Raw genomic sequence first — 115,343 nt, forward strand, 5'->3', positions numbered from 1 at the left:
AAAAGGGGTGTATACAGGCATTATCGAAAAAGATGAAAACGGAAACTTTTTCTGTGGCGAATATTTGTTAGACTATCAGTATACGGTAGCGAATTTCAAAGTGGGTGATGAGGTGAACATCAAATCGGTAATCGAAAACCCAAGTGATAAAAGTTACGACCAATATCCGAAGAAATCCCGTAATTTCTTTTTGGCTAATGATAAAGAATAAGTAATTTTCTGCATTTAAATCCTATTCCTTGAGTACCTTATATTTTACCGACCGAAGCACCATCAATTTGGAAGATGTGGTTTTTAACGAAGCCGTTTCCAAACAAATCAACCAGTTTCTCAAAGAATATCAGTTTCGGGAAGTGTTGGAAAAATACGATTTGCCCGTAATCAATAAAATGCTGTTGTATGGGAAGACCGGTTGCGGTAAAACCATGACGGCCAAAGCGATTGCCAAAAAACTCGATAAGAAAATCATCATTGTGAATTTGGCGAGTATTGTATCTTCGAAATTAGGAGAAACGGCAAAAAACATCGAAGGTTTATTTAAAGAAGTGAATTACGAAAGCGCGGTTCTGTTTTTTGATGAATTTGATTCCCTCGGGCAAATCCGTGATTATGACAACAAAGACAACAGCGAAATGAAACGGGTGGTGAATGCCATTTTGCAACTCATCGATCATTTTCCGAAGAAATCCATATTGATTGCCGCCACCAATCAGATTCAGATGATCGACGAGGCCTTAGTGCGCCGTTTTGAACTGAAACTGGAATTTACGTTGCCTTCTAAAGAAGTGCTTGATAAGTATTATGATGTGCTTCTGGCAAAATATCCGTCAGAATTCACGAAATTGGAGCGTGTTTACGAAGTTTCCTTTGCCGAAGCCAAAAATCACGTTTTTAAGGAGGTGAAAAATAATATTATTCAGGCCGAAATCAATAAATTACACTGATGATGCAATTGGTTCGAACAACTTCCGATCATTCGGATTTTAAATATCTCACGCAATTATTCGATACTTTTTTAATCGATATTGATGGTGATGAGAAAGACTTTTTTGCCCAATACAACCAGATTTACCTCCAAAATGTGGTGCTTTGCTATGAGAATGATGTTGCCATTGGTTGTGGCGCTCTTAAAGCATACGATTCTCAAACCGGTGAAATTAAACGGATGTTTGTACATCCGGAGCACCGTAAAAAAGGTGTGGCAAACAGTGTTTTACAGGAATTGGAAAAATGGGCTGTCGAATTACAATTTAATTTCTGTATTTTGGAAACTTCCCAGAAACTGGAAAACGCCATTGCCTTGTATAAGAAATTCGGATACCGGTCCATACCCAATTACGGGCAATACATTGGTGTGGAAAGTAGTGTCTGTATGAAGAAAGAACTAAAATAAAGCTATACCCTATGATGAATTGGGAACAACTCTTATCCTTAAAACGACAAGGTGATACCAGCAAACGTTTGCGAAAAGAACAGGACGATACCCGATTAGGGTTTGAAGTGGATTATGACCGAATCATTTTTTCTTCTGCTTTCCGAAGTCTGCAGGACAAAACGCAGGTAATCCCACTTTCCAAAACCGATTTTGTGCACACACGGCTAACGCATAGTCTGGAAGTTTCCGTAGTGGGACGTTCTTTGGGGCGTTTGGTTGGAAAGAAAATTTTAGAGAAATATCCGTATCTGAAAGAGGTGCACGGTTATCATATGAACGATTTCGGAGCGATTGTGGCTGCGGCAGCTTTAGCGCACGATATCGGGAATCCGCCGTTTGGGCATTCCGGTGAAAAAGCAATCGGGGAATATTTCAAAACCGGAAACGGACAACAGTATAAAGAACAGCTTTCTGATAAAGAATGGCAGGATTTAATTGATTTTGAGGGGAATGCCAATGGTTTTTCGGTGGTAACCAGTTCCCGCCCCGGTGTGGAAGGTAGTTTGCGTTTGACCTATGCAACACTTGGTGCTTTTATGAAGTACCCGAAAGAAAGTCTGCCCAAAAAGCCGACTCCAAATATTGCGGATAAAAAATACGGCTTCTTTCAGCAGGATAAAGCATTTTTTAAAGAGGTGGCCAAAGAATTAGGGATGCTTTCGAATAAAACCGGGGAGGATATCGGTTTTGAACGCCATCCGTTAGCTTTTTTAGTGGAAGCCGCCGATGATATTTGTTATACAATTATCGATTTCGAAGATGGTATCAACTTAGGGTTGATTCAGGAAGAATTCGCATTGGAATACATGATTAAGCTTGTAAAAAACAGCATTGATTCCGATAAATACAAATCCCTCACCACCAAAGAAGACCGCATTAGTTATTTGCGTGCCTTGGCTATCGGAAGTTTGATTAACGATGCGGTGAATGTGTTTCTGGAAAATGAAGAAGCTATTTTAAAAGGGCAGTTCCATGCGGCATTAACCGACAAGAGCCAGTTTAAAGCACAGATGAACGATATCATCAAAATAAGTGTCAAAAATATTTACCAAAGCAAGGAGGTAATTGAAAAAGAAGTAGTAGGTTATCAGGTGATTAATACTCTTCTGGATAAGTTTTGTACGGCTTATAATAACAAGTTTGAAGGAAAGCCAAGTAATTATGATCTGTTGATTTTAAAGTTGTTGCCGGAGAAATTTGTTACGGAGAAAATGAGTTTGTATGAGCGTTTAATGCACATTTGTCACTTTATTTCGCTTCTTACAGACGGAAAGGCACTTCAATTATTTAAAATTATTCAGGGAATTAGTTGAAAAAATTGTTATTATTTTGTTAATTCAATTAAAAGGTTAATTTTGTGGTACTTAACTAAAAAATTAATCAACTTAACTATGAAAAAAATTACTCTAGCGTTACTTTTTTTCGTTCCTCTGATTGGATTTTCACAAGAGCCTTTGGAGAAGATTAACGCGTACATGAGTCAAAATCATTCAAAGTTTTCACTGACCAATCAGGATATTTCCGATTTAGTGATCGTGAATGATTTCAGCTCGGAATCGACAGGAATTAACAATTATCACGTTAAGCAACGTCACGGTGGAATTGAAGTTTTTAACTCCGATTCTAATTTTTGGATTAAAAATGGTCAGGTGCTAAATGGAGGTGAAGAATTTATTTCAAACGTAGCTTCAAAAGTCAATGCGACGGAACCTGTTAAAAGCGTTACGGATGCTTTGATGGGAGTTTTAGGGACCATTAATGAAAATCAACTAACCGGTGTCCAGATTATCGAATCAAATAATCATGATTTTAAATTAAGCAACGGGATTTTGGTACATGATCCGATTAGGGCAGAATTGGTGTATTTTTTAACCGAAGATAATACCTTACAACTGGCTTGGGATTATGAGTTTTTCTCACAGAATACCCAGCACCTTTGGAATTTAAAAGTAGACGCGGTAACCGGAAAAATGCTTGAACAGAAAGATATGATGCTTTCTTGTTCTTTCGGGGACAATCATAGTGCGCATTCTCATGCTTATATGGCGTCAATGAATTTTTCGCAGGCTGCTTTTAAGCAAGAAGCGGCTTCTGCTTTGTTAACTCCAGGAACTACAAACTACAGAGTTATTCCATGGAATTACGAGAGCCCGAATCACAGCGCCAGACAATTGGTTACTAATCCGGAGTTTACTGCCAATGCTTCTCCTAACGGATGGCACAATACCAATAATATAATTGGAGGAGGCGATTTGCTTACAAGATATAATACAACCAGAGGGAACAATGTTTTCGCAAAAGATGATACTGATGGAAACGATTCAGCTGGAAATCCTGCTACAGGAACAGGTACATATCCAGACCTTACTTTCGATTTCGCTTACGGCGGAAATGGTGTAGTAGCGAGTACTTATTTACCGGCAGCTACAACCAACTTATTCTACATGAATAATGTTGTGCATGATGTTTGGTATCAGTATGGTTTTAATGAAGCCAATAAAAACTTCCAGTCTTCAAATTATGGAAGAGGTGGTGTTGGAAATGATTATGTAAATGCAGATGCTCAGGATGGTTCGGGTGTTAATAATGCAAATTTTGGTACTCCTTCTGACGGTGGTTCGCCAAGAATGCAGATGTTCTTATGGAATGTTGGGCCAGCTCCAAGTCTGGTTATTGCAGCACCGAGTTCAGCGGCAGGAACGTATCCCATAGTAGATAACGGATTCAGCCCTGGGCATGTGGCCATACCACTGTCTCCAGGATTAACCGCACCTTTAGTGTTGTTTAATGATGGTATGCCGGACACCAGCGATGCATGTACTTCGGCTACTAATGCGGCAGCATTAAGCGGTAAAATTGCTGTAATCCGAAGAGGAACTTGTGCTTTTGTTGAAAAAGTTAAATTTGCTCAGGATGCTGGAGCAGTTGCAGCCATCGTGGTGAACAATGTTGCCGGAACCATTAGTATGGGAGGTGCAGACGCAACCATTACCATTCCTGCAGTGAGTGTGAATATGACCGAAGGAGAGGCAATTATTGCTGCTATGGCTAATGGAACGACTACAGGAACATTGTCGGCGCCAGCTTTTGTGAATACCGATGGAGATTTCGATAATGGAATTATTGCTCATGAATACGGTCACGGAATTTCTACCCGATTATCAGGAAACTGTTTAGGTGGTTCTGAGCAACAAGGTGAAGGTTGGTCGGATTGGTTTTGGCTGATGATGCAAATCAAACCGGGAGATACCAGAAATGATGCAAGAGGAATCGCTACATTTGCGGTTAATCAACCAACTACGGGACGTGGAATCAGACAATACAGATATTCTACCGATATGGCAGTTAATCCGCATACTTACGGTAGCACAAATACCATGGTTACAACCGCTAATACAGTTGATTCGCATTCAGTAGGTTCGGTTTGGTGTGCGATATTGTGGGATTTGACTTGGAATTATATCGATAAATACGGATACGATTCAAATATTTATACAGGAACCGGAGGGAACAATAAAGTAATGCGTTTGGTTTTGGATGCTATTAAACTGGACGGATGTAACCCAACCTTTATCACTGCCCGTGATGCTATTATTGCTGCTGATCAGGCTACCACTGGAGGTCAGGATTTTTGTATGATTTGGCAAACGTTTGCAAGAAGAGGAGTAGGAGTTAATGCCTCATCCGGACCAAATAATAACGGTGTGGCTGGAATTCAGGATCAAGTTGAAGATTTCCTTACACCACCTGCAGGACCAAACTGTACGTTAGGAGTGGACCAATTCCAGAATGAAAAAGTTATCAAGGTGTATCCAAACCCTACAAAAGGGCAGTTGAATGTTGCGATTAACAACTATTCCGGAAAATTATCGGTTCAAGTATTCGATTTGAACGGAAGAAAAGTATACAATCAGGAAATTAATGATTTCGCGGTTGAGAGATCGATCAACTTAGGTGGGTTACAAACAGGAATGTATTTAATTAAGATTGACGGTGAAAACCTAAACTATACACAGAAAATCATTCTTAACTAATAAGAAAAGTGTGTTATAATAAAAAAGGGTTCCGAATTCGGAACCCTTTTTTATTTACTTAAAAGAGTAGCTAAGCCCAACGCCAAGAATTTGTTTTAATTGGATTTTTGGTCCTCGGATTACCTGAACGCCATCTATGTCTTCTTTTGATTTAATGTCGTCGTCATATATTAAATGCGTAGCGATACTAGCCCTTACATATTGATTGACTACCATATCAAATTGTAACTGCCAATCCACGTCTATATTTCCAAAATTGTTAATGTAATCACTGTATAAAGTCAAACGATGATCAATATTGATGTTTTTGAAAATTTCCCTTTTAAATTGATTGGTCACCAAAATACCCAATTCTGTCCTCGATCTTCTCCCGTGTTCAATAATATTGCCGTCAATATCATATGAAGCTTTTGTAACCCCAAACGCCCCCTGATCGGCTAAACGTTCGTCCAATACTAAAGTGGTTTTTTGGGTTAGCGGTGAGAAGTAGGCCTTAAAACCTTCTTCTTTGTTGATGTATTCAGCACCAATACCCAGGAAAATATAAGCCGGTGCAAAAGGTTTAGATATCGCCAGTTCTGTGTTTGGATACGCATAACCATTGGTGAACTGTGTGTTAAAATTGAATTTTGCAGAATAATACCAATTGGAAATTGAGTCTGTTTTAAACCCGGCAGTTGAATTCAATTGCACGGCGTCGTCTGTTTTTCTGGATTCACGGCCATCTTGTTTGTTTAGCCCGTAGCGCGCGATAAGCTCATTGTGCCAAACAAAACGTCCTTTCGTGTATTTGCGTACAAAGGCGCCTTTTAAAATACCTGAAATGGAGTTTTCTCCTCCGGCATTCCAGTTCATAAAAGAAACTTGTGTTAGATCTAAACCCACAATGTTGTCTTTCTCCCAGTGTTTGATAGTGTCAAGTTCTGTTGTTCTGATAATGTCTTGTGCCGAACCCAATTGAAAAAACACAATACAGAAAAATGCTAAAAGATATTTTTTTAAGCAGTTCATAATAGTAGTTAGGTTAAATTTGGTGCAAAAATCAACATTTTCAATAAGTTGAAAAAATATTTTTCAAACTATTAACGTCGATGCCGCAAATTTGTTGTTGCTCCAAAACAGAACCTTGTTCAATAAATTCATCCGGAATTCCGAGTTTTTTTACAGAAGCAGCAACGTTGTTCGCTGTAACGAAAGAAGCAATCAAACTTCCGAAACCACCATTTATAGCGCCATCCTCTACTGTGATGATATGTTTGTGGGTACGGCAGATGTCTTTTAATGCTTCAAAATCCAGTGGCTTAACAAACGGAAAGTGATAATGGCTGAATTTCGAAGAGCTGTCAAGTTGTGATAAGGCTGCGCTGACATTATTGGCTATAAATCCTGTTGTTAGAATGGCTGTTTCCGATCCTTGTTGCAGCAAATGTGCTTTACCAATCTCAAGTTTTTGATAAGGCACCTGCCAGTTTTTCAATATTCCTCTGCCCCGTGGATAACGGATGGCAATAGGATGGTTTAAACCCAACTGTGCGGTGTACATAATGTTACGCAGTTCGACTTCATCTTTTGGGGCGTAAATGATGAGATTTGGGATACAACTTAGATACGCGAGGTCATAAACTCCTTGGTGTGTAGCGCCATCTTCACCTACCAATCCGGCACGGTCCAGGCAAAAAATTACCGGTAAGTTTTGCAAGGCTACATCGTGAATCACCTGGTCGTAAGCACGTTGAAGAAATGTCGAGTAAATGTTGCAGAAAACAATCATGTCTTGTGTTGCCATTCCAGCAGCAAGTGTTACGGCATGTTGTTCGGCAATGCCCACATCCAAAGCTCTTTTGGGAAACGTGTCCATCATGAATTTCATGGATGAACCCGTAGGCATAGCGGGTGTTATTCCGATAATTTTTGGATTTTCATTTGCCAGTTCGACTAAAGTGTGACCGAAAACATCTTGAAATTTTGGGGGTAGATTTTCTTCCGATTTGGGTAGAATTTCTCCGGTTTCCGGATTGAATTTTCCCGGAGCATGATATTTTACCTGATCTTCTTCCGCCAATTGCATGCCTTTGCCTTTGGTGGTTATGATGTGCAGGAATTTAGGTCCTTTTTTGTGTTTTAAACGGTTTAATTCTTTCAGAAGTGCATCAAAATCATGTCCGTCAATCGGGCCGGAATATTCAAAATTGAGCGACTTAATCATGTTGTTGTCTTTCGGGTTTTTGCCTTCCTTCACGGAGGTAAGATAATCTTTCAATGCACCCACGCTTGGGTCAATTCCAATGGCATTGTCGTTTAGGATGACCAAAAGATTGGCATCGGTTACTCCGGCGTGGTTTAAGCCTTCAAAGGCTATTCCGGAAGCTATGGAAGCATCTCCGATTACGGCGATGTGTTGTTTTTCAGTCTCTCCTTTTAAATTGGAAGCTAAAGCCATACCTAAAGCGGCGGAAATAGCCGTGGAGGAATGTCCGACGCCAAAGGTGTCGTACTTGCTTTCACTTCGTTTCGGGAATCCGGAAATGCCGTGCAGTTGACGGTTCGTGTGAAAAACGTCTTTGCGTTCCGTAAGAATCTTGTGTCCGTAGGCTTGATGTCCCACATCCCAAACCAGTTGATCCTCTGGGGTGTTAAAAACATAATGCAAAGCAATCGTTAACTCAATTACGCCCAAACTGGCACCCAAATGCCCTTCTTTGCGGGAAACTATATCGATGATGAAATCGCGGAGTTCTTTGGCCAGAAAGGGTAGTTGTTCCGGAGTGAGTTTTCGTAAATCGCTAGGATTCTGGATGTTTGGCAAGAGTTTTTCGAACATAGTACAAATGTACAACTTGAAATCGCCACTACCAAGTTGTTTGTCTCAAACAAACATCAATATTTCAATAGGCGATACCATAAGTTACTTGTAAAAAATAAAATTTAAACTTATGAAATTGTATTTTTGTTTTATGGAAAACATTTTTACCGACGAATATTTCATGAAAAAGGCCTTGCAGGAAGCCGAAGTAGCTTTCGGAAAAGGCGAAATTCCGGTAGGAGCGATTGTGGTTGTGGACAATCGTGTGATTGCCCGAACCCATAATTTAACGGAAATGCTTAACGATGTTACCGCTCATGCCGAAATGCAGGCAATCACTTCTTCAGCGAATTTTTTAGGCGGGAAATATTTGAAGGATTGCACCTTGTATGTGACGTTAGAACCTTGTCAGATGTGTGCCGGTGCGTTGTATTGGTCGCAGATTTCCAAAATCGTATACGGCGCCCGTGACGAACAGCGCGGGTTTATGAAAATGGGCACGCAATTGCATCCGAAGACTGTGGTGGTTGGTGGTGTGATGGAAAACGAATGTGCCAATTTGATGAAAAGCTTCTTTAAAGCGAAACGCTAACTAGCCCCGATGGGAGCGGCATCCTTTTTGTTAAACCTAATATGAGCTTCCGTTGTTGGAGGTCAAAAAGATACAGCGGACAGCGGGAACAAGCTTCAAAAAATTCAGGAAAAGCCATAAAAAAACCGCCTCGTTTCGCAACGGGCGGTTTTAGTTTTATTTAATTTCAGTTCCTTCTTTATCGAAGAAATGATATTCCAAATACGTGTAAGCGTCACGAGGTATGATTTTCACCCATTTCTTATGCTCGAAAAACCATTTCGAACGTAAGGATGGAAAACCTTTGGTAAGGTATGCTGCCACAAAGGGGTGTGCATTTAGCACCACTTTTTTATGGTCTTTGATAATTCGTTCAAGATCAGCCGCTATTTTATCAACAATTAAGATTGGAGCTTCGATTTCCCCGTTTTCATTGGGGTCTTCTTCTCTTGTTTTGATGTTTACTTCCGGTCTGACTCTTTGTCTAGTAATTTGAATCAATCCAAATTTACTAGGAGGCAAGATCTTGTGTTTCGCCTTGTCGTCACTCATCTCCTCTTTCAGAAAATCGTATAATGTTTTACGGTTTTCCGGGTTTTGCATATCGATGAAATCGACAACAATAATACCACCCATATCGCGAAGTCTTAATTGACGGGCAATTTCTGCCGCTGCAATCATGTTTACTTCTAAAGCGGTGTCTTCCTGATTGGTTGCCTTGTTGGATCGGTTACCGCTGTTTACGTCGATAACGTGCAAAGCTTCGGTGTGTTCGATGATTAAGTAAGCTCCTTTGCTCATCGAAACCGTTTTTCCGAAAGACGTTTTGATTTGTCGTTCAATGTGATATTTCTCAAAAAGAGGAAGTTCCTTCGACTGGTAATGTTTGACGATATTGACTTTTGAAGGGGCTATCTCTTGCAAATAGTCCTTGGTTTGGTAATACAAATCCTCATCATCCACGTGAATACCGGTAAAGGTATCGTTGAACACGTCTCTTAAAATGGAAGAAGCTTTGTTAACCTCCCCTAAAATTTTCGACGGGTGATGAGCGGTTGGTATTCGTTTGCACATGGCCGACCATTTGTCGATCAAATTCTGCAAGTCTCTGTCCAGTTCGGCTACTTTTTTGCCTTCGGCTACTGTACGGACAATAACGCCGAATCCTTTGGGTTTGATGGATTGAACCAAGCGTTTTAAGCGGTCTTTTTCTTCTTTGGAATCGATTTTCTGAGAAACCGAAACCCTGTCGGAGAAAGGAACTAAAACAACATATCTTCCTGCCAACGACAGCTCCGAACTGATTCGGGGGCCTTTGGTGGAAATTGGTTCTTTCACCACCTGAACTAAAATCGACTGGTTGGCGCTGAGCACATCGGAAATGGCTCCGTCCTTGTCGATTTCGGGTTCAAAAGGAAAATTTTTGAGAGTGAAATCTTTTATTTTACCTGCGCTTACAAGTTTTATGAATTTTATCATTGAAGAAAGATTTGGACCTAAATCGTGATAGTGCAGAAATGCATCTTTCTCGAAACCTACGTTCACAAACGCAGCATTCAGTCCCGGCACCGGTTTGCGGATTTTGGCAATAAAAATATCGCCTACCGAAAATCCGGCTTTTTCATCGCCGCCTTCTTCTTTGTGTAATTCAATTAGTTTTCCATCTTTTAATAAGGCAAAATCTACAGCTTCTGAACTGGATCGAATGATTAATTCTTTGTTCATGCGGTACATTTTTATCCATACTTTTAAATTTTAAGCCAATAAATGACTTGTGACTAAATGTACAGATGGATTAAACATTTTTTACAGGTATAAACCCGATGATAACCGATGTTTCTCGATTATCGCTGTCAATGAACTTTTTGGTTTAAAAAGAAAAAAGTAGCTTTAGACTACTTTTTCTTTTTATGGCGGTTAGCTCTCGCTCTTTTTTTACGTTTGTGCGTCGCTACCTTATGTCTTTTTCTTTTTTTACCACTTGGCATAGTGTACGTGTTTAGTGATTAATAAATAATTATTTTACTTCAGTGTTAGTTTTTACTCCGTCAACAAAGATTTTTGCTGGTTTGAAAGCAGGAATATTGTGCGCCGGAATTTTGATAGTAGTATTTTTTGAAATGTTTCTACCTGTTTTCTCCGCTCTTGTTTTGATGATAAAACTTCCGAAACCTCTTAAATATACGTTGTCACCAGTTTCTAATGAGCTCTTCACTTCGTCCATAAAAGACTCAACTGTTGCCTGTACGTCTCCCTTTTCTAAGCCTAATTTCTCTGAAATTTTCGCTACGATGTCTGCTTTCGTCATTTTCTTTCTTTTTATTTTAGAATAATGTGTATTATTTTTTGAGTGTGCAAATATAGCAATTAAAAAAACAAATTTTCAAGCTAATTGATTAAAATTTAGTCACATAAAGTTTTATTTTTGTTTTCCAATTTTTTTAACATGAATTTTTCTAACTCGTTAATTCAATGGTATTTACAAAACAAGCGTGACTTGCCATGGCGAAAAACGAATCATCCTTATGCTATATGGCTTTCGGAAATCATGCTTCAACAAACGCGAGTAGCACAAGGAATGCCTTACTATTTTGCTTTTACAGCAGCTTTTCCGACGGTTGAAGATTTGGCAAAATCCGATGAAGAAACCGTGTTGAAATTGTGGCAGGGTTTGGGGTATTATTCCCGTGCCCGCAACTTGCATGCGACTGCAAAATACATTGCTTTTGAATGCGGCGGAAAATTTCCCGACACCTATAATGAACTTAAAGCGTTAAAAGGCGTGGGGGATTACACCGCGGCGGCCATCGCTTCCATTGCATTCGGAGTTCCGGTTCCGGTGGTAGACGGAAATGTGTATCGTGTTTTGTCTCGTTATTTTGGAGTGGAAACGGATATTTCGTCTCCTAAAGCTAAGAAAGAATTTTTTGCCTTGGCCGATTCGTTGCTCCCAAAGGATAAAGCCTCGGAATTTAATCAGGCGATGATGGAGTTTGGTGCTTTGCAATGTGTGCCGAAAAATCCGAATTGTAAAATTTGTATTTTCAACGGAAGTTGTGCGGCGCTACAAATGAAAAAAGTTGATACGCTCCCTGTAAAGCTAAAGAAGGCGAAAGTGGTACCGCGTTATTTTAATTATCTGATTGTAAAAGATAAAAATGGCAATGCTATAGTTCAGAAACGAACGGCAAAAGGGATTTGGCATAATTTATATGAGTTCCCGCTCCTAGAAACGAGTTCTTTAACAGATTATGAAGCTACTTATGCTTTGATTGAAAAGTGGAATTTTGGATTTACAATTTCCAATATCAAACCGCTTCATCCTGAGGTGATTGTTCATAAACTTTCCCATCAGCATTTGAATATTCGTTTTTGGGAAGTGGAAACGGAAGATGAAGTTTCGCAAGCCTTGAATCCGGAAGCGATTATGAAATTTCCTTTTCCGATTGTCATTCATAATTTTATGGAGCGACTTTGGCAAAATGAACAGAAAAGTAGTATATTTGAGAATTACTAAAACATACAAGCCATGAACGGTACATTAAACAAAGTGATTTTAATCGGACATTTAGGAGACGATGTTAAAATGCACTATTTTGAAGGAGGAAACTGCATCGGACGTTTTCCGCTGGCGACAAATGAAGTTTACATCAATAAAACAACCGGTGAAAAAATAACCTCTACCGAATGGCATAATTTAGTGGTGCGCAACAAGGCTGCCGAAATTTGTGAAAAATACCTGTCCAAAGGCGATAAGATTTATGTGGAAGGCCGCATCAAATCCCGTCAGTGGCAAACGGAAGAAGGGACTACGAAATACACTACCGAAATTCAGGTAACGGAATTTACATTCCTTACAACCAAAAAAGAATTCGAGCAAAAGCAGGGCGGATTCAACCCTCAAGGGGGAGGAGCATCACATAATTCGTCTTATGATGCGCCACCAACGACTCTTGAAGGCGACGATTTACCGTTTTAACAGGCTGGTTTTGAAATAATCTTTCCGAAACTCCGTTTCACATTGTATCTTTACGCCAAAATTCAGCGTAAGGCTTTCTTGTATGATAAAATTCAGTACTATACTTTTTGCGGCAGGATTTGCACTATCGTTAACAGCGGTAAGTTGTAAAGAAGATGCTATACCGAAACCAAAAGGACAGTTGCGTTTGGATTATCCGACTGCTAAATACGGTCTGTTTTCCAATGAATCGTCAAATTGTTCGTTTACTTTTGATATTAACGAAAGCTCAAAAGTAAAGATGAAGCAGGATTGTTCGATGGAAATTGAATATCCGAAAATGAAGGCGACCATCTATCTGAATTACAAGCCGGTAAACGGAAATATCGATCAGTTACTGCGCGATGCCCAAAAATTAACGTACGAGCATGTGGTAAAAGCCGATGATATTGCAGAGCAGCCTTTTTTAAATCCTGTGAATAAAGCGTATGGGATGTTTTATCAGGTAGGCGGAAACGCGGCAACCAATGCCCAGTTTTACGTAACGGACAGCACACGACATTTCTTAGTGGGTTCGGTGTACTTTTATGCCAAGCCGAATTACGATTCGATATTGCCTGCAGCAGCCTATATCAAAAATGACATGCGAAAAATCATGGAAACCATAAGGTGGAAATAATAATAAATAAAAAAGGAACTCATTTGAGTTCCTTTTTTATTGTAGGCCAGCAATCGGTGGCTTTGTTTTCGGTTCAGATGTTTGCTTTGTAGTTGGCTACTTTGTAGGTTTTGCCATCTGCAACACCTTCAACAATTTTGGTTAACGTTTCCTGATCGTTTACCGTTTTGTCGAAAGAGATGGTAGCTGTTTTGGTTTCGAAATCTACTTTGGCTTCTTTTACGCCTTCCGTTTCGGCTAATTTTTTCTCGATAGTAGCAGCACAGCCCATAGCGCAGGTCATGCCTTTAATTTCGAACGTAGCTGATTGCAAATCCGCAGCGGCAATTTCTTTTTTAGGAGTCGGAGCTGCTGTAGTAGTAGCGTTTTCTGTTGTTTTCTCTTCTTTTTTGCAGCTTGCAAATGTTATTCCGGCTACAGCTGCAATTAATAATGATTTTGAAAAAGTCATATCTTGTATAATTTTGATTTTTAATGATTTACTTGATTTGGGGCAAAATTACCCAAAAAAACAGCCGATTGTCATTTAAATAACAGAATTTTGACATTTCAAAAGTATAGTTATGGATTCCAAGCAGCTGAAATGGCTTTTATTGGCAGCACTTGCCCTGATTTGGGGGAGTTCGTTTATTTTAATCAAGCGTGGTCTTGTGGGGTTAACGCCGTTTCAGGTGGGTTCGTTGCGGATGTTGTTTGCGTTTTCGTTTCTTTTGATAGTCGGTTTCAGAAGTTTGACACAGATTCCGTTGGGGAAATGGAAATACATTGCGCTAACGGCTTTTACGGGAACTTTTGTACCTGCTTTTTTGTTTGCCATTGCGCAAAGTGAAATCGATAGTTCCATTAGTGCCATTCTGAATTCGCTTACCCCTTTGAATGCTTTGATTTTAGGCGTGACTTTTTTTGGATTGGCTTTTCAGCGCAGCCAGTTTATTGGGGTAATGGTGGGTTTGGCAGGGAGCTTGATCCTTATTTTAAGCGGGGCGGCACACAACCCAGATCAGGATTATTTTTATGCCCTTTTTGTAGTGGTGGCAACGTTTTGTTATGCGCTCAATGTGAATTTTATCAAAAAGTACCTTTCGGATATTAGTCCTTTGGCTATTACTACCGGAAATTTTGTGGTGATGGCGGTTCCGGCTTTGCTGATTTTGTTTTCAACGGGATTTTTTGGTCAGCTTCAAGAAGTGAAAGTACAGCATTCGGTTGTATTTGTTGGGATTTTAGGAATCATCGGTACCGGCATCGCGAATATGTTGTATTTTAAACTGATCCAAATGACTTCGCCGGTTTTTGCTGCTTCGTCTGCGTATCTGTTTCCGGTTGTGGCGATTTTTTGGGGTGTGCTGGACGGGGAAGTGCTTTCGATAGTGCAAGTGCTGGGTGCGATAATTATTTTGGCTGGGGTTTATCTTTCGGCTAAAAAGTAAAATTTTTATTTACCGCAGATTTGCAGATTAAGAAAAATAGTAGAATAAAACCGTTTACTGTGATTTCAAATGGTATGTTTTTTATCAACCTTTGCGTAAATAATCTGCGAATCTGCGGTGAAATTAAACTATTCAGTATTTGATAAGTGTTTTTGAATTCTAAAATAAGTTCATAAAAAAAGGTTGTCCGTGTTGGACAACCTTTTTGGTTTTATCAGAATGTGATTTCTTATTTAAAATCTTCTGCAGTAACACCTTCATTGATTTTTACTTCCGTAGTCATCAATTTGATATCGATACCGATGTTCATGTCGATTTCGTGAGGGAACTTAATGCCTTTTACTTCTTTGTAATTGCTGTAGTACGTGGTTTGCGTCATTTTCTGACCTTGTCTTTCCATTTCCTTAGCTTCAGCCGTTTTTAAGCCGCTTTTTACATCGTAGTAGTAGGTGGTTTTTCCTTCTTTGATTACATAAACATCAGTTCCGTTCATGTTTTCAATGCTTTCTAGTTTCGCAGCCGGGTTGGTAACTAATGTTAATTCTTCGAATGGGATAGCGCCGTCTTTTTGTTCTTTCAGTTCTTCAGCTGTCAAATCTTTTCGCTGACCTTGAACTACTCGGTATCCGGATTTGTCGCCCACTACTTGTTTCATCATTGACATTCCCATCGCTTTCATTTCCGTCATCATTTTTTTGTCGGAAACCTTAGTAGTCAATTCAACCGGTGTTCCCTGAATGGTTCCGGAAGAAACGGTTGCTACTGATTTTACCGCTTTTAAAGCTTTCTCACCACCGATGGCTTTAATGTAGCTGTCGAAAACCGTTTTAGTCGTTACGCCAGCCGGAATCGGAATGCTTACTTTTGGTTTTTCTGTAGGATTACCGAATTTGTCAAAATACATGATTGGTAATTTTTCCTTAGCACTCATCTTTTCTAAGCTTGGTAATACTTCCGAAGCTTTTCCAACGATTATAACTCTTGTGTTTTCAGCAAGGAAATATTTGTTAGCCACTGCTTTAATGTCTTCTGCTGTTACCGCGTTGATGTTTTTGATGTAGTTTTCGTAGAAATCAGCCGGTAGTTTTTGTGTTTCGGTGTTTAAGGCGTAACGCGCGATAGTTCCCGGTTTTTGGATCTGCATTACGAAGTTTCCGATGTATTTCGCTTTTGCGTTTTTCAATTCTTCCGCAGTAACCAATTCGGTTCTGATTTTTTTCAATTCGTTCATGAATTCTACCACGGCGCTGTCTGTTACGGCATTTCTAACCGAAGCCCCAGAGCGGAATTTCTCCACGTATTTACCGGAACCTAAAGAAGAATAAGCGCCATATGTCCATCCGTGTTTTTCACGTAAGTTCATAAACAAACGACCTTCACCACCACCACCAAGTACTTGGTTAGCTAAAATTCCCGCGAAGTATTCTTTGTCGGTCATTTTTAAGTTTACGGTGTTCACTAAAGCGATTTCAGACTGTACCGCATTCGGCATATCAACAAAGTTAATTTGTGAATACTGAACGTTTTTAGGGTCTGTATAAGTTAAAGCAGGAGCCACGGCTTTTTTCCATGAACCAAACTGTTTTTCTACCATTTTTTGAACCTCTTTGGTTTTAACATCTCCAACGATTACCAAATAAGCGTTTCCTGGTACGAAATACGTGTTGTAGTTAAGGGAAACATCATTTAATGTTACGTTTTTGATGGTAGCCTCGCTTAAATATTCTCCGCTTGGATGGTCTTTCCCGAAAGCTAAGACGTCTTCCACGCGACCGGCAACAGCCGTAACGCTTTTTTCTTCAGATTTTAAACCTTCTAGTAGTTTTGCTTTCTCTTTGTCTAGTTCTTCTTGAGTGAAGATAGGGTTTAGTGCGCCGTCAGCCATCAATTCTAGGATTCTTCCCGAGTATTTTGACAATCCGCTGGCAGAAGCTCCTCTTGCATTGAAGTTGATGTTAGCGCCTAAGAAATCGATTTCTTCGTTAAAAGCATCTTTCGACATGGTTTTGGTGCCGTTACCAATCAAAGCGCTGGCTAAATCGGCTACTCCTTTTTTATCGCCTTCTGCATAAGGTGCATAGTCGATGCTAAGGTTGTAAGATACTCTTGGTAATTTGTGGTTTTCCACTACCAAAACTTTTAAACCGTTTTTAAGGGTGAAAGTGGTTGGTTTCCCAACATTTACCACTGGAGAAGGGCCTGGTTTTGGTTGTGTTCTGTCTTGTGCTTGCATGGTTATTGCTAAAAATAAACTTGCTGCTATATAAATGTACTTTTTCATGTTTCGTTGTTCGTTAGGCTTAGTTTTGTGCTTTGTCTTTCGCAGGAACATAATCTAAAATCAAACGTTGGTTCGGGTTTAGATATTTTTTAGCCGCTTCTCTGATTTCTTCTCTGGTAATGGAACGGAAGATGTCGATTTCCGTGTTGATTAAATTCACATCACCATACAACAGGTAAAAAGAAGCCAGGTTTTCTGCAATTCCTTCTACACTTGCGTTGCTGTTTACGTACTGGTTTTCGAATTTGTTCTGAAGTTTCTGGAAGTCTTTCTCCGAAATCAATTCGTTTTGAAGTTTTACGATTTCTTCGTCTACTTCTTTCAATAAGCCTTCCGTTGTATTTTCACCCATCGGCATACCGTAAAGAATGTACATTCCGTAATCTTCCTGAGAATAGTTGAACGCCCCGATTTGTAAGGCCATTTTCTTGTCGTCTACCACTTTTTTGTACAGTTTAGAACTTTTTCCATCAGATAAATACGATGAAACCATGTCTAGAATTCTGGCATCACGCGTTTTCATGGATGGTGTTCTGTAAGTAGCTACCATCATCGGAATCTGGATGTTAGGATCCTGATAGGTTGCTTTGATGGTTTCTGTGATAGGAGCTTCTTCAAATTTTTGTTTTACAACCGGAGTTCCTTTTGGAATTGGGCTGAAATAGCCTTTAATCCATTCTTTTGCCTGCGCCGGATCGAAATCACCTGCAACTACTAAAACGGCGTTGTTAGGGATGTAGAATTTTTTGTTGAAGGCTTGGAATTCTTCCAATGTAGCAGCATCCAAATGTTCCATAGAGCCGATTGGAGCCCAACGGTAAGGGTGTGCTTTGTACATGTTTTGTTTTACGGCAGTAATTAAGTTTCCGTAAGGTTGGTTGTCTACACGAAGTCTTTTTTCTTCTTTCACTACCTCGTTTTGAGTGTCTACACCAATTTGGTTGATTACCGGATGCATCAAACGCTCTGATTCCATCCATAAGGCTAACTGTAAGTTGTTGGAAGGGAAAACTTCGTAGTAATAGGTTCTGTCTTCTGAGGTATTGGCATTATTGTTTCCGCCATTGGCTGTTACAATTTTAAACCATTCACCACGGGAGATGTTTTTGGTTCCTTCGAATAAAAGGTGTTCGAAAAAATGTGCGAATCCTGTTCTTTCCGGATTTTCGTCTTTTGATCCCACATGGTACATTACAGATGTAATTACTACCGGAGCCGATTTGTCCTGATGTAAAATCACATGCAGTCCGTTGTCCAGTTTGTATTCTTCAAATGCTACCTTTTGAGCGGAAGCAATGCCTCCAAGCATTAAAAGCGAACTCAAAGCCATTAAAGATTTTTTCATAAGAGTTAATAGTTATTATATTTCGTGAATGAGTGTGCAATTTCGTGATTTTGTTACAAATAGCCTTTATTTTTTTCTAATACAACTGATTTTTAGTTTTTTAGTGGTAATTTTTTGAAAACTAGTTGTAGGATAAAGAATTAGTCGTATATTTGCGCACTTAAAAAATTAACTAAATAGTATTGTTATGTACGCAATCGTAGAGATAGCAGGGCAACAATTTAAAGTAAGCAAAGACCAAAAGGTTTATGTTCACCGTTTAGCGTCTGAAGAAGGAGCGAAAGTTTCTTTCGACAAAGTTCTTTTGTTAGACGACAACGGAAACGTGACTTTAGGCGCCCCAGCTGTAGAAGGTGCTTCAGTAGAAGCCAAAGTGTTACAACACTTAAAAGGTGATAAAGTAATCGTTTTCAAAAAGAAAAGAAGAAAAGGTTACAAAAAGAAAAACGGTCACAGACAATCTTTAACTCAAATTGTAATCGAAGGTATCGTTGCAGGTGGAGCAAAGAAAAAAGCGACTAAAAAAGCGGAAGCTACAGAAGAATAATTATTAACTTTTAAAACCAATACGTCATGGCTCACAAGAAAGGTGTCGGTAGTTCCAAGAATGGTAGAGAATCAGAATCGAAACGTTTAGGCGTTAAGATTTATGGTGGTCAAGCTGCTATCGCAGGAAACATTATCGTAAGACAAAGAGGTTCTAAGCACAACCCGGGAGAAAACGTTTACATGGGTAAAGATCATACTTTACATGCAAAAGTTGACGGTGTGGTAAAATTCCAGAAAAAAGGTGACAACAAGTCATTTGTTTCTGTAGTTCCATTCGAAGCATAAGAAATACTCTTAAATTATATAGAAAACCCGTTTCATTTTGGAACGGGTTTTTTGTTTTTTCGCTGTAGTTCGTCTGGTTTTATTGTGTTTCGAGGGGTTTTTGTTTTTTTGAAGTGTTGTGTTTTGGTTTATTTGTAACTTGTTTAGTAACAAATAAAGATACCATGAAGTTTACTGGGTTTTTTGAAAATGAAGCTATTATAATATTTGTTATAATCTTTATAATTTATTTCGTAGGGTATGAACTGATACGAAGGCTTGATGTTTCAAAAGATAAGAAATATGAGCTTTCTTTTCGTCTTTTAGCATCACTTTCTTTCTTTTTGGTGATATACAACATTCATGTTTCTATCAGGTCTAATAATGTGATAGAAGAGAACAGGATGTCTTATAATACCATCGAAAATATCCAGCGGAATTGGCTTGATCCTCAAAAGGAATTGCTGGGAAATTATCCTGAGGGTTATTTTCTGTATTCCAGTATGGTTCAGGATGCTGAGTTTGCTGTTGAAAAACCTCAGGAATATGATGTGTTTAAAAGAAAACAGTTGGAAGTTTATTATTCTCTCAGGGTTTTTCAGGCTATAGAAGATTTTTTGACTACCGGGAAATATGATGAAACCGGCATGAATGTTTGGGTTAATAATTTTCTGATGTGGATGCAATCTCCTATTCTTCGTCAATATTGGCGGAAATTGTCATTTAACTATTCTAAAGATACTCGTGAATTTATTGAGGGAATAATTAAAAAAAGCAATGGTTTGATTGCATTAAGAAAGGAAAAAGGAAAATTAGAAGCGAGTGATTATGATAAAATTTCGGCTCAATTTGTTGTGAATTTGAGAGAGTAAAGGGTAGCTGATGTTAGAAAAAGGGATTGGTAAAAAAAACAAAAAACCCTCACATCACTGTAAGGGTTTTTTAAAACTATTTTGACTAATCACTGATTAATATCTGTAATATTCCGGTTTAAAAGGTCCTTGAACCTCTACACCGATATACGCCGCTTGTTCTGCGTTTAATGTTTCCAATTCTACACCTAATTTAGCTAAGTGTAACGCTGCCACTTTCTCATCCAAGTGTTTCGGTAACATGTAAACTTCGTTTTTGTAGGCAGCTGAATTATTCCACAACTCTAACTGTGCCAATGTCTGGTTCGTGAACGAGTTTGACATTACAAACGATGGGTGACCGGTTGCACAACCTAAGTTCACCAAACGGCCTTCAGCTAAGATTAGGATGTCATTACCGTTTACGTTGTATTTGTCAACCTGAGGTTTGATCTCGATTTTAGAAGCTCCATGGTTTTTGTTCAACCAAGCCATGTCAATTTCGTTATCGAAGTGACCGATGTTACACACGATAGTCTTGTCTTTCATCGCTTCGAAATGTTTTCCAACCACGATATCTTTGTTCCCTGTAGTCGTGATTACGATATCCGCATTACCTACTACAGTGTCTAATTTTTTCACTTCAAAACCGTCCATAGCTGCCTGTAAAGCACAGATTGGATCGATTTCAGTTACTGTAACGATAGAACCGGCACCACGGAAAGAAGCTGCCGTTCCTTTACCAACGTCACCGTATCCACAAACTACCACTCTTTTACCAGCTAACATAACGTCAGTAGCTCGACGAATAGCATCTACAGCAGATTCTTTGCAACCGTATTTGTTGTCAAATTTAGACTTAGTAACCGAATCGTTTACGTTGATTGCCGGCATGAACAAAGTTCCGTTTTTCATCCTTTCATACAAACGGTGAACACCAGTAGTCGTTTCTTCTGATAAACCTTTGATGCCAGGGATTAATTCCGGGTAACGGTCAAAAACCATGTTGGTTAAATCACCACCATCATCCAAGATCATGTTCAACGGTTTTCTGTCTTCACCAAAGAATAAGGTTTGCTCGATACACCAATCGAAAGACTCTTCGTCAAGACCTTTCCAAGCATACACCTGAATTCCAGCAGCAGCAATTGCAGCAGCAGCCTGATCCTGTGTAGAGAAAATGTTACAAGAAGACCAAGTAACTTCTGCTCCTAAAGCAATCAAAGTTTCGATTAAAACCGCCGTTTGGATCGTCATGTGCAAACATCCTGCAATACGCGCTCCTTTTAAAGGCTGGCTGGCTCCATATTCTGCACGAAGCGCCATTAATCCTGGCATTTCTGCTTCTGCAAGTTCAATTTCTTTTCTTCCCCAAGCCGCAAGATTAATATCTTTTACTTTGTAGGCTACAAATGGAATTGTTGTTGTACTCATCTATTTAGTATATTTGTTTTAATAATTATCCGATAAATTTCGGACTGCAAAATTACGCATTTCCTTTAATTTTCCTATAGTGTTTTGTACATTTTGTGATTTGTTTAGGAATCTAATCTTTTGATAAACAATAAAGTATCGAATGCCTTTTTATAAAGAAGTAAATATAGACAGTTGTGCAAAAGTTTTTCTCTGGAAAATAGAGGAAGATTTTAACACGTTGTTTCGGTCTGCGCGCCTGAAAGATGTTTCGTTAACCCGCTTGGAAGGAATGAAATCCGAAAGTCATCAAAAAGGGTTTCTTGGGGTGCGGATGTTGTTGCAGCAATGTGGCTATTCCGATTTTGATTTGTATTACGATGAATTCGGAAAACCGCATTTACAGGACGGAACTCATATTTCCATATCGCATTCTTTCGATTTTTCTGCAATTGTGCTGAGTGATAAAAACATCGGATTGGATATCGAGCAGGTAAAGGAAAAAGTGTTGCGAATTGCCCCGCGGTTTATGGATGTTTCCCATCTCGAAAATTTATCCGAAGTAGATCAGGCAAGGAAAGCCACCGTTATCTGGGGTATTAAAGAAGCTGTTTTTAAATTGAAAAATGAAGCCGGTATCAGCTTTCCCGATCATATTTTTGAAGAGGAATTTTTGCTTGCGGACAAAAAAAGTAAAGCACAATTGCATTTCAATAACACCATTGAGCATTACGCTATCTGTTTCGAGGAAATCGAAAATTATATGTTGGTTTGCGCCTTGAAATCCGATTGACGGCGTGTTCGGTTTTCATAAATGTTGATCAGGAGAAAAGTTCCCATTTTTCGGGCACGACGTTTCAAAAGTTCTACATTTTTACCTTCGAATAATTCTTCCAGCGTTTCAAACCATAAATTGAGCCAAAGACCAAACACATCCGGATTTACGGTGTGTTGGAATTTTTCGTCCACTTCGACATGAGCCGTAAGCGGATCGCCGAAATACTTCCGAACGGCAAAGAGGTTGTTTTCCCAAAAATCAGTCAGTTTTTCCAAATGGGCGTACCAGTCGGTTATTGTTTCATTAAAGAAATGACCAATCTCTTCGTTAGCACGAATTTTATCGTAAAAGGTGTGAACCAGTAAAGAAAGGTCATTTCTGTTTTCGATATCTCTTTTCATTACTTAAATAATGAAGTTATTCAGAATGATAGCTGCAATGCTGATGGCAACACTAACGATGATTAAGTTGAAGACCAATTTTGGTTTTTGTTGGGATAAAATAGCGCCGTTAACAAAGCTGCATGCAATGACCACCAAGGCCAACTGAACCATTTGAAAGAAAGAAACGCCGTTTTGTAAAATGTACATGGCGGCAGCACCTCCCAGACAACTCTGTCCGATTACGGCTAATGTTGTAAATCCCATGTATCCTTCTTGAAATTCTTCGAATGTTTTTTGATATAGTGTCATGATTTCTAATGTTTTATGAAGCAAATGTACGGTGCTGATACACCTCGGTTTTATGATAAAAATCATGTTCCCTGAAAAAAGATTTTGGTATTATGGAGGAATATATTAATGATTGTATGACAAAAAAGTTACTTTTACCAAATAATAAAGCTCTGCAAAAAAATGATTTACAACGAAATGGTATCGGCTAAAAAAAACGGGAAAAAACTCCTGGCGGTTTTGCTGGATCCGGATAAAATTGTAATGGAAAAGGTAGGGGTGCTGGCTGAGAAAATCAATCAGTCACCGGCTACTCATGTTTTTGTGGGCGGAAGTATTGTTGAGGCAGATATCATTGATGAATTAATCCTTACGTTAAAGCAAAAATTGCGTTTACCGATTTTGCTTTTCCCAGGAAATCCTTCGCAAATTTCCAAAGAGGCCGACGGGATTCTGTTCTTAACGTTATTATCTGGAAGAAATCCGGATTATTTAATCGAGCATCAGGTAAATGCGGTTCCCATTTTAAAAAAGACACGCCTGGAAGTTATTTCTACGGGTTATATCTTAATCGAGAGCGGAACACAAACCGCCGTAGAACGCGTAAGTAAAACCGAACCGTTACGTAGGAGTAATGTTGATTATGTGCTGCAAACCGCTCAAGCCGGCGAATATATTGGTAACAAATTGCTTTATCTGGAAGCGGGAAGTGGTGCCAAACTGGCGGTCCCGTTAGCCATGATAAGCAGTGTTTCGGAAAATACCGGCATTCCGGTAATTGTAGGTGGCGGCATCCGATCCAAAAGCGCCATTGAAGAAGCCTTTGCTGCAGGTGCTGATCTGGTGGTTATCGGCACTGCTTTTGAAAACGACGCTGATTTTTTTAATTCTTAGTACAACCGTTATGCTGGAGTTCTTTTTTGAGGCCTATAAAAATGCTTCCACTTTACAGATTGTGCTGGAATTTACGGCTTTTGTATGTGGGATTGCCAGTGTGTGGTTGGCGCGAAAACAGCATATTTGGCTCTATCCGACAGGGTTGATTGCTACGGTTATCACGACCTATCTGCTTTGGGTTGCCGGATATTTGGGTGATATGATGATTAATTTTTACTTTTCCGTGATGAGTATTTACGGATGGTGGAATTGGGGCAGAAAAAGGGATTCTAATTTGGATTTACCCATCACAAGAACTAATTTTAAAGAAAAAATAACAGGAATAGTATTGTTTTTTCTGACAATTTTTGTAGTTTTCGGCATCTATAAAATGGTTGGCCAGGAGGTGCGAAAAGAAAATTATATCGATATCGCAGCATCGGGTATTTTCTTTACCGGGATGTGGTATATGGCCAATAAAAAGATAGAAAACTGGACCTTGTGGATAATAGGAGACTTTATTGTAACTCCCATTTATGCGTATCGAGGTTTGGGTATGTTGGCATTACAATATTTAATTTTTACGGGGTTAGCTATTACAGCTTATATAGAATGGAGAAGGATTTTACAGCAAAAGACTATTTAGTAACTGCATACGGTTTTACAGCATCTGATTTTAAGTATATAGAAGAGTACGGCATAGCTGTTGATAAAATCCGTCGGGAGTTGTCTTTTTTTGAACGGGGCATCACCAAGATAGATTTAGACAGGACCGCTACGGTCTGCGATGGTATTTTTTCGTTTTCCGAAACGGAAATGGAAGCACTTGTGTCTTGTTTTGAAGCTCATAAAAATGATTATGTTATTGAAAAATTTGTACCGGCTTCCGGAGCAGCCAGTCGTATGTTTAAATTTCTGATCGATTTTGTAAACGATTTTCATCCCGATAATGAAACCATAAACGCCTATATCAACCGCAAGAAAGCTTTGGAATTGTCTGTTTTTTTGGTGGGGATGGAAAAGTTTCCGTTTTATGATTTGGTTTTGGAGGAAGTGAAGAGTTTTTACAATAATTATGATGCTTTTTCACAAGACGAAAAGTATTACTATTTTATAAGTATGATGCTTTCTCAGGAAGGTTTTGATTTTGCCAACAAACCAAAAGGAATTCTTCCGTTTCACAAACAGGGCAGCATTTTACATTCCCCGATTATAAAACATTTGAAAGAAACTACAGCCTATACGGAAAGTTTAGGTGTTCAAAAGTTGCATTTTACGGTTTCGGAGGAACATCTTCAAGAATTTGAAGCCATTGTAAACCAGAATAAAGCCAATGCCAGTGTTTCGTATTCCTTCCAGCATTTGGCTACCGATACTTTGTCTGTTGATATGAATAATGTTCCTTTCCGATTGGAAGACGGTAATTTGTTTTTCAGGCCGGGTGGACATGGTGCGCTTATCGAAAATCTCGGACAGTTGCAAAGCGATGTGATTTTTATCAAGAACATTGATAATGTGGCATTCAATCATTTTGAAGAAATTGTATTTTACAAAAAAGCATTGGGCGGTTTGTTATTTCAATTGCAGCAGGAAACTTTTTTCTATTTGCAACAGTTGGAGAACAATACGTTATCGAATCTGGATGAGATTGTAACCTTTGCCAATGAAAGACTGAATGTGTTTCTGCCAAAAGACTTTTCGAAGTATTCTTACGAGAATCAAAAGCAGGAACTTTATCAGTTGCTGAACCGTCCGATTCGTGTTTGCGGCATGGTGAAAAACGAAGGAGAACCCGGCGGAGGACCGTTTTGGGTAAATGAAGACAATGGAACCGTTTCGTTGCAGATTGTGGAATCTTCGCAAATTGATCAACAAAGCGAAAGTCAAAAAAAGATCTTTGCAGAATCTACCCACTTCAATCCTGTAGATTTGGTTTGTGGTGTGAAAAATTATAAAGGGGAAAAGTTTAATCTTAATGATTTTGTAAATCCCAACGCTGGTTTTATTGTGCAGAAAACCAAAAATGGAAAAGATATCAAAGCCTATGAATTGCCCGGGCTTTGGAATGGCGCTATGGCTAATTGGGTCACGGTTTTTGTGGAAGTGCCTTTGGTAACCTTCAATCCGGTAAAAACGGTAAACGATTTACTCAAGCCGGCACATCAGCAAGAATAAAGGTGAACAAGGAAAAAATCATAGCGGAATTACAGTTTAAGGCCGTTCGCAGCAGCGGAGCCGGAGGGCAAAATGTCAATAAAGAGGCTTCGAAAGTAGTGCTTACTTTTGATGTGCAACAATCGGAAGCCTTATCCGAGGAAGAAAGAGAGCTGTTGTTAGTTAAGCTGGAAAATAAAATCTCAAAAGACAAGTTGTTGGTTTTGAACTGTGATGAAGACCGCAGCCAACTCCGAAATAAAGAAATTGTCGTTAAAAGATTTCTGGCCATACTTGAAGGCGCGCTCAAGGTGCCAAAAGCAAGAAAAACTACTAAGATTCCGCGGTCGGTGATTGAAAAGCGTTTAAAGGAAAAACGAAACCAGTCCGATATCAAACAATTGCGTCAAAAGCCTAAAATGTAAAATCAATTTGTGATTTTGATTTTTGGAATTTATCACCGTATCTTTGCCCCGTCTCAAAGGGGTGCTCCAAATAACGAGCTGAGATTATACCCGTAGAACCTGGAACAGGTAATGCTGTTTAGGGAAATGATAACAACCGGTTAATGAAGTTGGTGTCATGATACAATCAATTAATAATTTTTAGTACCCAGGATAATTGCCCCTTTTATTCGTGAATTTTTACGAATGAAAACGTTATTCAAAACCTTAGCAGTGGTTGTGATGCTGCAAACGACTCAGGGGTTTTCCCAGGAAACGCCTAAAGACAGTGTTAAAGTAAACGAACTGGACAATGTGTTGGTTTCGGCAGTTCGGGCCAAAGGAAAAAACCCGATTACGTTTACCAATGTTTTCAAAGAAGAAATTGCCCCGAGAAATTTAGGGCAGGATATCCCTGTTTTACTGAATTATTTGCCGTCAGTAGTAACCACTACCGATGCCGGAGCCGGAATCGGGTACACCTACATGCGCGTGCGTGGTGCCGACGGCTCCCGAATTAATGTAACGTTGAATGGCATTCCTTTTAACGACAGTGAAAGTCAAGGAACATTTTTTGTCAACCTGCCTGATTTTGCTTCCTCCTTAGAAAGTGTGCAGCTGCAACGCGGGGTAGGGACTTCTACCAACGGAGCCGGTGCTTTTGGAGCGAGTCTGAATATGCAAACCAAATCGTTTCAGGAAAAAGCCTATGCGGAAATTGCCAATTCCATCGGTAGTTTCAACTCCAGAAAACATACCTTGGCTTTCGGAACGGGCTTACACGATCATTTCGAAATCAACGGACGAATCTCTAATATTCATTCTGATGGCTACATCGACAGGGCTTCGAGTGATATGTTCGGCTATTTTTTCAATGCCAATTACATAACCGATAAAACGATCATCAAGGCGATTGCCTTCGGGGGTAAAGAGAAAACTTACCAAGCATGGTATGGGATAGAGGATTTGGACAAGCTAAATAACGACAGAACTTTTAACCCTGCCGGAATGTACTTCGACGAGAACGGTAACATGCAGTTTTATGACAACGAAACCGACAATTACTGGCAGAATCATTTTCAGTTGCATTGGAATCAGAAGCTTGCTGCTAACTGGCAATCCAATGCGGCCCTGCATTATACTATCGGGAAAGGATATTACGAGCAATACAAGGAAGATCAGAATTTCGCTGATTATAATCTAAACAATTTCGGAGGGAACCCAACTACAGATTTGGTTCGAAAAAGATGGTTGGATAATGATTTTTTCGGAGCCACTTTAAATTTAAGTTATCATAAAGGTAAAACCGATGTAATTTTCGGAGGCGCAGCCAACCGTTATTTAGGGAAACATTTCGGACAGGTCGTTTGGACGCAATATTATAATCCGACGGATAACCGTTACTATAACAATTTCGGAAACAAAGACGATGTGAACTTCTTCGGAAAAATCTCGCAGACTTTCGGGAAATTTAATTTGTTTGCCGACCTGCAGTACCGTATGGTGTTTTACAATGCCAACAGTACTAAGTTTGAGGAAGTGAGTGATACGTTCCGATTTTTCAATCCGAAACTGGGGGTTAATTTTGATCTGAATGCCAAAAATGCTTTTTACGGTTATTTTGGTATTGCCAATAAAGAGCCGCGCCGTGACGATTATGAAAATGGAAGTACAAAACCGGAACGCTTGTATGATGTGGAAATGGGTTGGAAATTTAACAGTTCGAAAGTTAGGGTTTCAGCCAACACCTTCTTTATGTTGTATCACAATCAGTTAGTGATGACGGGTGCTTTAAATGATGTAGGATCGCCAATCTTTACCAACAGCGGGGACAGTTATCGATTTGGCTTGGAAGTCGAATCTGTAGTCAAAGTTTTGGATAAATTGACACTGCGTCCTAATGTCACGATCAGTCAAAATAAAAACATTGATTTTTATTTCCAACGCGATGGCGAATTGCAAAATTTGGGAAACACGAATATTGCCTATTCTCCTAATGTGATAATTGGGAATGCAATAACCTATTCACCACTAAAAAACCTGAATGCTTCATTGCTTACCAAATATGTGGGGAAGCAGTATATGGGGAATATTGATGCGGAGAAATCGGTGTTGAAAGCCTATAGTTTTTCTGATTTGAATCTTACCTATGAATTAAATTTCGACAAAGGTTTGAAATCGATTGTTTTTTCAGGATTGGTAAATAATATTCTGGATGAAGAATTTGAATCCAATGGTTATTTTTATACGTATGATGATAATTGGTCCAATCCGGGAAGTGTAACTACTATTGAAGGAGCCGGATATTATCCACAGGCAGGAAGAAATTTTCTGCTGGGTGCCACGCTTAAATTTTAGAATGTTTGGTTAATACGAATGCCAAATCCCTGTTAGAATTTTCTTCAGGGATTTTTTAATTGGTTACGATAACGTAATTGCCGTTTAGTTGCGCTCGGTATTGTTTCATAGGATATTGTGCCTGTGTGGTAGGTAAGCCTGTAAAAAGGCTGTATTCTTTATCATCACACGGGCATTTGGCATTTATTCCGTTGATAGTCATGGTGGAACAGCTGCTTAGATTCTGGTTCGGACAGGCGCGGTCAAAAGCGGCATAGCTTCCTTCTCCGGTTTTCATGACGATCAAACCCCTGATTCCGACTCCGGCAATATTCACATAAACAGGGTTGGCTACATAATTAAGGTTGTCGTATTCCGGAAGACTCTTGTTAAGTTGTACGTTAACAGGATAGTTGGGAAGATAAGGATTGTTATTGTTGTTGTCGTTGTCCTTATCGCAACTTAAAAGTAGTACGGCGGCTATCAGAAAGAAGATTTTTTTCATTTCAAAAAAGTAATAAAAGAATTGATAAACAAATTTAAATTAATTAACTTTGACAAATGCTGTAAAAAGGCAATTAAATTTGAAATAAAATAAAAACAATATCTTTGTAGAAAGAAATCCCGTTCCGATGGGATTTTTTCTATTTATATTAACGATGAAATTATGAGTAAAGTATCTTATTATACTGCTGAAGGATTAAAAAAATTAAAAGACGAATTAGATCAGTTGAAGAGTATCGAGCGTCCGAAAGCCTCCGAAGCTATTGCAGAAGCCCGCGATAAAGGTGATTTGTCCGAGAATGCAGAATACGATGCGGCGAAAGAAGCGCAAGGTTTGCTGGAGATGAAAATTTCCAAAATGGAAGACTTGGTGGCTAATGCCCGTTTGATTGACGAATCCCAATTGGATGTATCCAAAGTGTTAGTGCTTTCTACCGTTAAGATTAAAAACCAAACCAACGGTATGGAATTAAAATATACGTTAGTAGCCGAAAGCGAAGCGGATTTGAAATCCGGAAAAATTTCTGTAACCTCACCAATTGGCCACGGTCTTTTGGGAAAATCCGTTGGGGAAATTGCGGAAATTAAAGTGCCGAATGGGGTGTTAAAATTCGAGATTCTTGAAATATCACGTGACTAAATTCAAATTGTAAGGGTTTTAGTTTCAATATTTCGATTTTAACTTGCCGAAAGTTTTGTAAATTATAATTTCTAAATTAAAAAGTATGGCTTCTATTTTTACAAGAATTATTAATGGTGAAATTCCATGCTACAAAGTAACGGAAGATGATAATTTTATCGCTTTTTTGGATGTGAACCCTAATGCAAAGGGACATACGCTTTGTGTGCCGAAGCAGGAAATCAACAAGATTTTTGACATGGAAGAAGCACATTATTTAGCATTGATGCAATTCTCCCGAAAAGTAGCCAAAGCCTTGGAGAAAAGCGTTGAATGCAAACGCATCGGAGTGGCTGTGGTCGGTTTGGAAGTGCCGCATGTGCATGTACATTTAATTCCGCTTCAGGATATGGACGATATGCGATTTGAGCGAAAAGTGTCCTTGGCTAAAGAAGAATTTGAAAATTTAGCACAAACGATTCAACAGAATTTATAAAATATCAAGATTTACTATTTTACCGCAGTTTCACAGATTAAAGAAATAAAATCTGGGAAGCTGCGGTTTTAATTTGTAATACAACATTGGCGGCAATATGCTTAAATTATGAGAAAATAACAACATCAAGGATTTAATAAAAAATGATAGAGCGTCCGAAGATTGAAATAAAGTGTACACAAACGGATAAAATTGTTGAAGCAGTGGGATATCTAACCTTAGTTGTGTTTTGGGTTATGAATGCGGTTGCTTTTTCTGATTTGCCTGAAATCATACCGATTCATTATAATGGGGCAGGGGAAGTTGATGGTTATGGTTCAAGAACGACAATCTTCCTGTTGCCGATTATCGGGACACTTTTATTTACAATGCTGACCGTTTTGAATAAGTACCCGGAGAATTTCAATTACATGGTGGCGATTACGGAAGAAAATGCCGAAAAACAATATGCAAATGCCACAAGGATGATCCGTTTTTTAAAGCTTGTATTGGTTGTCCTGTTTTTTCTGATTGATTTTTGTACCATTCAAACTTCAAAAGAGAAAATGGCTGGGCTTGGTCCTTGGTTTTTGCCGATACTGATAGTGTCAATTCTTATGCTGATAGGGTATTTTTCCTATCAATCGTATAGACTTAAAAAATAATACGGCTGTGATATGATTTTGGTTAACGGTTTAATTGAAATCGGCTGCGGCTAAGCAAATGTCATTTAAAGGCGAGGCCTAAGCAATTTCCTTTTTAAACGTAATCTGCATCGTAGTGCCTTTTCCAATCTCCGAATGCGCCACTTTGATACGCCCGTCGTGGTATTCTTCCACAATTCTTTTGGTTAGCGATAAACCCAATCCCCAGCCACGTCTTTTAGTGGTAAAGCCGGGCTCGAAAACGCTTTGAAACTGGTTTTTTGGAATACCACTACCGGTATCGCTGACTTTTATTTTCACAAAACGCTCGTTTTCTTCAATGGAAACTGCCAGTTTTCCTTTCCCCTTCATGGCGTCGATGGCATTTTTTACCAGATTTTCAATCGTCCAACTGTGTAAAATCGGATTGAGTTTGATCGTGATTGGATGTTGTGGTGCTGTAAAGGAGAATTCTACTTGCTTGGAAGTTCTGGATTTTAAATAGTCGAATGATTGTTCGGTTTCCTGGATCAAATCCCGGTTTTCCAGTATGGGTTCCGAACCGATTTTGGAAAACCGATCCGTAATGGTTTGCAGACGGTTAATGTCTTTTTCGATTTCGTTTACGGTACTTTCGTCCACATTTTCCGATTTCAAAATTTCCAGCCAGCCGATTAGCGAAGACAAAGGTGTTCCGATCTGGTGCGCGGTTTCCTTTGCCATACCCGCCCAAAGCCTATTTTGTGTGGCCATCTTACTAGCACGGTAAAAGTTGAAAATCATACCGCTGAAAAACAAAGCAATTAAAACTAACGCAATGGGGTAATATTTTAATTTGGTAATCAATGAGGAGTTGCCGTAGTAATACAAGTGTTTTTTTCCGCCTATATTCATCACGATGGGCTTATTTTCCGATTTCAGTTTGTTGAAAAAAATAAGGGTTTTGCGTTTGTCTTTGGCGATTTCCTCCTCCACATTGGTCATATTCAGGATGCTGTCTTTTTCAGTAGTCTGAATGATGGGGATGGTGGTATTGTTGCTCAAAATCTGAAATGGCAGTTCCACATCGGTATTTTCGTCTGCGTTGTTTAGGGTTTTGGAAGCAACAGCCCAAAGTTCCATTTTTAAGCGCTCTTCGTTTTTAAAGGTCTGGAAAAACGTATACGTGTTCCAAAGTATTAAGACTAATAAATTGAAAGCGGCAAGTATGATAATCCAGCGTATTAAATTGCGTCTGTCGGAAGAAAAATTCATATTTCTTTTTGAGTGGCTGTGTTTCAGATAAGCTAAGGTAGCTAATTAAAATGATTTTTTGTCGAATAAATTTGATTCGAAAAAAGTATCTTTGTCAAAATTTTTACACCATGATTAGCGTTGATCCGAAAGAGGTAACTCCGGTAAAATTACAAGCCTATCTGCAAGGGGCGATTGGTCCAAGACCGATTGCATTTGCCAGTACTTTAGACGAAAACGGCAACCCCAATTTATCGCCGTTCAGTTTTTTTAACGTATTCAGTTCCAATCCGCCGATACTTGTTTTTTCGCCGGCGCGCAGGGTTCGTGACAATACGATCAAACACACCTTAATCAATGCGGAAAAAACAAAAGAAGTAGTTATCAATGTGGTAAATTACGACATCGTGCAACAAGCTTCCTTGTCCAGTACGGAATATGCAGACGGCGTGAACGAGTTTGTAAAATCGGGATTAACGATGTTGCCTTCGGATAAAATAAAACCGTTTCGAGTGGCGGAAAGCCCGGTACAATTCGAATGCAAGGTAAATGAAATCATCGCTTTAGGAACAGAAGGTGGCGCCGGAAACCTGATCATCTGTGAAGTGGTGAAACTCCACATCAGTGAAGAGATTTTGGATGCCAACGGAACCATCGATCAGCACAAAATTGATTTGGTCGCCCGTATGGGAGGCAACTGGTATTCAAGAGCGAACCAAGGTTTGTTCGAAGTGGAAAAACCGCTAACAACTTTAGGAATAGGGGTGGATGCTATTCCGGATTTCGTAAAAGACAGCACAATTTTCGACGGAAACGATTTAGGGAAACTAGGAAATGTGGAGGCCTTACCAACCGACGAAGAAATTGCTATATTTGTAAAAGAAGATTTCGCCATTAAAGCCGTTTTAAGCGCCGACGATATCGAGAAACAATTCATAAAAGCCAAAGAACATTTAGACAACAACGAAGTGGCCACCGCTTGGAAGGTCCTTCTAGCAAAACAGTAAACAGTATGGAAGTTACAGGAAAAGTAAAAGTGATTAACGCTGCACAACAAGTAAGTGCGAGTTTTAAAAAGAGAGAATTGGTAGTAACTACGGAAGAACAATATCCGCAGCACATCATGATTGAGTTTACGCAAGACAAATGTGATTTGTTGGACAACTACCGTGTGGGAGAAGCTGTGAAAGTGTCCATCAATTTGCGTGGAAGAGAGTGGACTAATCCGCAAGGAGAAACCAAATATTTTAACTCGATCCAAGGTTGGAGAATCGAGAAAATGCAGGCAGAAGCTCCGGCTGCACCACAAATGCCACCAATGCCGGCAAGTCAGGCGTTTGAACCGGCTACGAACTTCAACGAAGAAGAGCACGACGATTTACCGTTCTAATACAGAAAAATCATAAAAACATAAAGTCAGGAATGTAAACATTTCTGGCTTTTTTTTTGGAGCGAAAGGTTTGGGCTTTTTTGGAATCCTTTTTCCCGCTTTCCGCACTACAAGGTAGTTGCTCCCATCGGGGCTATTGGAAAAACTTTTCGCATCTTTGTAAACTCAATGGAATAACATGCCGCAAAAAATCTATTTGCTAACGGAGGAGCTTTGGTTTCCGCCCGTTTCCGAAACCCATCCTTCGGGGATTATTGCTGTAGGAGGCGATTTGTCTACCGAGCGTTTGCTCTTGGCATACCACTCCGGTATTTTTCCCTGGTTTGAGGACGGCGAACCCATTACCTGGTGGTCGCCCAATCCGCGCATGGTGTTGTTTTTAGACGATCTGAAAATTTCCAAAAGCATGCGGAATATTTTAAACCGAGGCGTTTTCAAAGTAACTTTTAATCAGGATTTCAAGGCGGTAATTTCCAATTGCCAATCCGTAAAACGCGAAGGGCAAAACGGTACCTGGATTACCGACGACATGATTGAAGCCTATTGCAAACTACATGAACTGGGTCACGCCAAATCCGTTGAAGTCTGGCAAGAGGATCAACTCATTGGTGGGTTATATGGCATTGATTTAGGTCATATTTTCTGTGGCGAAAGCATGTTCTCCAAAGTCTCAAACGCCAGTAAAGTAGCTTTTATTCATTTGGTGCAAAAACTAAAAGAAGAAGGATATTTGCTGTTGGATTGTCAGGTGTACAACGAACATTTGGAAAGCTTAGGCTGTGTGGAAATCGACCGCGAGGATTTCATGATGGTGTTGAATCATCCGAAACAATAATTACCGATTGCCAAGTTTGGGCAAGGTTTTGATGTACAATTCTTCCACCTTTTTTCGTGCCCAATCCGTTTTGCGCAAAAACGTCAAACTCGATTTTACCGACGGATTGACCTTGAAACAGTTAATCGGGATCAGTTCTTCCAAAGTATCAAAACCATAATAGTCTACTAACGTTTCGACGATGGTTTTTAAGGTAACGCCGTGTAAAGGATCATTGTTCATTGTTTCTTCTGTTTCTGAATTTTCTTCGTGTGAAATTATAATAAAAAATAAGGTTATCCATCATCAGGGCGATTGCAATCAGAATCGCAGATGCAAGTAATGTTTTAATACCCATCTGATAAAACAACAATGTACCCGAAATACAACCGATAAAAAAGAAAACAATGATCGATAGTTTCAGGAAAATATTTTTCTTCAGTTTGATGACATCCGGATGCTGTCTGTAGAAAAAATATTGTGAGGTTTCAATGCCCAAATCGGTAAAAAGTCCCGTAAGGTGTGTGGTACGAACGGTCGACTGCGATATTTTAGTTACCAAAGCATTCTGCAATCCCATAGAAAACAAAAGAGTGTACGCGATTTGATTCGTATTTTCAGTTCCGGCTGCATTCCATTCGTCCCAAAAGCCTACAACAACAAGCAGGAATAGTTCCAGGAACATTGGTGCAGTGTGTAAATATTTTCTTTTTTTAATGGCCGCGATTTCAATGCAAGTGTTTGAAACAAAAGCCCCTAAAAAGAAAAAGAAAATATAAAGTAAGTAGGGAATGGCTTTTGAAAATTGTCCAATAATCAATTCTTCCGAGAAATAAGCAAAATGCCCGGTTACGTTAGTGGTTAAGGTGCTGATTGCCAAAACTCCAACACTGTTTACAATCCCGGCTACCAAAGACAGATTGGAAGCCAGTCGTAGGTTGTGTCGGAAGGTTCGGTTTTTACCTTGATGTCTAAACATTGTTAGAGGAAGATTTTAGGACTTCATTTCATGTATAAATGTAGTTAAAATTTCAGCTTGGTGAACTGCCATTCTAACGTTGAAAATAAAATAAATTCATTGTGCAGCGTCGGTAATCCCATAATGAGTTTAAGGGTTTCCTGCGCCATCATCGTGCCGATAATGCCCGGCAAAGTGCCCAAGACGCCATTCAGGCTGCAATTCGGTACATCTTCGGGATTGGGTGGCTTTGGGAACAGATCGCGTAAGTTCTTAGAACCGTTGTGGTTAAAAACGCCCATTTGTCCGTTGAAACCTAGAATACTTCCGGAAACCAATGATTTTCCTAACCGAACACAACTGTCATTTACCGAATAGCGCGTGGCGAAATTATCGCAGCCGTCTACAATCACATCAAAACCGGAAAGAAGCTGTTCAGCGTTTTCTTCGGTTAGTTTTTCTTCAAAAGCAATGAATTCAGTATTTGGGTTGAGGTTTTCTAAAGCGGCTTTGGCACAGTGCACTTTTGGTAACCCGATTTGTTCTTCGGTATAGAGAATCTGACGGTGCAAATTGTGCAATTCAACTTTGTCAAAATCAACCATGCCGATAACCCCAACACCTGAAGTAGCTAAATATTGTAAAACAGGACATCCTAAGCCACCTGCACCGATAACCAACACTTTCGCTTGTTTTAATTTCAATTGTCCGGTTTCGCCCACTTCAGGTAATAGCATGGGTTTTCCGTAACGTAAATAATCGTGTATGCTAATCATCTTACATCATATAACTTTTGTCCCAATCTTTCCAAACCGTTTCGTACCCTTTGCTGGCAATGATTTTGGAAATTTCCGCCGCAGAACGCTCATCGCTCGTTTCAAATTGCTCTAGCGACTCTATATCCACCGCATAACCACCCGGATTGGTTTTGGAACCGGCGCTCATGCTCGTTACGCCAATCGGGATGATGTTGTCGCGGAATTTTTCGTTTTCCCGTGTGGAGATGGATATTTCCAAATCTTCGTTCCACAAGCGGTAGGCACAAATCAGTTGCAATAAATCGCGATCTTCCATAATAAAATTGGGTTCGATGATACCTTCCGCCGGACGCAATCTCGGGAAGGAAACCGAATACTTGCTCTGCCAATAGGTTTTCTGTAAATAGTCAATATGCAAGGCGTTAAAGAAACTATCGGTGCGCCAATCTTCCAAACCCAGCAAAACGCCTAAGCCTATTTTGTGGATTCCGGCCTTTCCAACGCGGTCGGGGGTTTCCAGTCGAAAATCGAAATTGGATTTTTTTCCTTTCGGATGGTATTGTTTGTAAACGTCCCGATGGTAGGTTTCCTGATACACCAAAACGGTATGAACACCCGCCTGATGCAATTGCTCGTATTGTTCCTGAGAAAGCGGTTGTACTTCCACGGAAATATTCGCGAAATCCTTTTTAATCTGTGCAATGGCGTTCAAAAAATAGTTGATATTTACGGTGTAATTCGCTTCTCCGGTGACCAGTAACACATGATCGAACCCTGCTTTTTTGAGTTCGGCCACTTCCAATTCGATTTCCTTATCGGTCAGGGTTTTGCGTTTGATTTTATTGTTAAGGCTGAAACCACAATAGGTGCAAATATTTTGACATTCATTGCTGAGGTACATCGGTGCGTACATTTGGATGGTTTTGCCAAAGCGCTTTTTGGTGAGCTGATGACTGAGTTGTGCCATTTCTTCCAAATAAGGTTGGGCAGCAGGAGAAATCAACACCAGAAAATCATCGAGTGTTCTTTTGGTCCTTGCCAAAGCGTGTTCCACTTCTTTTATTGTGGTCTGGTATATTTTGTTTTGTATTCCTTCCCAAGAATACTGTTCAAAAACCGATTTAAAATTCGTCATGCTTATTCGTATAAAAAGGCGGTCAGTGGACTGGATGCAACCGCTTTGCTTACAGTTTGTGCCAATTGTGCTTCATAGGCTTTTCGTCCGGCGATAACGGCTTCTTTAAAAGCTTCCGCCATCAGTTTCGGGTTTCCGGCCACGGCAATCGCGGTATTGACCAGAACAGCATCGGCACCCATTTCCATCGCTTTGGCCGCATGAGAAGGTGCTCCGATTCCCGCATCGACAATCACGGGAACTTTGCTTTGTTCAATAATGATTTCCAAAAAGTCATCGGTTTTTAATCCTTTATTACTCCCGATAGGTGAACCCAAAGGCATCACGGCTGCCGTTCCAACCTCTTCCAAACGCTTGCACAACACCGGATCGGCATGGATGTACGGCAAGATGATAAAGCCTAATTTGGCTAATTCTTCAGTAGCTTTTAACGTTTCGATGGGATCGGGTAACAAATATTTCGGATCGGGATGGATTTCGAGTTTCAGCCAATTGGTTTCCAAAGCTTCTCGGGCCAATTGAGCAGCAAAGACAGCTTCCTTGGCATTTCTTGCTCCGGAGGTATTCGGTAATAAATTGATATGTGGATGGTTGATGTGCGACAAAATTGTATCGGTTTCCGTTTCCAGATCGACGCGTTTTAAAGCGACCGTGACCAATTCACTTTCGGAAGCTAAAATTGCATCTTCCATCTGTTGGTTCGATCCGAATTTCCCGGTGCCTAAAAACAGGCGGGAGGTAAAGGTTTTGTTGGCTATTTTAAAGGTTGACATATAAGTTGTGGTTGAGTTGTGTGATAAGTTGTGGTTGTTCCGTGATTAATCCGGAAACGGCGATGCCGTGTACCCCGATTTCCTGCAAGGATTCGATGTCGTTTGTTTGAATACCACCAATTGCGTAAACAGGTATGGTAATGTTTTGTTCCGATAATTTGGCAATGATTTCCTGATAGCCTTTTATTCCTAAAATAGGGCTGAGGTTTTCTTTAGTAGCCGTAAAGCGCAATGGACCTAAGCCAATATAATCGCATTTTTCAGTTGCTCGCTGTAAGACGTCTTGCAAGGTATTGGCTGTCCCCCCGATAATTTTATCATCGCCTAAAATTTTACGGGCATCTTTGATTTTCATATCCGTAAGCCCCAGATGGACACCATCTGCATTTATTTCTTGGGTTAGGTAGACTTTGTCGTTGATGATGAATGTGGCCAGATATTCGTCACACAAGATTTTAACGGCCTCTGCCAAGGTGAAATCATCGCTGATATTCCCTTTTTTGAAGCGAAGTTGAATCCAGTCGCAACCGTTGTCCAAGGCTTGGTGGATGTTGTAAAGCTGCTGCTTAACCGTATCGCCCTGCGAAATGTATTGTAATTTGCTAAACATAATGATATCCTAATAATGTGTTGTTGGAGTTTAAATAGTTTTCAATGTAAAGCTTTGCCTTTTTACAGGCAGTAGCCGTATTGTGGTTTAGGGCGAGATTTGCAGCAATTGCGGAAGACAAAACACATCCCGAACCATGTTTTTCCATGATGTTTGTTGCTGTCGGATTCAGTTTGATGATTTTGTCGTCGGTAAACAAGTAATCCGTTCCTTTTTCTTGTGGATTATGACCTCCTTTAAGTAAAACGGCGCAATATTTCGAAAGTTCTTCGGCACAATTTTCCGCAAAAGGTTCGTTGGTTTTAAGCTTTAGGATTTCCTGATAATTCGGAGTAATCAAATCGAGCTGTTTTAACACGTCGATTAATTCCTTTTGGTTGTCCATGCTAATGAATTCGAAGTCGGTGCTGGATTTTAGTACAGTGTCCCAAACAATTTTGGTTTTTTTGGATGCACGTTTGATTTCCATGACAATCTTTTTCAAATAGTCTAACGAAGGGGCGACTCCGATTTTCACCACTTCTATTTCGTAATCCTTGAATAGTGTTGCAATGGAATTTAAGACAAAGTCCAATTCTGTCCATGCAATAGCGTGGAATTTATTTTCCGTCTGAAGCGTATTTCCGGTAATAATGGCCAAGCCCTGAACCTGATGTTGTTCGAAGGTTTTTATATCGGCCAAAACACCTGCGCCTGCGGAAGGATCGAATCCTGCGATACTTAAAACGAATGGACGATTTGCTTGCATTTTTTAAAATTTTCTAGCGGATTGTTACTGTTCCAGATTGTGCCTAAAAGGGCAACATCGTCGAAACCATTTTCCAGTGTTTGTTGAATGTTGTCTGCATCAATGCCACCAAGCGCTACCAACTTGGTTTTGAAGTTGGTTCGCTTTTTAATAGTTTCGGTAAGATTCACTTCGGAACGATAGCCTATTTTGGAAATACTGGGGTATACCGGACTCAGGAAAGCGTAGTCAAAATCATTCGAAAGTGCATTGAAATTCTCCATGGAATGGACCGATGTAGACTTCTGAAACGTATCACTTGCCCTGAAATGTGGTCGGTCTCTTTCCGGAAAATGAATGTGATTGATTTCAAATGCTTCTGCCAAATGATGATAGCTGTGTAAGACCAAACGGTTTGCAAATTCCAATCCGATTGCCGAAACAAATAACCTCATTTCCGTTTCAGAATAGCCCGGTTTTCGAATGTGTAACCGCATTAATCCTTCTTCGAAAAACGAATGAATGCTTTTGATTTCATTTGAAATAGTTGTCGGATTGGTAATTACTATCATGCTCTTAAATGTAAATTTCTTTTCCGTTCTCGATGAATTCTTCCGATTTGGTTTTCATGCCTTCTTCGGCTGCAGCCACATCGCGGATTTCCTGAGAGATTTTCATGGAACAAAATTTAGGCCCACACATTGAGCAAAAATGCGCCACTTTCGCACCATCTGCCGGTAAGGTTTCGTCATGGAATTCCCTTGCGGTATCGGGATCCAAAGCTAAATTGAACTGGTCTTCCCAACGGAATTCAAAACGCGCTTTGCTCAAAGCATTGTCGCGGTATTGCGCTCCCGGATGTCCTTTGGCTAAATCGGCAGCGTGGGCGGCAATTTTATAGGTGATGACTCCGTCCTTTACGTCTTTTTTGTTGGGTAAGCCTAAATGTTCTTTTGGCGTTACATAGCACAACATGGCTGTTCCGTACCAACCAATCATAGCCGCTCCGATGGCTGAGGTGATGTGGTCGTAACCCGGTGCGATATCTGTGGTTAAAGGACCTAAAGTATAGAAAGGCGCTTCGGCGCAATGCTCCAACTGTTTGTCCATGTTTTCTTTAATCATGTGCATTGGAACATGTCCCGGTCCTTCGATGAAAACCTGTACGTCATGTTTCCAGGCGATTTTGGTCAGTTCGCCTAAGGTTTCCAACTCGGCGAATTGTGCAGCATCGTTGGCATCGGCGATGGAACCCGGACGTAAACCGTCTCCCAAAGAGAATGCCACATCGTATTGTTTCATGATTTCGCAGATTTCTTCAAAATGGGTGTACAGGAAGTTTTCTTTGTGATGGAACAAACACCATTTGGCCATAATTGAACCGCCACGGGAAACAATTCCGGTCACACGGTTGGCGGTTAAATGAATGTAACGCAATAAAACACCGGCGTGAATGGTGAAATAGGAAACACCTTGTTCGGCTTGTTCGATTAAGGTGTCGCGGAAAATTTCCCAGGTCAAATCCTCGGCAATCCCTTTTACTTTTTCAAGCGCTTGATAGATTGGAACCGTTCCGATGGGAACCGGGGAATTTCTAATAATCCATTCTCGGGTTTCGTGGATGTTTTTTCCGGTGGACAGATCCATGATGGTGTCCGCGCCCCAACGGCAGGCCCAAACCGCTTTTTCCACTTCTTCTTCGATGGAAGAGGTTACGGCACTGTTTCCGATGTTGGCGTTGATTTTTACAAGGAAATTACGACCTACAATCATCGGTTCGCTTTCCGGATGGTTGATGTTATTCGGGATGATGGCACGACCAGCCGCTACTTCACTGCGCACGAATTCCGGAGTGATTTTGCTTTTCGGGGTGTTGGCTCCGAAGCTGTTTCCGGCATGTTGGCACTGCATGGCTTTTTGTGCGGTTTCCAATTGTTCGATACGTTGGTTTTCACGAATGGCAATGTATTCCATTTCCGGAGTGATGATGCCTTGTTTGGCGTAATGCAATTGGGTTACGTTAACACCCGCTTTGGCACGCATCGGTTTGTGCAGGTATTCGAAACGCAAATGGTTCAGTTTTTCATCGTTGAGACGTTCTTTTCCGTAGTCGGAAGAGATTTCGGTTAGTTCTTCTACATCGTTTCGGTCCAAGATCCATTGTTCGCGGATGCGTGGTAGGCCTTTGCGAACATCGATGTCGGCATTCGGGTCGGTGTAAGGGCCGGAAGTGTCATAAACGGTTACCGATGGGTTTTTTTCTACGCCTCCGTTGGCTAATTTGGTGTCGGAAAGTTGGATTTCGCGCATGGCGACTTTAATCGGATGGATTTCTCCATCGATGTAAACTTTTTTCGAGTTGGGAAATGGTTTTCTGGATATTTTTTCTTCGTTATTCATGGTGATGAAGTATAAATTATGAGTTTTTGTGTGTTGAAATGCTTTCTGCCAGGGATGGAAGTGGAAAGCTCGTAAAGGCAAAAACTGTTAAAAACAAGTGGTGGAAGTGGCGACCAAAGAAGCCACTTACGGAACTATGTTTTTTTAGTTTTTGACTGCGGACTTGCAACGGACAGCCCGCTCGTGCAGCCCAATCATCCGCCTTGTGTGGCTGTGATAATTAAAATATCGTCGGTTTCGGATAGGGCAGTAGTGGCCCAGTCGGTTTTGGGAACGACCGAATTGTTGATGGCTAGTGCAATTCCGTTTTGTTTGTTCGGAAATTCCAGATCGAGTAAAGCCTGTACGGACAGGTTTTCGCTATCGAATTCTTTGTGTTGGTTGTTGATTTTTAGTTGCATTCCTATTGGTTTTAGTATATGACAATACTTTAGGAATGGCTGCAAGGCGTACGCAATGGTACTATGAAGTCATCTTACTTTTCCCTACGCTGGTATTAACCAGATCAGGTTCAGAGGGTAAAATCTCAGCCTGCGTGTTGCAGACACCCCTAAAGTGAGACAAAGGTATATTTTTTTATTAAAAGATTGAAAAAATTAAAGATTAAAAGATTGACCAGTCAGTACAGAACTGAAAACTGCGACTGCGACTGAAAATTGTTTACTATTTCCTCGTCCAGCAATCTTCCACATGATCGTTTACCATTCCGGTGGCCTGCATGTGCGCATAGACAACGGTGGAACCTACGAATTTAAAACCTCTTTTCTTTAAATCTTTGCTGAGTTTGTCGGAGATTTCGGTGGTGGCGGGAACGTCTTTTAAGGTTTTACACTTGTTGTCAATCGGTTTTCCGTTTACGAAGCCCCAAATGTAGTTGGAGAAGGTGCCGAATTCCTGCTGCACTTCCATAAAGGCAATTGCATTGGAAACGGCGGCCTTGATTTTTAATCCGTTTCGGATGATACCGGCATCTTGTTTCAAATCATCAATTTTCGCTTCGGAATAACTGGCTACTTTTTGATAGTCGAAATCGTCAAAAGCTTTGCGGAAGTTTTCTCTCTTTGCTAAAACCGTATACCAGCTCAATCCAGCCTGAAAAGTTTCCAGAATCAGGAATTCGAAGATTTTCTGATCGTCATACACGGGTACGCCCCATTCGGTATCGTGGTAATTGCGGTACAATTCGTCTTTTTCGCACCAGGCGCAGCGGTTTTTTGTTGCCATGAGGTATTTTAATTAACTTTTGTTTGTTGAACTTTGTATTAATTTGAGAATAGAATCATCTCCGGTCCTCTCGGCGGTTTCTTTTGCGTGGTGTAGGATGTTTTTTCCATAGACGTCGGTAATGTTTGTTTTAGCGTCATTTTCGAGTAGCAATTTTGTTATTTTGTACAGATTGTATTTGACAGCTTTCATCAAGGGAGTCGTGTTTTCATCATCACTATCGTTAACTTTGGCTCCTTTTTCGATTAGTAGTTTAACCGTTTCGTATTTTTCGTCTGACTGTATTGCTACTAATAAAGAGGATTCTCTGTTGTCTCTTTTTATGTTGACATCGGCTTTGTTTTCGATCAAATATTGTACAATTTCATCTGCTTTACCGTGTGTTGCCCAATAAACTGCTTCGGATAAAGGTGAAACCCCTCCAAAACCCTCGCTTTTTTTGTTGACAAGCGCTCCTTTTTCTACGAGAAATTTTACTTTTTCGATACTTCCGCTGGATACGGCTTCGATTAGGGCGTTTCGGCCGTAAATAGTGTTGGTGTTTATTTTTGCTCCTTTGGCAACTAATAGCTCTAAAAGTACAGTATCCTGTGTTTTATTTCTGGCGGCATAACATAAGGCGGTTTGACCGTTTTTGGATTCGGCATTAATATCGGTGTTTGCGGCTAATATTTTCTTTACTGCTATAATATCGTTGTCGGTGCAGGCAAACATTAAAGCGGTTTCTTTGTCTTTGGTTTTAATAGTAAGATCTGCCCCGGCATCAATAATTTTGTGGATTACCTGGGGTTGTATGCTGTCACTAAAGAATGCTTCCATAAGAATGGTTCGGTCTATGTCCGATGCATAGGTGTTTACATCGGCGCCTCTTTCTATAAGTTCCTCGGCAACGTCGTTTAGATCGTATGTAAGCGCCCATTGCAAGGCTGACATGCCGTCTGGGTCTTTTCCTGTGTCCGTTACTTTGGCGTTGTGCTCCAGCAGGAGTTTAGCCTCTTTTTCATAATTATGCGCACAGGCTAAAAATAAAGCGGTATGGCCAACTGCATTTTTGGCATTTATATCGGCTTTGTTTTTTATAAGAAGTTGGGCTATTTCTATTTCGTTTTCGAAAATGGCTAGCATTAGTAAAGTCCAGTTCTCATCAGTGTGTTTCGTTTCAGGAATGTCTCTTCCGGCACGTAAATAACCTTTACATCTTAAATTAACATCGCCTTTGTTTTGAATAAACCGTTCAATTTTTTTATAGTCACCTTTGATGATGTATTCACGAATTGCCGATGCATTTTTGTCGTAATTAAAAATAGTGTCTTTTAATTTTTCAGCCGTTGAGGAAGTTTCTTCGCTTTCTTTGTTAGTGAATTTTTCTTTATTGCACGACGCAAGAAATATACTAAAGGTAAGGGCAATGAGAATTTTTTTTATCACTCTTAAAGGAATCATTTGTGCTGAATTAGATGCTGTTAGGCTTGTTCGGTATTGGGTTCGTGTAAATATTTTTCAATCAAATAATGCCCGAGATAAATCAAGGGTGTAAGCGCTACTGCTAATATTAATTTAAACGTATAGCCGGTAAACGACATGTTCAGGTATTGGCTGGTGGTGATTTTTCCGGTCATCCAAAAAGCAATTCCGGATACGATAAAACTGTCAATTAATTGAGAGATGATGGTGGAACCTGTGCTTCGGAGCCAGATCATCTTTTTTCCGGTTTTGTTTCGTAAGAACCAGAAGATGCTAACATCTATTAATTGCGAAACCAAAAAGGCAATGATGCTTGCGACCATAATGAAAAGCCCTTGGCCGAAAACGGCGTAAAACTGTTCGTCGTTAACGGTTTCCGGTGTTTGAAAAGCGGGTATTTTTGTGCCGATGAAAAGAATCAGAATGCAATATGCGATTAATCCTGCGGTGATAAAAGAAAGTTTTTTTACGCCATCGCGCCCGAAATGTTCATTGATAATATCCGTAGTGATGAAAACAATCGGCCAGGGTAAAATTCCAATACTCATGATGAACGGACCAATCTGAATGAGTTTTCCGCCAGTAAGTTCCGCTACAATGGCATTGGTGATGAAAATACCGGCTAAGATGATGTAAACGATGTCTTTCTTGGTTTTGAACATAAAAAAGGTTTAAAACCAAATGTACGGGATTTCGGGGAATAAAAAAACCCCAATCCTGCGATCGGGGTTTTGTATGTTGAATAAGGATTTGATTATCCTAAAGCCACACGTTTGAAACCTGCAACAGTTAAACCACCGTCAACCGTTTTAACGTAAGCAGCAACGCTCATAGAACCGTCTTTGATGAAATCTTGGTTCACTAAAGTGTTGTCTTTGTAGAAACGTTGGATTTTACCTTTTGCGATATTGTCTAACATAGCTTCTGGTTTTCCTTCTGCACGCAATTGCTCTTTTGCAATTTCTACTTCTTTCTCGATGATAGAAGCATCAACACCCGCCTCGTCTAAAGCGATTGGGTTCATTGCAGCAGCTTGCATTGCTACGTTTTTAGCAGCCTCGTCAGCACCAGCAACGTTAGCAGATAAAGCAACCAAAGTAGCGATTTTACCAGAGTGAACGTAAGAACCAACGAAAGCTCCTTCTAAGCGCTCGAATTGACCTACTTCAATTTTCTCACCAATTACCCCAGTTTGCTCGATTAATTTCTCAGCAACAGTAATTCCACCAAAGTCAGAAGCTAAAAGCTCTTCTTTAGTAGCGTAGTTTAATGCTTGATTAGCTAAATCAGTAGCTAATTTTACGAAACCTTCATTTTTACCTACGAAATCCGTCTCACAGTTTAATGTGATCGCTACAGCAGCAGTGTTGTCAGCATTTACAACAGCGATTGCAGCACCTTCTGTAGATTCTCTGTCCGAACGGTTTGCAGCTACTTTTTGACCTTTTTTACGTAAGTTCTCGATTGCTAAATCGAAATCTCCATCAGCTTCCACTAATGCTTTTTTACAATCCATCATACCTGCTCCGGTGATGGTTCTTAATTTATTTACGTCTGCAGCAGTTATTGTTGCCATTTTTGTATAAAATTTTAAGTTTGAAAAAAAATTATAAAGTCGTCATATTGATAGTGTTACAAAAGTAGACATCCATCAGCACAACGACTTTATGATAAGGTTATTTTTATTCTTCAGTTGAAGTTGTAGCTTCTGCTTTTGCTTCTGCTACTTCTCCAGCCGGTTGCTCATCTTTATCAGATTTTCTATCAGAAAGTCCTTCAACGATTGCACCAGAAACTAAAGATAAAACTTTTTCGATCGATTTAGAAGCATCGTCGTTTGCCGGGATAACGAAATCAACCTGACGTGGATCAGAGTTGGTATCAACCATAGCGAAAACTGGAATGTTTAACTTTTGAGCTTCTTTAACAGCGATGTGCTCTGCTTTGATATCTACAACGAATAACGCAGCCGGAAGGCGAGTCATGTCCGCGATTGAACCTAAGTTTTTCTCTAACTTAGCACGTAGACGATCAATTTGTAATTTTTCTTTTTTAGATAAAGTATCGAAAGTACCGTCTTTCTTCATTTTATCGATAGAAGCCATTTTCTTAACAGCTTTACGGATCGTAACGAAGTTAGTTAGCATACCACCTGGCCATCTTTCAGTGATGTAAGGCATGTTTGCTGCTGCAGCTTTTTCTGCAACGATATCTTTTGCTTGTTTTTTGGTAGCTACGAAAAGTACTTTTCTACCAGATGCAGCGATTTTTTTCAAAGCTTCATTAGCCTCTTCGATTTTAGCTGCAGTTTTATATAGATTGATAATGTGAATACCATTACGCTCCATATAGATGTAAGGAGCCATGTTTGGATCCCATTTTCTAGTCATGTGTCCGAAGTGAACACCTGCTTCTAGTAATTCTTTAACTTCTACTTTGTTTGCCATTTTGTAATAGTTTACGTTCTGTTGAATTAGCAATGGATCAGTAGCGATTGTCTCGGTCTAAACCATTTAGATGCTAAACTAATTCCTACCTCGGCAGGAGAGCAACAAAAACTTAGTGTTTTTAAATAATAATAAATATTAACGTTTAGAGAACTGGAATCTCTTACGAGCTTTCTTCTGACCGAATTTCTTACGCTCAACCATACGAGGGTCACGAGTAAGTAAACCTTCTGGTTTTAAGATTGCTCTGTTTTCAGCTTCTACTTCACACATTGCTCTTGCGATAGCCATACGAACCGCCTCAGCTTGTCCTGTAGTACCACCACCGTATACATTAACTTTTACGTCGAAGTTTGATGCGTTCTCAGTCATAGAAAGAGGTTGCAAAACTTTGTACTGTAATGTAGCAGTTGGGAAGTAAGTTGCGAAATCTTTTTTGTTTACGGTAATGTTTCCTGAACCTTCAGTAACATAAACACGTGCTACTGCACATTTTCTTCTACCGATTTTGTGAATAACTCCCATTACTTAAGATCGTTTAAGTTTACAGTTTTTGGTTGTTGTGCAGCGTGTTTGTGCTCAGAACCAACATTTACATTCAAATTACGGAATAACTCAGCTCCTAATTTGTTTTTAGGAAGCATTCCTTTTACAGCTTTCTCTACTAATAATGCAGGGTTTTTTTGTTGCATTACTTTAGCAGTTAAACTTCTTTGTCCACCTGGGTAGCCAGTGTGGCGGATATATGTTTTATCCTCCAACTTGTTACCTGTTAGGTTGATTTTCTCTGCGTTAATAACGATTACGTTATCTCCACAGTCCACATGCGGTGTATAACTTGGTTTGTATTTACCTCTTAATAGCATGGCTACTTTTGAAGCAAAACGCCCTAAGTTATGACCTTCAGCATCTACAACAATCCACTGTTTGTCTGCAGTAGCTTTGTTCGCTGAAACTGTCTTGTAGCTTAAATTGTCCACGTTTTTTTATTTAAATTAAACATTCCATTCCCAATTAAGGGAGTGCAAAAGTACAATTATTTCTTTACAATGCAAACTCTTGAAATAATATTTTGTATTCTGAGTATCAGTCAAGTGGTTGATTAACTGATGTAAAACTAATCTTTAGCGAACTTAAATTCCATTCCGCCCTGCTTCAAAAGCATGGTTTTGTTTCCAAATGTCATGTTGATTCCGGCAGAATCAAACGTGAATTCGCTATTGCTGATGGCGTTTAGCGGGAACGAACTTTGTCCCGTCGCCTGAGCTATTAATTCACCTTTTTCAATTTTGATCGTGATTTTCAGAGGAAGATCTTTTGAGGAGTAAATTCCGGCGTAATTGTTTAGGATGCTTTCATCCACTTTAAGTGATGTTAGGTTCGGGAAAGCAAAGGGCATTTTATAATAGATGCTTAAAATGCCTATCATGATATCATTTCGGTTAAAATTGTCGCCGTTTGTAATCAAACTGATACCCATTTTTTCCGTCGGATAATAACCTACTACAGATTTGAAGCCTTCAATCCTGCCGTCATGACCAAAGAATTTGCGTTCTCCGAAAGGGAACGTGATCAAGCCGATACCATAAGTTTGGTTTAACTTGGTCATTTCATCTAGGGAAGAGGATTGTTTTAATAATTTTCCGTTAAATATGCCTCGCATAAAAGCCGTCAAATCATTGGCATTGGAGGTAATCCCTCCGGCGGCAAACGGTAATGACATGTCCCATTCCGGAAACGGATTCCATTTTGAGCCATCGTATAGATAAGAATAGGCTTCGTTGCGATCAATATTCACTTTGTCTACCATATAAGTATCCATTAATCGTAACGGAACTAAAATCCGGTTTTTCAGATTGGTTGCGTAATCCGTTTTGGTTATTTTTTCAAGGATACAGCCTAGTAGGTAGTAGTTGGAATTGCTGTAGGCCGCTTTACTGTTGGGTTCAAAAACCGGTTTGTAAGAAGTTATTCGGGCAATCATTTCTTCTTTGGTCACTTTTGCCAACACGTTTACGGCGGAATCAGCATTTACATAATCCAAAATTCCGGAACGATGACGCAACAGATCGTTAATAGTGATTTTGTTGGCATTCGGTATTTTAGGGTAAAATCGGGCAAGTTTGGTGTCCAGTTTCAGTTTTTTCTCTTCCACCAACTGCATAACCATTACCGCCGTAAAGGTTTTGGTGATAGATCCAATTTTGTATTTGGTATAACCATTCGGTTGGACTGTGCTTTGCGGTAAGCCGTACGCTCTGGAAAATACCACATTGTCGCCTTCACGGATGCTTAATTGTCCCATGAATTTGTTGTTGGCATTCAGGTAAGTTAGTAAACTGTCTATTTTTCGGAAGCGGGTGCTTTCCTGGGCTGTCAAACTCAAGCAACTGATCAAGAATAGGAGTAGAAATGTTTTTTTCATGATTTTTGTACGGTATGATTTATTGTTTTTTGATTTTTCGGAATTCGAGATAGGAATACACTATCGGAATTATGCTAATAACGGCAGTGATTCCCAAAAAAGTATAAAGTTGAAATGCCTTGGGCAGTAAAAAGGTTAATGCCATGAGTATTCCACCAACAAACCATAATTTGCCTCCCAGAATATGGGTTTTTTTCCATATTTCTTCGTTTTCCAAAGTCCATGGGGTTCGTATGCCTAAAAAATAATTGGGTTTTAGGGTTTTGAAATAATTGCCCGTAAAAGCAAACAACAGTCCTACTATAATAAAAATAAAAACAGGGTCGCTTTTTTCCTGTTGGATGCTGTATAAAATGAAAAGGGCCAGTGCAGACATAAAGAACGTGAGAATCATTCGAAAAGCATTCAGCTTATTTCCCATATTTTGCAATTTTCCTTTTGGGTCGATTTTAGGAATAACCAGAAGGAGGAAGTAACTCAGACCGACTGTCAGTATGGGAATGATGATGGTTTCTGTTTTGTCGCCCCATCGGTCAATTTCACCGGAAGCGTTCCAATGCATCGGAACTTTTTGCGGTAAAGAAGACCAAATGTAAGCCAAATAAGCAAAAGGGAGTAAGGCAATCAGTAAATACGGAATTTCTTTTTTGAATTTTTCCATGTTTTATTTTTTTAAAGTAATGATCCATTTAAGAATGTCGTCCACAATGGTGGTGTTGAGCGAATACAGTATGAACTGCCCTTTTTTTTCCGAAGTAACCAAATCGGCTCTTTTTAAAAGGTCAAGATGATGGGAAATGCTTGGTTTGGAAATATGAAAGGCCTCAGCAATTTCGCCGGCGGTCATGTCGCGCCTTCGTAGCATTTCTAAAATTCCGCGCCGCGTTTCGTCGTTTAACGCTTTAAAAATAGCATTCATGAATTAAATATTTAGACAAATATCTAAATATTATTTTGAATACAAAAAAACTCCTGCGTTTTTAACAGGAGTTTTTTTGTATTGTCATAGATTGTTAAGTGCAGATCACTGTTTAATGTGCTTCCAGCCAATCTCTTCCGGTGCCCAAATCCACTTCTAACGGAACGGTCAGTTTAAAAGCGTTCTCCATTTCGTGCTTGATCATTGGCTTGATTTTCTCCAATTCGGAATTGTGAACGTCGAATACCAACTCATCGTGAACCTGCAATAACATTTTCGATTGCCAGTTTTCCGAAGTCAGTTTTTTGTGAATGTTGATCATCGCTATTTTGATGATGTCCGCTGCGCTTCCCTGAATCGGTGCATTCACGGCATTTCGTTCCGCGGCTCCTCGCACTACAGCATTGGCGGAATTAATGTCTTTCAGATAACGACGGCGTCCCGAAACGGTTTGTACATAACCATGATCTCTCGCAAACGCAATCTGTTCCTGTATGTAAGCACGCAAACGCGGATAGGTGTTGTAGTAGGCATCAATCAAGGCGGCGCTTTCACTTCGCGACAAATTCGTTTGATTGCTTAATCCGAAAGCAGAAACCCCATAAATAATTCCGAAGTTGACGGTTTTGGCGTTGCTTCGTTGTTCTTTGGTGACTTCTTCCGGGGCTACGTGGAATACTTTCGCAGCGGTACTTCTGTGGATGTCTTCGCCGTTCTGGAAGGCCTTGATCATGTTTTCTTCACCACTCATTGCAGCAATCACCCTTAATTCAATTTGCGAGTAATCGGCAGAAAGTAAGGTGTAATTTTCGTCTTTTGCAATGAAGGCTTTTCGAATTAATCTTCCTCGTTCGGTACGAATCGGAATGTTTTGTAAGTTCGGGTTGTTGGAGCTTAAACGACCAGTAGCGGCTACGGTTTGCATGTAATCGGTATGCACGCGGTTGCTGCCTTTGTCGACCTGCTCCGGTAACGAAATGATGTAGGTGCTTTGCAGTTTTACCATTTGGCGCCATTCCAGAATTTGTTGCACGATTTCGTGTTCGTTCGCCAGATAACTTAGTACTTCCTCACCAGTAGCGTATTGACCGGTTTTGGTTTTCTTCTGTTTGGTGCCACCGATTTTTAGTTTTTCAAATAAAATATCGCCCAACTGTTTCGGGGAAGCAAGGTTGAATTTTTCGCCCGCCGTTTCGTAGATTTTCTGCTCCAGTTCCTTGATTTCCACATCCATGTCTTTGGACATCGCTTTAAGGTAGTCGACATCCAAACGTATTCCTTCGCGCTCCATGTCAGCCAATACCTGAATTAATGGGATTTCGATTTCTTCGAATAATTTTTTAGTGCCGGCACTGTCCAGTTTCGGGTCGAAAACGTCTTTCAATTGTAACGTAACGTCGGCATCTTCTGCGGCGTATTCTTTAATGTCTTCCAAAGCCACGTCGCGCATCGATTTTTGGTTTTTACCTTTTTTACCGATCAGCGTTTCGATGGATTTCGGCGAATATTTCAGATAGGTTTCCGCCAAAACGTCCATGTTGTGACGCATGTCCGGATTGATCAGGTAATGCGCAATCATGGTGTCGAACAGTTTTCCTTTAACCGAAATACCATAATTGGCTAATATTTTTAAATCGTATTTGATGTTCTGGCCTATTTTGATGATGGCTTCGTTCTCAAAAAACGGTTTGAATTTGTCTACAAGTTCCTGTGCTTCATCGCGATTTTCCGGAAACGGCACATAAAAAGCTTTTCCTTTTTCAAACGAAAATGACATGCCAACCAATTCGGCGTTATTCGCGTCGATTCCGGTGGTTTCGGTGTCAAAACATACTTCTTTTTGTTGCAGTAAAGTCTGAAGTAAAAGTTTTACCCCTAAATTTCCCTGACTTACTTCGTAGTGGTGCGGTGTGTTTTCTAAGGTATTGTAATAGCTGTGGTGTCCTGCTTCGGCTTCGCTGTCACCGGTTTCAAATAACGAAAACTGGTCTTCGTTTTTTGTGGTTTTTTTAGTGGTTTTTGGTGTTGCATCCCCATTGCTGGTGTCGATTTCATCATATTCTTTCCCGCTGCCGAACAATTTGTCGAATTGGGTTTTCAACTGACGGAATTCCAACTCCATAAACAAGGCATCGGTTTTTTCCACATCGGGTTTGGATAGCTCGTAGTCGGTTTCGTCGAACGTAACGGGGCAGTCGAGTAGGATGGTAGCCAGTTTTTTGGATAAAATTCCCTGCTCTTTGTTGGCCTCGATTTTTTCTTTCAAAGCGCCTTTCAGTTTGTCAGTATTGGCCAAAAGATTTTCCATCGAACCAAATTCGGCTAATAATTTCTTGGCCGTTTTTTCACCTACACCTGGTAGGCCTGGTATGTTGTCCACAGCATCGCCCATCATTCCCAAGAAATCAATAACCTGTAACGGGTCTTCTATTTCGAACTTTGCTTTTACTTCTTCTACACCCCAAATTTCAATGTCGTTGCCCAAACGCGCCGGTCGGTACATGAAAATATTTTCGGAAACCAATTGTCCAAAATCTTTATCCGGAGTTACCATGAAAACCTGATAACCTTCTTTTTCGGCTTGTTTGGCCAAAGTTCCGATTAAGTCGTCGGCTTCGTAACCGGCTTCTTCAATAATAGGAATGTGCATGGCGCTCAAAAACTCTTGAATATACGGCACGGCAATTTTAATAGCTTCCGGTGTTTCGTCGCGGTTGGCTTTGTAGGCTGAAAACATTTCACTGCGAACGGCACTTCCTCCTTTGTCGAAAGCTACGGCCAAATGGTCTGGTTTTTCGCGTTTAATCACATCAATCAGCGAGTTCATAAATCCCAGAATGGCTGAGGTGTCCATTCCTTTGGAATTAATTCTCGGGTTTTTGATAAAAGCATAATAACCACGGAAAATCAGCGCATAAGCATCGAGTAGAAAAAGTCGTTTTTGTGACATGATTTCAAAAAATTAGAACGTAAAAATAAGCAAAGTGGGAAGATTATTCTAAAACTTCTGAAGCAAATCAAATCTTTAGTTAAATTTAATTTAAGAAAGAACCGCTAAGCATTTCATTCTTCGTTACTTTGCGTATCAAAAACAAAAGTTAAATGAGTCGTTTGGTTTTTATCGGAGTGATCCTTCTTTTGGTGGAATTGTATGCTTATCAGGCGGTAAAAACCATTACCCGTGAGCGTTGGATACTTATTGTTTATCAAGTAGTAAGTTTGCTGGCTTTTGCTTATATTTTGTATGGTTTTAGTCAGTTTGATCGTAAGGTGGGGCAAAATACGCAATCACTTTTCACTATGGGGTTATTACTGTTGATGCTGATACCAAAACTGATTGTGGCGATTATTCTTTTAGGAGAAGATGTTTTTCGAATGTTTGCTACGGTTATTAACTATTTTACACAGGCAGATAATATAAAAGAAGCGATTCCGGGACGAAGGAAATTTGTAAGTCAGATCGCATTAGGGATAGCTGCCATCCCCTTTACTTCCTTATTGTATGGGATGACTAAAGGGAAGTATAATTTTAAAGTAATCCGCCAAACGTTATTCTTTCCGGATTTGCCGGATACTTTCGACGGGATGACTATTACCCAATTTTCGGACGTGCACAGCGGTAGTTTTGATAATCCGGAGAAGATTCAATATGCCGTGGATTTGATCAACGAACAGAAATCCGATATTATTTTGTTTACCGGCGACATCGTCAATACGCACGCAACGGAAATGCATCCGTGGGTTGAGACCTTTAAAAAGATTGAAATGCCAAGATTTGGGAAATTCTCAGTTTTAGGTAATCACGATTATGGCGAATATGTAGACTGGCCCTCCCAAACGGCTAAAAAAGAAAATTTTGAAGCGATTAAAGACTTGCATCGTCAGATTGATTTTAAGCTTTTGCTGAATGAAAATGTGAAAATTAAAAACAAAGGCGAAGAAATTGCGTTGGTTGGGGTAGAGAACTGGGGTGTCAAATTTAAGCAGGCTGGTGATTTGGTAAAAGCTTCTCAAGGTTTGAAAAAAGAAGATTTCAAAATTCTGATGAGCCATGATCCGTCCCATTGGGATGCGGAAGTACAGCATCATGAGAATAACTATCATTTAACACTTTCTGGACATACACATGGTTTGCAGTTTGGGATTGAAATCCCCGGGTTTTTTAAATGGAGTCCGGTGCAATATGTTTACAAATATTGGGCGGGATTGTACGAAAACATGGGGCGTTATGTTTATGTGAACCGCGGTTTTGGGTTTCATGCCTATCCGGGAAGGGTTGGTATTTGGCCGGAAATTACGGTTATTCAACTAAAAAAAGGTGAAAGAGTAGCATAAATGGGTAAAAATGCTATATTTGTGTACTCTTTATTTAAGAACAACAGTTTTTAATTAATCAAAATTTCTCGCTTATGTCAAAATTTGGAGAACTTATTAATACTCAGGTACCTGTTTTAATCGATTTTTATACCGATTGGAATGAGTCTTCCGTGTCGATGCATCCTGTTATTAGAGATGTTGCTGCAGCACTTGGCGATAAAGCTAAAGTGATAAAAATTGACGTGGATAAAAATCAGGAGTTGGCAGAAGCGTTGCGCATTAAAGGATTGCCTACGCTGATGATTTATAAAGCCGGTCAGATGGTTTGGAGACAATCCGGGGAATTAGATGCCAATACTTTAATTACATTGGTTCAGGAAAACGTTTAAACGATTTTGCCAAACTGAAATCCTTTTTCTTTCAGAAATTCAATAGCTCTGGGTAAGGCGTATTCCAGATTTTGGAAGGCTTTTTTACTGTCGTGAAATACGATAATACTTCCTTGTGTCGTATTTTTGATTACATTTTCCAGGCATTGTTCCTTTGAAATTTTTGTGTCAAAATCGGCACTCAACACATCCCACATAATAATTTTGTATCCTTTTTTTCGAAGTTTAGCCGATTGTGACAAACGTATTTTTCCGTATGGCGGCCGGAAAATGTTGGAAAGTAATCTGTTTGTGTCGGAGTTGTGAATTTCTTCATCACAACGAGAGGTGTTTTCTAAATAAACTTTATCGGTGGTTTTCCAGCCCTGTAAGTGGTTGAAGGTGTGATTTCCTACCGAATGTCCTTCGGAAATTACTTTTTGAAAAAGAGCAGGATACTTTCGGATGTTGTCACCGATGCAGAAAAAAGTAGCTTTGATTTTGTTTTTTTGCAATACAGTTAATACCCATTCAGTGACTTCAGGCGTTGGACCGTCGTCAAAGGTCAAGTAGACTTTGTTTTCGGTGTTAGGAATGTCCCAAACCTGATTGGAGAAAAGTTTCTTGATTATTTTGTTGGTTTTGATCCAATAGAAATCCATACTATAAAAATAAGGCTTTCAAAGTAATAAACCTTGAAAGCCTTATATTATTTTTCAGACAATTTGTTATTTTATTCCATGTCGCGTCCGTAGCGTTCAAACAATTTGTTATAATTGTTGAATTTGGCTTTGTTTTGATTGTAAAATTCTACATCGCCACGGTCTTTCATGATTTCCAGTAAACTTCTGTAGCGTTCGATATCGGTAACGATGTCTGCATACAGTTCGTTTTGTTCCGTTGGTTTCATGCCGGCATAGTACGTTAGGTTTTCCTGATATTTTTTCATCAGTTGGTTTAAAATCTCGCGTGCTTTGGCTTTTTCGCCTAGTTCGTAATAACCGCCGGCAAAAGGCTCTACGAAAGTATAATATCCGAAATATTCAATCGGCATTTCTTTCATGGCCAATTCAATAATTCTTTTCGCTTTGTCCTTTTTGCCTTCGTTGATTAAGGCTTCCATCAATCGCGCTAAATTGGTGCGATAAGTGATGCTGTTTTTGCGAGTTTCCGGATCGTGATAAATGGTCGAGCTTCCGCTGTTGCCCCAATTCCACTTGGTTACAATGTTGTACATTTTTTCCGTGTCAATGTGTCCCATGTCCAACGGACTGGCCTGTTCCCCTAAAGGGGTTTTCATAGGAACCAGTTTGTACACCATACCGTCCAATTGCAGGTAATCTTTCATCCAGATGAAGTCTTCGTCCGCGAAAGCACCACCGGTAAAATAAATTGGTCGCTTCCAGTTGTTGTTGGCTACAATATCTAACATCATCAAACGGTTGATGTAAATAGGATTACCTTTTAAATTGATGTCCATATGAGAAACTATCGAATCGTTCAGGTGAGGCGAAACGGCTTTGTTTCGAATGGCGGCATTTTTGTCTACTGGAATGCGAATTTTATCGGTCGGATAGAAATGGACTTTGTGTCCGTTGCGCATTTCGATGGTGGTTCTGTCGTCATCGGAGGCGATAAACTGCATTAGGTCTTCCAGTAACATGCCGTTTTCAGTCAGGGGTTTGTGGATAACGTAATCTAATTTTCCGCCCACATATTGTTCGTGCTTAAAACGAATTGGAATCGGTTCGGATTTGTAGGCTTTCATTTTCATCTGATCGATATACCAATCCGTTGCGAATAAGCTGGTACACACGATGCGAACATCGGTACGGTGTCCTTCTATTTCCTGAGCATACCACAGTGGGAAGGTGTCGTTGTCGCCAATGGTGAATAAAATCGCATTGGGTTCGCAGGAATCCAGATAGGCTTTAGCCATAGCTATAGCGGTGTATTTTCCGGAACGATCATGATCGTCCCAGTTTTCTTTTGCTAATAATACAGGGCCGGCTAAAATAGCTGCTCCAAGGATAAGCGGTGTGGCAATCTTAGGTTGTACGTATTTTTTAAGGGCGTCATAAAGCGCGTAAACACCAAAACCAACCCAGATGGCAAATACATAGAAGGAGCCTACAACGGCATAATCCCTTTCGCGGGGTTCAAAAGGTCTTTCGTTAAGGAAAACCTTAAGAGCAAAACTGTTGAACAGGAATAAAACCAATAAAATGTAGAAGCTTTTCTTGTCTTTTGAGGCATGAAAAACAATACCTAATACTCCTAAGATAAACGGTAAGAAGTAATACGTGTTTCGCGCTTTGTTATTTGCCACATCAGAAGGTAGGTTTTTTTGTGTTCCTAAGTGTAAATCGTCTAAAAAGCTAATGCCACTTAGCCAGTTTCCGTTTTGAGTGTCATATTTTCCTTGTACATCGTTTTGGCGACCTACGAAATTCCACAATAAATAACGCCAGTACATGTAACCAAACTGGTATTCGAACATGAATTTCATGTTGTCTGTGAAGGATGGTTTTTCTACAACAAGATAATCTCCGTAGCTTTTCAGGAATTTTTCGTAGTCTTCTAAATCTACTTTTCCGGCAGCATAGGCGGCTCTGAATTCGGAAACGATTTCGGTCATCTGGCTCATTTCGTCTTCCATCATGTTGCCTTCTTCATCGACAAAAGCATGGGTGTCAATTTTGAAATCCAGTGGTTTGGTAAACGACATATAATTAACTGCATGATCCGTGCTCCACATTCTCGGAAGTACCCCTTTGTGGTTGTTGTCGCTATTGCTTTTGGCGTTTTTGTAATTGTTTACAATAACATAGGTGCCGGTTTTGTGATCTCTTTCGTAGTTGGGTTTGTCGTCCAAATAAGGGTTTGTGGCATCTAAACTGGAGTATGTTTCGGAGAATAATGGACCGTAAAAAGTTTTTTGTTCCCCATATTGTTCACGGTTGTAATAGGCTAAAACCTCTGCAGCATCTGATGGTTTGTTTTCATTAATTACCACATTGGCATTAGCGCGAATCGGTAACATCATCCAGGTGGAAAATCCAATCAATACAAAAAGAATACAAAGCAGGATAGTGTTTAAGAAAGGTTTTTCTTTTTTGCGGGTATAATTTAAGCCGAAATAAAAGAATGCGACAATCAACAAGAAAGCAAAAATGGTTCCGGAATTAAACGGTAAGCCTAGACTGTTTACCATGAAAATTTCGGTTTTTCCGAAGAATGCCAAGGTATAAGGTAGTAAGAATTTGAAGAAAAAGAATAAAACGGCTACCATTAAAATGTTGGCAATGATGAAGTTTTTAACGGTAATTTTTTCGTAATTTTTAAAATAGTACAGTAATCCTAATGAAGGAATCGTTAGTAACGCCATGAAGTGAACTCCGAATGAAAGTCCAATCATTAACGAGATTAATAGCAGCCAACGGTTTCCCTTTGGTTCGTGCATGGCTTCTTCCCAGCGAAGCCCCATCCAGAAGATGATTGCAATGAAGAGAGTAGCCATGGAATATACTTCGGCTTCTACGGCATTGAACCAGAAACTGTCGGTAAAAGTAAAGGCTGTGGCGCCTACAAAAGCACTTCCCAAAACAACGATTGCGTTATTATTGTTGAATTCTGTGAACGATGAGATTATTTTTCGCAGCATAATGGTGCTCGACCAAAATAGAAATAGAATGGTAAAGGCACTGGAAAAAACAGACATCATGTTCACCATCAAGGCAACTTTATCGGGGCTGAAAGCAAACATGGCAAAGAAAGCTCCAATCATCTGAAACAAGGGTGCGCCCGGTGGGTGACCTACTTCTAATTTTGCTGATGTGGCAATGTATTCACCACAATCCCAGAAACTTAAAGTGGGTTCAACGGTAAGGGAAAAGGTGATTAGGGCAATTGCAAATGAAAACCAGCCTAAGATAGTATTCCATTTTTTAAAGTCGAAAGTTACCATTTATAAACGTTTATCGATTGTTCGTATAATTTCTACCACAAAGAAACTCTTTTTTTGTATATAGAAACGCACAAAATATTTTTTTAATATTTTTTTATAGAAAAATTTGGATTGAAAAAAATATGTATTACATTTGCACCCGCAATCAGCAATGATCGCAGGTTTAATGGTCTATGGTGTAATGGTAACACTACTGATTTTGGTTCAGTCATTCTAGGTTCGAGTCCTAGTAGACCAACAAAAAAGCCCCGAGATTCTCGGGGCTTTTTTTATGCAATATTTTGAAGTTTAGATTTTGAAGGTTACCACAGGGCGAATAGCGTGGTTTACAAGGTCCTCGCTGATGCTTCCGTTGAAGAAATGGGCTAGTCCTCTTCTTCCGTGTGTGCTCATTCCAATCAAATCAGCGTCGATGCTGTTGGCGAAATTCAGGATTCCTTTTTCAACATTCACGTCATTGTAAATATGTGTTGAGTAGTTGTTGATTTGGAAGCCGGAAATGAAATCACTCATAATTTTTTCAGAAACCGCTGTCGATTTGAAATTGTTTGGTGTGTTGATGGAAACCAAATGCAAGTGTGCACCGAATTTATTGGAGAATTCAACGGCTTTTGTAAATGTCCCTTTTACTTCGTCTGAAAAGTCGGAAGCAAAAACAAATTTGTTTACGTCGAAATCACTCATTTCTTTTTTGATAACCAAAACCGGTACTTCGGAAGTTCGAACTACTTTTTCGGTATTGGAACCGATAATCATTTCTTTGAAGCCATTGGAACCGTGAGATCCCATTACGATTAAATCAATATCATTTTTTTTGCTGATGTCCATGATGCCTTCAAAAGTGCCTTCGATTTTAATAATTTCGGACACTTCAATGCCTTTTAGGTATTCAGCTTCGGTAAGGTCGTCCAGTTTTTCTTCGGCTCTTTTTTTGAAGTACATGATTTCTGGAATGTCATGTCCGTGGTGAAACGGATCGTTAGCTTCGTGAGGTAACTCTAACATGTGCAGGATATAGATTTCACCATTGTTCTTTTTTGCAATTTGTGCGGCTACCTTTAATGCGTATTCGGCGTGGTTTGAAAAGTCGGTAGGTACTAAAATACGTTTCATAATTATTGGTTGTGGGAATTTTGTGTTAAAAATCTTTTTTATAAAGGTATATAATTTATTTACAATAAACAATGATTTTCAATATTTAAAAAAAGTTGTATATTTGCTGCGTTATTTATTACGGAACTAAATAATGAGGGAAGCAGGGCTTCCCTCTTTTTATACAGATTATGACGTTTAAGGAAAAAGTAAAAGAGCTTCTTGATACTGCATTGGCGGAAAGACCGTCACTTTTTCTTATCGATTTTACAATCACGGATGCATACAAAATTATCGTAACTTTAGATGGTGATAACGGTGTGAATCTTCAGGATTGTATCGATGTGAGCAGGGCTATCGAGCATAACCTTGACAGAGAGGAGCAGGATTTTTCACTGGAAGTAGCTTCGGGAGGAGCTGCCAGTCCTTTGAAAATGCCAAGACAGTTCAGGAAGAATATTGGCAGAAAGCTTAAAGTGACCACGGCAACCGAGAAAATCGAGGCGGAAATTACTGGGGCTAATGATGATTTTATTGTTTTGGAATGGTCCGCCAGAGAGCCAAAACAAATCGGAAAAGGAAAAGAAACTGTTCAGAAAAGGGCAGAAATCAAATACGAAGATATTAAAGAAGCAGTTGTTATAATAACATTTTAAATTTAAGAGTTAACATGGAGAATATTGCATTAATCGAGTCGTTTTCAGAATTTAAAGACGACAAACTAATCGATAGAGTTACCTTAATGGCAATTTTAGAAGATGTGTTCAGAAATGCATTGAAGAAAAAATACGGTTCAGACGATAATTTTGATATCATTATCAACCCTGATAAAGGCGATATGGAAATTTGGAGAAACCGTGTGGTGGTTGCCGATGGTGAGGTGGAAGATCCAAACTCTGAAATCTCTTTGTCGGAAGCACGTAAAATCGAGCCTGATTTTGAAGTAGGTGAAGACGTTTCTGAAGAGGTAAAATTAATTCAATTGGGAAGAAGAGCTATTTTGGCGTTGCGTCAGAACCTGATTTCCAAAATCCATGAACATGACAATACTAATCTTTACAAACAGTTTAAAGATCTAATTGGTGAAATATATACAGCGGAAGTACACCACGTACGTCCAAAAGCTGTAATTTTGGTAGACGATGAAGGAAACGAAATCGTGTTGCCGAAAGAAAAACAAATCCCGTCTGACTTTTTCCGCAAAGGTGATAACGTGCGCGGAATTATTGAAAACGTAGAATTGAAAGGGAATAAGCCACAAATCATCATGTCCAGAACGTCTGAGAAATTCCTAGAGAAATTGTTCGAGCAGGAAATTCCGGAAGTATTCGACGGTTTGATTATGATTAAGAAAGTGGTGCGTATTCCGGGTGAAAAAGCAAAAGTAGCTGTGGATTCCTATGATGACAGAATTGATCCGGTAGGAGCTTGTGTGGGAATGAAAGGTTCGCGTATCCACGGTATCGTTCGTGAGTTGGGTAACGAAAATATCGACGTAATCAACTATACAACAAATGCACAGTTGTTTATCACCAGAGCTTTAAGTCCTGCAAAAGTATCTTCGGTTAAAATCGATGAAGATAAAAAAGCGGCTGAAGTGTTTTTAAAATTAGAAGAAGTTTCCAAAGCGATTGGTCGCGGTGGTCACAATATTAAATTGGCAGGTTTGTTAACCGGTTACGAATTGGATGTAATCCGTGAGGGTAATATTGCCGAAGAAGAAGACGACGTAGAATTAACTGAGTTCTCTGATGAAATCGACGGATGGGTAATTGAAGAATTTGCTAAGATTGGTTTGGATACGGCAAGAAGTATTCTAAAACAAGACGTAGCAGATTTGGTAAGAAGAACCGATCTGGAAGAAGAAACCATTTTAGATGTAATGCGAATTTTAAAAGAAGAATTCGAAGACTAATTTATTAGTTAGACACACAACACAACACGCATTAAGGTATTAATAAAAAGATTATATGTCTGAAGAAAGAGTAATAAGAATTAACAAGGTTTTAAGGGAATTAAATATTTCTCTGGATAGAGCTGTGGATTATTTGAAAGAGAAGGGTCATGCCATCGAATCAAGTCCTAATGCTAAAATTTCTAATGAGGAATACTCGATCTTGTGCGGACAATTCTCTGCTGATAAAGGTAAGAAAGTGGCTTCTCTGGAAGTAAGTGAAGAGAAAAAGAAAGAGAAAGAAGCCCTTCGTATCGAAAGAGAAAAAGAGATAGAAGACAAGCGCAAACAAGACGAGGAAAGACAACGTCAGGAAGTGATAAAAGCACGTGCTTCACTTTCAGGCCCTAAAGCGATTGGAAAGATTGATTTAGATCCTAAAAAACCGGAAGCTGAAAAACCTTCTTCAGAAAAAACGGAAAAACCTGTTGCAGAGTCAGTGCCGGCACTAACGGTAGCGGAAGAAAAGCCTGTTGTAGAAGAGGCTCCGAAAGTTGTTGAGAAAGCTGAAGCGGTTGAAAAAGTTGAGAAAGTTGAAAAAATTGAAGCGGTAGAAAAAGCTGAAACTGTTGAGAAAGTGGCAGCGCCAAAAGCTCCTGCAGCAGAAGCGCCAAAAGCCGAACAACCGGCAGAAGACGAAAAGATTACCACGCAGTATCAAAAACTTTCGGGTACAACGTTTACAGGACAAACCATTGACTTGTCACAGTTTAACAAGCCTAAAAAGAAGAAAGAAGACTTCAAAAAAGACGGCAATAAACCGAATCAGGGCGCGGCAGGTCAAAATGCGAATCAGCAAAACCAAGAGAAAAAGAAAAGAAACCGTATACCTGGTAAGCCGGGTCAGCCTGGACAACCAGGTCAAGGTGGAAATAATAACCAAGGGGGTAACAATGCTAACAGACCTGGCGGTAATAAATTTGGAGGCAACAAACCGGGCTTCCAAAAAGGAAACCGTCCTGCTATTGTAGCAAAAGTTGAGCCAACCGAGGAAGAAGTTAAAAACCAAATTAAAGAAACTTTAGAAAGACTTCAAGGTAAAGGAAACAAATCTAAAGCGGCAAAATACAGAAGAGACAAGCGTGATTCCCACCGTCAGAAATCCGACGACGAACAAAGAGCGTTGGAAGAAGGAAGCAAAATACTTAAAGTAACTGAATTTGTTACGGTTGGGGAAATTGCTACCATGATGGATGTGCCTATTACTAAAGTAATCGGAACGTGTATGTCTTTAGGCATCATGGTAACGATGAACCAGCGTTTGGATGCAGAAACCTTGTCTATCGTAGCCGATGAGTTTGGTTACGAAGTGGAATTCATTACTACCGATATCGAAGAAAATATCGAGGTTGTGGAAGACAAACCGGAAGATTTAAAATTCCGTGCACCGATTGTTACCGTAATGGGTCACGTTGACCACGGTAAAACGTCCTTGTTGGACTACATCCGTAAAGCGAATGTTATCGCGGGTGAGTCAGGAGGAATTACCCAGCACATCGGGGCTTATGGAGTGGAGTTGGAAAATGGTCAGGAAATTACCTTCTTAGATACACCGGGTCACGAAGCGTTTACCGCGATGCGTGCGCGTGGTGCACAAGTTACCGATATCGCCATTATTGTGGTAGCTGCCGATGATGACATCATGCCACAAACCAAAGAGGCTATTTCTCACGCACAAGCCGCAGGAGTTCCAATGATCTTCGCCATCAATAAAGTCGATAAACCAAGTGCTAACCCTGAAAAAATTAAGGAACAATTAGCCGGAATGAATTTATTGGTTGAAGATTGGGGTGGAAAATACCAATCACACGATATTTCAGCTAAATTCGGTCAAGGAGTACCGGAATTGTTGGAAAAAGTATTGTTGGAAGCGGAAATCTTAGATTTAAAAGCAAATCCAAATAAACCGGCCGTAGGAACGGTTGTGGAGGCTCAGTTGGACAAAGGTCGTGGTTATGTAACTACTATTTTGGTACAAGCGGGTACTTTGAAAGTTGGGGACTACGTATTGGCAGGTAAAAACCACGGTAAGGTGAAAGCGATGTTTGATGAGCGTGGTAATTCTATAAAAGAAGCTGGTCCGTCAACACCTATTTCGATCTTAGGATTGGACGGAGCACCAACCGCCGGAGATAAATTCAATGTATTCGAAGACGAAAGAGAAGCGAAACAAATTGCGGCTAAGCGTATGCAATTATTACGTGAGCAGTCGGTTCGTACACAGAAACATATTACCCTTGCCGAGATCGGTCGTCGTATTGCTTTAGGTCAGTTTAAAGAATTGAACATTATCCTTAAAGGAGACGTGGACGGTTCGGTGGAAGCCTTATCGGATTCCTTCTCGAAATTATCGACTGAGGAAATCCAGATCCGTATCATCCACAAAGGAGTTGGAGCGATTACCGAGTCTGACGTATTGTTGGCTTCGGCTTCGGATGCGATCATTATCGGATTTAACGTTCGTCCGCAAGGAAATGCGAAACAGTTGGCAGAGAAAGAGGAAATCGATATCCGTCACTATTCGATCATTTACGACGCAATCGACGATTTGAAAGATGCCATGGAAGGTATGTTATCACCGGAATTGAAAGAAGAAATTACCGGTACGGCAGAAGTTCGCGAATTGTTCAAAATCTCGAAAGTAGGAACAATTGCAGGATGTATGGTTACGGATGGTAAAATCTTCCGTAATTCAAGAATTCGTTTAATCCGCGAAGGGGTTGTAATTTATACCGGAGAATTGGCTACGTTGAAACGTTTCAAAGATGACGTGAAAGAAGTTTCCAAAGGTTACGATTGTGGTATGCAGATCAAAAACTACAACGATTTAAGAGAATACGATTTAATCGAAGCTTTCCAGGAAGTGGAGGTGAAGAAAAAATTGAAATAATCGTTCATCAGAATAGAAAAAAGTCCGGCATTTGTCGGACTTTTTTTATGTCTTTCTGTGATAATTTCCTTTTCTTGCGTTATCAAATCGTTACATTAATTTTTATATGATGAATGCTAGGTATTTTGTTGTCTTTTTTTGCTTTTTTGGGATGCACTGCGTTTCTCAAAATTATCGCGATAAAGTTATTCATGAAGCGTTAAATCCTGTACTGGATGTTTTTAAGCCGGTGCCACATGCCGATTATCTCAAGGCAAAAGAGCTGATTCTGAAATTGGATGAAGATTATGGCTATGAAGCAGATTTACATCTGAAGCTTTTAAATTTAAGTTACAAGCATAACGATTTGGATTTCTTTAAAGCGCAACTGTCCCAATTGGTCGAAAGGCATGGTTTTACAATTGCATACATGACAGGGCAGGAGTCTTACGATGATGCTATTTTAAAAGGTGATCTGGCAGCTTGGTTTAAACCGATGTATATTAAGAACCATGCGATCTGGTTGGAGAAGAACTTTGAAAAGCAGTTGGATTTAAAGAAACTGAATGATGCGCGGCTTCGTGACCAGGTAATCAGTTCCTTTGGGGTGAAAATTCATGAGAAAATTAAGGATACTTTGGTTTATCGTCAAATTACGGATATTCAAAACGAAATGCTTTTCAATGTTGTTACCGACGTATATAAGATTTCACGGAAATATGACTTGTTTCCCAATGGAAAAAATTTTGGTCTTGTGCAGCAGGATTTCTCCTTGACGATGCAACGTAATTTTATGATGAAAAGTAATCTGGAGCGAACCTGGATCCTCTTTGAACCTTATTTAAGAAAAGGTTATCTTAAGCATGATCTGGATTATGGTTTTTTTAAAAAATATGATATTTATTCTTATGCGGTAACCGGTTATCAGAAATACGGATTGGCAACAGTTGGCGATTTACCGGCTTATTTTACCGACGAGAGAGAGCAGCTTAAAGAAATTCCGGTGCAGAATGCTTTTTTTGCAGATAAAACCAAGCGGGAAATGGGTTGGTAAGACATTTGAAAACCTCCATTTTGATATGTGCATTTGATGAATTCGGATTTAGTCTTTTTTTTTTTTTTTTTTTGAATTGTAATATGTTGTAAATCAGTCTTATAACTGTTTAAAAATTCATAACTTTACTAGTTAAATTATAGTTATTGATATTGGGAGTTAAATGTAGTGTCATGAAATCAAAAATTGCTATTTACGAAACACATAATGAAGCAGTGGATGCTATTAAGGTGTTAAATGACCATGACTTTCCCATGAAAAATGTTTCGCTCATAGGAACCGCAGAAGTAATTGATGACCATATTCATGTCAGAACATCGGATGTGGTACAAAAAGCCCCTGCAGTAATCGGTATGGGTGCGGGAACTGTTATTGGTCTGCTTTCAGGTATCGGGGTTTTTGCAATCCCTGGTTTTGGATTTCTTTACGGTGCGGGTGCTTTAGTAGGTGCCATTGCCGGATTTGACTTAGGAATTGTTACGGGCGGTCTGATATCTTTTTTTTCCTATTTAGGGATAAAAGAAGACGAAGTTGTGCAATATGAGGAGCATCTGAAAGAAGGAAAATTTATTGTAGTGGTGAACGGTTCCCTTGAAGAGGTAGAAAGAGCTGAACATATTTTACATACAGAAGGTGCTCATCTTGAGTTGTTAGATTGATAAACATAAATTCAATAAAAAAAGCCAGCTTTTGCTGGCTTTTTTTATTGAATACTGTATGCTGTTTTCTTGTTACCTTTCAAAGCATGCGACTATAATTGCGACAGACTTATTAGTGTTGGATTCCGGATTTATTTATTTGGGCGAATCAGTAGTGCGTTGGGGTATTTTTTTAAAACTTCTTTATAGTTGCGTTCGGCTTCTATTCGTGTTTTAAATGTGCCTACCCATACCTTAAAGGAAGGGTTTGAATAAATAATGGTACCGTCAAGATTTTTGTATTCTTTTCTAAATGCAGATAAGGTTTTTTTGGCTTCTTCATTGGTGCCGTAAAAAATCTGAATTTTGTATCGGTCGTTAACCGTGATGGATGAATTAATTTTTCTTTTTTCGTTTAAAAGACTTTCAAATTTAGGGTCCTGTACAATGTTAAATTTTCCGGTTTGTGAAAATGATTTTTGGCTTATTAGAGCGCTCAGCGCAATACAGCAGAAGAGGGTGTGGGTTGTTAAAAATCTCATAATGAACTATGTTTAGAGCAAAAGTACGATTAATATGATAATCGTAAAAGGGAATATTTATTTAGAATTGGTATAAATTACAATTTAAGACAAATTTAAGGTTTTGATAATAACGCATAAGTCGTATTTTTGTCCGAGTTTATAAATAGGGTGTGTTTTCATTGATACGAAAATCATACCAAATTTAGTCGATAATCATTTTTAATTATGAAAAACGTGGGTAACCATAACTCGATTTCTAAAAAATTATTGTTCAGTCTGGCGCTGGTTTTGTCGCTTTCGCTGAATATTTTTGCGCAAGATCCTGCTGCGGCAGCTCCTGCGGCCCCTGCAGCCGGTGCTGGTGATCCAGTAGCGGGAAAGGCAATTTTTAATGCTAATTGTGCGGCTTGTCATAAGCTTGATGCAAAAATGACGGGGCCTGCGCTTCGTGGTGTTGCTGAAAAATACGACAAGGCCTGGATGTACAAATGGATTAAAAACAGTGGGGAGCTAATCAAATCCGGTGATGCTCAGGCAATCAAGGTTTTTGAAGAAAATGGCAAAGTAGCGATGACTGCTTTTCCGCAATTATCTGATGCAGATATTGATAATATTTTAGCGTATACTTCGCAACCAAAAGAGGAAGCGCCTGCGGCAGCAGTAGCGGCCACTGGAGGAGCTGCACAAGAAGGTGGTGTATCCAACAACTTGATTTTGGGAGTGTTGGCAGTTGTTTTGGCAATGTTGGTGGCAATGTTGTTCTTTGTTAAGAATGTACTTAACAAAATTGCAGCGGCTAACGGAGTTGAAGTTCCTGTAAAAGAAAAATCACTGCCGTTGTGGAAAGCGTTTGCTAAAAACCAGTTTTTGGTATTGACTTCAACTATTGTAATGATTTTGATCGGGATGTATTTTATCTACGGGTATTTAATGCAAATCGGTGTGGATCAGAACTATGAGCCAATTCAGCCAATACATTTCTCGCACAAAATTCATGCTGGTGATAATAAAATCGATTGTAAATATTGTCACTCTTCGGCTCGTGTAAGTAAAACTTCCGGGATTCCTTCTTTGAATGTTTGTATGAACTGTCACAAGAATATCAATGAGTTTGCTGGTGATAAAGATTCAACGTATGTGGAGTATTCTAAGGAATTCTACACAGCTGAGATTCAAAAATTATACGATGCAGTAGGTTGGGATAAGACCGCTCAGAAATATACAGGTAAAGTAAAACCGGTTAAATGGGTGCGTGTTCATAATCTTCCTGATTTTGTGTACTTCAACCACTCACAACACGTTACGGTTGCGGGAGTAGAGTGTCAGAAATGTCACGGTCCTGTGGAGACTATGGAAATTATGAGACAACATTCTCCGTTAACAATGGGATGGTGTGTGGAATGTCACAAAGAAACCAATGTTAAAGTGGAAGGTAATGACTATTACAAGAAAATTCACGAAGAACTTTCTAAAAAGTACGGTGTAGACCAATTAACGGCTGCGCAAATGGGAGGTTTAGAGTGTGGTAAGTGTCACTATTAATAATTAATAAGAAGCTAATATCTATATACAATGGCATCAAACAAAAAATACTGGAAAAGTGTTGAGGAGCTAAACGAAAATAGCTCTATTGTTGAGACGCTAAGAAACAATGAATTTGTTGAAGAAATTCCAACGGATGAATTCCTTGGAGACACGGCTACCCTGTCAGCTTCCTCAACAACTCGTCGTGACTTTTTGAAATACGTTGGATTCTCTACTGCGGCAGCTTCGTTAGCAGCATGTGAAGGTCCGGTTGTTAAGTCTATTCCTTATGTAGTTCAACCTGAAGAAATCATTCCTGGTGTTGCCGATTACTATGCGACAACAATGATGGATGGTTTTGATTTTGCAAACATCTTAATCAAAACGCGTGAAGGTCGTCCTATCAAGGTTGAAAATAATAATTTGCCAAATGTTAAATTTGGTGCTAATGCAAGAGTTCATGCGTCAGTGTTGTCGTTGTATGACAGCATGCGTTTGAAACAACCTAAGATTGGTGGTAAGGATGCTGCTTGGTCTGAGGTGAATGCTAAAGTAGCTGCGAGTTTGGCAGATGCAAAAGCAAAAGGCGGTCAGGTAGTGTTGTTAACCAATACCATGGCGAGTCCTTCTACAGATAAATTAATTGCAGACTTTATTGCTAAAAACCCGTCAGCTAAACATGTGGTTTATGATGCGGTTTCTTCTTCCACTGCTTTGGATGCATTCCAAATGGTGTATGGAGAAAGAGCTTTGGCAGATTACGATTTCGCAAAAGCAGATGTTATCGTGTCTGTAGGTGCGGATATCTTAGGTGACTGGCAAGGTGGTAGCTATGATTCAGGTTATGCTCAAGGGCGTGTTCCGAAAAACGGAAAAATGTCCAAGCACATCCAAATCGAGGCGAACATGTCTTTGGCGGGTGCTAATGCGGATAAGCGTATTCCATTAACCGTTACAGAGCAAAAGCAGGCTTTAGTAAAAATATATAATGCTATTACAGGTGCTTCAGTAGGTACTGCTAACTTAGGGAAGCAGGAAGAGGCTGTGGTAAAAGCAGCGCAGCAGTTAAAAGCTGCCGGCGCAAAAGGGGTTTTAGTTTCCGGTTTAGATGATGTTAATGCCCAATTATTAGTATTGGCAATCAACAAAGCGCTAAGTTCAGAAGCGTTTAATCCTGCGGCTGCTCGTTTGATCCGTAAAGGAGATAATAAGGCAGTTATGCAATTAGTGGCTGATATGAAAGCGGGTGCAGTTCACACGTTAATCATGAGCGGTGTTAATCCACTTTACACATTGCCGAACGCTGCTGATTTTGCAGCAGGTTTAGGAAAAGTGAAAACATCTGTTTCATTCACACTGCGTGAAGATGAAACAGCTGTTAAAGCTATGATTGCGGCTCCGGTCCCTCATTACTTAGAGGCTTGGGGTGATGTAATGATTACAAAAGGACACTATGCGGTTACACAACCAACTATCCGTCCGTTATTTGATACAAAACAATTCCAGGAAGCTTTATTGGCTTGGACTGGTAATACTACTTCTTATTACGATTATTTAAAAGCGGTTGGAACTTCAATTGCTGCCGGAATGTCATGGAATAAATTAGTACATGATGGTGTTCATACTTTCGAGGCTGGTGTTGCCGGTTCGGGAGCTGCGGACTTCGCAGGGGCAGCAGCAACTTTAGCACAAGCTAAAAATGCAGGGGGATTAGAATTAGTATTGTATACGAAAACCGGTATGGGAGACGGGCAACAAGCTAATAACCCTTGGTTACAGGAATTCCCGGATCCAATCACAAGAGCGTCTTGGGATAACTACGTAACGGTTTCCAAAAAGGATGCTGAAAAATTAGGTTTGGAAAATTATAATGTTGCTAACGGTGGTCTTAACGGAAGCTATGCTACTTTAGAAGTAGGTGGTGTGAAGTTGGAAAATGTTCCGGTGATTATTCAACCGGGTCAGGCTGTTGGAACAATCGGTTTGGCTTTAGGATACGGTCGTAAAGAAGCGATGAAAGCTGAAATGCAGGTTGGGGTTAACGCTTACAAAGTGTATGCTAACTTAAATGCGAACCAAACCGCTAAGTTGACTAAAGGTAATGGCGATCACGAGTTTGCTTGTGTTCAGTTACAAAAAACATTAATGGGTAGAGGTGATATCGTTAAAGAAACTACCCTTGAAATATTCAATACAAAAGATGCTGAAATCTGGAATCCAATTCCAATGGTATCTTTAGATCACCAGGCAACTCCTGCAACAGAAGTTGACTTGTGGGATTCTTTCGACCGTTCTGTTGGTCATCACTTTAATTTATCGATTGATCTGAATGCTTGTACTGGATGTGGGGCTTGTGTTATTGCTTGTCACGCTGAGAACAACGTTCCTGTAGTGGGTAAATCTGAGGTGAGAAGAAGCCGTGATATGCACTGGTTGCGTATCGACCGTTACTATTCTTCGGAAGAAACCTTCAAAGGGGATTTAGATTTGAAAGGAAAAGCATCTGGTTTAATGAACTCTATCGATACCTTTACTGGTATGGAAGATCCGTCAGAGAATCCTCAGGTAGCGTTCCAGCCGGTAATGTGTCAGCACTGTAACCACGCACCATGTGAAACTGTTTGTCCGGTAGCGGCAACATCACACGGTCGTCAGGGTCAGAATCACATGGCTTATAACCGTTGTGTAGGTACTCGTTACTGTGCGAACAACTGTCCTTATAAAGTACGTCGTTTCAACTGGTTCTTGTACAACAAAAACAGTGAGTTCGATTACCACATGAATGATGATTTAGGTCGTATGGTATTGAATCCGGATGTGAACGTTCGTTCTCGTGGAGTTATGGAGAAATGTTCAATGTGTATTCAGATGACACAAGCGACAATCTTGAAAGCGAAACGTGAAGGAAAAGCAGTAGGTAAAGATGAATTCCAAGTAGCATGTTCGGCAGCTTGTACTAGCGGAGCTATGGTGTTTGGAGATGTAAATGATAAGGAGAGTCAAGTAGCCAAATTAGTGGAAGACGAAAGAATGTATCATTTATTAGAGCACATCGGAACCAAACCAAATGTATTCTACCACGTAAAAGTTAGAAATACTTAAGAGTAATAAAATAATTAATAAGAAACAATATAAAGGATTATGTCGTCTCATTACGAAGCACCCATTAGAAAACCTTTAGTTATAGGTGATAAATCTTATCACGATGTAACAGTAGACGTGGCTCGTCCGGTTGAAGGAAGAGCAAACAAACTTTGGTGGACCGTATTCTCCATTGCATTAGCAGCTTTCCTTTGGGGAGCAGGATGTATGGTGTACACCATTTCTACCGGTATCGGAACATGGGGATTAAACAAAACAGTTGGTTGGGCCTGGGATATCACTAACTTCGTTTGGTGGGTAGGTATCGGTCACGCCGGAACTCTTATCTCTGCCGTATTATTATTATTCCGTCAAAAATGGAGAATGGCCATTAACCGTTCTGCAGAGGCGATGACTATCTTCTCGGTAGTCCAGGCAGGTTTGTTCCCGATTATTCACATGGGTCGTCCATGGTTAGGATACTGGGTATTGCCAATTCCAAACCAGTTCGGTTCCTTATGGGTGAACTTTAACTCCCCGTTATTGTGGGACGTATTCGCGATTTCGACGTACCTTTCCGTATCCTTGGTTTTCTGGTGGACAGGTTTATTGCCGGATTTCGCAATGATTCGTGATAGAGCGGTAACACCTTTTAACAAAAGAATTTATTCTATCTTGTCTTTCGGATGGTCAGGTAGAGCTAAGGACTGGCAGCGTTTTGAAGAAGTATCTTTGGTATTGGCTGGTTTAGCAACACCACTTGTACTTTCGGTACACACGATCGTATCCTTTGACTTCGCGACTTCCGTTATTCCGGGGTGGCACACGACAATCCTTCCTCCGTACTTCGTTGCGGGAGCGATCTTCTCAGGATTCGCGATGGTAAACACTTTGCTTATCATCATGAGAAAGGTTTGTAACTTAGAAGATTATATCACCATCCAGCATATCGAATTGATGAACATTGTAATCATGATTACGGGTTCAATCGTAGGATGTGCTTATATCACGGAGCTTTTCGTAGCTTGGTATTCCGGAGTTGAGTATGAGCAGTATGCTTTCTTAAATCGTGCAACGGGACCTTACTGGTGGTCGTACTGGTTGATGATGACGTGTAACGTATTCTCTCCACAGTTCATGTGGTTCAAAAAATTAAGAACCAGCATCATGTTCTCGTTTATCATTTCCTTAGTGGTAAACATCGGTATGTGGTTTGAGCGTTTTGTAATTATCGTTACCTCATTACACAGAGATTACTTACCATCATCTTGGACGATGTTCCAGCCAACATTTGTTGATGCGGGTATCTATATCGGTACAATTGGTTTCTTCTTCGTATTATTCTTATTATATTCAAGAAGTTTCCCTGTAATTGCTCAGGCAGAGGTTAAAACAATTTTGAAAACTTCTGGTGACAACTACAAAAGAGAAAGAGAAAAAGAAGGACATCATTCACACAATCATTAATAGATCATGAGTACGAATAAAGTTATACATGCAATATATACTGATGATGATATTCTGATGGATGCGGTTAAGGCAACCAGAGCTGCTCATCATCATATTGAAGAAGTTTATACACCGTTTCCAGTACACGGTTTGGATAAAGCAATGGGATTGGCGCCAACCCGAATAGCAATTGCATCGTTCATCTACGGGTGTATCGGTTTGACGATTGCCGCTAATTTGTTGAACTATATCATGATATTGGATTGGCCACAAGATATTGGTGGTAAGCCAAGTTTTGCTTTCTATCAGAACATGCCGGCTTTCGTTCCGGTAATGTTTGAGCTTACAGTGTTTTTTGCGGCGCACTTAATGGTTATCACGTTCTATTTAAGAAGTAAATTATGGCCATTTAAACAAGCGGAAAACCCAGATGTTAGAACTACAGATGATCACTTCTTGATGGAAGTGGCACTACATGGAAATGAAGAAGACATGGTTTCTTTCTTTAAAAACACAGGAGCTGTAGAAGTTAAAGTAATTGATAAGCACTAATAGATAATATGAAAGCTTTATATAAAATAGTAGCATTAGTTGGCGTTTCTGTTGTTGCAACATCTTGTTTCGACAAATCAAAACCTAACTATCAGTTCTTTCCGAATATGTACGAATCGGTAGCGTATGAAACCTATTCTCAGTCTTCTGCTTTCAAAGGTGGAAAAGAGGGGTTAAAGCCTGCTGAAGGAACTGTAAAAAGAGGTTTCCAGCCGTATGATGTTCCGAACACACCGGCCGGATATGCTTATGCAAAGACAAATTTAAAATCACCTCTTGATTCTTTGTCTGTTAATCCTGAAAAAGGTACTGAATTGTACAATATCTATTGTGCAATCTGTCACGGTGAAAAAGGAGACGGAAAAGGTAATTTGGTAAAAAGAGAGAAATTCTTGGGTGTACCAAGTTATGCCGACAGAGAAATTACTGAAGGCAGTGTTTTTCATGTTGAAACGTATGGTTTGAATGCCATGGGTTCTCATGCTAACCAGTTAACGCAGGAAGAGCGTTGGTTAGTTGCAAAACATGTAATGACACTAAGAGGAGAATTAAAGAAGTAAAACTCATTTGAAAGTTTAGAATATGTACACATTTTCAAACAAATTAAAAACTTTTGCCTTTATCCTTATGGCTCTTGGGTTGTTAGGATTGGCATATGGTTTTTTAACTGCACCAAAAACTACGGAAGACGTAGAGAAAATATTAGCGGAAAGTCATCATGGTGGACATCATGCAGCTGCTCCGGCTCATGATGCACATGCGGCAGAAACAGCACACGCTGCAACTGCTTCTCATGAAGAAGTTAAAACAGATTCAGCTGCCGTAACGCACACCGTTTCGGATTCAGTTGCTGCTACGGCTCATGATACCACTGCTGCGGTTGCTGCTGTGGCAGATCACACTGATGATGATGCTCATGCTGATAAAGCAGAAGCTCATGATGCACACGCAGAACACCAAAAACACTTAGAGCACGTATTGCACCAATTGCAGAACAAACCTTGGGCTGCTTTGTATGTAGCATGTATCTTCTTTATGTTGATTTCTGTTGGAGTATTGGCATTTTATGCGATCCAATGGGCTGCACAGGCTGGATGGTCACCGGTATTGTTCCGTGTGATGGAAGGAATTACAGCGTATTTGTTGCCAGGTTCTGTTATTTTCTTCTTGTTGTTGGTACTTTCGGGTATGCACATGAACCATTTGTTTACATGGATGGGAGAAGGTGTTACGGATCCTGCGAGTCCAAACTATGATGCTATCATTGCGGGTAAATCAGGATTCTTAAATGTGCCTTTCTTTTTAATTAGAGCTCTTATTTTCTTAGCAGGATGGAACTTGTACCGTTATTACTCAAGAAAGAACTCTTTAGCTCAAGATAATGCATCTGATGATTCTTTCTACAAAAAGAATTTCAAAATGGCTGCCGGATTCTTAGCATTCTTTATCGTTTCGGAATCTATCGCTTCATGGGATTGGATAATGTCTGTGGATCCTCACTGGTACAGTACTTTATTCGGATGGTATGTATTCGCTTCGTTCTTTGTGAGTGGTATTACTACGATTGCCTTTGTAACTTTATATTTAAAATCTAAAGGATATTTGGAATATGTGAATACAAGTCATATCCATGATTTGGCTAAGTTCATGTTTGGTATTTCAGTATTCTGGACATATTTATGGTTTTCTCAATTTATGTTGATGTGGTACTCCAATATTCCAGAGGAAGTTACTTACTTCGTTACCAGAATTGAAAACTATAAGTTGCCGTTCTTTGGAATGGTGGTTATGAACTTTGTGCTTCCTATTCTAATCCTTATCAATACAGACTTCAAACGTCTTACTTGGATTGTTGTTATGGCGGGATTGATTATTCTTACAGGTCACTATATTGATTTCTTCAATATGATCATGCCGGCAACGGTTGGTGACCAGTGGTTTATTGGTGCGGCTGAAATTGGAGCCTTGATGTTCTTCTTAGGATTGTTTATTTTTGTGGTATTCTCGGCTCTTACTAAAGCTCCGTTATTAGCAAAACGTAATCCGTTGATTGAAGAAAGTAAACATTTTCATTATTAATATTTAAAGTAATAAACAAATGACAAGTTTATTGGTACTTTTAGTAGTAGTTTTATTAGGGGTTGCCGTTTGGCAATTGACTAAGATATTTGACTTGACCCAAATCGGAGCAAAAAATTCAGACGATTCTGAAATTGCAACCGATAAGGATAATAATATTAATGGTTATTTAATGTTTGCCTTCTTGGTTTTCATTTACCTAACCACTATTTATTGCTGCGTGAAATTTGGTGATTTACCATTGATGAGTAACTCAGCTTCAGAACATGGCCCTGATTACGATCGTTTGATGTGGATTTCCATGATTCTTATCTTTATTGTTCAGACGATTACTCAGGCTTTATTGCACTATTTTGCATTCAAGTACAGAGGTAAGCAAGGAAACAAAGCGCTTTATTTTGCCGATAACGACAAATTGGAGTTCATTTGGACAATTATCCCTGTGATTGTTTTGGCAGGTTTGATTCTTTATGGATTGTACGCTTGGACTAATATCATGTTTGTGGATGAAAAAGAAGGTGATCCGATTTTTGTGGAGCTTTATGCTAAGCAATTTAGTTGGGAAGCACGTTATGCTGGTGAAGATGGTGTTTTAGGTAAAGCAAACGTTCGCTATATTGAAGGTGTTAATACTTTAGGTGTTGACTTGTCGGATCCGAATGCACAGGATGACAAACAGGTGCAGGAATTGCATTTGCCGGTAGGTCGAAAAATTATTTTCAAAATGCGCTCTCAGGATGTATTGCACTCAGCTTACATGCCTCACTTCCGTGCGCAAATGAACTGTGTGCCGGGTATGGTAACGCAATTCTCTTTCACACCGACCATGACGACGGATCAAATGCGTCAATTGCCGGAGATGATGGATAAAGTTGCCAGAATCAACAAGATAAGAGCTAAAAACAGTGTTGCTTTGGTTGCTGAAGGAAAAACTGCTTTAGAGCCGTATACATTCGATTACTTATTATTGTGTAATAAAATTTGCGGAGCGTCACACTTTAACATGCAAATGAAAATTGTTGTGGAAAGTGAAGCGGATTACAAAAAATGGTTAAGTGAAAAAGCTACTTTGAGTAAAACAGTTAAAGAGGCAGCAGCTTCTGAAACTCCGGCAGCAGCTGAAGGAGCTGCACCGGTTGCAGATTCTGCAAAAGCAATAGCTCAGGTAGTAAAATAATAACGTTTTATATTTTCAAATAAAAATACTATGTCAGCAGTAGGACACGATTTAAGTCACGATCACGGACACGACCACGAACATCACCACAAAGATACTTTCATCACAAAGTATATCTTTAGTATTGATCATAAAATGATTGCTAAGCAATACCTTATAACCGGTTTAATCATGGGGATTATCGGGGTTATGATGTCATTGTTGTTCCGTATGCAGATTGCATGGCCGGAGGAATCTTTTGGAATCTTTAAATTCCTTTTAGGTGAGAAATTTGCACCGGGAGGGGTAATGCGTAATGATATTTACCTTGCACTAGTTACCATTCACGGTACTATCATGGTGTTCTTCGTATTGACAGCAGGTTTGAGCGGTACATTCAGTAACCTTTTAATTCCGTTGCAAATTGGAGCACGTGATATGGCTTCCGGATTTATGAACATGATTTCATACTGGTTGTTTTTCGTTTCAACAATTGTTATGCTTTGTTCGTTATTTGTAGAGCAAGGACCTGCTTCTGCAGGTTGGACCATCTACCCGCCGTTATCGGCTTTGCCTCAGGCAATTCCTGGTTCTGGTACAGGTATGACATTGTGGTTGGTATCGATGGCGATCTTCATTGCTTCTTCTTTGATGGGATCGTTGAACTATGTAGTAACTGTAATCAACCTTAGAACAAAAGGGATGTCTATGACAAGATTGCCGTTAACAGTTTGGGCTTTCTTTATCACTGCAGTTATCGGTATTGTTTCGTTCCCGGTATTATTATCGGCAGCATTGTTGTTAATTTTCGACAGAAGTTTTGGAACTTCCTTCTTCTTGTCTGATATCTATATTTCTGGTGAAGTTTTACATTATCAAGGAGGTTCTCCGGTATTGTTTGAGCACTTGTTCTGGTTCTTAGGTCACCCTGAGGTATATATCGTATTACTACCAGCATTGGGTATTACTTCAGAGATTATTGCAACCAATTCACGTAAACCTATCTTCGGTTACCGTGCGATGATTGCTTCAATTTTGGCGATTGCCTTTTTATCAACAATAGTTTGGGGTCACCACATGTTCATCTCAGGTATGAACCCATTCTTAGGATCAGTATTTACATTTACAACGTTATTGATTGCGATCCCTTCAGCGGTAAAAGCCTTCAACTACATTACAACACTTTGGAAAGGTAATCTTCAGATGAACCCAGCAATGTTGTTCTCTATCGGATTAGTATCTACGTTTATTACTGGTGGTTTGACAGGTATTATCCTTGGAGACTCTACTTTGGACATCAACGTTCACGATACTTATTTCGTAGTAGCACACTTCCACTTGGTAATGGGTATTTCTGCACTTTACGGTTTCTTTGCTGGAGTGTACCACTGGTTCCCTAAAATGTTCGGAAGAATGATGAATAAAAACTTAGGGTATATTCACTTCTGGATTACAGCTGTATGTGCTTATGGAGTATTCTTCCCAATGCACTTTATCGGTATGGCCGGATTACCAAGACGTTACTATACCAACACAAACTTCCCATTGTTTGACGATTTAGCAGATGTTAACGTATTAATTACTGTGTTTGCTTTGATTGGTGCTGCTTTCCAATTAGTATTTATCTGGAATTTCTTCTATAGTATTTTCTACGGTAAAAAAGCGGTACAAAACCCTTGGAGATCTAACACATTAGAGTGGACAACGCCAGTTGAGCACATGCACGGAAACTGGCCAGGTGAAATTCCTCACGTGCACCGTTGGGCTTATGATTACAGTAAGCCGGGTCACGATGATGATTTCGTACCACAAACTGTTCCTTATAAAGAAGGAGAAGAACAACTTCATCACTAAGATTAAATTATAGTTCATTTATAAAGAAGCCTTTCCGTTTGGAAAGGCTTCTTTATTTTGTATGCTGGAAGTTTTCTAGGAACAATGAAGTATTAAAAGTTCCTTTTTTCATATGCATTGAATAGTTGGATACCGTTTACAGTAATGGAAAGGCTTTTTAGACCAGATAAGATTGTTTTGAATGCTTGTTTCCGGAATTTTATTGGATGGAATTAAAAAGGGAGGTCATTAAGACCTCCCATAAATTTTTGATTTACTATCACCCTACACTTTTTTAGCTAGATAGAATCCGAAAAAGAACACGTTTGTAGTGCCTCTTATTCAGATATAATACTAAATCAAAAACTGTATTGTAAATGTACAGCTTTTTTAAAAGCTAAACAACTGCTAATTAATATTTTGTAAATATTATTTGCGTTGTGTCATATAGTATACCGGAATTCCTGTCAGCATTATCAGTACACCCCATCCGCAAGTTGAAAATTTAGTAATCAATAAGGAAATGCTTATAGCTGAAGCGATTACGATATATGCAAACGGTAAAAATGGATATCCGAAAGCTTTGTATGGTCGTTCCGCATCGGGTTGCTTTTTTCGTAAGATGAAAATACCGTAAATGGTCAGGATGTAGAATATCAACACGATAATAACCACAAAATCCAGTAAATCGCCATACTTTCCGGTTAAGCATAAAGCCGAGGCCCAAACACATTGTGCCCAAAGCGCCCAAGCAGGTACACTGAATTCATTTAATTCGGCCGCTTTTTTAAAGAATAAGCCATCTTTAGCCATGGTGTAGTATACACGAGCACCAGCCATGATTAAACCGTTATTACAGGCAAAAGTGGAGATCATGATCATAATTGCGATAATTAGAGTACCGATATTGCCAAAAATATAATTGGCGGCTACAACAGCTACACGATCCGATTTCGCAAAAGCAATCTCTTCCAAAGGAACTACGGCCACATACATCACATTCGCTAATACATAAATAATCGTTACTATAAAAGTTCCTAAAAATAAACTTAGGCCTACGTTGCGCTCTGGTTTTTTAATTTCGCCAGCGATAAAAGTAACCCCATTCCAGGCATCACTCGAAAACAAAGAGCCAACCATGGCTGCCGAAATTCCAGTAATCAAAGCGGTACCGGATATTGGTAACCAGGCTCCGGCTTCAGCATTGTAGGATTTTGTAGCCCAGATGTCTGTCCAGTTGGCGTTCCAAATCTCGGCTTTTGCACCCAAGGTTAATCCGAAAATAATTAATCCAACTAAGGAAGCAATCTTGATAATTGTCAATACCGTTTGCAGTACTTTTCCGTTTTTAACCCCGCGGCTGTTGATGTAGGTTAATAGAATAATGGTGGCGATGGAAACCAATTGCGCTGCATTCAGTTTAAATGCGCCAAATTCATACAGTATGTTTTCATCGCTAACAGCCGGAACCAAGTAAGCTGCAAATTTTGAAAAGGCAACCCCAACCGCTGCAATTGTACCGGTTTGGATTACCCCGAAGAAACTCCAGCCGTATAAAAAAGCAATCAATTTGTTATACGCTTCTTTCAGATAAACATATTGTCCGCCGGCTTTTGGGAACATCGCGCTTAGTTCGCCATAACTCACGGCTGCTATAATGGTGATGATACCTGATAAGAGCCATATGATTAAAAGCCAGGCTGTCGAACCTACCTGTCGGGCGATGTCGGCACTCACAATAAAAATACCGGATCCGATCATAGAGCCTACCACGAGCATGGTGCCGTCCAGCAATCCCAGTTCCCGTTTTAAATGTTGATTTTCGTCTTGCATAAATTCTTTGGTTAGTTTGCGTTAAAGATATAAAAACATCGAAATTCAGAGTGTTTTTTTTCGTAACTTTCCTAAAGCAAAATTCTTACGATTATGGAAAACGAGAAAGAATATACCAATGGGGAAATCACCGTGGTTTGGAAACAGCACTTGTGTGTGCATTCCGGGAATTGCGTTCGTGGGCTGCCTAGTGTTTTTCGTCCGAAAGTACAACCATGGATTGAAGTCCGTGGCGCCAGTTCCGACGAAATTATGGAACAAGTAAAAAAATGCCCATCCGGTGCGTTGTCGTTTTATTATAATAAAGATAAAAATGCATAGTCTTCAGAATACCATTTTAAAACTTAACGAAGAAAAAAGGCGTTTCGAATTGGAAGTTGAAGACAGTGTTGCTTACGTTGAGTTCATCAAAAACAATGATGGAATTGTTTTTCTTACACATACGGAAGTACCGGCCGAGCTTGAGGGAAAAGGTGTGGGTTCTGAAATGGTTTCCCGAACCTTGAATTGGATTAAAGAACATGGTTTTACTCTCGCGCCGTTGTGTCCGTTTGTGGCGGCCTATTTGAAAAGACATCCAGAATGGACGGAAATTTTGGCGCCCGGCTTTCATGTTTAAACATTTCAGCAGAAACTGAATACGGATTACTGCCAACTGAACACTTCTTTCTATCTTTGTCCAATGAATGAAAATCTGAATCCCAACAAAGAGCGCTTTACTCCGCAGGAAGTCGATATCGAAAAAGCCTTACGACCGTTAAGTTTTGATGACTTTACCGGCCAGGATCAGGTGTTGGAAAACCTGAAAGTTTTCGTTGAAGCAGCCAATATGCGCGGCGATGCTCTGGATCACACCTTGTTCCATGGACCGCCGGGATTGGGAAAAACCACTTTGGCGAATATTTTAGCGAATGAATTGGGTGTAGGCATCAAAATCACTTCCGGTCCTGTTTTGGATAAACCCGGTGATTTAGCAGGATTGCTTACCAATCTTGACGAGCGTGACGTGTTGTTCATCGACGAGATTCACCGTCTGAGTCCGATTGTGGAAGAATACCTTTATTCCGCGATGGAAGATTTTAAGATTGACATCATGATTGAAAGTGGTCCCAATGCGCGTACCGTACAAATTAATCTGAACCCGTTTACTTTAGTAGGAGCGACCACGCGTTCGGGACTTTTAACTGCGCCGATGCGTGCCCGTTTCGGCATTCAAAGTAGATTACAATATTACAACACCGAATTGTTAACAACCATTGTTCAGCGAAGTTCTTCTATTTTAAATATGCCGATTTCCATGGAAGCGGCAATTGAAATTGCAGGCCGTAGTAGGGGAACGCCGCGTATTGCCAATGCATTGTTGCGTCGTGTTCGCGATTTTGCGCAAATCAAAGGCAACGGGAAAATTGATATTGAAATTTCGAAATTTGCTTTAAAAGCACTTCATGTCGATGCTCACGGCCTGGACGAAATGGATAACAAAATCCTGACCACCATCATTGATAAATTCAAAGGAGGGCCGGTAGGTTTGACGACTTTGGCCACTGCTGTTTCCGAAAGTGGCGAAACCATCGAAGAAGTGTACGAACCGTTTTTAATTCAGGAAGGTTTCATTATTCGAACACCAAGAGGAAGAGAAGCTACCGAGAAAGCTTATAAACATTTAGGGAAAATCCGAACCAATATACAGGGCGGGCTTTTTTAGGGCATTCCTGCCTCCATGCTTACGGCGGGTCGGGCTTTCGCACTCGCTTTTTTAGCTGCGCGGGGCTCCGCTAAAAAGAGCTCAGACAGCTCTATCCCTAATGCAACCATGAATACAACTACATCAAAATATGCCACCATGATAAAATCCGAAGCCCAGCGCCTCGGGTTTTTGTCTTGCGGGATTTCCAAGGCCGGTTTTTTGGAAGATGAAGCCCCGCGTTTAGAGCGTTGGCTTAAAAACAACATGCAGGGTGAAATGCACTACATGGAAAATCATTTCGACAAACGATTGGATCCAACGTTGTTAGTGGACGATGCCAAAAGTGTCATTTCTCTGTTGCTCAATTATTACCCTTCTGAAGTTCAAAATCAGGAAAGCTATAAAATCTCCAAATACGCCTACGGGCAGGATTATCATTTCGTTATCAAAGACAAACTCAAAGATTTGCTGCGTTTCATCCAAACCGAAATCGGTGAAGTGTCTGGTCGCGCTTTTGTGGATTCCGCACCCGTTCTGGATAAAGCCTGGGCAGCCAAAAGTGGGTTGGGCTGGATTGGAAAAAATGGCAATCTGCTTTCCAAACAGGTAGGTTCTTTTTTTTTCATCGCCGAATTAATTGTCGATTTGGATTTGGAATGCGACACCATTACCACCGACCACTGCGGAAAATGTACTGCCTGTGTTGATGCCTGTCCCACCGAAGCCATTGTAGCGCCGTATGTGGTAGATGGCAGCAAATGCATTTCTTATTTCACCATCGAACTGAAAGATAATCTTCCAATGGAAATGAAAGGCAAATTCGACGACTGGATGTTCGGCTGTGATGTCTGTCAGGATGTCTGTCCTTGGAATCGTTTTTCCAAACCGCATAACGAACCGCTTTTCAATCCAAATGCGGAATTGCTTTCTTTTTCCAAAAAAGACTGGGAAGAAATTACGGAGGAAACCTTTCGGAAAGTCTTTAAAAATTCAGCGGTAAAACGTACCAAGCCGGAAGGTTTGAAAAGAAATATCAATTTTCTGAAAGAATAAAGAGGTTAAAAGATGATTGAATTAAAAAACTTTAAAGTAGTTTTGGGCGGTTTTAAAATAATATAAAAATAATAGGGGAATATGGCATCTGGATTTTTTGCAATACTAGACGACATCGCAGCATTAATGGACGATGTTGCTATGACAAGCAAATTAGCAACTAAAAAAACAGCTGGAATTTTAGGGGACGACTTGGCAGTAAATGCCGAAAAAGCAACCGGTTTTTTGTCTTCAAGAGAGATTCCGGTACTTTGGGCCATTACCAAAGGGTCTTTTGTTAATAAACTCATTATTCTGCCGGTTGTTTTTCTGTTGAATTGGTTGTATCCGCCTGCTATAAAAATGGCTTTAGTTGTTGGAGGTTTTTACCTGGCGTATGAAGGTGTAGAGAAAATCATCGAGTATTTTTTTCATCATGCCAAAAATGCAGCGCAAGTTGTTGCGGAAAGTAAACTTGACGAAAATGAAGAACATTCCGAAAAGGCAAAAGTGAAATCGGCTATTAAAACCGATTTTATTTTATCGCTTGAAATTGTAATTATTGCATTAGGAACAGCTATGGAAAAGCAACACGAATTGGTTACGCAAATTTTAAGTGTGACTTTTGTGGCAATCATTGCTACTATTGGCGTTTACGGAATCGTTGCTTTAATTGTAAGAATGGATGATGCCGGTTTTTATCTGATGAAAAAATCAGATAATAAAGGTTTTTTATCCTCTTTAGGCGGAATACTGATTAAAGCTTTGCCGTTTGTTATTAAAACTCTTGCTGTTTTGGGGACCATTGCACTTATTTTGGTTTCCGGAGGTATTTTTCTTCACAATATTTCGTTTTTACATCATTTAATACCGCATGCTATTCCTTCTGTGTTGGCTGAATTTGCTGTTGGAATCGTTTTCGGACTAGCGACAGTTTTGCTAATGGCGGTTTTTAAGAAACTAAAAGGTAATCTAAAAAAATAGTGTAAATATTTTCAAATCTTCTTTAATTGATTTTGCTGTTAAATTAAACAGTGTAGTGCGAGGTTTTTTTTAGGAGTTTTTTTTCAAAAGAATGTCAAAATAATTTCTCATTTTATCTGCATACGCTTATATTTGTGAGTTAGTAAACAAACAAACCATGCATAAAGACAGTAAAAGAAGAGAAGCCTTATTATATCATGCCAAACCCACACCGGGTAAAATACAGGTGGTTCCCACTAAAAAATATGCAACACAGCGAGATTTAGCTTTAGCTTATTCTCCGGGAGTTGCTGAACCTTGTTTAGAAATTGAAAAAGACGTTAACAACGTTTATAAATATACTGCAAAAGGAAATTTAGTAGCTGTAATTTCTAATGGAACAGCTGTTTTAGGTTTAGGGGATATTGGTCCCGAAGCCTCAAAGCCCGTAATGGAAGGAAAAGGGCTTTTGTTCAAAATCTTCGCCGACATCGATGTGTTTGATATCGAAGTAGATACCAAAGACGTGGAGAAATTTATCGAAACGGTAAAAAATATTGCCCCAACTTTCGGAGGGATTAATTTAGAAGACATCAAAGCACCGGAATCATTCGAAATCGAGCGCCGTTTGGTGGAAGAGCTGAACATTCCTGTAATGCACGACGATCAGCACGGAACGGCGATCATTTCCGCAGCCGCTTTATTGAATGCAGTAGAATTGGCCGGAAAGAAAATGGAAGAGGTGAAAGTGGTGGTGTCTGGAGCAGGTTCAGCAGCTATTGCTTGTGCTAACTTATATGTTTCTTTCGGAGTAAAAGCGGAGAATATCGTAATGTTCAACAGTAAAGGAGCCTTACGCAAAGACGATCCAAACATTTCGGAAATGCAGCGCAAGTATGCCACCGATAGAAAAATTGATTCGTTAGGTGATGCGATGAAAGGCGTTGATGTGTTCATCGGATTATCCTCTGGCGATATCGTTACCCCGGATATGTTGTTGGGAATGAATGATAACCCGATTGTTTTCGCCATGGCCAATCCAAGACCGGAAATTAATTACGATTTGGCGATTGCTACCCGTAAAGATATCATTATGGCCACTGGGCGTTCCGATCATCCTAATCAGGTAAATAATGTTTTAGGTTTCCCGTTTATTTTCCGCGGTGCACTTGATGTCCGCGCAACGAAAATTAACGAGGAAATGAAGAAAGCTGCGGTTGTGGCTTTGGCAGAATTAGCTAAAGCGTCGGTTCCGGAACAGGTAAACATCGCTTACGGTGAAACCAAATTAGCTTTCGGACGCGATTATATTATTCCTAAACCTTTCGATCCGCGTTTAATTGCTGAAGTGCCGCCAGCCGTAGCAAAAGCCGCTATGGATTCTGGAGTGGCAACAGCGCCAATCACCGATTGGGACAAATATCGCGATGAATTGTTGGAACGTATGGGGTCTGACAATAAAATGGTTCGTTTGTTAATCAACCGTGCGAAAACCGATCCGAAAAAAGTGATTTTTGCGGAAGCCGATCATTTGGATGTGTTGAAAGCTGCACAAATTGTAAAAGAAGAAGGTATTGGAGAGCCCATCCTTTTAGGAAATAAAGAAACAATTTTAGAGTTAAAAGAGGAAATTGGTTTTGATGAAGACGTAACGATCATCGACCCGAAAACCAAAGACGAAGAAGAGCGAAGAAACCGCTTCGCCAACGCCTATTGGGAATCCAGAAGAAGAAGAGGAACATCGCTTTTAGATGCTCAGAAATGGATGCGGGAACGCAATTATTTTGCCGCCATGATGGTTAATGAAGGAGAAGCCGATGCTTTGGTAACCGGATATTCCAGAAGTTATCCGACGGTGGTAAAACCAATGTTGGAATTAATACCGAAGCAACAAGGCGTAACCCGTATTGCTACGACCAACATGATGATGACCAAACGCGGCCCGATTTTTTTAGCGGATACCGCCATTAACCCGAATCCTTCTGCGGAAGATTTGGCGCGAATCGCTTTAATGACGGCTAAAACCGTTCGTATGTTTGGTATGGAACCGGTAATCGCGATGGTTTCGTTTTCAAACTTTGGTTCTTCATCCGATGAAAGTGCTGTAAAAATTAGAAAAGCGGTAGATATTTTGCATGAAAACCATCCGGATTTAGTCGTAGACGGTGAAATTCAAACCGATTTTGCCCTGAATCAGGAAATGTTGGCGAGCAAATTCCCATTCTCCAAAATTGCCAACAAAAAAGTAAATACCTTGGTTTTTCCTAATCTTGATGCTGCAAATATTACCTACAAAATGCTGAAAGAATTGAATAAAGTGATGTCGATCGGTCCTATTATGCTTGGCTTGGATAAACCGGTTCATATATTTCAGTTAGGTGCCAGTGTGGAAGAAATGGTTAACATGGCCGCTGTGGCTGTTGTAGACGCCCAGGAAAAAGAGAAACGTTTAAAACAGAGTTTGAACAAATAAAAATTGAATCTTTTATCGGATAATTATGGACTTCATCTGTTCTGATTATCACGGTAAAAGATTTTTCTTATTTTTGATAGACGAATTAAAAAGTATGATTGCACATATACAGGGTAAATTGGTGGAAAAAACACCTACAGAAGTTGTCATTGACTGCAACGGAGTAGGGTATCAGATCAATATTTCATTGCACACCTTTTCTTTGCTTCCGGATGCTGAAAATTTAAAATTGTTTACTTTTCTTCAGATTAAAGAAGATGCACATACACTTTTTGGTTTCGTGGAAAAAGCCGAACGGGAGCTTTTTAAATTGTTATTGTCGGTTTCCGGAGTGGGAGCCAGCACGGCAAGAACCATGTTGTCTTCCATAGCGCCGCAAGGCATTATTCAGGCGATTGCTTCGGGTGATGTCGGAACGATTCAGTCCATTAAAGGTATTGGGGCAAAAACTGCACAGCGGATCATTTTAGATTTGAAAGACAAAGTGCTTAAAATATACAATTTAGAAGAAGTTTCTGTCGCACAATACAATACCGGAAAAGATGAAGCGTTATCTGCCTTGGAAGTCTTAGGATTTGCGAGAAAATCGGCTGAAAAAGTGGTCGATAAAATTGTCAAAGAAGATCCGAATGCTTCAGTGGAAACGATTATTAAACAAGCTTTAAAAAACTTATAGTCCTTGAAAACGCGAAACTTCAATACTTCCACCTTTTCTTTTAAACAGCTGCTGGCTGTTTTGTTACTGCTTTTAGGTATGACCGCACAGGCTCAGGTAGATGAGGAAGTCCAAGATTCGGTGAAAACCGGTTCTTCTTTAGGGCATCTCGAACTGGACAATCCGAAAAGCATTGTGGAAGCCTATACCTATGACCCCAATTCCAACCGCTATATTTATACCAAAACTTTTGACGGTTTTAATATCAATTACCCAATTATTTTAACGCCTGCCGAATACGAAGAATTGGTTTTAAGAGAGTCGATGCGTGAATATTTTCAGCAGAAATTAAGTGCTATTGACGGGAAGAAAGAAGGGAGTGAAGAGGCGAAAAAGGATTTATTACCAAGATATTATATCAATTCCAGTTTTTTTGAAAGCATCTTCGGAAGCAATACCATCGACGTCAAACCGCAAGGTTCCGTAGAGATGGATTTAGGGATCCGATTTACGAAACAGGACAACCCTTCCTTTTCTCCGCGAAACCGTAAAACGTTTACTTTCGATTTCGATCAGCGCATTAGCATGAGTCTGCAGGGAAAAGTGGGAACCCGATTAATGGTAAATGCCAATTATGACACCCAATCCACTTTTGCTTTTCAGAACCTAATTAAGTTGGAATATACACCAACGGAAGACGATATCATTCAAAAAATTGAAGTGGGGAATGTGAGTTTTCCATTGAACAGTTCCCTTATACGAGGGGCACAGAGTTTGTTCGGTGCCAAAATGCAACTTCAGTTTGGTAAAACGACAGTAACCGGGGTTTTCTCAGAGCAGAAATCGCAAACCCGTACCGTAACCGCACAAGGTGGCGGAACTTTGCAGGACTTTGAAATGTTTGCGTTGGATTACGATACCGATCGTCACTATTTCCTTTCACAGTATTTCCGGAATAAGTATAACGATGCATTAAAAACGTATCCGATAATTAACAGCCGGGTGCAGATTACACGCATCGAGGTTTGGATTACCAACAGACAAAACCGCATCAATACTACCGATAATAACCTCAGAAATATTATTGCCCTTCAGGATATCGGAGAATCGCAACTAATGGATGAAGACGGTGCCAACATAACGCCTTTAGCAGTTGGTGTGGATGATCAGGGAATACCTGGATTTTATGGTACGCCGCCTACTCCGGTTAATTCCCCTTCCAATAATAGCAACAACCTTTTTGATCCAGGTATGATTACATCCGGAGGTGGTTTGTTGAATTCCAATATTAGAGATGTGGCAACGGCATCAAACGGTTTTAATCCTGGTGTTTCCATGACTGAAGGCCGTGATTATGCCAAGTTGGAAAATGCTCGTAAATTATCACAAAGTGAGTTTACCTATCATCCCCAATTGGGATATATTTCCTTAAACCAGCGTTTGGCTAATGATGAAGTGTTAGCCGTTTCTTATCAGTACACGGTTGGAGACCAGGTGTATCAGGTAGGGGAATTTGGAACCGATGGTGTAGATGCAACACAGGTTAGTGGTGGTATACCGACGACTCAGAGTTTGATTTTGAAAATGCTGAAGAGTAACCTGAACAGTGTCAACGAGCCAACCTGGAATTTAATGATGAAAAATATCTATCAGATTCCCGGAGGTTTTCAATTGACTCAGGAAGATTTTCGATTTAATATTCTATACACGGATCCATCGCCTTTAAATTATATTACGCCTTTTAAAGATGCAGGTGGAAATATTCCGACACAATTACCGGCAGATGTAGCCGAAACTCCTTTGTTGAAGGTTTTAAATGTTGACAAACTGAATTATACAAATGACCCACAGGAGGGAGGAGACGGTTTCTTTGACTTTCTTCCGGGGTTAACAGTAGATCCTCAAAACGGAAGGATTATTTTCACTACGGTGGAGCCTTTCGGGAAGCATTTGTATAAAAAGTTGGAAGATTCTTCAAGTCCTAATGGAAACTATTACGGAGATCCTAACAGTTTAACGGATTATAACGAGAATCAGAAGAAATATGTATTCCGAAGCCTGTATCAAAAATCTCAGGCTCAGGCTCTTCAGGAAAGTGATAAAAATAAGTTTCAGTTAAAAGGACGATTCAAATCCACTGGAGGTGATGGGATTTCCATTGGCGCATTTAACGTGCCGCAAGGATCTGTTGTGGTGACTGCCGGGGGAAGAGTTTTATTGGAAGGCGTTGATTATACTGTGGATTATCAGCGAGGCCGTGTTCAGATTCTCGATCCTTCTTTGCAAGCTTCTAATACTCCAATTGAAGTTTCGTTAGAAAATAATTCCGTTTTCGGACAACAGACCAGAAGGTTCTTTGGGGTTAATGTGGAACATAAATTCAATGATAAGTTTCAGGTTGGCGGTACGTTATTAAGAATGTCGGAGCGACCGTTCACTCAAAAAACAAATTACGGTCAGGAGTCGGTTAATAATACTATTTTCGGGGTAAACGGAAACTTTTCAACTGAAGTGCCATTGTTTACAAGGTTAGTGAATAAATTGCCGAATATTGATACAGATGTTCCTTCAAGTTTATCCTTTAGAGGGGAGTTAGCTTACCTGATGCCGGGGGCTTCCAAAAACGATAATTTTAATGGGGAGGCTACCGTTTATATTGATGATTTTGAAGGTTCTCAAACGACTATTGATATGCGTTCACCGCAATCCTGGTTCCTGTCGAGTACTCCTTTAGAAGGTAGTTTTGATGGTGTTCCGGACGATGTGACCACACCGCCATCAGACGACTTGACTATAGGTTATAAAAGGGCGAAACTTTCCTGGTATACTGTAGATCCGGTTTTTTATGTGGATTCACAGCGACCATCGGGAATTTCGGAGCAGGATTTACGTTCGAACAGAGTCAGAAGAATTTACAGCGATGAATTATACCCGCTTACGGATATTGCTCAAGGTCAGACAACCGTAGTCAGTACTTTAGATTTGACGTATTATCCGCAAGAACGAGGGCCGTATAATTTTGACTTTGGTTCGATAGATCCGAGTACTAATTTATTTACTGCCGGGCAGCCTCAAGATCGTTGGGGAGGGATTATGCGTGCTATTAATTCCACGAATTTTGAGCAGGCTAATGTGGAGTACGTGCAGTTTTGGTTGATGGATCCTTTTTACGGACAAAATCCGGAAGATACCACACCGCTTACCAACTCCGGTACATTAACGGTTAACCTTGGGGAAATTTCCGAAGATATTTTGAACGATGGCCGTAAATTGTATGAAAACGGACTGCCTGAATCAGGATCCGCAATGCAAACGTATGTTTCCAATTGGGGAAAAATACCCTATTCACAATCCTTAATTTATGCCTTCGATTCCAGCGATGCCAATCGAGCCGTGCAGGATTTAGGCTATAATGGACTTACGGATGCTGAAGAAGCCGTTAAGTTTCCACAGTTTGGAGGCAATCCTGACCCGGCTGCCGATAACTATCAGTATTATTTGAATGCCGGAGGAAATGTAATTGAGCGATACAGAAATTACAACGGAGTGCAAGGGAATTCGCCTGTGTCGTTATCCGATAATAACAGGGGATCCACTACTTTGCCGGATGTGGAAGATATCAACAGGGATAATACAATGAATACCATCAATGCTTATTATAAGTTTGATATCCCGATTTCACCAAACCCAGTAGTTGGCGTTAATTATGTGGCGGATGTTAGGGAGAATAACAACGTACCTGTGCCGGGAGGCTCAACAAAAGTGAGATGGGTATTGTATAAAATCCCAATTATGGAATTAGCCAGTAATCCGGCTAACGTTATAGGGTCTATCAGTGATTTCCGTTCCATTCGTTTTATGAGAATGTATCTTTCCGGTTTCCAGGAAGAAGTAACGTTGCGATTTGGTTCTTTGGATCTGGTGCGAGGAGAATGGCGAAGATATTTGGCTTCTTTTGACAGTTTGACGGATACTGATCCAACGGATCCTAATACCGGATTTGATGTAACAACCCTTAATGTTCAGGAAAATAATCAGCGTACCCCGATTCCGTATGTAATGCCTCCGGGCGTGCAGCGTGAACAGTTAAATAATAACAATTCGATTATTAATCAGAATGAACAATCGTTGTCATTACGTGTTTACAGTAAAGGTGCTGCCGGTGATGGATTAGAAGAAAAAGATTCGAGGGCAGTATTTAAAAATGTAAGTGTGGACATGCGTCAGTTCAAGAAATTGAAAATGTTTTTACATGCTGAGGCGGTAGCTGCAGGAGATCTTTCAGATGATCAAATGGTGGCTTTTTTACGTTTCGGAAATGATTTTACCGAAAACTTCTATCAGATAGAAATTCCGCTTAAAGTGACACAGTTCGGGCAAACCAGTCCGGAACTGATCTGGCCTTCTGAGAATGAAATTAACCTGCCACTGGAATTGCTTACCAAGCTTAAAGTTTTAGCCATTCAAAATAATCTTCCTCCAGATGCTTATCTGGAAGATGGTGTTAGTTTTATTAAGGAGAACTTTTTAGGATCGGCAGCGGATCGATTGACCATTGGTATTAAAGGTAATCCAAACTTTGGACTTGTAAGAACGATAATGGTCGGATTAAAGAATAAGACCAATGATGCCATTCGTGGGGAAGTATGGTTCAACGAGCTTCGTATGGCCGATATGGATAATAAAGGAGGCTGGGCAGCCGTGGCGAACATGGATACCAATTTTGCCGATTTTGCAAACTTCTCGGCTACTAGTAAGAAATCGACAATTGGTTTTGGAGGTTTGGAGGAAGGTCCTAATGAGCGAAGCCGTGAAGATGTTTTTCAGTACAATTTTGTTTCCAATTTTAATCTTGGAAAACTATTACCGAAAAAATGGGGTATTGTTTTGCCTTTCAATTATGGTGTAGGGGAAGAAACGATTACGCCTAAATACGATCCGTTTTATCAGGATATCGAATTAGACCAAATTCTTGATGTAACGGAGAATGAGGCCGAAAAGAAAAATGCCAAAAATAGAGCTATCGATTATACCAAACGTACCAGTATTAACTTTATCGGAGTTAAGAAAGAAAGAGCTCCGGAGCAGAAACAACGTTTTTATGACCCGGAAAATATAACACTTTCGTATTCGTATAATGAAACGGAGCATCACGATTTCCAGATTGAAAATTTAAGAGATCAACAGGTAAGAACTTCTGCGGATTATGCACACACGTTTAAGCCGAAGTCCATTGAGCCTTTTAAAAACAACAAATTCTTTAAGAAAAGCAGCTACTGGAAAATGCTTAGCGATTTTAATGTCAATTATATGCCGAACAACATTTCGTTTTCGTCAAATATTTTAAGACAGTTTAATAAGCAGCAGTTCAGACAGGTTGAAGTGGAAGGAATTGGTTTGGATCCGTTGTACAGAAGAAATTACTTCTTTAATTATCAGTATGGATTTAATTTTAACCTAACCAAAGCGTTGAAATTTAACTATTCGGTAAATACAAATAATATTGTTCGCAATTATCTGGATGAGCAAAACAAACCAATCGATGAATTAGGGGTTTGGGATGATTACTTCAATTTGGGGGAACCTAATTTGCATACCCAGCAATTAGTGGTGAATTATGATTTGCCAATCAACAAAATTCCGGCGTTGGCTTTTGTGAAGTCAACCTATTCTTATACGAGTGATTACAGTTGGCAACGTGCTTCAGATGCTTTTTCAAATATCGACTACGAAGGAACGAATTTTGATTTAGGAAATACCATTCAAAATGCCGGTTCGCATAAGCTGAATACGACACTTAGTATGGATGCCCTTTATAAATATGTTGGGTTGACCGGACGAACAAAAAAACAGCCAAAAGCTGCTCCAAAACCGGCCGCTCCAAAACCGGGACAGCGTTTGCAGCAGGCCGAAAACCAACAGGCAAGTGAAAGAAGCTTGTTTGTGGAACGCATGATCGGTATAGTGACCAGTTTAAAAACACTACAGGTTAATTATACACAAAATGAAGGTACGGTTTTACCGGGATATTTGCCTAGTGTAGGGTTTTTAGGAACTTCACGCCCAACAGTAGGATTTGTGTTGGGAAGTCAGGCTGATGTGCGTTATGAAGCCGCCCGAAACGGTTGGTTGACCTACTATCCGGAGTTTAACCAAAGCTTTACTCAGGTTAAGAATAAGATGCTTAACATGACAGGGCAGATGGAACTTTTTCCGGATTTTAAGATTGATTTAAGTGCCGATCGTACCATGAGTCAGAATTTCTCGGAGCAGTATGATGTTTCTTCAGACGGAAGTTATAACCCGCGTTCGCCTTACGATTTTGGAAACTTTGCCATGACAACGGTTCTTATTAAAACGGCCTTTAAGCAGAGTGATGAAAATATTTCGGAAGTATTTAATGAATTCCGTGAGAACAGGCTGAAAATAGCAAATCGTTTGGCAACAGAACATTACGGAACGTCCAATTATCCTGTAAATAATGATGTAACCAGTCCGAATTATGGTTATCCGGTTGGCTATGGGAAAAACAGTCAACAGGTTTTATTGCCGGCTTTCTATGCGGCTTATACCGGAGGGGATGTGGATAAAGTTAAGACAAGCCCTTTCCGTGATATACCGATTCCAAACTGGAATATCAAGTATACCGGGTTAATGCGTTATAAATTCTTTAAAGATACGTTCAAGCGTTTTTCCATTCAGCACGGTTACAGGGCTTCGTACACTATTAACTCTTTCCGTTCTAATTTTGAGTATCAGGAAGGTGTGGATAATCCGGATTCTGGAGGGAATTTCCAGCCAAAAACCATTGTGTCCAATGTGAATCTTGTAGAACAATTCAATCCGTTAGTGCGTTTGGATTTTGAAATGAAAAACTCCTTTAAGATTTTAGCGGAAATGAAAAAAGACCGTGCCCTTTCCATGAGTTTTGATAACAACCTTCTAACAGAGGTAAAAGGCAATGAATATATTGTCGGACTTGGCTACCGTGTTAAAGATGTAACTATTAATTCAAGCTTGGCTCCGGATAATACAGGTGTTATTAAGAGTGATATCAATCTTAAGGCAGATTTGTCTTTCAGAAAAAATAAAACCATTATTCGTTATTTGGATTACGAAAACAACCAGTTGGGAGGCGGTCAGAATTTATGGTCCATTAAATTTACGGCGGACTATTCTTTCAGTAAAAACCTAACGGCTATATTCTATTATGATCATTCTTTTTCCAAAGCTGTTATATCGACAACTTATCCGATTACCAATATCCGTTCCGGATTTACCCTGCGATATAACTTTGGAAATTAATACAGAATCCTTTTCGTAGTTAAAACGAATAAATTACATTTGTGCAATAAATTTAAACACAATGAACATACCAGCTAATTTAAAGTACACGAAAGACCACGAGTGGGTTAGCCTAGAAGGCGATATTGCAACAGTAGGAATTACTGATTTTGCTCAGAAAGAACTAGGAGACATTGTTTATGTTGAAGTAGAAACCTTAGACCAGACTTTGTCACAGGATGAAGTTTTTGGAACGGTTGAAGCTGTTAAAACTGTGTCAGATTTGTTCTTGCCGCTTTCTGGTGAAATTATTGAATTTAATGAAGAGCTTGAAACAACACCTGAGGCTGTGAATACAGATGCTTATGGGAAAGGCTGGATGATTAAAGTTAAAATTTCCGACGCTTCAGAAATCGACGGTTTGTTGTCTGCTGAGGCATACAAAGAATTGATTGGAGCCTAAGAAAAAATTTTACCTTGCTTTTTTCTGGTCAGCGGGAATTGCTTTTGCCTGTCTAGTCAGTTCAAATAATATTCCAAGTGTAAGCATACTGGGGAAAGATAAAATCGTTCACGGCTTGTTTTATTTTGTGTTTTCGATTTTGTGGTTTCAGTATCTCGAAAAAAGATTCACAAGCTGGAGTTTTGTTCTGAAACTTATTGTTGTTCTAATGGCGGCGTTGTTATACGGTTGTATGATTGAATTGCTGCAGGAAATTTTTACAATAACCCGAAAGGCTGAAGTTTTAGATGTTTTAGCAAATATGACAGGAAGTATAACTGCTGTTTTTGTTATGATTATTATGAAAGCTTTCGGTAAGAAATCAGATTCGCTACAATAAAAAACGAATAAATGTCCCACCTATGTGGGATTTTTTTATTTTTATCATATGGATATCAGACAATTTTTAGACTCTACCTATTTGAAGACTCCTGCGCAGGCTGGATTAACAAAGGCTGAAAATGCAACTGTTGTACAGGGTTTTGTTCAGGAAGCTATTGATGAAGCATTCAAGTTAATCATGATTCGGCCCGATATGGTTAAAATGGCGAAAGAGATGATAACTGCGCAACGTTCAAAAGTCACGATTGGGACAGTAATCGATTTTCCGAAGGGAAACGGAACATTGGAAGCCAAACTTAAGGAGGCTGAAAAAGCAATAGCGGATGGGGCAGACGATTTGGATTTCGTTATCGATTACGAAGCTTTCCAGCGTGGGGAAACCGATTTGGTAAAAAAACAGGTTTTGGAAGCAACCAAATTAGGATTATCTCATCATAAAATTGTAAAATGGATTGTCGAGGTGGCCGCTTTAAACGATCATCAGATTGTACAGCTTTCCGCTTTGATAAAAAATGTCGTTGTGTCTAATTTTAAGGAAGACCAATATAGTAGTGTTTTTGTGAAATCGTCCACAGGATTTTATCCTACTGAAGAAGGAAAGCCGAACGGTGCTACAGTTGCGTCTGTTATGCTTATGCTGGAGAATTCGTGTCCGTTATCGGTCAAAGCGGCAGGAGGTGTCAGAACGTATGAGGAGGCATTAAAAATGATAACTTTGGGAGTAAAGCGTATAGGGACATCTTCCGCAAAAGCGATAGTTAGCGGAGAAGCAGCTAAGAATGACTATTAATCAGTATTTAATTTGATGAATATTTTTTTTAAAATAATTGTTGCGGTTCTTTTTTTTCAGAGCGTAAACGCACAAACCAATAAAGAACAATTACCGGTATTTCCGGAATGTCAATCCGTTGGATTGCAGCAGGAGGCCTGTTTTTACAACACATTGCAGCAATTTATTTATACCAATTACAAAGTGCCGCAAGTTGTTTCGGAGAAAAATTACAAAGGAACGGTTATTGCGCTTTTTGAGGTTGATACTTTAGGGACATTTAAAGTTTTATACACCGATGCCGCTTATCCGGAATTGGTAGAAGAAACGAAAAGAGTTTTTACGCAGTTGCCTAAAGTAACGCCTGCTAACTATGCAGGTAAGGCAACTTATGCGAAGTATTCCGTTAAAATTGCCATTCCGTTGGTACAGCCGGCACCTTTTCAATCGCAGGAAGAAGCGCAAAATAAGCCAATGCTTGTAACTAAAAAAGGTACCATCAATCCCGATGCGGAAATCAACGAGTATGATAAAATCGTCTATAAGAAATTTGACAACCCGCAGTTTAAAAGTGCGCTGAATATTCCTTTTTCGCATAACAATTACGGTCAATTTGACGCGGCGATGAACATAGTGGGAGCCAACAATCACACGGTTTCCAAACCCTATTCTTATGCGGAAGTGGCTAAGTATTACGATTTGAAAGCAGATTATGAGAAGAAACAAAGAAAAGTAACTTCCTGGTTCGGACGAAAAATCTGGAATGAAAACACGGTTGCCATTCAGGGGGAGCAGTACTGGTTTACCATGAACCCGATTTTCGATTTCCGTATGGGGAAAGACTTCGAGAGTAAAAAAGTTAGCAGTACTTTTGTGAATACAAGAGGATTGCAGATTCAGGGCGCTTTGGGGAAAGAATTGTTTTTTACCACTGCTATTTATGAAAGCCAAGGTCGTTTCGCGGATTATTATACCAATTACGCTGGGTCAATTAAACCATCGGGTGGAAATCCTGCGATTGTTCCAGGTATCGGAATTGCTAAAGATTTTAAAACGGATGGTTACGATTTTCCTTCAGCCGATGCAAATATTTCCTATGTGCCGAACGCAATGATTAATCTTAATTTAGGGTATGGCCGAAACTTTTTGGGAGATGGGTATCGTTCTTTGTTAACCGGAGATGCGGCAAGTCCATATCCGTATTTTAAAATCAATACGACGTTCTGGAAGATAAAATACACCAATACCTATATGTGGCTGAAGGATGTGCGTCCGGAAGTAACTGTTGATGGTACCTATGCTACGAAATACATGGCCAATCATTATTTGAGCTGGAACGCTGGAAAACGTTGGAATATTGGTTTTTTTGAATCGGTAATCTGGACCAATACGAACGATCGTGGTTTCGATTTGAATTTTGTTAATCCGATTATTTTTTACAGAACCGTAGAATTTGCTTCTTCTTCCCGAAGTGGAAATGCAGCTTTAGGTATGACTACAAAGTACAAGTGGAACAGTAAAGTGAACGTATTCGGACAGTTGTTGATAGATGAGTTTTCGTTGGGCGATATGAAAGGCGGCGACGGAAGTTGGAAGAATAAATTGGCCTATCAGTTAGGAGCAAAATATTACGATGCTTTTAATGTGAAAAACCTGATGCTGCAAATGGAGTATAACCATGTTCGTCCTTATGTGTACTCGCACAGTAGGGCGATTACGAATTATGCACATAACAATCAGAGTATGGGGCATTTATGGGGTGCGAATTTCCGAGAAATGGTAGCTATTGGGCGCTATTATAAAAACAGATGGTTTGCGGAAGCAAAACTGGTTTATGGTGTTAAAGGATTCGATTTTGAGAAATCGGCTGATCCGGTTAATAACCCAATTCTTAATTCCAACTACGGAGGTGATATTTATCGGGAGTATGATGTGCCTGGTGAACGTTATGCAGATACTGGGGTGAAAGTTGGGCAAGGTAACAAAACCAATATTTTGATAGCCGATTTGCAGGCAGGTTATACCGTGAATCCAACGATGAACCTAAAGCTTTTCGGAAACCTGATCTACAGAAATTTTGATCCGACTAAAGAGGTGGTTATAAACGACTACAATATTGCAAAATCGAGTACGCTTTGGTTTTCCATCGGATTACGTTCCGATTTGTTTAACTGGTATTACGATTTTTAATGATTTCTACTATAATTCAGAGGTTATAAAAACAAAAGGCAGGCGTAAAGTTTGCCTTTTTTGTTAAAACTTCATTTGAGTCTTTATTTTAGGTGCCGGCTTTTGATATAATCTGTTTTTTGAAGTATATTTGCCGGCGATTGAAGCAATTAAATGAAAACCACTTTGAATACTTCCGAGAAACCTTTTGCAATTACCAATCTTCTTGTTGATTTTAAGGAAATCACTAAGGCGGGATTGGCAATTAGTGTGGTTTTTTCGTCGATAGTCGGGTATCTTTTGGGTTTTTCCGATGAGCACCCGTTTCATTGGGGAACATTTATTTTGTTAGGAGTTGGAGGATACTGTATGGTTGGGGCTTCCAATGTGTTCAATCAGATTATTGAAAAAGATCTGGATGCCTTAATGGACCGGACTAAAAACCGACCACTTCCTTCTGGTCGTATTTCGAAACAAAATGCCTTTATTTTAGGGGTTGTTTTAACAGTGGTAGGGTTAGCGATTTTGTACACTATCAATCCGAAAACAGCCATGTTTGGGGCAATTTCCATCTTTCTTTATACTAGTGTTTACACGCCTTTGAAGACCATCACGCCGCTTTCGGTGTTTGTTGGGGCTTTTCCGGGCGCAATCCCTTTTATGTTAGGATGGGTGGCTGCTACTAATACTTTTGGAATAGAAGCGGGAACGTTGTTTTTGATTCAGTTTTTCTGGCAATTTCCACATTTTTGGGCCATCGGATGGTTTTTGTATAAAGATTATGAAAAGGCCGGGTTTTTTATGTTGCCGACAGGAAAACAAGATAAGAAAACGGCGCTGCAAACCATTTTGTATACTGTGTGGTTGATCATTGCCTCGTTGATTCCGGTGCTTGGTTTTACCGGAGCTTTGAAACTGAGTTATATTGCTGCCGGAGTTGTATTGCTATTAGGTTTGTGGATGTTATATTTTGCTGTGAAGCTTTATAAGGAAATGGATGAAAAAGCAGCAAAAAAACTCATGCTGGTGAGTGTGTCTTATATTTCACTGCTTCAGGTGGTTTATGTTGTTGATAAATTTTTACAGTAATTATGGAAATGTCAATTCAGGAAGAAAAAGAAAGAAGAGCAAGGTCGTATAAAATGCTGTTGTGGTTTGCCATGATCAGTATTGTAATGGTCTTTGCCGGATTAACAAGTGCGTATGTAATCAGTAAGTCAAGACCGGACTGGTTGAGCGACTTTACTTTGCCAAGTGCTTTTGCAATCAGTACGGTGCTTATGGTTTTAAGTAGTGTTACGTTTCATTTGGCAAAAAAAGCAATTCAAAAGGATAATCGACAAGGGACATCACTTTTTTTAGGAACAACATTGTTGTTAGGTTTGGCTTTTGTCTTCTTTCAGTTCAAAGGATTTGGACAGGTGATTGAGGCCGGCTATTTTTTTACCGGAAGTGAGAGCACTATTACGACTTCATTTTTGTATGTGGTGGTGATGGTGCATTTAGCGCACCTTTTTGGGGGTTTAATCTCCCTTTTGGTGATAATTTATAATCATTTTAAACAAAAGTACAATTCGGCTCAAACCCTTGGTATTGAGCTTGGTGCGATGTTTTGGCACTTTCTTGATTTTCTTTGGTTGTACTTGTTTTTATTTTTCTGTTTCTACAAATAGAAAAAAAATGTAAATTTGGGAACTTTTTAACAAATAACTTTACAATGGGAGCGACAGTTACTACAGCTACTAACGGAAAAACTTGGGACGGCGGTAATGAGCCGATGGGAGCAAGTTACGGCAAAATGATGATGTGGTTTTTCATCGTGTCAGATGCTTTAACATTCTCTGGTTTTATTGCGGCTTATGGTTTTTCAAGATTTAAATTTATTGAAACTTGGCCAATTGCCGACGAAGTGTTTACACACTTTCCATTCTTACACGGGGTAGATGCGCCGATGTATTATGTGGCCTTAATGACGTTTATATTAATCTTCTCTTCTGTAACAATGGTTTTGGCTGTTGATGCAGGGCATAAATTGCAAAAGCAGAAAGTTGCGGTCTATATGGCATTGACTATTTTGGGTGGTTTAATTTTCGTAGGTTCTCAGGCTTGGGAATGGAAAAACTTCATCCAAGGATCCCACGGGGCTATTGAAACTAAAGGTGGTTCTATGCTTCAGTTTGTAAACAGGCAAGGGGAAAGAGTTGCTATTGCTGATTTTGCAAAGCATCTGCCTAAAGACAGAGAACAATTGGACAGAAAAGACGGAGTTTGGTATATGAGCGAGCCAACCGTTTCTACGTATTCTGTAGAAGAGGTTGTGGAAGGTTTTAAAGCTAATCCGGATATCTTGGTAAGAACTGAGTTCATTACAAAAGATAAAAAGAAAACGGTTCTTTCCAGAGAACAATCTTTAGATCGTTTGAAAGATGCGAAATTGGTTGTGGAAGGTGCTAATATGTACCGTAATGAGTACGGGCACAAATTGTTTGCAAATTTCTTCTTCTTTATTACTGGTTTCCACGGTTTCCACGTATTCTCCGGAGTTATCATCAATATCATAATTTTCCTTAATGTAATTGTTGGTACTTACGAAAAGAGAAGAAGTTATGAAATGGTTGAAAAAGTTGGATTGTACTGGCACTTCGTAGATTTAGTATGGGTGTTCGTATTTACCTTCTTCTATTTAGTATAATTTACACAAAAGATTTTTTATCATGGGACATTCACACGAATCTAATACAAAGAGAATTTGGGGCGTATTTGCTTTCTTATCCTTGGTTACAATTGTAGAGGTATGGTTAGGTATTGAAAAACCTCATTCTCTATACATGACAAATCTTTTGTCAATGAGTTTGTTAAACTGGATTTTCATCATCCTTACGATAGTAAAAGCATACTATATTATGTGGGCTTTCATGCACTTAGAAGGTGAGAAAAGCAATTTAAGATGGTCTATTGTAGGGCCGTTGGTATTTTTGATTCTTTATTTAGTATTCATATTGTTGGTAGAAGCTGATTATGTATATGAGGTTTTCAATACATCTTTCTACAAATGGATATTTTAAGTCGATATTAACGAATAAAAAAGGTACGCTTTGCGTACCTTTTTTTATTTTTGTACCGGAAAAAAAACTGCAATGAAAAAATATATTGTTCTAACGATTCTCTTTGCGCTGCCGATTTGTGCGTATCTTTTTTTTGCGTCAGGAGTAAATAACTTTGCCAAACTTCCAACAGTTACGCAAAATGTTCCAGAACTGCCTCAGGTTACATCGTTAAGTGGAGAAAAAGTGTTGCTTGGGGAAAAGATTACCATTCTTGGGTTTCCGGGAAAAGAATTGAAAAAAGAAAAAGGGAATCTGTTCAATCTTCAGCAAAAAATTTACAATAAAAATCGGGGATTTGAAGATTTTCAAGTCGTGATGATACTTCCGAAAGGATTGGAAGCAGATGCGAAAGAAGTATTGGAAGAACTTAATCCGCTTTCCGATATGTCCCGTTGGCATTTTGTTTTTGCAGAGCCGCAAGCCATTTCTGAATTTTATGTTAAGTTAAACCTTGTGGGGCAATTGAATGCTAATTTGGCTACTTCCAATGTGTTTATTATCGACAAAGATCGTAACCTGAGAGGAAGGAAAGGTAAAAATAAAAAAGGTGAAGTAGAGTATAAGGAGGGGTATAATACCATATCAGCAGCCGATCTGCATAACGAAATGGCGGATGATGTGAAAATCATTCTGGCGGAATACCGTTTGGCCTTGAAAAAGAACAAAAGAAAAATTTAATGTCATGAAAAATACCTCCTATATCGGAATTTCCTTTATTGTTTTGCTTTTCGGCATATGGGCAGTTCCTAAGATTGTAGAAAAATTTCAAAAAACGGATTTGCATACGGTAGGGTCGGTTCCGAAATTTGAACTGACAGATCAGAATAACAAGAAAATATCCGACAAGGACTATTTAGGTAAGGTTTACGTGGTGGAGTTTTTCTTTTCTACCTGCCCGACTATTTGTCCGCGCATGAATCAGAACATGCTTCAGTTGCAAAAGGAATTTTATGGGAAGCCTGATTTCGGAATCGCTTCGATTACCATCGATCCTGCAACGGATACTTCTGAAAACCTGAAAAAGCACGCCGATCATTTAGGCGTTAAGCATTATAACTGGCATTTCCTTACCGGTGACAAAGACTATATTTTTAAGTTGGCACAAACGGGTTTCAATTTATATGCCGGACAGAATAAGAATGTTGCAGGTGGCTTTGAACATTCGGGCATGTTTGCCTTGGTAGATAAAGAAGGGAATATCCGTTGCCGTCGCGATGAATTTGAGAATCCTATTTTATATTACGATGGGTTGGAGCAAGCGGGAATTGATATGTTGAAAGAAGATATTAAAAAATTATTGGAAGAATAATGGAACAATCAGTAGAGAAAAAATATAATAAGTGGATTGTTGTACTATCGGTTGCCATTCCTTTGGTGGTGGCGTTGCTGTTTGGTGTTAATCTTAGAAAGTTGGGGTATGATGTTGAGCCGTTGTCCTTTTTGCCGCCGATTTATGCTACGATTAATGGGATTACAGCAATTCTTTTGGTAGTAGCAGTCCTGGCGATTAAAAACGGAAAAAGAGCGCTTCATGAGCGATTAATTAAATTAGCGATTGCTTGCTCGGTTGCCTTTTTGGGAATGTATGTGGCTTATCATATGACTTCAGACTCTACAAAATTCGGAGGAGAAGGATTGGTTAAATACCTCTACTATTTCATTCTGATCACCCATATTCTGTTGTCTATAGTGATCATTCCTTTTGTATTGGTCACCTACGTTAGAGCGATTTCCAAAAGTTTTGAACGTCATAAAAAGATTGCGAAGATCACCTTTCCTTTGTGGTTGTACGTGGCCGTTACAGGAGTAATTGTGTATTTAATGATTTCGCCGTATTATGCTCACTAATGATAAAAATCGAAATGATATGAAAAGGATCCAAATGCGGAAAATCGTTTTCTTTTTGACTGTTCTTTCTTTTTTTACAGTGAATGATGCTACTGCACAATGTGCTATGTGTCGTGCTGCCTTAGAAAGTGAAGAATCCGGTGTGCAAGCCGAAGCCGTAAATGATGGAATCGTCTATCTGATGGCAATCCCCTATATTTTAGTGGCGGGTATCGGTTATGCCGTTTACCGTTTGAAATACGGAAAGAAAAAAGTATAGAAATAACAAAAAAGCAGTTTCGAAAGAAACTGCTTTTTTGTTTTACCGCATGAAATTAATCCATACCGTCAATTCGAATGCTCATTTGTCCGGAAGTTTTGATAAAAGCGATGATGGCTTTGTCGGTTAATTCCACTTTGTCAAATTCAAAGTCGTTCAATGAACCGTTTACAAAAACGCCCTTCATCGGAGAATAATTGCTTAAATAAGGTTGCATGTTTTTCTTGCCGTCTTCCAAATTTCCTTTAATCGAGTAACGACAGCTTTCCTGAATTTTTCTTAGAATCATACCGCTCAACAACCAGTTTGCCGTTTTGGTTAAAGCTCCTTTGGTGTTTAGGACATAATCCATTTGGTCAAAGTAAATTTCTTTGGTTACGGTATTGTAATTCGGGAAACCTGAAAGGTAAATGGTGCCGTTTACACTGCCAATCATGTCTAATGCTATAATCATTTTACCGTCTTTGTGCCATAAATCCACTTTCTGAACGGTTATTTTTCGGCTGCCTGAAGCAAATGTCTGGCCTTGGAAATTTTTGGTCAAAATACGGGAAGCGCTTTCGTATGAGGAAACCGCAGCTACAGTTGCTTCAATTTTATTGGGCATTTTGGAGACAGCTTTCAAGGTAATGTTCTCCTTTTTGAATGTGTTTAAAGGTTGTTGCCCCACTATGGTTTGCATGCTGCATTTCAGTCCCATGTCCATGGTAATTTTGCTTTTGGACAATACGGCATCGGTAACATACAATTCATTCGGAATAAGCTTGAACCAGGTTTCGTATTGTTCGCTGGTCAGGAACGGTGTGCTCAGTTTTTCCAGAACCGATAAAACCTGAGGTTTGAAATCCGTTGATTTGTTAATGGCATCATCAATTTTTTTTGCAATTTTCGATTTGAAAGCACGAAGGGTGGGGTTTACCAGATACGTAATCGGGATATGTCTGCCTTTTACTTCAATTGAAGGGCTTTCACTCCACTGAAAATCTTCAATCACGGAAGTGGTGGTTAGTTTCCAATTGGACAGTTTGGCATCACTCTTTAGTTTTATAGTACCGTTCAGGGTAATGTCCTTCATGTCGTTCAGACCTAAATATTCTGTGCCATATTTTACCCGAATCCAGATTTTCATGGGTAATTCCGAATGGATTTTTCCGTCTTTCTCCGTGAGTTTGATTGGAGCCTGTTTCCAGATTTTCATTTCAGTATCGTCATCAGTGATAATACTGTCGTTGTATATCAATCCGGTCAGCGTTTTGTTTAATTGAGTTTCAATTTCTTTTAACGGCACCTCAAGAGGCATGTTGATGTAGGAAGTGGTGGTTTTATATACCGTTGGCGTATTGTCACTGGGTAGTGGTTTAAGTGCTTCGATCTTCTTTGTGGAGGAGCAGCTGAAAAAAAAACCGGCAAGGATAAAAAATATCGTAAAAGAAAAAGTAGTTTTCATGGGAATTGTCTATTCTGTAAAAAAATTGATGTAAATGTAAAATTTTTATTCATTGGATGCTGTAACTTTTTGTGAAGAATTGCGTCTTATTGGTTTTTAAGAATAAGAGATTACTCTCAAAATATTTTCTTTATAATGTTCTTTTCAATTTAAAGCCTATGAAAAGTTTATTCACAGCAAAATGGTTACTAACAGGTTTGCTGTTCGTTGTTTCCCAAGCCAATGCCCAATCCAAAAAATGGACCTTAGAGGAGTGTGTCGATTACGCACTTCAAAAAAACATATCCATAAAAAATACGGAGTTGGATCAGCAATTGTCGGCCATTTCCAAGAAAGATGCCTATGGGAATTTTCTTCCGTCGGTAAATGGGCAGGCTTCTCATTCCTGGAATGTTGGTTTGAACCAGAACATTACTACAGGATTACTCGAAAACCAAACAACTCAGTTTACTTCAGCCGGAGTTAATGTGGGAATTGATATTTACAAAGGACTGCAAAATCAGAATCAGTTGCGAAAAGCCAATTTGAGCATTATTTCGTCGCAATATCAGCTAACCAAAATGCAGGAAGATATTTCCCTGAATGTGGTGAATGCCTATTTGCAGATTATTTTCAATAAAGAAAATTTAAAAGTACAGCAGGAACAATTGGCCTATGACACCAAACAACAGCAACGAACACAGGAATTGGTAGATGCCGGCGTCGTGCCAAAAGGCGATTTGCTGGATGTAAAGGCTACAGTTGCAACAGACAATCAACGTTTGATTGCTGCGGAAAACGCTTTGTTGATTTCAAAGTTGAGTTTGGCACAGTTGCTACAATTGGAAAATTTTCAGGATTTTGATATAGCCGATACTGCTGTACCGGTTCAGGACAGTTCTGTGTTGTTAGAAGATCCTAAAAAAATAGTTGAAAAAGCTAAAGAAAGCCGTACCGAAATTAAATTGGCGGCCAATAATGTAAGTATAGCCGAAAGCGATTTGAAAATTGCAAGAGGTGCTTATCAACCGACTTTACAAGGTTTTTACAGTTTTAGTACTCGTGCTGCCTATGCCGATCGTGTAGTAGGTTTTGAGCAGGATGCTAATAATCCGAATTCCGTGATCGGTTTTGTTGACGGAACAAATCAATTGGTGATGCAGCCTAATTACACACCAATTTTAGGAAAACCGAAATCTGTTTCTGATCAATTCAGTGAGAACAAAGGTCAAAACTTCGGATTATCTTTAAATGTGCCAATTTTAAATGGGTTTGCAGCAAGAAACAATGTAGCCCGATCAAAAGTTGCCTTAGAGCGTTCGAAAATTACCTTGGAGCAAAGTGAGCTGGATTTGGAAAGAACAGTTTATACTGCTTATACCGATACCAAAGGAGCTTTGAAGTCCTACGAAGCGGCTGCATCTACTTTAGAATCCAGAGCATTAGCCTTTAATTATGCAAAAGAACGGTACGAAGTAGGTTTGATGAATGTTTTTGATTTTAATCAGGCCCAAACCCTTTATGTAAATGCCCAATCTGAGGTATTGCGTACCAAATATGACTATATTTTCAGAACCAAAATTTTAGAATTCTATTTCGGAATTCCCTTGTATAAAAAACAATAACCATGACAAAAAGAACTAAATATTTAGTAGTAGGCGCCGTTGGATTAATTATTTTGCTGTTAGTACTTAGTAAAGCAGGTGTTTTAGGAAAAAAAGACGAAGGAAAAGAAGTGGAAGTTGCCAAAACCGACGCTATTACTATTGTGGAAACCGTATCCGCTACCGGAAAAATACAACCGGAAGTAGAAGTTAAAATTTCATCGGAAGTATCAGGAGAGATAATCGATTTGCCAATTAAAGAAGGGCAGAATGTTAAAAAAGGCGATTTGCTGGTGAAGATCAACCCGGATATTTATGTGTCGGGGGTAAACAGAACCGTAGCTTCCTTATCCACTACCAAAGCAGGATTAAATCAGGCAGATGCACAATTAAAAGAAGCTAAAGCGAATTACGACCGTAACAAAAGATTGTTTGATAAAGGCGTGATTTCGAAAGCGGAGTGGGATAAAGCAGTTTCGGCATATGAAGTGGCGCAGGCTGGTAAACAATCGGCGTATTATAATGTGCAAAGTGCTTCGGCAACTGTTACGGAAGCGAAAGACAATTTAGGGAGAACCACCATTTATGCTCCGGCAGACGGAACCATTTCCAAATTAGATGTAGAATTGGGGGAACGCGTTTTAGGAACCCAGCAGATGGCCGGTACAGAATTACTTCGCGTAGCCAATCTGAACAACATGGAAGTGGAAGTTGATGTGAACGAAAATGATATCGTAAAAATCAGCATTGGTGATGAAGCTAAAATCGAAGTGGATGCCTATCTGAAGAAGGAGTTCAAAGGTGTAGTAACCAGTATTTCGAATTCATCTACTGCCACTACAACAGCGGATCAGGTGACTAATTTTAAAGTGAAAGTACGCATTCTAAAAGAATCATACCAGGATTTGATGGAAGGAAAGCCGGCTAATTTTTCGCCGTTCCGTCCGGGTATGACCGCAACCGTAGATATCATCACAACCAGAAAAGAGAATGTATTGGCGGTTCCGATCAGTGCGGTAGTAATGAAAACGGATACCACTTCTGCTAAAAAAGACATAGTGGAAGAATTAGAAAAAGAGCAGGAAGAAAAAATTAAAGGATCTACTGATAAGAAATTCGAATGTGTTTTTGTGAAGGTAGGGGATAAAGCTCAAATACGAGTTATCAAAACCGGTATTCAAGATGATACCAATATTGAGGTGGTAAGCGGCTTGAAAAAAGGCGATGTGGTAATTGTAGGGCCTTATACTACAGTAACCAAAGAACTGAATCCGGGCGATAAAGTAGCCATTAAGAAAAAAGACTCCGAAAACAAGGAGGTGGATAAAGAGAAAAAAGCATAATCAAGAGGTTAGTTATATGTTTAAAATCCAAACCGCTCATTAAGGGCAGTTTGGATTTTTTATTTTCTGAAGTTGGTGTATCGCGAAATTGAAATCAGAATTTAGAGCATAGAAAATACCGTTTCGAATTTAGTTTTTTGGAATTTGGAATTTCAAACCCGTATCTTTGTCCATAATTCGCAAACCTGATGGCTTATATTTTAAATATTGAAACGGCAACCAAAAACTGTTCGGTAAGTATTGCAAACGAAGGAAAAACCGTGATTTGCATTGAAGTGGCCGAAGAGGGGTATTCCCATGCGGAAAAACTTCATGTTTTTTTTGAAGAGGCCTTGCAAAAAGCCGGCATCACTTTTCAGGATTTAAAAGCGGTTGCGGTAAGTCAGGGGCCGGGCTCTTATACCGGTTTGCGCATTGGGGTTTCAGCGGCCAAAGGATTGAGTTATGCTTTAAGTATTCCATTGATTGCTACCGATACTTTAGAAGCCCTGTCCAGAAAAATTCAGATCGAAAATGGAATCATTGTTCCCATGATTGATGCGCGTCGCATGGAAGCTTTTACGGCACTTTTTGATGCCAACCATAACAGAATCCGCGAAACGCAGGCTGAGATAATTGATGAGAATACCTATTCGGATCTGAATACGGTTATTCATTTAATAGGGGATGGTGCTTCAAAATGCAAAACACTACTAAATTCGGATGTGTATGTGTATCATGACGAAGTGGTTTATCCTTCTTCCAAGGAAATGAGTGCCATGTCTTTTGAAAAATATCTGAAAAATGAGTTTGTCGATGTTGCCTATTTCGAACCTTTCTATCTGAAAGATTTTGTCATGACCACTAAGCCTAAAGCTTAACTACACCTTTACTTTCCTGTAAAATATCGGAGCTGGTTCTGGCAAAATCGGTGTTTTTAACCCAGATTTTTACGGCAAAATTCACCGTGCTGTCGGTCAGTTCGTGTACACTTACTTCCGGGGAGGGTGATTTCAGGACTTTTGGATGGTTTTTTACAATTTCTTCCAATTGTGATTTTACCACTTTGATATCGGAATCGTAATTCGTGCGTACAATTAAATCGCTTCGGCGCATGGTTTTCTGTGAGAAGTTTTTAATCTTTCCGTTGGATAAAACGCCGTTCGGTATATAGATAATCTGATTTTGTGCTGTTAAGATTTTTGTGGTGAAAATGTGAATTTCCAATACTTTTCCTGTTTCTCCTTGTGCTTCAATGTTATCCCCAACTTTGAAAGGCTTGAACATGATGATCAGCATTCCGCCTGCAAAATTGGAAAGGGAACCCTGCAGTGACATACCCACGGCCAACCCAATGGCTCCCAAAATTGCCACAAAGGAAGAGGTTTCAATACCCAGACGTGAAATTACAGTAACAAAAAGTAAAATGCGAACCCCCCAAATCAGGATATCAAGAGTAAACTGAATCAGTGTTGGTTCCAATTCTCTTTTGATCATAATGCGCTCAACTACTTTGCGCAGGATTTTTATTCCCCAAATACCAAATAACAGAATGAGAAGTGCCGAAACCACTCGAGGCGAATAATCAAGTAAGAAGTTGAAATAATGGTTGAAAATGTTGCTTATTTTAGCTACTTCCATGACTTTTGTTGGATTTTGAGTTCGGATAAAGTCTGCTCTGGTGATGAATTGGGCAGCAGGCAGCTTTTGTTACGGCAAATATAAAACAACTCCTTATTTTCGTCAAATCGGTTTTGAAGAAATGGCAATTGACTAGGTTCGGTACTTCCGGCCATAATGACATTCGGTAGGTATTGTGCATTAAATTTTCGGATGTTTTGAAGCGCGTCTTTTCCCGAAATGGCCAGTTCTTTATTGGCTTCGGAGAGGTTTAGCCAAAGGTTCAGCCAGTTGGAATATGCCGAAGCATAATCAATGTAGGGAATCATGTGGTGTAACATCTGTAAAGCGATTTTTTCATAATAACTGTTGTGGAACAGTATGCTCAAAGTGTATAAATTATTTGCCATTACCGAATTCGAGGCCGGAATCACGTTGTCTTCTGTTTCGAAATGTTCGGCAATGAGCTGTTGGTTGTCTTTAGCGTTGAAAGCGAAAAATTGTTTGGCTTCGTCGTAAAAATGCTCCAGACAATAATCGGTTAGCTGTTTCGCTTGAAGCAGGTGTTTTTCATTCAAGGTGGCTTGGTACAAAGCGATAAATGCATCAATCACAAAAGCGTAGTCTTCTAAAAATCCGGGAATGGTACTTTTTCCGTTTTTATAGGAATGCCACAAAAAGCCTTCTTCCGACCATTGCTTTTGAATCAGAAATTCCGCGTTTTTTTCGGCTACAGCCAAATACTGTTCTTTTTCTAAAGCTTTGTAGGCATCCACATATCCTTTTAACATAATGGCGTTCCAAGAAGTCAGGGATTTGTCGTCCAGTCTTGGTTTTGGGCGTTTTTCCCTTTCGTGGAAAAGCAATTGCTCCCAGTTTTTCTTTTTTTGAAGCAGTTCTGTTTCGGTCATGCCGAATTGCGAAGCGATGTTTAATGGCGTCTGACTTTGAATCAAAACGTAATTGTCGTGTTCCCAATACCCGAAATCGTTGATGTTGAAGAGTTCGGCAAAAATGTCATAATCTGCTTTCAGTACCTGTTGCAGTTCTTCTTTTTCCCAGACATAAAAAGCACCTTCTTCCAGTGTGCCGATTTTATTTATGCTGTCGGCGTCCAAAGCAGAATAAAAAGCAGCGTCAGCATTAAAAAGTTCCCGTTCTGTAAAGGCTAGTGTTTTTTCGATTACTTCTTTGTAAAGCGGATTTTGGGTTCTTTTATAAGCTTCTGAATATAAAGAAATCAATTGACCATTGTCGTACAACATCTTCTCGAAATGCGGAACATGCCAACGTATGTCCACGGAATAGCGGGCAAAACCACCGTCAATTGTGTCAAACAAACCGCCATAGGCCATTCGGGTAAGGGTGAGGTCTGTAAAATCGAGTAAATCTTTCGATTGGGTCTGATAGCCGTAGCGCTGTAAAAAAAGATAGTTGTTCGGCATCATAAATTTCGGAGCACGGGCATAACCGCCAAACTCCCAGTCGAAGCTTTTAGACCATTTTTCCACCAGTGGTTTAAGGTTGTCGGGATGCGCTATTTCTTCGGATTGGTTTTTGTCTACAACAGCCAATACTTCAATGCCTTGATGCAGTTTTTTAGCATATTCAATCATTTTTTCCGGATTGTCGCGGTAAAGATTTTGCAACTGCTGAAGAATATCCATCCAATTGTCTTTTTTGAAATAGGTTCCGCCCCAAACCGGACGGCCATCGGGTAAGCAAACCACATTTAAAGGCCAACCGCCCTGTTTGGTCATCAGCTGAACGGCTTTCATGTAAATGGCATCCACATCCGGACGTTCTTCACGGTCGACTTTGATGGAAATGAAATCGGAATTCATCACGTGAGCCACTTCATCACTTTCAAAACTTTCGTGTTCCATTACGTGGCACCAGTGACAGGCCGAATACCCAATGCTAACTATAATCAGTTTGTTTTCGGTTTTGGCAGTTTCCAAGGTAGGAGCATTCCAGGCTTTCCAATGAATAGGGTTGTTGGCGTGCTGAAGCAGGTAAGGGCTGGTTTCGTGTTGTAATTCGTTCATGATCTAAATAAAAAAGCGTCCCAATTAGAACGCTTAAAGATACGGTGATTTCCTAAAATTATTTGATTTCGAAAGTCAATTTCAGGTTGACTCTGTATTCGGTAACTTTTCCTTCTTCATTCACTACGGCACTTTGCTCCTGAACATAGGCAGAGCGAATGTGTTTTAAGGTTTTAGCGGCTTCTGCCACACCTTTGCGGGTGGCTTCTTCCCAGCTTACATCGGAACTGGAAAGAATTTCTATGACTTTCATTACTCCCATACTATAGTTGCTTTTATGATTAAGCTAATAAATTTAGAGCGTAAATTCCTTAAAAACAATTCTTTGTAGGATTTTTAGAGCAACTGCAAAATTATCCGTTTACTGCCTCCACTTTGATTTCCGGATCGTGTAGCATTTCTTTTAGCATGTTCTCGATACCGCTTTTTAGGGTAAAAGTTGATGACGGACACCCGCTGCAGGCACCCTGAAGGATCACTTTTACACGTTTTTCTTTTTCATCGTAGGACTGGAAGGCTATGTTTCCACCATCAGATTGTACTGCCGGTTTTACATATTCTTCTAAAATATTGATGATTTGTTGTGATGTGGCATCCAGTTTGTCGAAGTATTCTTCCTGTTGTTTTTCGTGTTGGGTTGTTTTGACAATTTGGGATTCGTCGATTACGGTTTTGCCTTCCTCGATATAGGTTTTGATGAACGAACGGATTTCCTGCGTAATTTCCATCCATTCGGCAATATCGTATTTGGAGATGGAAACGTAATTTTCATCGATGAAAACTTCCTTAACAAATGGAAATTTAAATAATTCTTTGGCAAGTGGTGATGCCGCTGTTTGATCGATGTTTTTGCATTCCACCATGGTTTTGGTTAGCATTTTACTGGCAACGAATTTCATGACGGCCGGATTGGGAGTGGTTTCGCTGTAAACGGTTACCGGGATTTTTTTGGTTGTCGATTCATCGATATTAAGAATTTTTCCGCCTTTGTCGATGAAGGTTTCGATTTCTTCGGCTACTATTTCTTTTACTTCGCTCCATTCCACAATTGAGAACTTCTCAATGGCAATGAAATTTCCGGAAATATAAACCGTTTTGACAAACGGTAAAAAGAATAGTTTTTTAGCCAAAGGGGATTGGGCGGTTTCGTCTATATTTTTAAATTCAAAGTTCTGACTTTTAGTGATGAATTCCGGGAATTCAAATTTCATAATCGTCGGATTTTGAGTCTCTTTTATTGTTACTTTTAACATGGTTTTTGTGATTTTTTGCAAATTTAATGAAGTTATATTCTTTGAATAAGTATATTTGGCCTTTTAAAGAAAAAATTAACACATCGGTAAGAATTTTTTAAAATTTATTTAGACATTATTTACTTGCAATTGTGTTACTTATTGAAAAATTTATATATTTGAGGGGTTTCAAAAAAATCATAATTTTTCAAAAACAAACATTGTTTCAACCAGCATACGTTATGAAAATATTAAAAAAGCCATTATTGGTATTAGCTTTAATTGTGTCGCAGTTTTCCTTCTCACAAGAGGGTGTTGCGGTCTATTCTGATTATCTTTCCGATAACTATTACTTGATTCACCCTTCGATGGCCGGTGCGGCAAATTGTGCTAAAGTACGTTTGACGGCACGTCAGCAGTGGTTTGGTCAGGATGATGCGCCTAAATTGCAAACGTTAAGTTTCAATACGTCTTTAGGTGAGGAAGGTAAATCGGGATTTGGAGCTATCGCTTTTAATGATAAAAATGGTTACCATTCACAAGTTGGTGCAAAAGTTACTTACGCGCACCATATTAATTTTGGAGGTGATTTGAATTTGCTTTCTTTTGGTGTGAATGTTGGTGCTATTCAGAGTGTGCTTGACGAAACCCGTTTTAATGTTTTGGAATATCCGGATCCGACTGTTCAGGGAATTGTTCGTGATAAGTATACTTATTTCAATGTGGATTTAGGAATGTCGTATCATTTGAGTGATTTTTATACACATATTACCGTTAAGAATGCTATTGCAAACAAGCGTCAGATTTATTCTGATGTGGAAAGTGATAACCTGAGAAAATTTATTTGGTCAGCCGGTTATACTTTTGGTAATGAGGATGGAATCCAAATTGAGCCATCTGCTATGTTTCAAATGGTTTCTGAAACTAAGGAGAAAGCTATTGACGCCAATGTTAAGGTATATAAAACCATGGAAGATTTTGGTAAAATCTGGGGAGGTTTGTCATACAGAAGAAGTTTTGAAGGAACACAATACCTGCAAGGTGGTTCTGTACAAGAACAGAAATTGCAATACATCACCCCAATCTTAGGGATAAATTATAAAAATCTGATGTTCGCCTATACGTATTCGTATTTGACAGGAGATGTTAAGTTTGATAACAGTGGCTTCCATCAAATTACGCTGGGGATTAACTTCAATTGTAAAAGAGAGCGTTACCACTGTAACTGTCCAGCAGTTAACTAATTATAAAGAATTATTAATTTGTCCCGATTTATCGGGACTTTTTTTTCATACTATGGCATTGATAAAAGAAGTAAGAGGGTTTTTGCCTCAAATACCCGAAGATTGTTATCTGGCAGAAAACGCCACGGTAGTCGGACAAGTAACTTTCGGGAAATTCTGCAGCGTTTGGTTTAATGCTGTGGTGCGTGGTGATGTGCATGCTATAACCATTGGCGATAAAGTGAATATACAGGATGGTGCGATAATTCACTGTACCTATCAAAAACATCCGACGGTTATAGGAAATAACGTTTCTATTGGGCACAATGCTATTGTACACGGCTGTACCGTACAGGATAATGTGTTGATAGGAATGGGGTCTATCGTTATGGATAATTGTGTAATTGAAAGCAATTCCATTGTAGCGGCCGGTTCTGTGGTAACGCAAAACACTGTGGTGGAATCCGGGACGATTTACGCGGGGATTCCTGCTAAAAAGGTAAAAGATATCAACGCCTCCGATTTTGCTGGGGAAATTGAGCGTATATCAAATAACTATGTAATGTATTCTTCCTGGTTTAAGGAAGAGTAGGTTAAAAATCTTTATAGGCGACATTTTCCGTAAAGCCCAGTATGTTTTTCAGAACGGTGCTGTCGCTGTTGGTGTAGAAAAATTGCCTGCTTTTTTCTTCGGAAAGGTTAAGCAGGTTATTTTTTTGTAATATACTTTTGGTTTGTTTCGCTACGGCTTTTCCCGAATCGATAATTTTGATATGGTCCGGAATTATTTTTTTTATCTGCGGAATCAGATAAGGGTAATGAGTACAGCCCAATACCAGATAATCCATATTGGCTTCTACCATTGGTTTTAGATATTCTTCAAGCAAGGTAGTCATCTCTTGAGATTCCATTTTGCCTTCTTCAATTAATTGGACCAAACCAAAGCCGATTTGTTCAATAATTTTCACATTGGAGAAGGACTCCACCGCACGATTGAATAATTCGCTGTTAATGGTGCCTTTTGTGGCTAAGATGCCTATGGTTTCTGTCTCGCTTAAGTTGGCTGCCGGTTTTATGGCTGGTTCTATTCCAATAAA

General features: G+C 39.6%; 109 protein-coding genes, 1 tRNA gene and 1 riboswitch (2 of these 111 running past the window's edge). Of the genes, 66 read left to right on the forward strand and 44 right to left on the reverse strand.

What is annotated here, in order from left to right; translation table 11 throughout:
* The 5 genes from ABGT15_RS00290 to ABGT15_RS00310 all read left to right on the forward strand — a co-directional run.
* Nucleotides 1-211, forward strand: the 3' portion of a protein-coding gene (locus ABGT15_RS00290; RefSeq protein WP_367229424.1) for a hypothetical protein. Its footprint begins 17 nt before the window's first position; the window shows 211 of its 228 coding nt (coding positions 18-228); its start codon lies beyond the left edge, outside the window; it ends in the stop codon at nt 209-211.
* A 28-nt stretch (nt 212-239) separates the two neighbouring features.
* On the forward strand, nt 240-944 hold the full coding sequence (locus ABGT15_RS00295; protein WP_367229425.1) for an AAA family ATPase: 705 nt from the start codon (nt 240-242) through the stop codon (nt 942-944).
* Nucleotides 944-1,393 (forward strand): GNAT family N-acetyltransferase, encoded by a 450-nt coding sequence (locus ABGT15_RS00300; RefSeq protein ID WP_367229426.1) that lies wholly within the window; start codon nt 944-946, stop codon nt 1,391-1,393. The genes ABGT15_RS00295 and ABGT15_RS00300 overlap by 1 nt, the downstream gene beginning before the upstream one ends.
* A 14-nt stretch (nt 1,394-1,407) precedes the next feature.
* Nucleotides 1,408-2,748, forward strand: coding sequence for a deoxyguanosinetriphosphate triphosphohydrolase (locus tag ABGT15_RS00305; RefSeq protein WP_367229865.1), 1,341 nt, complete (start codon nt 1,408-1,410; stop codon nt 2,746-2,748).
* 78 nt (nt 2,749-2,826) lie between these two features.
* Nucleotides 2,827-5,469, forward strand: a complete 2,643-nt coding sequence (locus ABGT15_RS00310) for a T9SS-dependent M36 family metallopeptidase (protein WP_367229427.1) — start codon at nt 2,827-2,829, stop codon at nt 5,467-5,469.
* A 54-nt stretch (nt 5,470-5,523) separates the two neighbouring features.
* On the opposite strand, the gene ABGT15_RS00315 is transcribed toward ABGT15_RS00310, so the two are convergent.
* Nucleotides 5,524-6,480, reverse strand: coding sequence for a DUF3078 domain-containing protein (locus ABGT15_RS00315; RefSeq protein WP_367229428.1), 957 nt, complete (start codon nt 6,478-6,480; stop codon nt 5,524-5,526).
* A 40-nt stretch (nt 6,481-6,520) separates the two neighbouring features.
* On the reverse strand, nt 6,521-8,290 hold the full coding sequence (locus tag ABGT15_RS00320) for a 1-deoxy-D-xylulose-5-phosphate synthase (RefSeq protein WP_367229429.1): 1,770 nt from the start codon (nt 8,288-8,290) through the stop codon (nt 6,521-6,523).
* Between the two features lie 133 nt (nt 8,291-8,423).
* On the opposite strand from ABGT15_RS00320, the gene ABGT15_RS00325 reads away from it, so the two are divergent.
* Nucleotides 8,424-8,864, forward strand: a complete 441-nt coding sequence (locus tag ABGT15_RS00325) for a nucleoside deaminase (protein ID WP_367229430.1) — start codon at nt 8,424-8,426, stop codon at nt 8,862-8,864.
* A 156-nt stretch (nt 8,865-9,020) separates the two neighbouring features.
* Here the strand turns inward: ABGT15_RS00325 and ABGT15_RS00330 are convergent, their stop codons facing one another.
* Together ABGT15_RS00330 and ABGT15_RS00335 are read right to left on the reverse strand one after the other, a co-directional pair.
* Entirely contained in the window at nt 9,021-10,568 is a 1,548-nt protein-coding gene (locus ABGT15_RS00330) for an Rne/Rng family ribonuclease (RefSeq protein ID WP_367229431.1), read from the reverse strand.
* A gap of 292 nt (nt 10,569-10,860) precedes the next feature.
* On the reverse strand, nt 10,861-11,205 hold the full coding sequence (locus tag ABGT15_RS00335) for an HU family DNA-binding protein (RefSeq protein ID WP_262486425.1): 345 nt from the start codon (nt 11,203-11,205) through the stop codon (nt 10,861-10,863).
* An 84-nt stretch (nt 11,206-11,289) separates the two neighbouring features.
* On the opposite strand from ABGT15_RS00335, the gene mutY reads away from it, so the two are divergent.
* The 3 genes from mutY (at nt 11,290) to gldD (ending at nt 13,480) form a co-directional block, all read left to right on the forward strand.
* Entirely contained in the window at nt 11,290-12,360 is a 1,071-nt protein-coding gene (gene mutY / locus ABGT15_RS00340) for an A/G-specific adenine glycosylase (protein ID WP_367229432.1), read from the forward strand.
* 12 nt (nt 12,361-12,372) lie between these two features.
* The gene (locus ABGT15_RS00345) at nt 12,373-12,822 is read left to right on the forward strand and encodes a single-stranded DNA-binding protein (protein ID WP_367229433.1); all 450 of its coding nucleotides are present in this window, start codon (nt 12,373-12,375) and stop codon (nt 12,820-12,822) included.
* An 82-nt stretch (nt 12,823-12,904) separates the two neighbouring features.
* Nucleotides 12,905-13,480, forward strand: coding sequence for a gliding motility lipoprotein GldD (gldD, locus tag ABGT15_RS00350; protein ID WP_367229434.1), 576 nt, complete (start codon nt 12,905-12,907; stop codon nt 13,478-13,480).
* A 73-nt stretch (nt 13,481-13,553) separates the two neighbouring features.
* Here gldD and ABGT15_RS00355 read toward each other — a convergent pair whose 3' ends face one another.
* On the reverse strand, nt 13,554-13,931 hold the full coding sequence (locus ABGT15_RS00355) for a heavy-metal-associated domain-containing protein (protein WP_367229435.1): 378 nt from the start codon (nt 13,929-13,931) through the stop codon (nt 13,554-13,556).
* A 112-nt stretch (nt 13,932-14,043) separates the two neighbouring features.
* Between ABGT15_RS00355 and ABGT15_RS00360 the strand changes: the two genes are divergently transcribed.
* Complete coding sequence (locus ABGT15_RS00360; RefSeq protein ID WP_367229436.1) at nt 14,044-14,910, forward strand: DMT family transporter; 867 nt, start codon at nt 14,044-14,046, stop codon at nt 14,908-14,910.
* A gap of 229 nt (nt 14,911-15,139) precedes the next feature.
* Here ABGT15_RS00360 and ABGT15_RS00365 read toward each other — a convergent pair whose 3' ends face one another.
* Nucleotides 15,140-17,191: a M16 family metallopeptidase gene (locus ABGT15_RS00365; protein WP_367229437.1), complete on the reverse strand. Its 2,052-nt coding sequence runs from the start codon at nt 17,189-17,191 to the stop codon at nt 15,140-15,142.
* A gap of 19 nt (nt 17,192-17,210) precedes the next feature.
* Nucleotides 17,211-18,536: a M16 family metallopeptidase gene (locus ABGT15_RS00370; protein ID WP_367229438.1), complete on the reverse strand. Its 1,326-nt coding sequence runs from the start codon at nt 18,534-18,536 to the stop codon at nt 17,211-17,213.
* A gap of 187 nt (nt 18,537-18,723) precedes the next feature.
* On the opposite strand from ABGT15_RS00370, the gene rplU reads away from it, so the two are divergent.
* The 3 genes from rplU to ABGT15_RS00385 all read left to right on the forward strand — a co-directional run bounded on the left by rplU (nt 18,724) and on the right by ABGT15_RS00385 (nt 20,221).
* Nucleotides 18,724-19,083, forward strand: coding sequence for a 50S ribosomal protein L21 (gene rplU / locus ABGT15_RS00375; RefSeq protein WP_367229439.1), 360 nt, complete (start codon nt 18,724-18,726; stop codon nt 19,081-19,083).
* Nucleotides 19,084-19,109: 26 nt separating this feature from the next.
* A complete protein-coding gene (gene rpmA / locus ABGT15_RS00380; RefSeq protein WP_023573269.1) occupies nt 19,110-19,370 on the forward strand; it encodes a 50S ribosomal protein L27 in 261 nt (86 codons plus the stop codon).
* 164 nt (nt 19,371-19,534) lie between these two features.
* On the forward strand, nt 19,535-20,221 hold the full coding sequence (locus ABGT15_RS00385) for a hypothetical protein (protein ID WP_367229440.1): 687 nt from the start codon (nt 19,535-19,537) through the stop codon (nt 20,219-20,221).
* A 96-nt stretch (nt 20,222-20,317) separates the two neighbouring features.
* On the opposite strand, the gene ahcY is transcribed toward ABGT15_RS00385, so the two are convergent.
* Nucleotides 20,318-21,634, reverse strand: a complete 1,317-nt coding sequence (ahcY, locus tag ABGT15_RS00390) for an adenosylhomocysteinase (protein WP_367229441.1) — start codon at nt 21,632-21,634, stop codon at nt 20,318-20,320.
* A 142-nt stretch (nt 21,635-21,776) separates the two neighbouring features.
* Between ahcY and ABGT15_RS00395 the strand changes: the two genes are divergently transcribed.
* Nucleotides 21,777-22,406 carry a 4'-phosphopantetheinyl transferase family protein gene (locus ABGT15_RS00395; protein ID WP_367229442.1) on the forward strand — a complete coding sequence of 210 codons (630 nt, stop codon included), beginning with the start codon at nt 21,777-21,779 and terminating at the stop codon, nt 22,404-22,406.
* Here the strand turns inward: ABGT15_RS00395 and ABGT15_RS00400 are convergent.
* Both ABGT15_RS00400 and ABGT15_RS00405 read right to left on the reverse strand, forming a co-directional pair.
* Complete coding sequence (locus ABGT15_RS00400; RefSeq protein WP_367229443.1) at nt 22,373-22,792, reverse strand: group III truncated hemoglobin; 420 nt, start codon at nt 22,790-22,792, stop codon at nt 22,373-22,375. The genes ABGT15_RS00395 and ABGT15_RS00400 overlap by 34 nt on opposite strands.
* Nucleotides 22,793-22,795: 3 nt before the next feature.
* Entirely contained in the window at nt 22,796-23,083 is a 288-nt protein-coding gene (locus ABGT15_RS00405; RefSeq protein ID WP_367229444.1) for a hypothetical protein, read from the reverse strand.
* A 162-nt stretch (nt 23,084-23,245) separates the two neighbouring features.
* Between ABGT15_RS00405 and ABGT15_RS00410 the strand changes: the two genes are divergently transcribed.
* The 5 genes from ABGT15_RS00410 to ABGT15_RS00430 all read left to right on the forward strand — a co-directional run bounded on the left by ABGT15_RS00410 (nt 23,246) and on the right by ABGT15_RS00430 (nt 28,893).
* The gene (locus ABGT15_RS00410) at nt 23,246-23,956 is read left to right on the forward strand and encodes a geranylgeranylglyceryl/heptaprenylglyceryl phosphate synthase (RefSeq protein WP_367229445.1); all 711 of its coding nucleotides are present in this window, start codon (nt 23,246-23,248) and stop codon (nt 23,954-23,956) included.
* A gap of 10 nt (nt 23,957-23,966) precedes the next feature.
* Nucleotides 23,967-24,584: a nicotinamide riboside transporter PnuC gene (pnuC, locus tag ABGT15_RS00415; RefSeq protein ID WP_367229446.1), complete on the forward strand. Its 618-nt coding sequence runs from the start codon at nt 23,967-23,969 to the stop codon at nt 24,582-24,584.
* Nucleotides 24,551-26,113 (forward strand): DUF4301 family protein, encoded by a 1,563-nt coding sequence (locus ABGT15_RS00420; RefSeq protein WP_367229447.1) that lies wholly within the window; start codon nt 24,551-24,553, stop codon nt 26,111-26,113. Before pnuC ends, ABGT15_RS00420 begins: the two co-directional genes overlap by 34 nt.
* 2 nt (nt 26,114-26,115) lie before the next feature.
* The gene (arfB, locus tag ABGT15_RS00425) at nt 26,116-26,517 is read left to right on the forward strand and encodes an alternative ribosome rescue aminoacyl-tRNA hydrolase ArfB (RefSeq protein WP_367229448.1); all 402 of its coding nucleotides are present in this window, start codon (nt 26,116-26,118) and stop codon (nt 26,515-26,517) included.
* A gap of 225 nt (nt 26,518-26,742) precedes the next feature.
* A complete protein-coding gene (locus tag ABGT15_RS00430; RefSeq protein ID WP_367229449.1) occupies nt 26,743-28,893 on the forward strand; it encodes a TonB-dependent receptor in 2,151 nt (716 codons plus the stop codon).
* 55 nt (nt 28,894-28,948) lie between these two features.
* On the opposite strand, the gene ABGT15_RS00435 is transcribed toward ABGT15_RS00430, so the two are convergent.
* Nucleotides 28,949-29,377, reverse strand: coding sequence for a hypothetical protein (locus ABGT15_RS00435; RefSeq protein WP_367229450.1), 429 nt, complete (start codon nt 29,375-29,377; stop codon nt 28,949-28,951).
* 162 nt (nt 29,378-29,539) lie between these two features.
* Here ABGT15_RS00435 and greA point away from each other — a divergent pair, with 162 nt between their 5' ends.
* The 3 genes from greA to ABGT15_RS00450 all read left to right on the forward strand — a co-directional run bounded on the left by greA (nt 29,540) and on the right by ABGT15_RS00450 (nt 31,135).
* Nucleotides 29,540-30,016: a transcription elongation factor GreA gene (gene greA / locus ABGT15_RS00440; RefSeq protein ID WP_367229451.1), complete on the forward strand. Its 477-nt coding sequence runs from the start codon at nt 29,540-29,542 to the stop codon at nt 30,014-30,016.
* Nucleotides 30,017-30,101: 85 nt separating this feature from the next.
* Entirely contained in the window at nt 30,102-30,491 is a 390-nt protein-coding gene (locus ABGT15_RS00445; RefSeq protein WP_367229452.1) for an HIT family protein, read from the forward strand.
* 143 nt (nt 30,492-30,634) lie between these two features.
* A complete protein-coding gene (locus ABGT15_RS00450; RefSeq protein WP_367229453.1) occupies nt 30,635-31,135 on the forward strand; it encodes a DUF1648 domain-containing protein in 501 nt (166 codons plus the stop codon).
* Between the two features lie 78 nt (nt 31,136-31,213).
* On the opposite strand, the gene ABGT15_RS00455 is transcribed toward ABGT15_RS00450, so the two are convergent.
* On the reverse strand, nt 31,214-32,368 hold the full coding sequence (locus ABGT15_RS00455) for a sensor histidine kinase (RefSeq protein WP_367229454.1): 1,155 nt from the start codon (nt 32,366-32,368) through the stop codon (nt 31,214-31,216).
* A gap of 110 nt (nt 32,369-32,478) precedes the next feature.
* Between ABGT15_RS00455 and ABGT15_RS00460 the strand changes: the two genes are divergently transcribed.
* The 3 genes from ABGT15_RS00460 (at nt 32,479) to aat (ending at nt 34,572) form a co-directional block, all read left to right on the forward strand.
* The gene (locus tag ABGT15_RS00460) at nt 32,479-33,354 is read left to right on the forward strand and encodes a flavin reductase family protein (protein WP_367229455.1); all 876 of its coding nucleotides are present in this window, start codon (nt 32,479-32,481) and stop codon (nt 33,352-33,354) included.
* Nucleotides 33,355-33,359: 5 nt separating this feature from the next.
* Nucleotides 33,360-33,737, forward strand: a complete 378-nt coding sequence (locus ABGT15_RS00465; RefSeq protein ID WP_367229456.1) for a DUF3127 domain-containing protein — start codon at nt 33,360-33,362, stop codon at nt 33,735-33,737.
* A 178-nt stretch (nt 33,738-33,915) separates the two neighbouring features.
* Nucleotides 33,916-34,572, forward strand: a complete 657-nt coding sequence (gene aat, locus ABGT15_RS00470; protein ID WP_437125344.1) for a leucyl/phenylalanyl-tRNA--protein transferase — start codon at nt 33,916-33,918, stop codon at nt 34,570-34,572.
* Here the strand turns inward: aat and ABGT15_RS00475 are convergent, their stop codons facing one another.
* The 21 genes from ABGT15_RS00475 to polA all read right to left on the reverse strand — a co-directional run bounded on the left by ABGT15_RS00475 (nt 34,573) and on the right by polA (nt 53,344).
* Entirely contained in the window at nt 34,573-34,794 is a 222-nt protein-coding gene (locus tag ABGT15_RS00475) for a VF530 family DNA-binding protein (protein WP_367229457.1), read from the reverse strand.
* Nucleotides 34,784-35,530: a YoaK family protein gene (locus ABGT15_RS00480; RefSeq protein ID WP_367229458.1), complete on the reverse strand. Its 747-nt coding sequence runs from the start codon at nt 35,528-35,530 to the stop codon at nt 34,784-34,786. Before ABGT15_RS00480 ends, ABGT15_RS00475 begins: the two co-directional genes overlap by 11 nt.
* A 44-nt stretch (nt 35,531-35,574) precedes the next feature.
* A complete protein-coding gene (locus ABGT15_RS00485) occupies nt 35,575-36,285 on the reverse strand; it encodes a HesA/MoeB/ThiF family protein (protein WP_367229459.1) in 711 nt (236 codons plus the stop codon).
* A 1-nt stretch (nt 36,286) separates the two neighbouring features.
* Nucleotides 36,287-37,402, reverse strand: coding sequence for a 2-iminoacetate synthase ThiH (gene thiH, locus ABGT15_RS00490; RefSeq protein WP_367229460.1), 1,116 nt, complete (start codon nt 37,400-37,402; stop codon nt 36,287-36,289).
* Between the two features lie 2 nt (nt 37,403-37,404).
* The gene (locus tag ABGT15_RS00495; protein WP_367229461.1) at nt 37,405-38,175 is read right to left on the reverse strand and encodes a thiazole synthase; all 771 of its coding nucleotides are present in this window, start codon (nt 38,173-38,175) and stop codon (nt 37,405-37,407) included.
* Nucleotides 38,162-38,785, reverse strand: coding sequence for a thiamine phosphate synthase (locus tag ABGT15_RS00500; protein ID WP_367229462.1), 624 nt, complete (start codon nt 38,783-38,785; stop codon nt 38,162-38,164). The genes ABGT15_RS00495 and ABGT15_RS00500 overlap by 14 nt, the downstream gene beginning before the upstream one ends.
* Complete coding sequence (locus tag ABGT15_RS00505) at nt 38,778-39,533, reverse strand: hydroxymethylpyrimidine/phosphomethylpyrimidine kinase (RefSeq protein WP_367229463.1); 756 nt, start codon at nt 39,531-39,533, stop codon at nt 38,778-38,780. The genes ABGT15_RS00500 and ABGT15_RS00505 overlap by 8 nt, the downstream gene beginning before the upstream one ends.
* A complete protein-coding gene (locus ABGT15_RS00510) occupies nt 39,506-40,084 on the reverse strand; it encodes a thiamine phosphate synthase (protein WP_367229464.1) in 579 nt (192 codons plus the stop codon). The genes ABGT15_RS00505 and ABGT15_RS00510 overlap by 28 nt, the downstream gene beginning before the upstream one ends.
* A gap of 4 nt (nt 40,085-40,088) precedes the next feature.
* Nucleotides 40,089-41,912 carry a phosphomethylpyrimidine synthase ThiC gene (thiC, locus tag ABGT15_RS00515; protein WP_367229465.1) on the reverse strand — a complete coding sequence of 608 codons (1,824 nt, stop codon included), beginning with the start codon at nt 41,910-41,912 and terminating at the stop codon, nt 40,089-40,091.
* A gap of 194 nt (nt 41,913-42,106) precedes the next feature.
* Entirely contained in the window at nt 42,107-42,313 is a 207-nt protein-coding gene (gene thiS, locus ABGT15_RS00520) for a sulfur carrier protein ThiS (protein ID WP_367229466.1), read from the reverse strand.
* Nucleotides 42,314-42,377: 64 nt separating this feature from the next.
* Nucleotides 42,378-42,474: riboswitch (TPP riboswitch) on the reverse strand.
* A 101-nt stretch (nt 42,475-42,575) separates the two neighbouring features.
* Entirely contained in the window at nt 42,576-43,136 is a 561-nt protein-coding gene (locus ABGT15_RS00525) for a DNA-3-methyladenine glycosylase I (RefSeq protein WP_367229467.1), read from the reverse strand.
* A gap of 12 nt (nt 43,137-43,148) precedes the next feature.
* Entirely contained in the window at nt 43,149-44,579 is a 1,431-nt protein-coding gene (locus ABGT15_RS00530; RefSeq protein WP_367229468.1) for an ankyrin repeat domain-containing protein, read from the reverse strand.
* 20 nt (nt 44,580-44,599) lie between these two features.
* Nucleotides 44,600-45,262: a queuosine precursor transporter gene (locus tag ABGT15_RS00535; RefSeq protein WP_367229469.1), complete on the reverse strand. Its 663-nt coding sequence runs from the start codon at nt 45,260-45,262 to the stop codon at nt 44,600-44,602.
* Between the two features lie 92 nt (nt 45,263-45,354).
* Nucleotides 45,355-46,176, reverse strand: a complete 822-nt coding sequence (gene tsf, locus ABGT15_RS00540; RefSeq protein WP_367229470.1) for a translation elongation factor Ts — start codon at nt 46,174-46,176, stop codon at nt 45,355-45,357.
* A gap of 106 nt (nt 46,177-46,282) precedes the next feature.
* Entirely contained in the window at nt 46,283-47,047 is a 765-nt protein-coding gene (gene rpsB, locus ABGT15_RS00545; RefSeq protein ID WP_237789594.1) for a 30S ribosomal protein S2, read from the reverse strand.
* 138 nt (nt 47,048-47,185) lie between these two features.
* Complete coding sequence (rpsI, locus tag ABGT15_RS00550; RefSeq protein WP_367229471.1) at nt 47,186-47,572, reverse strand: 30S ribosomal protein S9; 387 nt, start codon at nt 47,570-47,572, stop codon at nt 47,186-47,188.
* Nucleotides 47,572-48,027, reverse strand: coding sequence for a 50S ribosomal protein L13 (rplM, locus tag ABGT15_RS00555; RefSeq protein WP_367229472.1), 456 nt, complete (start codon nt 48,025-48,027; stop codon nt 47,572-47,574). The genes rpsI and rplM overlap by 1 nt, the downstream gene beginning before the upstream one ends.
* A 137-nt stretch (nt 48,028-48,164) precedes the next feature.
* Nucleotides 48,165-49,472: a serine hydrolase domain-containing protein gene (locus ABGT15_RS00560; RefSeq protein WP_367229473.1), complete on the reverse strand. Its 1,308-nt coding sequence runs from the start codon at nt 49,470-49,472 to the stop codon at nt 48,165-48,167.
* A 19-nt stretch (nt 49,473-49,491) separates the two neighbouring features.
* Nucleotides 49,492-50,133 (reverse strand): SdpI family protein, encoded by a 642-nt coding sequence (locus tag ABGT15_RS00565; RefSeq protein WP_367229474.1) that lies wholly within the window; start codon nt 50,131-50,133, stop codon nt 49,492-49,494.
* A gap of 3 nt (nt 50,134-50,136) precedes the next feature.
* Nucleotides 50,137-50,391: an autorepressor SdpR family transcription factor gene (locus ABGT15_RS00570; protein WP_367229475.1), complete on the reverse strand. Its 255-nt coding sequence runs from the start codon at nt 50,389-50,391 to the stop codon at nt 50,137-50,139.
* 112 nt (nt 50,392-50,503) lie between these two features.
* On the reverse strand, nt 50,504-53,344 hold the full coding sequence (polA, locus tag ABGT15_RS00575; RefSeq protein WP_367229867.1) for a DNA polymerase I: 2,841 nt from the start codon (nt 53,342-53,344) through the stop codon (nt 50,504-50,506).
* Nucleotides 53,345-53,493: 149 nt separating this feature from the next.
* Here polA and ABGT15_RS00580 point away from each other — a divergent pair, with 149 nt between their 5' ends.
* Nucleotides 53,494-54,726 (forward strand): metallophosphoesterase, encoded by a 1,233-nt coding sequence (locus ABGT15_RS00580; protein ID WP_367229476.1) that lies wholly within the window; start codon nt 53,494-53,496, stop codon nt 54,724-54,726.
* Between the two features lie 74 nt (nt 54,727-54,800).
* Entirely contained in the window at nt 54,801-55,097 is a 297-nt protein-coding gene (locus ABGT15_RS00585) for a thioredoxin family protein (protein ID WP_367229477.1), read from the forward strand.
* Here ABGT15_RS00585 and ABGT15_RS00590 read toward each other — a convergent pair.
* Both ABGT15_RS00590 and ABGT15_RS00595 read right to left on the reverse strand, forming a co-directional pair.
* Nucleotides 55,094-55,738, reverse strand: a complete 645-nt coding sequence (locus ABGT15_RS00590) for a polysaccharide deacetylase family protein (RefSeq protein WP_367229478.1) — start codon at nt 55,736-55,738, stop codon at nt 55,094-55,096. The genes ABGT15_RS00585 and ABGT15_RS00590 overlap by 4 nt on opposite strands.
* A gap of 71 nt (nt 55,739-55,809) precedes the next feature.
* A complete protein-coding gene (locus ABGT15_RS00595) occupies nt 55,810-59,043 on the reverse strand; it encodes a glycosyltransferase family 117 protein (protein WP_367229479.1) in 3,234 nt (1,077 codons plus the stop codon).
* A 167-nt stretch (nt 59,044-59,210) separates the two neighbouring features.
* Between ABGT15_RS00595 and ABGT15_RS00600 the strand changes: the two genes are divergently transcribed.
* Nucleotides 59,211-59,281: transfer RNA gene (locus tag ABGT15_RS00600), tRNA-Gln, on the forward strand.
* A 50-nt stretch (nt 59,282-59,331) separates the two neighbouring features.
* Here the strand turns inward: ABGT15_RS00600 and ABGT15_RS00605 are convergent.
* Entirely contained in the window at nt 59,332-60,156 is an 825-nt protein-coding gene (locus tag ABGT15_RS00605; protein ID WP_367229480.1) for a universal stress protein, read from the reverse strand.
* A 170-nt stretch (nt 60,157-60,326) separates the two neighbouring features.
* On the opposite strand from ABGT15_RS00605, the gene rimP reads away from it, so the two are divergent.
* From rimP to ABGT15_RS00630, 5 genes are all read left to right on the forward strand, one after another.
* Nucleotides 60,327-60,791, forward strand: coding sequence for a ribosome assembly cofactor RimP (rimP, locus tag ABGT15_RS00610; protein WP_367229481.1), 465 nt, complete (start codon nt 60,327-60,329; stop codon nt 60,789-60,791).
* 14 nt (nt 60,792-60,805) lie between these two features.
* Nucleotides 60,806-62,050 (forward strand): transcription termination factor NusA, encoded by a 1,245-nt coding sequence (nusA, locus tag ABGT15_RS00615; RefSeq protein WP_367229482.1) that lies wholly within the window; start codon nt 60,806-60,808, stop codon nt 62,048-62,050.
* A gap of 55 nt (nt 62,051-62,105) precedes the next feature.
* Nucleotides 62,106-64,979 (forward strand): translation initiation factor IF-2, encoded by a 2,874-nt coding sequence (gene infB / locus ABGT15_RS00620; protein ID WP_367229483.1) that lies wholly within the window; start codon nt 62,106-62,108, stop codon nt 64,977-64,979.
* Between the two features lie 151 nt (nt 64,980-65,130).
* Nucleotides 65,131-66,012: a hypothetical protein gene (locus tag ABGT15_RS00625; protein ID WP_367229484.1), complete on the forward strand. Its 882-nt coding sequence runs from the start codon at nt 65,131-65,133 to the stop codon at nt 66,010-66,012.
* 152 nt (nt 66,013-66,164) lie between these two features.
* Nucleotides 66,165-66,671: a hypothetical protein gene (locus ABGT15_RS00630; protein WP_367229485.1), complete on the forward strand. Its 507-nt coding sequence runs from the start codon at nt 66,165-66,167 to the stop codon at nt 66,669-66,671.
* Between the two features lie 131 nt (nt 66,672-66,802).
* On the opposite strand, the gene ABGT15_RS00635 is transcribed toward ABGT15_RS00630, so the two are convergent.
* Nucleotides 66,803-67,192: an SPOR domain-containing protein gene (locus ABGT15_RS00635; protein ID WP_367229486.1), complete on the reverse strand. Its 390-nt coding sequence runs from the start codon at nt 67,190-67,192 to the stop codon at nt 66,803-66,805.
* A gap of 207 nt (nt 67,193-67,399) precedes the next feature.
* Here ABGT15_RS00635 and ABGT15_RS00640 point away from each other — a divergent pair, with 207 nt between their 5' ends.
* Genes ABGT15_RS00640 through ABGT15_RS00675 form a run of 8 tightly spaced genes read left to right on the forward strand, consistent with a single transcriptional unit; the run spans nt 67,400 to nt 78,869 of the window.
* A complete protein-coding gene (locus ABGT15_RS00640) occupies nt 67,400-68,716 on the forward strand; it encodes a c-type cytochrome (RefSeq protein ID WP_367229487.1) in 1,317 nt (438 codons plus the stop codon).
* Nucleotides 68,717-68,746: 30 nt separating this feature from the next.
* Nucleotides 68,747-71,800, forward strand: coding sequence for a TAT-variant-translocated molybdopterin oxidoreductase (locus ABGT15_RS00645; protein ID WP_367229488.1), 3,054 nt, complete (start codon nt 68,747-68,749; stop codon nt 71,798-71,800).
* A gap of 39 nt (nt 71,801-71,839) precedes the next feature.
* Complete coding sequence (gene nrfD / locus ABGT15_RS00650) at nt 71,840-73,246, forward strand: NrfD/PsrC family molybdoenzyme membrane anchor subunit (RefSeq protein WP_367229489.1); 1,407 nt, start codon at nt 71,840-71,842, stop codon at nt 73,244-73,246.
* Nucleotides 73,247-73,252: 6 nt separating this feature from the next.
* Nucleotides 73,253-73,780, forward strand: a complete 528-nt coding sequence (locus tag ABGT15_RS00655) for a DUF3341 domain-containing protein (protein ID WP_367229490.1) — start codon at nt 73,253-73,255, stop codon at nt 73,778-73,780.
* An 8-nt stretch (nt 73,781-73,788) separates the two neighbouring features.
* Nucleotides 73,789-74,340 (forward strand): c-type cytochrome, encoded by a 552-nt coding sequence (locus tag ABGT15_RS00660; RefSeq protein ID WP_367229491.1) that lies wholly within the window; start codon nt 73,789-73,791, stop codon nt 74,338-74,340.
* Between the two features lie 22 nt (nt 74,341-74,362).
* Entirely contained in the window at nt 74,363-75,859 is a 1,497-nt protein-coding gene (locus ABGT15_RS00665) for a quinol:cytochrome C oxidoreductase (protein ID WP_367229492.1), read from the forward strand.
* Nucleotides 75,860-75,878: 19 nt separating this feature from the next.
* Nucleotides 75,879-77,036: a cytochrome c oxidase subunit II gene (locus tag ABGT15_RS00670; RefSeq protein ID WP_367229493.1), complete on the forward strand. Its 1,158-nt coding sequence runs from the start codon at nt 75,879-75,881 to the stop codon at nt 77,034-77,036.
* A gap of 30 nt (nt 77,037-77,066) precedes the next feature.
* Nucleotides 77,067-78,869 carry a cytochrome c oxidase subunit I gene (locus ABGT15_RS00675; RefSeq protein ID WP_367229494.1) on the forward strand — a complete coding sequence of 601 codons (1,803 nt, stop codon included), beginning with the start codon at nt 77,067-77,069 and terminating at the stop codon, nt 78,867-78,869.
* Nucleotides 78,870-79,277: 408 nt separating this feature from the next.
* Here the strand turns inward: ABGT15_RS00675 and ABGT15_RS00680 are convergent, their stop codons facing one another.
* The gene (locus ABGT15_RS00680; protein WP_367229495.1) at nt 79,278-80,681 is read right to left on the reverse strand and encodes an APC family permease; all 1,404 of its coding nucleotides are present in this window, start codon (nt 80,679-80,681) and stop codon (nt 79,278-79,280) included.
* Nucleotides 80,682-80,774: 93 nt separating this feature from the next.
* Here ABGT15_RS00680 and ABGT15_RS00685 point away from each other — a divergent pair, with 93 nt between their 5' ends.
* The 20 genes from ABGT15_RS00685 to ABGT15_RS00780 all read left to right on the forward strand — a co-directional run bounded on the left by ABGT15_RS00685 (nt 80,775) and on the right by ABGT15_RS00780 (nt 103,771).
* Nucleotides 80,775-81,002 (forward strand): (4Fe-4S)-binding protein, encoded by a 228-nt coding sequence (locus ABGT15_RS00685; RefSeq protein WP_367229496.1) that lies wholly within the window; start codon nt 80,775-80,777, stop codon nt 81,000-81,002.
* Nucleotides 80,995-81,300, forward strand: coding sequence for a GNAT family N-acetyltransferase (locus ABGT15_RS00690; protein ID WP_367229497.1), 306 nt, complete (start codon nt 80,995-80,997; stop codon nt 81,298-81,300). The genes ABGT15_RS00685 and ABGT15_RS00690 overlap by 8 nt, the downstream gene beginning before the upstream one ends.
* Before the next feature lie 63 nt (nt 81,301-81,363).
* Nucleotides 81,364-82,386, forward strand: coding sequence for a Holliday junction branch migration DNA helicase RuvB (gene ruvB, locus ABGT15_RS00695; protein ID WP_367229498.1), 1,023 nt, complete (start codon nt 81,364-81,366; stop codon nt 82,384-82,386).
* A gap of 108 nt (nt 82,387-82,494) precedes the next feature.
* On the forward strand, nt 82,495-83,421 hold the full coding sequence (gene queG / locus ABGT15_RS00700; protein ID WP_367229499.1) for a tRNA epoxyqueuosine(34) reductase QueG: 927 nt from the start codon (nt 82,495-82,497) through the stop codon (nt 83,419-83,421).
* Nucleotides 83,422-83,502: 81 nt separating this feature from the next.
* A complete protein-coding gene (locus tag ABGT15_RS00705) occupies nt 83,503-84,384 on the forward strand; it encodes a DUF808 domain-containing protein (protein ID WP_367229500.1) in 882 nt (293 codons plus the stop codon).
* Nucleotides 84,385-84,541: 157 nt separating this feature from the next.
* Nucleotides 84,542-86,836 carry an NADP-dependent malic enzyme gene (locus tag ABGT15_RS00710; RefSeq protein ID WP_367229501.1) on the forward strand — a complete coding sequence of 765 codons (2,295 nt, stop codon included), beginning with the start codon at nt 84,542-84,544 and terminating at the stop codon, nt 86,834-86,836.
* Nucleotides 86,837-86,930: 94 nt separating this feature from the next.
* Nucleotides 86,931-87,512 carry a Holliday junction branch migration protein RuvA gene (ruvA, locus tag ABGT15_RS00715; RefSeq protein ID WP_367229502.1) on the forward strand — a complete coding sequence of 194 codons (582 nt, stop codon included), beginning with the start codon at nt 86,931-86,933 and terminating at the stop codon, nt 87,510-87,512.
* 78 nt (nt 87,513-87,590) lie between these two features.
* Nucleotides 87,591-94,796: a cell surface protein SprA gene (gene sprA / locus ABGT15_RS00720; protein ID WP_367229868.1), complete on the forward strand. Its 7,206-nt coding sequence runs from the start codon at nt 87,591-87,593 to the stop codon at nt 94,794-94,796.
* Nucleotides 94,797-94,857: 61 nt separating this feature from the next.
* Entirely contained in the window at nt 94,858-95,238 is a 381-nt protein-coding gene (gene gcvH / locus ABGT15_RS00725; protein ID WP_367229503.1) for a glycine cleavage system protein GcvH, read from the forward strand.
* A complete protein-coding gene (locus ABGT15_RS00730; RefSeq protein ID WP_367229504.1) occupies nt 95,228-95,617 on the forward strand; it encodes a VanZ family protein in 390 nt (129 codons plus the stop codon). The genes gcvH and ABGT15_RS00730 overlap by 11 nt, the downstream gene beginning before the upstream one ends.
* A gap of 48 nt (nt 95,618-95,665) precedes the next feature.
* Nucleotides 95,666-96,409, forward strand: coding sequence for a deoxyribose-phosphate aldolase (gene deoC, locus ABGT15_RS00735; RefSeq protein ID WP_367229505.1), 744 nt, complete (start codon nt 95,666-95,668; stop codon nt 96,407-96,409).
* A gap of 15 nt (nt 96,410-96,424) precedes the next feature.
* The gene (locus tag ABGT15_RS00740) at nt 96,425-98,578 is read left to right on the forward strand and encodes a gliding motility protein RemB (protein ID WP_367229506.1); all 2,154 of its coding nucleotides are present in this window, start codon (nt 96,425-96,427) and stop codon (nt 98,576-98,578) included.
* A 153-nt stretch (nt 98,579-98,731) separates the two neighbouring features.
* The gene (gene cyoE, locus ABGT15_RS00745; RefSeq protein WP_437125345.1) at nt 98,732-99,646 is read left to right on the forward strand and encodes a heme o synthase; all 915 of its coding nucleotides are present in this window, start codon (nt 98,732-98,734) and stop codon (nt 99,644-99,646) included.
* Between the two features lie 2 nt (nt 99,647-99,648).
* On the forward strand, nt 99,649-100,230 hold the full coding sequence (locus tag ABGT15_RS00750) for a cytochrome c oxidase subunit 3 (RefSeq protein WP_367229507.1): 582 nt from the start codon (nt 99,649-99,651) through the stop codon (nt 100,228-100,230).
* Nucleotides 100,231-100,274: 44 nt separating this feature from the next.
* Nucleotides 100,275-101,249 carry a cytochrome c oxidase subunit 3 gene (locus ABGT15_RS00755; protein ID WP_367229508.1) on the forward strand — a complete coding sequence of 325 codons (975 nt, stop codon included), beginning with the start codon at nt 100,275-100,277 and terminating at the stop codon, nt 101,247-101,249.
* A 22-nt stretch (nt 101,250-101,271) separates the two neighbouring features.
* On the forward strand, nt 101,272-101,622 hold the full coding sequence (locus ABGT15_RS00760) for a cytochrome C oxidase subunit IV family protein (RefSeq protein ID WP_367229509.1): 351 nt from the start codon (nt 101,272-101,274) through the stop codon (nt 101,620-101,622).
* A 72-nt stretch (nt 101,623-101,694) separates the two neighbouring features.
* A complete protein-coding gene (locus ABGT15_RS00765) occupies nt 101,695-102,342 on the forward strand; it encodes a hypothetical protein (protein WP_367229510.1) in 648 nt (215 codons plus the stop codon).
* 4 nt (nt 102,343-102,346) lie between these two features.
* On the forward strand, nt 102,347-102,973 hold the full coding sequence (locus tag ABGT15_RS00770) for an SCO family protein (protein WP_367229511.1): 627 nt from the start codon (nt 102,347-102,349) through the stop codon (nt 102,971-102,973).
* Nucleotides 102,973-103,512 carry a DUF420 domain-containing protein gene (locus ABGT15_RS00775; protein ID WP_367229512.1) on the forward strand — a complete coding sequence of 180 codons (540 nt, stop codon included), beginning with the start codon at nt 102,973-102,975 and terminating at the stop codon, nt 103,510-103,512. The genes ABGT15_RS00770 and ABGT15_RS00775 overlap by 1 nt, the downstream gene beginning before the upstream one ends.
* 19 nt (nt 103,513-103,531) lie before the next feature.
* Nucleotides 103,532-103,771: a hypothetical protein gene (locus ABGT15_RS00780; protein ID WP_437125346.1), complete on the forward strand. Its 240-nt coding sequence runs from the start codon at nt 103,532-103,534 to the stop codon at nt 103,769-103,771.
* Nucleotides 103,772-103,826: 55 nt separating this feature from the next.
* Here ABGT15_RS00780 and ABGT15_RS00785 read toward each other — a convergent pair whose 3' ends face one another.
* Nucleotides 103,827-105,218 carry a DUF4403 family protein gene (locus ABGT15_RS00785; protein ID WP_367229513.1) on the reverse strand — a complete coding sequence of 464 codons (1,392 nt, stop codon included), beginning with the start codon at nt 105,216-105,218 and terminating at the stop codon, nt 103,827-103,829.
* A 158-nt stretch (nt 105,219-105,376) separates the two neighbouring features.
* Here ABGT15_RS00785 and ABGT15_RS00790 point away from each other — a divergent pair, with 158 nt between their 5' ends.
* The 3 genes from ABGT15_RS00790 (at nt 105,377) to tsaB (ending at nt 109,004) form a co-directional block, all read left to right on the forward strand.
* Entirely contained in the window at nt 105,377-106,822 is a 1,446-nt protein-coding gene (locus tag ABGT15_RS00790) for a TolC family protein (protein ID WP_367229514.1), read from the forward strand.
* Nucleotides 106,823-106,824: 2 nt separating this feature from the next.
* Nucleotides 106,825-108,144 (forward strand): efflux RND transporter periplasmic adaptor subunit, encoded by a 1,320-nt coding sequence (locus ABGT15_RS00795; RefSeq protein WP_367229515.1) that lies wholly within the window; start codon nt 106,825-106,827, stop codon nt 108,142-108,144.
* Between the two features lie 188 nt (nt 108,145-108,332).
* Entirely contained in the window at nt 108,333-109,004 is a 672-nt protein-coding gene (gene tsaB / locus ABGT15_RS00800; RefSeq protein ID WP_367229516.1) for a tRNA (adenosine(37)-N6)-threonylcarbamoyltransferase complex dimerization subunit type 1 TsaB, read from the forward strand.
* Here tsaB and ABGT15_RS00805 read toward each other — a convergent pair.
* The 4 genes from ABGT15_RS00805 to ABGT15_RS00820 form a co-directional block, all read right to left on the reverse strand.
* A complete protein-coding gene (locus ABGT15_RS00805) occupies nt 108,994-109,764 on the reverse strand; it encodes a mechanosensitive ion channel family protein (protein ID WP_367229517.1) in 771 nt (256 codons plus the stop codon). The two genes, tsaB and ABGT15_RS00805, sit on opposite strands and share 11 nt — an antisense overlap.
* Nucleotides 109,755-111,791, reverse strand: coding sequence for a thioredoxin domain-containing protein (locus tag ABGT15_RS00810; RefSeq protein ID WP_367229518.1), 2,037 nt, complete (start codon nt 111,789-111,791; stop codon nt 109,755-109,757). Before ABGT15_RS00810 ends, ABGT15_RS00805 begins: the two co-directional genes overlap by 10 nt.
* Before the next feature lie 58 nt (nt 111,792-111,849).
* Nucleotides 111,850-112,053 (reverse strand): dodecin family protein, encoded by a 204-nt coding sequence (locus tag ABGT15_RS00815; RefSeq protein WP_367229519.1) that lies wholly within the window; start codon nt 112,051-112,053, stop codon nt 111,850-111,852.
* A 91-nt stretch (nt 112,054-112,144) separates the two neighbouring features.
* Nucleotides 112,145-113,044: a NifU family protein gene (locus tag ABGT15_RS00820; protein ID WP_367229520.1), complete on the reverse strand. Its 900-nt coding sequence runs from the start codon at nt 113,042-113,044 to the stop codon at nt 112,145-112,147.
* Between the two features lie 221 nt (nt 113,045-113,265).
* Between ABGT15_RS00820 and ABGT15_RS00825 the strand changes: the two genes are divergently transcribed.
* Both ABGT15_RS00825 and ABGT15_RS00830 read left to right on the forward strand, forming a co-directional pair.
* Nucleotides 113,266-114,267, forward strand: coding sequence for a PorP/SprF family type IX secretion system membrane protein (locus ABGT15_RS00825; RefSeq protein WP_367229521.1), 1,002 nt, complete (start codon nt 113,266-113,268; stop codon nt 114,265-114,267).
* Nucleotides 114,268-114,319: 52 nt separating this feature from the next.
* The gene (locus ABGT15_RS00830) at nt 114,320-114,838 is read left to right on the forward strand and encodes a gamma carbonic anhydrase family protein (RefSeq protein ID WP_367229522.1); all 519 of its coding nucleotides are present in this window, start codon (nt 114,320-114,322) and stop codon (nt 114,836-114,838) included.
* Nucleotide 114,839: 1 nt separating this feature from the next.
* Here the strand turns inward: ABGT15_RS00830 and murI are convergent, their stop codons facing one another.
* On the reverse strand, nt 114,840-115,343 hold the 3' portion of the coding sequence (gene murI / locus ABGT15_RS00835) for a glutamate racemase (protein ID WP_367229523.1). The gene runs 276 nt beyond the window's last position; 504 of the gene's 780 nt are visible here — the last part of the coding sequence; its start codon lies beyond the right edge, outside the window; it ends in the stop codon at nt 114,840-114,842.

The organism is Flavobacterium enshiense, from assembly GCF_040750275.1.
Classification (GTDB): Bacteria; Bacteroidota; Bacteroidia; order Flavobacteriales; family Flavobacteriaceae; genus Flavobacterium; species Flavobacterium enshiense_B.

Excerpts from the sequence above, each read along its gene's own strand:
- ABGT15_RS00300 (WP_367229426.1), top strand. The coding sequence starts at position 944 with ATGATGCAATTGGTTCGAACAACTTCCGATCATTCGGATTTTAAATAT.
- ABGT15_RS00305 (WP_367229865.1), top strand. The coding sequence starts at position 1,408 with ATGAATTGGGAACAACTCTTATCCTTAAAACGACAAGGTGATACCAGC.
- ABGT15_RS00310 (WP_367229427.1), top strand. The coding sequence starts at position 2,827 with ATGAAAAAAATTACTCTAGCGTTACTTTTTTTCGTTCCTCTGATTGGA.
- ABGT15_RS00315 (WP_367229428.1), bottom strand. The coding sequence starts at position 6,480 with ATGAACTGCTTAAAAAAATATCTTTTAGCATTTTTCTGTATTGTGTTT.
- ABGT15_RS00320 (WP_367229429.1), bottom strand. The coding sequence starts at position 8,290 with ATGTTCGAAAAACTCTTGCCAAACATCCAGAATCCTAGCGATTTACGA.
- ABGT15_RS00325 (WP_367229430.1), top strand. The coding sequence starts at position 8,424 with ATGGAAAACATTTTTACCGACGAATATTTCATGAAAAAGGCCTTGCAG.
- ABGT15_RS00330 (WP_367229431.1), bottom strand. The coding sequence starts at position 10,568 with ATGAACAAAGAATTAATCATTCGATCCAGTTCAGAAGCTGTAGATTTT.
- mutY (WP_367229432.1), top strand. The coding sequence starts at position 11,290 with ATGAATTTTTCTAACTCGTTAATTCAATGGTATTTACAAAACAAGCGT.
- ABGT15_RS00345 (WP_367229433.1), top strand. The coding sequence starts at position 12,373 with ATGAACGGTACATTAAACAAAGTGATTTTAATCGGACATTTAGGAGAC.
- gldD (WP_367229434.1), top strand. The coding sequence starts at position 12,905 with ATGATAAAATTCAGTACTATACTTTTTGCGGCAGGATTTGCACTATCG.
- ABGT15_RS00355 (WP_367229435.1), bottom strand. The coding sequence starts at position 13,931 with ATGACTTTTTCAAAATCATTATTAATTGCAGCTGTAGCCGGAATAACA.
- ABGT15_RS00360 (WP_367229436.1), top strand. The coding sequence starts at position 14,044 with ATGGATTCCAAGCAGCTGAAATGGCTTTTATTGGCAGCACTTGCCCTG.
- ABGT15_RS00365 (WP_367229437.1), bottom strand. The coding sequence starts at position 17,191 with ATGAAAAAGTACATTTATATAGCAGCAAGTTTATTTTTAGCAATAACC.
- ABGT15_RS00370 (WP_367229438.1), bottom strand. The coding sequence starts at position 18,536 with ATGAAAAAATCTTTAATGGCTTTGAGTTCGCTTTTAATGCTTGGAGGC.
- rplU (WP_367229439.1), top strand. The coding sequence starts at position 18,724 with ATGTACGCAATCGTAGAGATAGCAGGGCAACAATTTAAAGTAAGCAAA.
- rpmA (WP_023573269.1), top strand. The coding sequence starts at position 19,110 with ATGGCTCACAAGAAAGGTGTCGGTAGTTCCAAGAATGGTAGAGAATCA.
- ABGT15_RS00385 (WP_367229440.1), top strand. The coding sequence starts at position 19,535 with ATGAAGTTTACTGGGTTTTTTGAAAATGAAGCTATTATAATATTTGTT.
- ahcY (WP_367229441.1), bottom strand. The coding sequence starts at position 21,634 with ATGAGTACAACAACAATTCCATTTGTAGCCTACAAAGTAAAAGATATT.
- ABGT15_RS00395 (WP_367229442.1), top strand. The coding sequence starts at position 21,777 with ATGCCTTTTTATAAAGAAGTAAATATAGACAGTTGTGCAAAAGTTTTT.
- ABGT15_RS00400 (WP_367229443.1), bottom strand. The coding sequence starts at position 22,792 with ATGAAAAGAGATATCGAAAACAGAAATGACCTTTCTTTACTGGTTCAC.
- ABGT15_RS00405 (WP_367229444.1), bottom strand. The coding sequence starts at position 23,083 with ATGACACTATATCAAAAAACATTCGAAGAATTTCAAGAAGGATACATG.
- ABGT15_RS00410 (WP_367229445.1), top strand. The coding sequence starts at position 23,246 with ATGATTTACAACGAAATGGTATCGGCTAAAAAAAACGGGAAAAAACTC.
- pnuC (WP_367229446.1), top strand. The coding sequence starts at position 23,967 with ATGCTGGAGTTCTTTTTTGAGGCCTATAAAAATGCTTCCACTTTACAG.
- ABGT15_RS00420 (WP_367229447.1), top strand. The coding sequence starts at position 24,551 with ATGGAGAAGGATTTTACAGCAAAAGACTATTTAGTAACTGCATACGGT.
- ABGT15_RS00430 (WP_367229449.1), top strand. The coding sequence starts at position 26,743 with ATGAAAACGTTATTCAAAACCTTAGCAGTGGTTGTGATGCTGCAAACG.
- ABGT15_RS00435 (WP_367229450.1), bottom strand. The coding sequence starts at position 29,377 with ATGAAAAAAATCTTCTTTCTGATAGCCGCCGTACTACTTTTAAGTTGC.
- greA (WP_367229451.1), top strand. The coding sequence starts at position 29,540 with ATGAGTAAAGTATCTTATTATACTGCTGAAGGATTAAAAAAATTAAAA.
- ABGT15_RS00445 (WP_367229452.1), top strand. The coding sequence starts at position 30,102 with ATGGCTTCTATTTTTACAAGAATTATTAATGGTGAAATTCCATGCTAC.
- ABGT15_RS00450 (WP_367229453.1), top strand. The coding sequence starts at position 30,635 with ATGATAGAGCGTCCGAAGATTGAAATAAAGTGTACACAAACGGATAAA.
- ABGT15_RS00455 (WP_367229454.1), bottom strand. The coding sequence starts at position 32,368 with ATGAATTTTTCTTCCGACAGACGCAATTTAATACGCTGGATTATCATA.
- ABGT15_RS00460 (WP_367229455.1), top strand. The coding sequence starts at position 32,479 with ATGATTAGCGTTGATCCGAAAGAGGTAACTCCGGTAAAATTACAAGCC.
- ABGT15_RS00465 (WP_367229456.1), top strand. The coding sequence starts at position 33,360 with ATGGAAGTTACAGGAAAAGTAAAAGTGATTAACGCTGCACAACAAGTA.
- aat (WP_437125344.1), top strand. The coding sequence starts at position 33,916 with ATGCCGCAAAAAATCTATTTGCTAACGGAGGAGCTTTGGTTTCCGCCC.
- ABGT15_RS00475 (WP_367229457.1), bottom strand. The coding sequence starts at position 34,794 with ATGAACAATGATCCTTTACACGGCGTTACCTTAAAAACCATCGTCGAA.
- ABGT15_RS00480 (WP_367229458.1), bottom strand. The coding sequence starts at position 35,530 with ATGTTTAGACATCAAGGTAAAAACCGAACCTTCCGACACAACCTACGA.
- ABGT15_RS00485 (WP_367229459.1), bottom strand. The coding sequence starts at position 36,285 with ATGATTAGCATACACGATTATTTACGTTACGGAAAACCCATGCTATTA.
- thiH (WP_367229460.1), bottom strand. The coding sequence starts at position 37,402 with ATGACGAATTTTAAATCGGTTTTTGAACAGTATTCTTGGGAAGGAATA.
- ABGT15_RS00495 (WP_367229461.1), bottom strand. The coding sequence starts at position 38,175 with ATGTCAACCTTTAAAATAGCCAACAAAACCTTTACCTCCCGCCTGTTT.
- ABGT15_RS00500 (WP_367229462.1), bottom strand. The coding sequence starts at position 38,785 with ATGTTTAGCAAATTACAATACATTTCGCAGGGCGATACGGTTAAGCAG.
- ABGT15_RS00505 (WP_367229463.1), bottom strand. The coding sequence starts at position 39,533 with ATGCAAGCAAATCGTCCATTCGTTTTAAGTATCGCAGGATTCGATCCT.
- ABGT15_RS00510 (WP_367229464.1), bottom strand. The coding sequence starts at position 40,084 with ATGATAGTAATTACCAATCCGACAACTATTTCAAATGAAATCAAAAGC.
- thiC (WP_367229465.1), bottom strand. The coding sequence starts at position 41,912 with ATGAATAACGAAGAAAAAATATCCAGAAAACCATTTCCCAACTCGAAA.
- thiS (WP_367229466.1), bottom strand. The coding sequence starts at position 42,313 with ATGCAACTAAAAATCAACAACCAACACAAAGAATTCGATAGCGAAAAC.
- ABGT15_RS00525 (WP_367229467.1), bottom strand. The coding sequence starts at position 43,136 with ATGGCAACAAAAAACCGCTGCGCCTGGTGCGAAAAAGACGAATTGTAC.
- ABGT15_RS00530 (WP_367229468.1), bottom strand. The coding sequence starts at position 44,579 with ATGATTCCTTTAAGAGTGATAAAAAAAATTCTCATTGCCCTTACCTTT.
- ABGT15_RS00535 (WP_367229469.1), bottom strand. The coding sequence starts at position 45,262 with ATGTTCAAAACCAAGAAAGACATCGTTTACATCATCTTAGCCGGTATT.
- tsf (WP_367229470.1), bottom strand. The coding sequence starts at position 46,176 with ATGGCAACAATAACTGCTGCAGACGTAAATAAATTAAGAACCATCACC.
- rpsB (WP_237789594.1), bottom strand. The coding sequence starts at position 47,047 with ATGGCAAACAAAGTAGAAGTTAAAGAATTACTAGAAGCAGGTGTTCAC.
- rpsI (WP_367229471.1), bottom strand. The coding sequence starts at position 47,572 with ATGGGAGTTATTCACAAAATCGGTAGAAGAAAATGTGCAGTAGCACGT.
- ABGT15_RS00560 (WP_367229473.1), bottom strand. The coding sequence starts at position 49,472 with ATGAAAAAAACATTTCTACTCCTATTCTTGATCAGTTGCTTGAGTTTG.
- ABGT15_RS00565 (WP_367229474.1), bottom strand. The coding sequence starts at position 50,133 with ATGGAAAAATTCAAAAAAGAAATTCCGTATTTACTGATTGCCTTACTC.
- ABGT15_RS00570 (WP_367229475.1), bottom strand. The coding sequence starts at position 50,391 with ATGAATGCTATTTTTAAAGCGTTAAACGACGAAACGCGGCGCGGAATT.
- ABGT15_RS00580 (WP_367229476.1), top strand. The coding sequence starts at position 53,494 with ATGAGTCGTTTGGTTTTTATCGGAGTGATCCTTCTTTTGGTGGAATTG.
- ABGT15_RS00585 (WP_367229477.1), top strand. The coding sequence starts at position 54,801 with ATGTCAAAATTTGGAGAACTTATTAATACTCAGGTACCTGTTTTAATC.
- ABGT15_RS00590 (WP_367229478.1), bottom strand. The coding sequence starts at position 55,738 with ATGGATTTCTATTGGATCAAAACCAACAAAATAATCAAGAAACTTTTC.
- ABGT15_RS00595 (WP_367229479.1), bottom strand. The coding sequence starts at position 59,043 with ATGGTAACTTTCGACTTTAAAAAATGGAATACTATCTTAGGCTGGTTT.
- ABGT15_RS00605 (WP_367229480.1), bottom strand. The coding sequence starts at position 60,156 with ATGAAACGTATTTTAGTACCTACCGACTTTTCAAACCACGCCGAATAC.
- rimP (WP_367229481.1), top strand. The coding sequence starts at position 60,327 with ATGACGTTTAAGGAAAAAGTAAAAGAGCTTCTTGATACTGCATTGGCG.
- nusA (WP_367229482.1), top strand. The coding sequence starts at position 60,806 with ATGGAGAATATTGCATTAATCGAGTCGTTTTCAGAATTTAAAGACGAC.
- infB (WP_367229483.1), top strand. The coding sequence starts at position 62,106 with ATGTCTGAAGAAAGAGTAATAAGAATTAACAAGGTTTTAAGGGAATTA.
- ABGT15_RS00625 (WP_367229484.1), top strand. The coding sequence starts at position 65,131 with ATGCACTGCGTTTCTCAAAATTATCGCGATAAAGTTATTCATGAAGCG.
- ABGT15_RS00635 (WP_367229486.1), bottom strand. The coding sequence starts at position 67,192 with ATGAGATTTTTAACAACCCACACCCTCTTCTGCTGTATTGCGCTGAGC.
- ABGT15_RS00640 (WP_367229487.1), top strand. The coding sequence starts at position 67,400 with ATGAAAAACGTGGGTAACCATAACTCGATTTCTAAAAAATTATTGTTC.
- ABGT15_RS00645 (WP_367229488.1), top strand. The coding sequence starts at position 68,747 with ATGGCATCAAACAAAAAATACTGGAAAAGTGTTGAGGAGCTAAACGAA.
- nrfD (WP_367229489.1), top strand. The coding sequence starts at position 71,840 with ATGTCGTCTCATTACGAAGCACCCATTAGAAAACCTTTAGTTATAGGT.
- ABGT15_RS00655 (WP_367229490.1), top strand. The coding sequence starts at position 73,253 with ATGAGTACGAATAAAGTTATACATGCAATATATACTGATGATGATATT.
- ABGT15_RS00660 (WP_367229491.1), top strand. The coding sequence starts at position 73,789 with ATGAAAGCTTTATATAAAATAGTAGCATTAGTTGGCGTTTCTGTTGTT.
- ABGT15_RS00665 (WP_367229492.1), top strand. The coding sequence starts at position 74,363 with ATGTACACATTTTCAAACAAATTAAAAACTTTTGCCTTTATCCTTATG.
- ABGT15_RS00670 (WP_367229493.1), top strand. The coding sequence starts at position 75,879 with ATGACAAGTTTATTGGTACTTTTAGTAGTAGTTTTATTAGGGGTTGCC.
- ABGT15_RS00675 (WP_367229494.1), top strand. The coding sequence starts at position 77,067 with ATGTCAGCAGTAGGACACGATTTAAGTCACGATCACGGACACGACCAC.
- ABGT15_RS00680 (WP_367229495.1), bottom strand. The coding sequence starts at position 80,681 with ATGCAAGACGAAAATCAACATTTAAAACGGGAACTGGGATTGCTGGAC.
- ABGT15_RS00685 (WP_367229496.1), top strand. The coding sequence starts at position 80,775 with ATGGAAAACGAGAAAGAATATACCAATGGGGAAATCACCGTGGTTTGG.
- ABGT15_RS00690 (WP_367229497.1), top strand. The coding sequence starts at position 80,995 with ATGCATAGTCTTCAGAATACCATTTTAAAACTTAACGAAGAAAAAAGG.
- ruvB (WP_367229498.1), top strand. The coding sequence starts at position 81,364 with ATGAATGAAAATCTGAATCCCAACAAAGAGCGCTTTACTCCGCAGGAA.
- queG (WP_367229499.1), top strand. The coding sequence starts at position 82,495 with ATGAATACAACTACATCAAAATATGCCACCATGATAAAATCCGAAGCC.
- ABGT15_RS00705 (WP_367229500.1), top strand. The coding sequence starts at position 83,503 with ATGGCATCTGGATTTTTTGCAATACTAGACGACATCGCAGCATTAATG.
- ABGT15_RS00710 (WP_367229501.1), top strand. The coding sequence starts at position 84,542 with ATGCATAAAGACAGTAAAAGAAGAGAAGCCTTATTATATCATGCCAAA.
- ruvA (WP_367229502.1), top strand. The coding sequence starts at position 86,931 with ATGATTGCACATATACAGGGTAAATTGGTGGAAAAAACACCTACAGAA.
- sprA (WP_367229868.1), top strand. The coding sequence starts at position 87,591 with ATGACCGCACAGGCTCAGGTAGATGAGGAAGTCCAAGATTCGGTGAAA.
- gcvH (WP_367229503.1), top strand. The coding sequence starts at position 94,858 with ATGAACATACCAGCTAATTTAAAGTACACGAAAGACCACGAGTGGGTT.
- deoC (WP_367229505.1), top strand. The coding sequence starts at position 95,666 with ATGGATATCAGACAATTTTTAGACTCTACCTATTTGAAGACTCCTGCG.
- ABGT15_RS00740 (WP_367229506.1), top strand. The coding sequence starts at position 96,425 with ATGAATATTTTTTTTAAAATAATTGTTGCGGTTCTTTTTTTTCAGAGC.
- cyoE (WP_437125345.1), top strand. The coding sequence starts at position 98,732 with ATGAAAACCACTTTGAATACTTCCGAGAAACCTTTTGCAATTACCAAT.
- ABGT15_RS00750 (WP_367229507.1), top strand. The coding sequence starts at position 99,649 with ATGGAAATGTCAATTCAGGAAGAAAAAGAAAGAAGAGCAAGGTCGTAT.
- ABGT15_RS00755 (WP_367229508.1), top strand. The coding sequence starts at position 100,275 with ATGGGAGCGACAGTTACTACAGCTACTAACGGAAAAACTTGGGACGGC.
- ABGT15_RS00760 (WP_367229509.1), top strand. The coding sequence starts at position 101,272 with ATGGGACATTCACACGAATCTAATACAAAGAGAATTTGGGGCGTATTT.
- ABGT15_RS00765 (WP_367229510.1), top strand. The coding sequence starts at position 101,695 with ATGAAAAAATATATTGTTCTAACGATTCTCTTTGCGCTGCCGATTTGT.
- ABGT15_RS00770 (WP_367229511.1), top strand. The coding sequence starts at position 102,347 with ATGAAAAATACCTCCTATATCGGAATTTCCTTTATTGTTTTGCTTTTC.
- ABGT15_RS00775 (WP_367229512.1), top strand. The coding sequence starts at position 102,973 with ATGGAACAATCAGTAGAGAAAAAATATAATAAGTGGATTGTTGTACTA.
- ABGT15_RS00780 (WP_437125346.1), top strand. The coding sequence starts at position 103,532 with ATGAAAAGGATCCAAATGCGGAAAATCGTTTTCTTTTTGACTGTTCTT.
- ABGT15_RS00785 (WP_367229513.1), bottom strand. The coding sequence starts at position 105,218 with ATGAAAACTACTTTTTCTTTTACGATATTTTTTATCCTTGCCGGTTTT.
- ABGT15_RS00790 (WP_367229514.1), top strand. The coding sequence starts at position 105,377 with ATGAAAAGTTTATTCACAGCAAAATGGTTACTAACAGGTTTGCTGTTC.
- ABGT15_RS00795 (WP_367229515.1), top strand. The coding sequence starts at position 106,825 with ATGACAAAAAGAACTAAATATTTAGTAGTAGGCGCCGTTGGATTAATT.
- tsaB (WP_367229516.1), top strand. The coding sequence starts at position 108,333 with ATGGCTTATATTTTAAATATTGAAACGGCAACCAAAAACTGTTCGGTA.
- ABGT15_RS00805 (WP_367229517.1), bottom strand. The coding sequence starts at position 109,764 with ATGGAAGTAGCTAAAATAAGCAACATTTTCAACCATTATTTCAACTTC.
- ABGT15_RS00810 (WP_367229518.1), bottom strand. The coding sequence starts at position 111,791 with ATGAACGAATTACAACACGAAACCAGCCCTTACCTGCTTCAGCACGCC.
- ABGT15_RS00815 (WP_367229519.1), bottom strand. The coding sequence starts at position 112,053 with ATGGGAGTAATGAAAGTCATAGAAATTCTTTCCAGTTCCGATGTAAGC.
- ABGT15_RS00820 (WP_367229520.1), bottom strand. The coding sequence starts at position 113,044 with ATGTTAAAAGTAACAATAAAAGAGACTCAAAATCCGACGATTATGAAA.
- ABGT15_RS00825 (WP_367229521.1), top strand. The coding sequence starts at position 113,266 with ATGAAAATATTAAAAAAGCCATTATTGGTATTAGCTTTAATTGTGTCG.
- ABGT15_RS00830 (WP_367229522.1), top strand. The coding sequence starts at position 114,320 with ATGGCATTGATAAAAGAAGTAAGAGGGTTTTTGCCTCAAATACCCGAA.